The organism is Micromonospora sp. NPDC049114, assembly GCF_040648635.1.
Taxonomy (GTDB): domain Bacteria; phylum Actinomycetota; class Actinomycetes; order Mycobacteriales; family Micromonosporaceae; genus Micromonospora.
Genome location: NZ_JBEZEA010000019.1, coordinates 1 through 90737, shown reverse-complemented (window position 1 = coordinate 90737; position 90737 = coordinate 1). Strand labels below are relative to the sequence as shown.

Annotated in this window: 78 protein-coding genes and 1 riboswitch; of the genes, 24 read left to right on the top strand and 54 right to left on the bottom strand. The window is 73.1% G+C overall.

The window, feature by feature from the left end; all coding sequences use genetic code 11:
• Positions 1 to 80: 80 nt before the first annotated feature.
• A complete protein-coding gene (locus AB0B39_RS31395; protein WP_357576098.1) occupies positions 81 to 695 on the bottom strand; it encodes a hypothetical protein in 615 nt (204 codons plus the stop codon).
• 126 nt (positions 696 to 821) lie between these two features.
• Here AB0B39_RS31395 and AB0B39_RS31390 point away from each other — a divergent pair, with 126 nt between their 5' ends.
• Positions 822 to 1622 (top strand): SAM-dependent chlorinase/fluorinase, encoded by an 801-nt coding sequence (locus tag AB0B39_RS31390; protein ID WP_357576097.1) that lies wholly within the window; start codon positions 822 to 824, stop codon positions 1620 to 1622.
• Complete coding sequence (locus tag AB0B39_RS31385) at positions 1585 to 1890, top strand: CPCC family cysteine-rich protein (protein WP_308195446.1); 306 nt, start codon at positions 1585 to 1587, stop codon at positions 1888 to 1890. Before AB0B39_RS31390 ends, AB0B39_RS31385 begins: the two co-directional genes overlap by 38 nt.
• Before the next feature lie 25 nt (positions 1891 to 1915).
• On the opposite strand, the gene AB0B39_RS31380 is transcribed toward AB0B39_RS31385, so the two are convergent.
• Positions 1916 to 3187: a hypothetical protein gene (locus tag AB0B39_RS31380; protein ID WP_357576096.1), complete on the bottom strand. Its 1272-nt coding sequence runs from the start codon at positions 3185 to 3187 to the stop codon at positions 1916 to 1918.
• Positions 3188 to 3296: 109 nt separating this feature from the next.
• Between AB0B39_RS31380 and AB0B39_RS31375 the strand changes: the two genes are divergently transcribed.
• Positions 3297 to 4094 carry a DNA-formamidopyrimidine glycosylase family protein gene (locus AB0B39_RS31375; protein WP_357576095.1) on the top strand — a complete coding sequence of 266 codons (798 nt, stop codon included), beginning with the start codon at positions 3297 to 3299 and terminating at the stop codon, positions 4092 to 4094.
• Positions 4095 to 4259: 165 nt separating this feature from the next.
• On the top strand, positions 4260 to 7934 hold the full coding sequence (locus AB0B39_RS31370; RefSeq protein ID WP_357576094.1) for a hypothetical protein: 3675 nt from the start codon (positions 4260 to 4262) through the stop codon (positions 7932 to 7934).
• 16 nt (positions 7935 to 7950) lie between these two features.
• On the opposite strand, the gene AB0B39_RS31365 is transcribed toward AB0B39_RS31370, so the two are convergent.
• From AB0B39_RS31365 to AB0B39_RS31335, 7 genes are all read right to left on the bottom strand, one after another.
• Positions 7951 to 8736 carry a hypothetical protein gene (locus AB0B39_RS31365; RefSeq protein ID WP_357576093.1) on the bottom strand — a complete coding sequence of 262 codons (786 nt, stop codon included), beginning with the start codon at positions 8734 to 8736 and terminating at the stop codon, positions 7951 to 7953.
• Between the two features lie 19 nt (positions 8737 to 8755).
• Positions 8756 to 9628, bottom strand: coding sequence for a PspA/IM30 family protein (locus AB0B39_RS31360; RefSeq protein WP_357497894.1), 873 nt, complete (start codon positions 9626 to 9628; stop codon positions 8756 to 8758).
• Positions 9629 to 9829: 201 nt separating this feature from the next.
• Positions 9830 to 10291 (bottom strand): helix-turn-helix transcriptional regulator, encoded by a 462-nt coding sequence (locus AB0B39_RS31355; RefSeq protein ID WP_234588300.1) that lies wholly within the window; start codon positions 10289 to 10291, stop codon positions 9830 to 9832.
• Between the two features lie 152 nt (positions 10292 to 10443).
• The gene (locus AB0B39_RS31350; protein ID WP_357497897.1) at positions 10444 to 11028 is read right to left on the bottom strand and encodes a CinA family protein; all 585 of its coding nucleotides are present in this window, start codon (positions 11026 to 11028) and stop codon (positions 10444 to 10446) included.
• A 127-nt stretch (positions 11029 to 11155) separates the two neighbouring features.
• Positions 11156 to 11752: a CDP-diacylglycerol--glycerol-3-phosphate 3-phosphatidyltransferase gene (gene pgsA, locus AB0B39_RS31345; protein ID WP_234588299.1), complete on the bottom strand. Its 597-nt coding sequence runs from the start codon at positions 11750 to 11752 to the stop codon at positions 11156 to 11158.
• 77 nt (positions 11753 to 11829) lie between these two features.
• On the bottom strand, positions 11830 to 13338 hold the full coding sequence (gene rimO, locus AB0B39_RS31340; protein WP_234588298.1) for a 30S ribosomal protein S12 methylthiotransferase RimO: 1509 nt from the start codon (positions 13336 to 13338) through the stop codon (positions 11830 to 11832).
• 94 nt (positions 13339 to 13432) lie between these two features.
• A complete protein-coding gene (locus AB0B39_RS31335; RefSeq protein WP_357497900.1) occupies positions 13433 to 14356 on the bottom strand; it encodes an ornithine cyclodeaminase family protein in 924 nt (307 codons plus the stop codon).
• A gap of 91 nt (positions 14357 to 14447) precedes the next feature.
• Positions 14448 to 14519, top strand: a riboswitch (guanidine-III (ykkC-III) riboswitch).
• 54 nt (positions 14520 to 14573) lie between these two features.
• On the opposite strand from AB0B39_RS31335, the gene AB0B39_RS31330 reads away from it, so the two are divergent.
• Entirely contained in the window at positions 14574 to 14888 is a 315-nt protein-coding gene (locus AB0B39_RS31330; RefSeq protein WP_357497902.1) for an SMR family transporter, read from the top strand.
• A gap of 76 nt (positions 14889 to 14964) precedes the next feature.
• Positions 14965 to 15210 (top strand): hypothetical protein, encoded by a 246-nt coding sequence (locus AB0B39_RS31325; protein WP_234588295.1) that lies wholly within the window; start codon positions 14965 to 14967, stop codon positions 15208 to 15210.
• 65 nt (positions 15211 to 15275) lie between these two features.
• Here the strand turns inward: AB0B39_RS31325 and AB0B39_RS31320 are convergent, their stop codons facing one another.
• Positions 15276 to 17735, bottom strand: coding sequence for a DNA translocase FtsK (locus AB0B39_RS31320; protein WP_357576092.1), 2460 nt, complete (start codon positions 17733 to 17735; stop codon positions 15276 to 15278).
• A 113-nt stretch (positions 17736 to 17848) separates the two neighbouring features.
• Here AB0B39_RS31320 and AB0B39_RS31315 point away from each other — a divergent pair, with 113 nt between their 5' ends.
• The 3 genes from AB0B39_RS31315 (at position 17849) to AB0B39_RS31305 (ending at position 20193) form a co-directional block, all read left to right on the top strand.
• Entirely contained in the window at positions 17849 to 18319 is a 471-nt protein-coding gene (locus tag AB0B39_RS31315) for a YbjN domain-containing protein (RefSeq protein WP_357497905.1), read from the top strand.
• Positions 18316 to 19893: a YbjN domain-containing protein gene (locus tag AB0B39_RS31310; protein WP_357497907.1), complete on the top strand. Its 1578-nt coding sequence runs from the start codon at positions 18316 to 18318 to the stop codon at positions 19891 to 19893. The genes AB0B39_RS31315 and AB0B39_RS31310 overlap by 4 nt, the downstream gene beginning before the upstream one ends.
• 81 nt (positions 19894 to 19974) lie before the next feature.
• Positions 19975 to 20193, top strand: a complete 219-nt coding sequence (locus AB0B39_RS31305; RefSeq protein WP_357576091.1) for an LPXTG cell wall anchor domain-containing protein — start codon at positions 19975 to 19977, stop codon at positions 20191 to 20193.
• 80 nt (positions 20194 to 20273) lie between these two features.
• Here the strand turns inward: AB0B39_RS31305 and AB0B39_RS31300 are convergent, their stop codons facing one another.
• The 5 genes from AB0B39_RS31300 to AB0B39_RS31280 form a co-directional block, all read right to left on the bottom strand.
• The gene (locus AB0B39_RS31300; protein WP_124854118.1) at positions 20274 to 21962 is read right to left on the bottom strand and encodes a ribonuclease J; all 1689 of its coding nucleotides are present in this window, start codon (positions 21960 to 21962) and stop codon (positions 20274 to 20276) included.
• Positions 21963 to 22014: 52 nt separating this feature from the next.
• The gene (dapA, locus tag AB0B39_RS31295; RefSeq protein WP_357497912.1) at positions 22015 to 22941 is read right to left on the bottom strand and encodes a 4-hydroxy-tetrahydrodipicolinate synthase; all 927 of its coding nucleotides are present in this window, start codon (positions 22939 to 22941) and stop codon (positions 22015 to 22017) included.
• Positions 22942 to 22988: 47 nt separating this feature from the next.
• Positions 22989 to 23729 carry an FAD-dependent thymidylate synthase gene (gene thyX, locus AB0B39_RS31290; protein WP_234588306.1) on the bottom strand — a complete coding sequence of 247 codons (741 nt, stop codon included), beginning with the start codon at positions 23727 to 23729 and terminating at the stop codon, positions 22989 to 22991.
• Positions 23730 to 24299: 570 nt separating this feature from the next.
• The gene (locus tag AB0B39_RS31285; RefSeq protein WP_234588304.1) at positions 24300 to 24725 is read right to left on the bottom strand and encodes a DUF2752 domain-containing protein; all 426 of its coding nucleotides are present in this window, start codon (positions 24723 to 24725) and stop codon (positions 24300 to 24302) included.
• A 124-nt stretch (positions 24726 to 24849) separates the two neighbouring features.
• Positions 24850 to 26079: a crosslink repair DNA glycosylase YcaQ family protein gene (locus AB0B39_RS31280; protein WP_234588285.1), complete on the bottom strand. Its 1230-nt coding sequence runs from the start codon at positions 26077 to 26079 to the stop codon at positions 24850 to 24852.
• Positions 26080 to 26159: 80 nt separating this feature from the next.
• Between AB0B39_RS31280 and AB0B39_RS31275 the strand changes: the two genes are divergently transcribed.
• The gene (locus tag AB0B39_RS31275) at positions 26160 to 26711 is read left to right on the top strand and encodes a GNAT family N-acetyltransferase (RefSeq protein ID WP_357497916.1); all 552 of its coding nucleotides are present in this window, start codon (positions 26160 to 26162) and stop codon (positions 26709 to 26711) included.
• Here the strand turns inward: AB0B39_RS31275 and AB0B39_RS31270 are convergent.
• The gene (locus AB0B39_RS31270; RefSeq protein WP_357576090.1) at positions 26610 to 27884 is read right to left on the bottom strand and encodes a glycosyltransferase 87 family protein; all 1275 of its coding nucleotides are present in this window, start codon (positions 27882 to 27884) and stop codon (positions 26610 to 26612) included. The genes AB0B39_RS31275 and AB0B39_RS31270 overlap by 102 nt on opposite strands.
• A 36-nt stretch (positions 27885 to 27920) precedes the next feature.
• On the opposite strand from AB0B39_RS31270, the gene AB0B39_RS31265 reads away from it, so the two are divergent.
• Complete coding sequence (locus AB0B39_RS31265; protein ID WP_357497920.1) at positions 27921 to 28496, top strand: GNAT family N-acetyltransferase; 576 nt, start codon at positions 27921 to 27923, stop codon at positions 28494 to 28496.
• A 46-nt stretch (positions 28497 to 28542) separates the two neighbouring features.
• Here the strand turns inward: AB0B39_RS31265 and AB0B39_RS31260 are convergent, their stop codons facing one another.
• From AB0B39_RS31260 to AB0B39_RS31245, 4 genes are all read right to left on the bottom strand, one after another.
• Positions 28543 to 29430: a carbohydrate ABC transporter permease gene (locus AB0B39_RS31260; protein WP_234588278.1), complete on the bottom strand. Its 888-nt coding sequence runs from the start codon at positions 29428 to 29430 to the stop codon at positions 28543 to 28545.
• A 1-nt stretch (position 29431) separates the two neighbouring features.
• Entirely contained in the window at positions 29432 to 30553 is a 1122-nt protein-coding gene (locus AB0B39_RS31255; protein ID WP_357576089.1) for a sugar ABC transporter permease, read from the bottom strand.
• A 74-nt stretch (positions 30554 to 30627) separates the two neighbouring features.
• Positions 30628 to 31878, bottom strand: a complete 1251-nt coding sequence (locus AB0B39_RS31250) for an ABC transporter substrate-binding protein (protein WP_357497925.1) — start codon at positions 31876 to 31878, stop codon at positions 30628 to 30630.
• 26 nt (positions 31879 to 31904) lie between these two features.
• Positions 31905 to 32894 carry a LacI family DNA-binding transcriptional regulator gene (locus AB0B39_RS31245; RefSeq protein ID WP_357497927.1) on the bottom strand — a complete coding sequence of 330 codons (990 nt, stop codon included), beginning with the start codon at positions 32892 to 32894 and terminating at the stop codon, positions 31905 to 31907.
• Positions 32895 to 33003: 109 nt separating this feature from the next.
• Here AB0B39_RS31245 and AB0B39_RS31240 point away from each other — a divergent pair, with 109 nt between their 5' ends.
• The gene (locus tag AB0B39_RS31240) at positions 33004 to 35148 is read left to right on the top strand and encodes a glycogen debranching N-terminal domain-containing protein (protein WP_357576088.1); all 2145 of its coding nucleotides are present in this window, start codon (positions 33004 to 33006) and stop codon (positions 35146 to 35148) included.
• A gap of 164 nt (positions 35149 to 35312) precedes the next feature.
• On the opposite strand, the gene AB0B39_RS31235 is transcribed toward AB0B39_RS31240, so the two are convergent.
• From AB0B39_RS31235 to rimP, 17 genes are all read right to left on the bottom strand, one after another.
• A complete protein-coding gene (locus AB0B39_RS31235) occupies positions 35313 to 35783 on the bottom strand; it encodes a GNAT family N-acetyltransferase (protein WP_357576087.1) in 471 nt (156 codons plus the stop codon).
• Positions 35784 to 35896: 113 nt separating this feature from the next.
• Positions 35897 to 36649, bottom strand: a complete 753-nt coding sequence (gene dapB / locus AB0B39_RS31230; RefSeq protein WP_357497933.1) for a 4-hydroxy-tetrahydrodipicolinate reductase — start codon at positions 36647 to 36649, stop codon at positions 35897 to 35899.
• A 198-nt stretch (positions 36650 to 36847) separates the two neighbouring features.
• Entirely contained in the window at positions 36848 to 38245 is a 1398-nt protein-coding gene (locus AB0B39_RS31225) for a pitrilysin family protein (protein WP_234588264.1), read from the bottom strand.
• A gap of 47 nt (positions 38246 to 38292) precedes the next feature.
• On the bottom strand, positions 38293 to 40686 hold the full coding sequence (locus AB0B39_RS31220) for a polyribonucleotide nucleotidyltransferase (protein WP_234588262.1): 2394 nt from the start codon (positions 40684 to 40686) through the stop codon (positions 38293 to 38295).
• Positions 40687 to 40911: 225 nt separating this feature from the next.
• The gene (rpsO, locus tag AB0B39_RS31215; RefSeq protein WP_007456699.1) at positions 40912 to 41181 is read right to left on the bottom strand and encodes a 30S ribosomal protein S15; all 270 of its coding nucleotides are present in this window, start codon (positions 41179 to 41181) and stop codon (positions 40912 to 40914) included.
• A gap of 190 nt (positions 41182 to 41371) precedes the next feature.
• Positions 41372 to 42301 carry a bifunctional riboflavin kinase/FAD synthetase gene (locus AB0B39_RS31210; RefSeq protein ID WP_234588260.1) on the bottom strand — a complete coding sequence of 310 codons (930 nt, stop codon included), beginning with the start codon at positions 42299 to 42301 and terminating at the stop codon, positions 41372 to 41374.
• Positions 42302 to 42378: 77 nt separating this feature from the next.
• Positions 42379 to 43263, bottom strand: a complete 885-nt coding sequence (gene truB / locus AB0B39_RS31205) for a tRNA pseudouridine(55) synthase TruB (RefSeq protein ID WP_357497936.1) — start codon at positions 43261 to 43263, stop codon at positions 42379 to 42381.
• Positions 43264 to 43390: 127 nt separating this feature from the next.
• On the bottom strand, positions 43391 to 44713 hold the full coding sequence (locus tag AB0B39_RS31200; protein ID WP_357497938.1) for an MATE family efflux transporter: 1323 nt from the start codon (positions 44711 to 44713) through the stop codon (positions 43391 to 43393).
• A 450-nt stretch (positions 44714 to 45163) separates the two neighbouring features.
• Complete coding sequence (locus tag AB0B39_RS31195; protein WP_234588302.1) at positions 45164 to 45373, bottom strand: DUF6186 family protein; 210 nt, start codon at positions 45371 to 45373, stop codon at positions 45164 to 45166.
• On the bottom strand, positions 45373 to 45780 hold the full coding sequence (locus AB0B39_RS31190) for a hypothetical protein (RefSeq protein WP_234588258.1): 408 nt from the start codon (positions 45778 to 45780) through the stop codon (positions 45373 to 45375). Before AB0B39_RS31190 ends, AB0B39_RS31195 begins: the two co-directional genes overlap by 1 nt.
• Before the next feature lie 124 nt (positions 45781 to 45904).
• A complete protein-coding gene (locus AB0B39_RS31185) occupies positions 45905 to 46963 on the bottom strand; it encodes a bifunctional oligoribonuclease/PAP phosphatase NrnA (protein ID WP_357576086.1) in 1059 nt (352 codons plus the stop codon).
• Positions 46960 to 47448 carry a 30S ribosome-binding factor RbfA gene (rbfA, locus tag AB0B39_RS31180; protein ID WP_357576085.1) on the bottom strand — a complete coding sequence of 163 codons (489 nt, stop codon included), beginning with the start codon at positions 47446 to 47448 and terminating at the stop codon, positions 46960 to 46962. The genes AB0B39_RS31185 and rbfA overlap by 4 nt, the downstream gene beginning before the upstream one ends.
• A gap of 126 nt (positions 47449 to 47574) precedes the next feature.
• Positions 47575 to 47871 (bottom strand): DUF503 domain-containing protein, encoded by a 297-nt coding sequence (locus tag AB0B39_RS31175; protein WP_234588255.1) that lies wholly within the window; start codon positions 47869 to 47871, stop codon positions 47575 to 47577.
• Positions 47872 to 47961: 90 nt separating this feature from the next.
• Entirely contained in the window at positions 47962 to 50976 is a 3015-nt protein-coding gene (gene infB, locus AB0B39_RS31170; protein WP_357497945.1) for a translation initiation factor IF-2, read from the bottom strand.
• A 93-nt stretch (positions 50977 to 51069) separates the two neighbouring features.
• Positions 51070 to 51402: a YlxR family protein gene (locus AB0B39_RS31165; RefSeq protein ID WP_357576084.1), complete on the bottom strand. Its 333-nt coding sequence runs from the start codon at positions 51400 to 51402 to the stop codon at positions 51070 to 51072.
• Between the two features lie 16 nt (positions 51403 to 51418).
• Positions 51419 to 52462: a transcription termination factor NusA gene (gene nusA, locus AB0B39_RS31160; RefSeq protein WP_234584281.1), complete on the bottom strand. Its 1044-nt coding sequence runs from the start codon at positions 52460 to 52462 to the stop codon at positions 51419 to 51421.
• Positions 52459 to 53199 carry a ribosome maturation factor RimP gene (gene rimP / locus AB0B39_RS31155; RefSeq protein ID WP_357576083.1) on the bottom strand — a complete coding sequence of 247 codons (741 nt, stop codon included), beginning with the start codon at positions 53197 to 53199 and terminating at the stop codon, positions 52459 to 52461. The genes nusA and rimP overlap by 4 nt, the downstream gene beginning before the upstream one ends.
• Positions 53200 to 53353: 154 nt before the next feature.
• Between rimP and AB0B39_RS31150 the strand changes: the two genes are divergently transcribed.
• From AB0B39_RS31150 to AB0B39_RS31120, 7 genes are all read left to right on the top strand, one after another.
• Positions 53354 to 53881, top strand: coding sequence for a hypothetical protein (locus AB0B39_RS31150; RefSeq protein ID WP_357498085.1), 528 nt, complete (start codon positions 53354 to 53356; stop codon positions 53879 to 53881).
• A complete protein-coding gene (locus tag AB0B39_RS31145; protein ID WP_234584279.1) occupies positions 53878 to 54315 on the top strand; it encodes a ferritin-like domain-containing protein in 438 nt (145 codons plus the stop codon). Before AB0B39_RS31150 ends, AB0B39_RS31145 begins: the two co-directional genes overlap by 4 nt.
• A 52-nt stretch (positions 54316 to 54367) precedes the next feature.
• On the top strand, positions 54368 to 54970 hold the full coding sequence (locus AB0B39_RS31140) for a PadR family transcriptional regulator (protein WP_357576082.1): 603 nt from the start codon (positions 54368 to 54370) through the stop codon (positions 54968 to 54970).
• Complete coding sequence (locus AB0B39_RS31135) at positions 54967 to 55701, top strand: ABC transporter ATP-binding protein (protein ID WP_357497952.1); 735 nt, start codon at positions 54967 to 54969, stop codon at positions 55699 to 55701. The genes AB0B39_RS31140 and AB0B39_RS31135 overlap by 4 nt, the downstream gene beginning before the upstream one ends.
• A gap of 56 nt (positions 55702 to 55757) precedes the next feature.
• Positions 55758 to 58484: an FtsX-like permease family protein gene (locus AB0B39_RS31130; protein WP_357576081.1), complete on the top strand. Its 2727-nt coding sequence runs from the start codon at positions 55758 to 55760 to the stop codon at positions 58482 to 58484.
• 83 nt (positions 58485 to 58567) lie between these two features.
• A complete protein-coding gene (locus tag AB0B39_RS31125; RefSeq protein ID WP_234584276.1) occupies positions 58568 to 59068 on the top strand; it encodes a nitroreductase/quinone reductase family protein in 501 nt (166 codons plus the stop codon).
• A gap of 152 nt (positions 59069 to 59220) precedes the next feature.
• Complete coding sequence (locus AB0B39_RS31120) at positions 59221 to 59958, top strand: nucleotidyltransferase domain-containing protein (RefSeq protein ID WP_357497957.1); 738 nt, start codon at positions 59221 to 59223, stop codon at positions 59956 to 59958.
• 6 nt (positions 59959 to 59964) lie between these two features.
• On the opposite strand, the gene AB0B39_RS31115 is transcribed toward AB0B39_RS31120, so the two are convergent.
• Both AB0B39_RS31115 and map read right to left on the bottom strand, forming a co-directional pair.
• On the bottom strand, positions 59965 to 60678 hold the full coding sequence (locus AB0B39_RS31115; RefSeq protein WP_234584274.1) for a VIT1/CCC1 transporter family protein: 714 nt from the start codon (positions 60676 to 60678) through the stop codon (positions 59965 to 59967).
• 55 nt (positions 60679 to 60733) lie between these two features.
• Positions 60734 to 61591: a type I methionyl aminopeptidase gene (gene map, locus AB0B39_RS31110; protein WP_357576080.1), complete on the bottom strand. Its 858-nt coding sequence runs from the start codon at positions 61589 to 61591 to the stop codon at positions 60734 to 60736.
• Positions 61592 to 61686: 95 nt separating this feature from the next.
• On the opposite strand from map, the gene AB0B39_RS31105 reads away from it, so the two are divergent.
• Complete coding sequence (locus AB0B39_RS31105) at positions 61687 to 62001, top strand: STAS domain-containing protein (RefSeq protein WP_357497964.1); 315 nt, start codon at positions 61687 to 61689, stop codon at positions 61999 to 62001.
• 32 nt (positions 62002 to 62033) lie between these two features.
• Here AB0B39_RS31105 and AB0B39_RS31100 read toward each other — a convergent pair whose 3' ends face one another.
• The 11 genes from AB0B39_RS31100 to pcaF form a co-directional block, all read right to left on the bottom strand.
• On the bottom strand, positions 62034 to 65693 hold the full coding sequence (locus tag AB0B39_RS31100; RefSeq protein WP_357576079.1) for a SpoIIE family protein phosphatase: 3660 nt from the start codon (positions 65691 to 65693) through the stop codon (positions 62034 to 62036).
• A gap of 194 nt (positions 65694 to 65887) precedes the next feature.
• Positions 65888 to 66439, bottom strand: a complete 552-nt coding sequence (locus tag AB0B39_RS31095) for a pyridoxamine 5'-phosphate oxidase family protein (protein WP_357497968.1) — start codon at positions 66437 to 66439, stop codon at positions 65888 to 65890.
• Between the two features lie 47 nt (positions 66440 to 66486).
• Positions 66487 to 67278: a gamma-glutamyl-gamma-aminobutyrate hydrolase family protein gene (locus AB0B39_RS31090; RefSeq protein WP_357576078.1), complete on the bottom strand. Its 792-nt coding sequence runs from the start codon at positions 67276 to 67278 to the stop codon at positions 66487 to 66489.
• Complete coding sequence (locus AB0B39_RS31085) at positions 67275 to 68042, bottom strand: 3-oxoacyl-ACP reductase (RefSeq protein ID WP_234584268.1); 768 nt, start codon at positions 68040 to 68042, stop codon at positions 67275 to 67277. Before AB0B39_RS31085 ends, AB0B39_RS31090 begins: the two co-directional genes overlap by 4 nt.
• Positions 68043 to 68047: 5 nt before the next feature.
• Positions 68048 to 69397 carry an aldehyde dehydrogenase family protein gene (locus tag AB0B39_RS31080; RefSeq protein WP_357576101.1) on the bottom strand — a complete coding sequence of 450 codons (1350 nt, stop codon included), beginning with the start codon at positions 69395 to 69397 and terminating at the stop codon, positions 68048 to 68050.
• Between the two features lie 122 nt (positions 69398 to 69519).
• Positions 69520 to 70884, bottom strand: coding sequence for a glutamine synthetase family protein (locus AB0B39_RS31075; RefSeq protein WP_357576077.1), 1365 nt, complete (start codon positions 70882 to 70884; stop codon positions 69520 to 69522).
• Between the two features lie 115 nt (positions 70885 to 70999).
• Positions 71000 to 72586, bottom strand: coding sequence for an amino acid permease (locus AB0B39_RS31070; protein ID WP_357576076.1), 1587 nt, complete (start codon positions 72584 to 72586; stop codon positions 71000 to 71002).
• A 295-nt stretch (positions 72587 to 72881) separates the two neighbouring features.
• Positions 72882 to 73382 (bottom strand): DUF456 domain-containing protein, encoded by a 501-nt coding sequence (locus tag AB0B39_RS31065; RefSeq protein WP_234584264.1) that lies wholly within the window; start codon positions 73380 to 73382, stop codon positions 72882 to 72884.
• A 46-nt stretch (positions 73383 to 73428) separates the two neighbouring features.
• Positions 73429 to 75591 carry an EAL domain-containing protein gene (locus tag AB0B39_RS31060; RefSeq protein WP_357576075.1) on the bottom strand — a complete coding sequence of 721 codons (2163 nt, stop codon included), beginning with the start codon at positions 75589 to 75591 and terminating at the stop codon, positions 73429 to 73431.
• 5 nt (positions 75592 to 75596) lie between these two features.
• The gene (locus AB0B39_RS31055; RefSeq protein WP_357497979.1) at positions 75597 to 76409 is read right to left on the bottom strand and encodes an SAM-dependent methyltransferase; all 813 of its coding nucleotides are present in this window, start codon (positions 76407 to 76409) and stop codon (positions 75597 to 75599) included.
• 154 nt (positions 76410 to 76563) lie between these two features.
• On the bottom strand, positions 76564 to 77769 hold the full coding sequence (gene pcaF / locus AB0B39_RS31050) for a 3-oxoadipyl-CoA thiolase (protein WP_357576074.1): 1206 nt from the start codon (positions 77767 to 77769) through the stop codon (positions 76564 to 76566).
• 107 nt (positions 77770 to 77876) lie between these two features.
• Here pcaF and AB0B39_RS31045 point away from each other — a divergent pair, with 107 nt between their 5' ends.
• The 4 genes from AB0B39_RS31045 to AB0B39_RS31030 all read left to right on the top strand — a co-directional run bounded on the left by AB0B39_RS31045 (position 77877) and on the right by AB0B39_RS31030 (position 82129).
• Positions 77877 to 78842, top strand: coding sequence for a glutathione S-transferase C-terminal domain-containing protein (locus AB0B39_RS31045; RefSeq protein ID WP_357576073.1), 966 nt, complete (start codon positions 77877 to 77879; stop codon positions 78840 to 78842).
• On the top strand, positions 78835 to 79503 hold the full coding sequence (locus tag AB0B39_RS31040) for a DUF998 domain-containing protein (RefSeq protein ID WP_357576072.1): 669 nt from the start codon (positions 78835 to 78837) through the stop codon (positions 79501 to 79503). Before AB0B39_RS31045 ends, AB0B39_RS31040 begins: the two co-directional genes overlap by 8 nt.
• A gap of 197 nt (positions 79504 to 79700) precedes the next feature.
• The gene (locus AB0B39_RS31035; protein ID WP_357576100.1) at positions 79701 to 80993 is read left to right on the top strand and encodes a dicarboxylate/amino acid:cation symporter; all 1293 of its coding nucleotides are present in this window, start codon (positions 79701 to 79703) and stop codon (positions 80991 to 80993) included.
• A gap of 68 nt (positions 80994 to 81061) precedes the next feature.
• Positions 81062 to 82129, top strand: a complete 1068-nt coding sequence (locus AB0B39_RS31030; RefSeq protein WP_357576071.1) for an NADH:flavin oxidoreductase/NADH oxidase — start codon at positions 81062 to 81064, stop codon at positions 82127 to 82129.
• Between the two features lie 45 nt (positions 82130 to 82174).
• Here the strand turns inward: AB0B39_RS31030 and AB0B39_RS31025 are convergent, their stop codons facing one another.
• The 4 genes from AB0B39_RS31025 to AB0B39_RS31010 all read right to left on the bottom strand — a co-directional run bounded on the left by AB0B39_RS31025 (position 82175) and on the right by AB0B39_RS31010 (position 89712).
• Positions 82175 to 85789 carry an ABC transporter ATP-binding protein gene (locus AB0B39_RS31025; RefSeq protein ID WP_357576070.1) on the bottom strand — a complete coding sequence of 1205 codons (3615 nt, stop codon included), beginning with the start codon at positions 85787 to 85789 and terminating at the stop codon, positions 82175 to 82177.
• A gap of 95 nt (positions 85790 to 85884) precedes the next feature.
• On the bottom strand, positions 85885 to 86478 hold the full coding sequence (locus AB0B39_RS31020; protein ID WP_234584256.1) for a TetR/AcrR family transcriptional regulator: 594 nt from the start codon (positions 86476 to 86478) through the stop codon (positions 85885 to 85887).
• A 10-nt stretch (positions 86479 to 86488) separates the two neighbouring features.
• A complete protein-coding gene (locus AB0B39_RS31015) occupies positions 86489 to 88723 on the bottom strand; it encodes a YhgE/Pip domain-containing protein (protein WP_357576069.1) in 2235 nt (744 codons plus the stop codon).
• On the bottom strand, positions 88720 to 89712 hold the full coding sequence (locus AB0B39_RS31010) for an ATP-binding cassette domain-containing protein (protein WP_357576099.1): 993 nt from the start codon (positions 89710 to 89712) through the stop codon (positions 88720 to 88722). The genes AB0B39_RS31015 and AB0B39_RS31010 overlap by 4 nt, the downstream gene beginning before the upstream one ends.
• Positions 89713 to 90737: the final 1025 nt, after the last annotated feature.

Sequence of the window (90737 nt, the reverse complement as noted above, 5' to 3'; positions counted from 1 at the left end):
GGGGGGGCGGGGGCCGGGCCGCCGGCCGCCGGCCGCCGGCGTGGCCAGTGTCAGCCGAGGCTGGCGGCCGACGCTCGGTGTCAGCGGAGGCCGTTGAGGATCTTCTCGTAGCGAAGTCGGTCGGCCGCCGGGGTCTTCGCCTCGAGGTAGTTGAGCACCACGGCCCCACGCCGGTACGACTGGCCGCCCCACGTCTCGGCGATGTCGCCCGCGCTGGTCTCGTCGGGGAACACGTAGACAGTCACGCCGTCGGTGGCGACGATCTCGGAACAGCCCAGCCCGAGGCCGTCCGGTCCACAGTCCACGGAGCGGTCCTTCGGGTGCGTCACTCGCAGACCGGCGGCCTTGAAGGCGTCGACCACCTGTCGGGCGCCGGGCGCACCGGCCGGGCGCGCGGGCAGCACCACCGGCGGCGGGCTGGCCGGCCGGCGTTCGACCGGCCCCTGCGCTGGCGCGGGCGGCACGGCGGGCGGCGGGGTCGGCTGGACGGGGCGACCCGACGGCTCGGCGGCATCGGCCGAACCGGACGGGACCGTCGACGGCGTCGGCGCGCTCGCGAGGTCGCTCGCCACCGGGGTCGCGACGGGCGAGGCCGGCGAGGCCGCCCGAGAGCTGTTGTCGTCACTGCCGCAGCCAGCGGTCAGAGCGACGGCGACCAGAAGGATCCCGACGGCGGGCAGGCTCCGATGTGTCACCAGGGCAGTCTGACGGGCCGCGCCGGACGGCGGCAGTGGCCGGTCGGGCAGCGCGCTGTCCCATATCCGCCAACCCAATGGCACGACTCGTCAGGGAACGACGCGCCGGGAGGCTAACCTGCGGGCATGTCCGGCACACCGTGGATCTCGTTGACCACCGACTACGGCCTCACCGACGGTTTCGTGGCCGCCTGCCACGGGGTGATCGCCCGGATCGCGCCGGCCGCCCGGGTCATCGACGTGACCCATCTGGTGCCGCCGGCGGACGTCCGGCGCGGAGCCGCGGTGCTGGCGCAGACCGTGCCCTACCTGCCGGTGGGCGTGCACGTGGCGGTGGTCGACCCGGGGGTGGGCACCGCCCGGCGGGGTGTCGCGCTGGCCACGCCGGGTGGGTTGCTGGTCGGGCCGGACAACGGGCTGCTGCCGGACGCCGCCGCCGCGCTCGGCGGGGTGACCGCCGCGGTGGAACTCACCGAGCCGCGCTGGCTGGCGGCCCAGGTCTCCGGCACGTTCCACGGCCGGGACGTCTTCGCCCCGGTGGCGGCCCGGTTGGCGCTCGGTGCGCCGCTGGCCGGGGCCGGTCCGGCGGTCGACCCGGACGGGCTGGTCCGGCTGCCGCCGCCGGTCGTGGCCCGCGACGCCGAGGGCTTCACCGCCGAGGTGCTGACCGTCGACCATTTCGGAAACGTTCAACTAGCCGCACCGGCCGAGGTGCTCGGCCCACTCCCGGCCGCCGTCCGGGTGAGCTCGTCGGGGCCCGGACCGGCCCGCGCGGCCGTGCGCGGACGGACGTTCGGCGACGCGCCGGAGGGCGGCCTGGTGGTGTACGTCGACTCGGCCGATCTGGTGGCGGTGGCGGTCAACGGCGGCCGGGCGGTGGACGTCCTCGGTGTGTCTCCGGGTGACCTCCTGCGGGTGGCCGGGTGACATTCGACTATGGAATGCTGCCCCGGTGGGTGAACACGTAGTTCCCGTGGGCTGTCCCTGTTGTGCCTCTCGGACCGGCGGCGGGACCTGCCCGGTCTGCTTCTGGACCGACGACGGTCAGAGTGACGCCGACGCCGACGCCGTGCGGGGTGGCGCCAACGGCGACCTGAGCCTGTCGCACGCCCGGCTCAACTACGCCGTGTACGGGGCGAGCCACCCGCGTTACCAGGACATGGTGCGCCCCGCCCGCCCCGACGAGCGTCCCTGAGGACGCCCGCCGAGGCGGGGTCGACTCAGCAGACCGGAACGGTGCCGCCGTAGACGGCGGAGATGTACGCGTGGCTGACGTACTGCCCGGTGGCCAGGCGGTTCCACCTGGTGGTGGTGCGGTACGGGCCGGCGACCGACTGACCGGTGACGTAGCACTGGATCGGCACGTTGGCGAACCGTGCGGCGAAGCCACGGGCCGCGTACGACGTGCTGGGCCCGCTGCGGATGTTGAGCGGCCCGTCACCGACGACGCCGCGCGGCCCGCCGCCGGTCCACAGGTAGGCGACGTCCACCCAGGCGTTGGTGGTGAGTTGGAGGCCGTCGATGAAGGTGCCGTCGGCCAGGTCGATGCCGGCCGGGTTGAGCACCGTACGCCCGAACTGGTCCCGCCCACCGTTGTAGCCGGACTGGTAGGCGGCCTGCGCCTCGGGCCGGCCCTGCGGCAGGTTCTTCCAGTTCTCCCGCACCGCGGACGGGTTCCAGTAGTCGTCGCGGGTGTTCCACGGCCCGACGTCCCAGACCGGGGCGTACTCGCAGCGGGCGCCAGTGGTGGTGCAGACCCGCACGGTGTAGTCGCCGCTGTTGAGCGGGGAGAGGCCCCGGCGCGACGGTAGCGCCGCGAAGTGGTCGCGCGGCTGGATCGTGCGGCCGTTGGCGGTCAGTTCGCCGACCAGCCCGATCCGGGTGGCGTACACCCGGTAGGTGAGGCCGGGCGTGGCTGCGGAGACGGCTGCTGTCGCGTCGGCGGTGAGCTGGACGCCGCGTACCGTCGCGGTGGCGCCGCCGACCCGCGCGGTCAGCACCACCCGGGTCTGCACCTGGCTGACCGGCCGGTCGAAGACGGTGCCGGCGGTGGCGGTGGCGGCCCGCCACTCGGTCCAGCCATTGACCCGCCATCCGCGGACCTGTGCCTCCACGCTGGCGCCGGCGGGGACGTCGGCGTTGATCGCGGCGCGGACCCGGGTGGCCGGTCGGGTGAGGGCGCGTGGCGCGGTCAGCAGCATGCCCTCGGCGAGCGCGCTGTGCGGGCTGCGCGGGGTGCGTCCGGCCGTGCGCGCCTCGCGCAGCCGCAGCCCGGCGGCGGTACGCCGGACGTTGACGTCGTCCCGGTCGACGGACAGGTCGGCGCTCCACCGTTCCGCACCGGGCGCGGCGGCGGTCAGGGTGAGCGACGTGCCGGTTGCGGGGACGGTGGTCGGGAAAAGGCTGGTGGCGGGCGCTACGGCGGCTGTGAGCGTGAGGGCGAGGGTGGCGGTGAGGGTGGCGGGTCGGATACGACAATGAGGTCGCGTCATGGGCATTCTCCTCAGAACTCCCTGACCCTCGCATGTCAGGAGATCATGAGGAACCTGACTACAAATAGCGACACATGCGAATCTTGCTCGAAAGAGGGAGGATGGCAGGGTGCCCGAAGGTGACACCGTCTGGAACACCGCCCGCGTGCTGCACCGCGCGCTGGCCGGCGCGCGGCTCACCGGGTCCGACTTCCGGGTGCCGCAGCTGGCCACCACCGACCTCACCGGGTGGACCGTCCGCGAGTCGGCCAGCCGGGGCAAGCACCTGCTGCTCCGCCTCACCGCCCCGGACGACGCGCGGTGGACGCTGCACTCCCATCTGCGGATGGACGGCGCCTGGCGGGCGTACGCGCCGGGGGAACGGTGGAGCGGCCGACCCGCGCACCTGATCCGGGTGGTGCTGCGCACCCCCGGCGCGGTGGCGGTCGGCTACCACCTGCACGAGCTGGCCCTGGTGCCGACCGGCGAGGAGGACGGCCTGGTGGGTCACCTCGGGCCGGATCTGCTCGGCCCGGACTGGGACCCGACCGAGGCGGTCCGGCGGCTCGCCGGGCACCCGGAGCAGACCATCGGCGAGGCCCTGCTCGACCAGCGCAACCTGGCCGGGGTGGGCAACCTCTACAAGTGCGAGGTGCTGTTCCTGCGGGGCGTGTCGCCGTGGACGCCCGTCGGCGCGGTGCCCGACCTGCCCGCCACTGTGGCGCTCGCGCAGCGGCTGCTGGCCGCCAACCGGGGCCGCTGGACGCAGAGCACCACCGGTTCGCTGCACCGGGGGCAGACCAGCTACGTGTACGGCCGCCGCGCCCAGCCGTGCCGCCGCTGCGGCACCGCCATCCGCAAGGAGGAGCTGGGCGAACGGGTCACCTACTGGTGCCCGGTGTGCCAGCCGGAGCAGTCGGACACCTGAACTGGCCCTCGCCGGCCGGGGCCAGCCCAGATACGGACGATTGGGTAATTCCTATCCGGCCTCCGACGTCGCATGCTGCGGTTGAGTGCTCACCGCCCGTCAGCAGAGTGCCGAGGGCCGCCACGCCGGGGTGGCGATCCTCGTGCCCCAACCTCGGGGAGAGTCATGGCGATCTTCCGCAGACTCCGCTCCACCTTCTTCTACCGGCCCACCCCCGACAGCCTCGGCCGGACGGTGTCCGTGCCGGCCGCGCGTACCACCGAGGAGGCCGCACCCGCCGCGAGCCTGGACCCGACCGCCGTGCCGCGCTGCTTCGGGCCGGTGCCGAACGTCGCGTACAGTCCCCGCCCGACGCGCGGCCCCGACGGCCGGCCGGCGCCGGGCACCGGGCTGCGCAAGTTCGTCGACGCGCTGCCGATCCCCGGCCGGGCGGGCGGCACCGACCTCGGCGGGCGGTTGCCGGTGGCGGTGCCCGACACGATCAGCTACCCGGGCTGCGACTACTACGAGATCGGGCTCCAGGAGTACACGCAGCGCCTGCACCGGGACCTGCCGGCCACCCGGCTGCGCGGCTACCGCCAGCTCAACCTGGGCACCGACGCGTCCGGCCACAACACCGTGGCGCCCCCGGAGCGACCCTGGCACCTCGGCCCGATGATCCACGCCCGGCGGGGCCGGCCGGTCCGGGTGAAGTTCATCAACCAGCTCCCCACCGGCCGGGCCGGCGAGCTGTTCCTACCTGTCGACGAGACGGTCGAGGGGGCCGGCATCGGCCCGCTGGACGGCCCCGCGCCGTACCCGCAGAACCGGGCGGTCCTGCACCTGGCCGGGGCGCAGACCGGCTGGACCAGCGCGGGCAACCCCGGGCACTGGATCACCCCGGCCGGTGAGATCACCCCGTACCCGACCGGGACGGGCCTGACGCCGGTGCCGGACATGCCACCGCCCGGCGTCGGGGCCACCACGCTCTACTTCCCCAACGAGCAGAGCGGCCGGCTGCTCTGGTTCCACGACAACACAGTCGGCCTGGCGCGGCTCACCGTCTACGGTGGGCAGCTCGCGCCCTACCTGCTCACCGACCCGGTCGAGGACCAGCTCGTCGCCGACGGGGTGCTGCCGGCCGACCAGCTGCCCCTGGTGATCGAGGACAAGACGTTCGTACCGGACGACACCCAACTCGCCGCCGAGGACCCGACCTGGGACCGGGAACGGTGGGGCGCCCGGGGCAGCCTCTGGCACCCCCACGTCTACCAGCCCCGGCAGAACCCGTACCGGTCGGGCGGGCGCAACCCCACCGGCCGGTGGGACTACGGCCCCTGGTCGCGCAGTCCCGCCCCGGACGGCAGCCGGGCCGACGGCGAGCCCACCGTCGACGGCTGGCCGCTGGCGGAACGCATCACCGGCGGGCCACCACCGACCGGGCCGGGGCCGGTGCCGAACCCGCACCACGACCCCGTCGGGGCGCCCACCGAGCCCCCGCTGCGCCCCGGGGTGCCACACCCGTCCGCGGTGCCCGCGGCGTACGGCGACACCCCGCTGGTCAACGGCGTCGCCTACCCGTACCTGGAGGTGCGTCCCCGCGCGTACCGGTTCCGCATCCTCAACGCCTGCCTGGACCGCAGCCTCCACCTACAGCTCTACCGGGCCTGCTCGGACGCGCCGATGTGGACCGACGACGGCGTCCTGGCCGACGCGGACGCCGGCGAGGTGCCGATGGTGCCCGCCGTACGGGCACCGGACCGGCCGGCGGCCTGGCCGAGCGACGGGCGGGACGGCGGTGTGCCGGACCCACGGGCCGCCGGCCCGGAGTTCGTCCAGATCGGCAACGAGGCCGGGCTGCTGCCCGCCCCGGTGGTGCTGCCGAACCGGCCGATCGGTTACCGCTACGACCGGCTCGACCCAACGGTGCTGAACGTGGACGGGCACACGCTGCTGCTCGCCCCGGGTGAGCGCGCCGACGTGCTCGTCGACTTCTCCACGGTGGCGCCGGGCAGCACGCTGATCCTCTACAACGACGCCCCGGCCCCGCTGCCCGGCTTCGACCCGCGCAACGACCAGCACACCGACGCACCGGACCGGACGGCCGAGGGCGGCCCACCGCCCACCGAGCCCGGGTACGGGCCGAACACCCGTACCCTGCTCCAGTTCCGGGTGCGCGGCGTGCCCGAACCGGCGTACGACCTGGCCCGGCTGTGCGAGCGGCTGCCCGGGGCGTACGCGGCCAGCCAGCGCCCGCCGATCGTGCCGCAGCCGGCGTACGACCCGGCCTTCGGCAGCCGGACGGCGGCCGAGACGACGGTGTCGGCGCACGCCGACACGGTGACGTTCACGCCGTTGGGCGGCGGCGGCCCGGTGACCCTGCCGATCGAGATCAAGGCCGCCCAGCAGGTGTTCGAACCCGGTCACGGGCGGCTGGCCGGGCGACTCGGCGTCGCCCACCCGCACGCCGGGCCGCTCGCACCGGCGACCCTGCCGCTCGGCCCGACGGACCCGGTCACCGAGGTGCTGTACGCCGCCGACCCGGCCATCCCGGTCGGCGCCCCGGCCGACGGCACCCAGCTGTGGCGGATCAGCGGCAACGTCCGGCAGACCGAGCCGCTGCACTTCGGCGGCTGCGACGTGCAGGTCGTCAACCGGGTCGGCTGGGACGGCACGCAGCGCCAGCCGCACCCGGCGGAGCTGGGCTGGAAGCAGATCGTCCGGGTCAACCCGCGCGAGGACGTGGTGGTGGCGCTCCGTCCCGTCGCTCCGGCCCTGCCGTTCAAGTTGGGCGACAGCGTCCGGTTGCTCGACCCCGGGCGTCCACCCGGCGCGCGGGCCGGGTCGACGCCGATCAGCCCGACCGACGGGCGAGCCGCCGTGGTCGTCAACCAGATGGTCAACCTCGGATGGGAGTACCGCTGGCACAGCCAGCTCGCCGGCCACCGCGACCTGGGCATGAGTCGTCCCCTGGTGCTGCGGGTGACGCCGAGGGCGCCCACCGGGCTGACCGCCACGCCGGTGCCCGGCTCGGCCACCGCGTTGCCGGCGATCGCCCTGGCGTGGACCGGCAACGGCGGACGCCCGCCCGCGACCAGCCACCTGCTGCAACGGGCCACCGACGCGACCTTCGGCGGCGACGTCACCACGATCACCGTCGCGGCCGCCGCCACCCGCTACACCGACGCGACGGTCACCCCCGGCCAGACCTACCACTACCGGATCCGTGCCGAGAACGACGTCAGCTACTCGTCCTGGTCCAACAGCGTGCCCGCCTCGGTGCATCTCGCCGCGCCGGGCGGGCTGATCGCGGCGATCCCGCCCGCCGCGCCGCTGCGGGTGGCCCTGCGCTGGACAAACCGCTCCTTCGCCACCGGCATCGACGTGCAGCGGGCCACGAATCCGACCTTCACCAGCGGCCCGGGTACCACTGCCATCGGGGTCGGTGACAACCACCTGGACACCACTGCCGCCCCGGACACCACGTACTACTACCGGGTCCGCACCACGTACCTGGGCGCCGCCTCGGCCTGGTCGACGGTGGCCGCGGCGAGCACGCCGCCCGCGCCGGGCATCCCGAGCGAGGTGACCGCCGCCGCGACCGCGCCGGGGCCGGACACCGCCACTGTGGTGCTGGGGTGGACGGCGCACACGCCCGCCGGTCCGGGGTCCGGGTTCATCGTGCAGCGGGCGCTGGACCCGGCGTTCGGCCAGGAGGTGGCGACCTTCACCGTGACCGGTCGCGGCTTCACCAACACCGGGCTGGCCCGGGGCGTGACCTACCACTACCGGATCCGGTCGTTCAACGTCGTGGGCAGTTCGCCGTACACCGGGCCGATCCCGGTCACTACCCCACCGTGACGGGCGGGGCGGGGGCTCAGCTGGTGGGTGCCCGCAGCCCGGAGCCGCCGGCGCGCAGCTCGGCCAGGGCCGAGGCGACCCCGTGCAGCAGGTCGGTCGCCTCGGTCAGCCGGTCGGCGGCCGGGTGGGTGGGCTCCGGTCGGGCGTCCTCGGCGAGGTAACCGGCGGCGGCCACCACCAGCCGCTCGTAGGCCGCCACGCCGCTCTCCAGCTGGGCGGTCAGCGTGCGATGCGCCTCGGCCAGCGGCGCCCGGGCGTCGGTCGGCGCGAGCCGCAGGGCTCGTTCCACGCTGGCCACCCGCGCGGCGAGGTCACGCAACGACCGGTCGGCGGCAGCCGCCTCCAGCACGGCCGGTTCGGCCAGCCCGGTGAGCCGGGGCGCCATTCCGGCCAGGGTGAGTGACGCCCGGTCCAGTCGGGCCCACTGCTGCCCGGCGGTGGTGCCGCGCAGCGCGACCCGACTGCGCACGCGGCGCACCTCGGCGAGCACGCCCGAGCCGACCGGCAGACGCTCGACGGCGGCCACCAGCCGGGCGCGGGACCGGGCGGCGGCCTCGGCCGGATCCAGCGCCGGGGGCGCCGGTCGGGCGGCCAGTGCCCGCAGATCGATCCAGCGCCAGGCGGCCAACGCCACCGCGCTGCCCGCGGCGCCGGCCCAGGCCGCGTCCGGCAAACCGAGGCCGGCGTACGGAGTCAGCACCGCCGCGGCGCCGCCGAGCCCACCGGCCAGCACGCTCCACCGCCGGGCGGAGCGGCGCAGCCGACCCAGCTGACGGAAGTACCGCGTGCGCTCGTCTGCCACCGAAGCCTCCTCGGACCGTTCAGCCGGCGGCGGTCGGGTCGCCGGTGCCCCGTTCGCGGGCCATGCTGGCGCGCAGCTCGTCCAGCCGGGCGGCGGCGGTCGGGTCGCTGCCCGGACCGGCCTTCTCACCCTGCGGCACCGCCGGGCGCTGCGCCGTGCCGCCGAGCTGCTCCCCCGCCATGCTGGACCGGATCTGCTCCAGCCGGGCCGAGCCCGCCGAGTCGATGGTCGCCTTCTGGATCTCCAGCATCCGGCCCTCGACGGAGTTGCCGGCCAGCTCCGCGCGGCCCATCGCGTTGGCGTACCGCCGCTCGATGCGGTCACGCACCTCGTCCAGCGACGGGGTGGTGCCGGGGGCTGTCATCGACGACATCGACTCCAGCGAGCGGGCCACCGTCTCCTGCATCTTGGCCTGCTCCAGCTGGCTGAGCAGCTTGGTGCGCTCGGCGAGCTTCTGCTGGAGGATCATCGAGTTGTTCTCGACGGCGCGGCGGGCCTGCGCGGCGGCGCCGAGCGCCTGGTCGTGCAGGGTCTTCAGGTCCTCGGTGGCCTGCTCGGCCGAGACCAGCTGGGTGGCCAGGGCCTGGGCGGACTGCTCGAACCGCACCGCCTCGGCCTCGTCGCCCTTGGCGCGGGCCTGGTCGGAGAGCACCAGAGCCTGCCGGGCGTTGCCCTGCAGCCGCTCGACCTCGGACATCTGCCGGGACAGCTTCATCTCCAGCTGACGCTGGTTGCCGATGACCGCCGCAGCCTGCTGGACCAGCGCCTGGTGCTGCCGCTGGGCATCCTCGATGGCCTGCTGGATCTGCACCTTGGGATCGGCGTGCTCGTCGATCTTGGCACCGAAGAGCGCCATCAGGTAGTTCCAGCCCTTGACGAACGGGTTCGCCATCTCCGCGGTATCCCCTCAGTAGCGTCGCTCCACCGCGATCGGGCCGGGTTCAGCCGACCGACCGCGGACCGGCCGGTCTCCATCGTCCCAGCCGAACGCCAGCGGGGCATCCGTACCGGGTGCTCGACGGGAACCGTCGGCTCCTGCGGGCAACCCTACGCGGCCGGGGCCACGTCGCCCATGGTCAACGGTTCGACGGGCTCAGGCGGCGCAGACCACGTCCCGGTCGCGCTCGGTGGGGCGGACCCGGGTGCTGCGCAGGGTGGCCCGAAGCGGCGAATCCTGCCGGACCGACACGGCGACCTTGCCGTCGGAGGTGACCTGCCGGACGCCCCGGTTGGCGCCCTTGCGCACGGCGGCCGTCGCGCCGACGGGCGCGGCCTCGGCCGGCTCGTCCTGCATGCCGACGAGCACCCCGGCGGGCATCTGCTCGGCGAGGGCCACGGTGTCGCTCACCTCGCGCAACAATTCGGACAGGCGGGCACCGAGGGCGTCGCAGATCGCGGCGAGCAGCTCGCTGGACGGCTCCTTGTGCCCCCGCTCGATCTCCGAGAGGTAGCCGAGGCTGACGTTGGCGGCGGTGGACACCTCACGCAGTGTGCGCTGCTGTCCCTGCCGGCGCGTCCGCAGTGCGTCACCGATCACCCGGCGTAGCAGGACCATCGCACCTCCCCCTGAGGGATACCTCTCGCCCGGCGTCGGGCGGCCGGCCGCGGCGGACCGCGCCGGCTCCGAGCGTCGGAGCCTTCCCGCAACCGTACCCGCTGTGGGGCCCGGCGACATCCCGCCCCGCCCGTCGGTTCGCCCGGGGCGGCTCATCGGCGCCCCACGCCGGCCGTCCCGGAACCGTCGCGGGCGGCCTCCTCGGCCGTCGCCACGCCGTCGCGGGCGGCCTCGTCGGCGGCGTGGATCCGCTCGGCGAGCAGCCGCAGCGCCTCGATCACGGCGGCCGAGCGTACGTGGTCCCGCCCACCGTCCAGGTCGAGCTGGCGGACCTCTCCCCCGGTCGGGCCGGCGACCGCGACGTAGACCAGGCCCACGGGCTTGCCGTCCTGCGGCTCCGGGCCGGCGACCCCGGTGGTGGCGAGCCCCCAGTCGGCGCCGCAGCGCCGCCGGCCGCCCTCGGCGAGCGCAGCCGCCACGTCCGGGTCGACCGGGCCGCGCTCGGCCAGCAGATCGGCCGGTACGCCGGCCAGGGTGGACTTCAGGTCGGTGGCGTAGACGACCAACCCGCCCCGGTAGATCCCACTGACCCCGGCGATCTCCACGATCGACGCGGCCAGCAGCCCGCCGGTGAGCGATTCGACGGTGGCCAGGGTCTCGTGGCGCTGCGACAGACTGTGCACGACACCCGCCGCCGCGCTACCCGTGGCGTTCTCTTCCCGCTCTTCCCGCTGCATGAGCTCGTCCTTCCCCACCCGCCGACCCCCAACCCTCCGGGCCACACCCGTCGATCATGAAGTTATCGCCCCGCCACGCCGGCCCCGACGGCAACAACTTCATGATCACCGCGGGCGGGGTGGGGGGTCAGGGTTGGTGGGGGCGGCGGAGGCGCAGGGCCTGGGTGATGTAGTCGAAGCCCGTCGCCACCGTGACCAGGACGGCGGCACCCATGATCCAGGGGCCGACGGCGACGAGGGCGGCCGGCATCGGCCAGAGGTACCAGGCGATGGCCAGGATCTGGAGCGCAGTCTTGATCTTGCCGCCGCGGCTGGCCGCGATCACCCCGTGCCGGATAACCCAGAACCGCAGGCCGGTGATGCCCAGCTCGCGGACGAGGATCAGCGCCGTCACCCACCAGGGCAACCTGTCGTACCAGGAGAGCAGCACCAGGGCCGCGCCGGTGAGCGCCTTGTCGGCGATCGGGTCGGCCACCTTGCCGACCGAGGTGACCAGACCGAACCGGCGGGCGATCCAACCGTCCACCAGGTCGGTCGCCGAGGCCACCGCGAAGATCAGGCAGGCCGCCATCCGCCAACCCGCGTGGGTCATCCCCGACACGATCACGGACGCGGCGAAGACCGGCACCAGCACCAGCCGCAGCGCGGTCAGGGCGTTTGCCGCGTTGAGCACGGGCACCCGCGCGACCACCCGGGCCGGCGTCGACTCCGTCGCCCCGGTCACCGTCTCGCTCCGCTCGGGTCGCCATGGCGTTTCCGGCACCGCACCACCTGGCTCCCCCGCTCCGTCCGGGCCCGCCGTCACCGTGCCGCGCCGGGCGCCGCCGAGATCATCTCATCCGGCACCGCGAGCAGATCCACCCCTTCGGTGCCGGTCACCGTGGCCCGCACCAGGTCACCCGGGCGCAACGCGGCCAGGTCGACCCCGCCGTCGGCCGGTGCGACAAGGGTGGTGGAACCGTCCACCTCCGGCGCCTGGTGCGCCGCCCGGCCCTCCACCACACCGTCGACGATCGCGTCGACGAGCACCTCGACTGTCGAGCCGAGCCGGTCTTCGGCCCGCTGCGAGCAGAGCTCGTCAGCGAGCGCGCTGAGCCGGTCGTAGCGCCGCTTGATGGTCGCGGCGGAGACCTTGCCGGGCAGGCCGGCCGCCTCGGTGCCGTCCTCGTCGCTGTAGTCGAACATGCCGATCGCGTCGAGGCGGGCCTCGGTCAGGAACCGGGTCAGCTCGTCGATGTCGGCGCGGGTCTCGCCGGGGAAGCCCACGATGAAGTTGCTCCGCGCGCCCGCCTCCGGTGCCAGCGCCCGGGCGCTGGCCAGCAGCTCCAGGAAACGGTCGGTCGAGCCGAAACGGCGCATCCGGCGCAGCACCGGCTCGCTGGAGTGCTGGAACGACAGGTCGAAGTACGGGGCCACCCCGGGAGTGCCGGCGATCGCCTCGACCAGACCGGGCCGGGTCTCGGCCGGCTGGAGGTAGCTCACCCGCACCCGGACGATGCCGGACACCGCGGCGAGCTGCGGCAGCAGCTTCTCCAGCGCGCGGGGGTCACCGAGGTCCTTGCCGTACGAGGTGGAGTTCTCGCTGACCAGCACCAGCTCGCGTACGCCGGTCTTGGCCAGCCACTCCGCCTCGGCGAGCAGCTCGTCCGGCGTACGCGAGACGAAGGCCCCACGGAACGCGGGGATGGCGCAGAACGCGCAGCGCCGGTCGCAGCCGCTGGCGAGCTTCAGCGAGGCCACCGGGCCGGTGTCCAGTCGGCGGCGCAGCACCTGGCGCAGGTGCGCCGGGGTGTGCTCGTCGGTGTCGACGGTGGCGCGGGCCACGGTGCCGTGCCCGGGCAGGGACACGGTGGCGCTCTGGCGCTGCACCGGGGTCAGCGGCAGCAGCTCGCGGCGGTCCCGGGGAGTGTGCGCGGTGATCTGCTCCCCGGCGACGACTGCGTTCAGCCGGGCGGCGATGTCCGGGTAGTCGTCGAAGCTCAGCACCGCCTGCGCCTCGGGCAGGCTGTCGGCCAGCTCCCGGCCGTAGCGCTCGGCCATGCAGCCGGCGGCCACCACCTTGGCGCCGGTGCCGGCGGCGGCGAGCAGGGTCTGGATGGAGTCCTGCTTGGCCTTCTCCACGAAGCCGCAGGTGTTGACGACCACCACGTCGGCGCCCTCGCCGTCGGTGGTCACCTGCCAGCCGTCGGCGTGCAGCCGGGCGGCCAGCTCCTCCGAGTCGACCTCGTTGCGGGCGCAGCCCAGGGTGAGCAGGGCGACGCGGCGGCCCTCGGCGTTGTCGGAAGGAGAAGGAGAGGTGGCAGACACCATCCGAGGGTACCGGGCCGGTCGCGCAAGCCCGCGCACGCGGGCCGGGGTGGTCGGCCGGCACACACCCCGCGCGTCGTCCCCGGGCGGCGACCGGTCAGCGGGTCGCGGCGCCCACGCGGGTCAGCGCGTCGAGCAGGAAGACCTCCGTGCCGGCCAGGCCGGTGGAGCAGAAGACGGAGATCTGGTCCGCCGTGCTGCGGCCGGGAACCCCGCCGGCCAGGACGCCGCCCAGGTCACGCAACCGTCCGGCGTACGGGGGCAGGGCCGCGAGCATCGGCGGCTGGTAGTCCGCCGCCTGGGCCGGCGAGTCCGTGACCAGCAGGTCGGCGACGTCCAGCAGGTCGGTGCCGAATTCGCTGCGGTCCTGCTGCTTGAAACCGACCGCGTTGACGTGCGTGCCGGGGCTCACATCGCCGGACCGCAGCACCGGGGTGCGGCTGGTGGTGGCGAGCACCACGATGTCCCGCCCGGTGACGGCCGCCCCCGGGTCGGCGGCCGCGCGGGCCGGCACGCCCAGCTCGGCGCGCACCCGGGCGGCGAAGGCGTCCCGTCGCGCCGCCGAGCGGCTGTGCACCACCACCTCGCGCAACGGTCGGACGGCGGCCGCGGCCCACACCTGGGTCCACGCCTGCCGCCCGGAGCCGATCACGCCGAGGGTCGCCGCGTCCGGCCGGGCCAGCGCGTCGACCGCCGCGCCACCCAGCCCACCGGTACGCCGGGAGCCCAGCTCCTCGCCGACGGCGACCGCCCGCACCGCTCCGGTGCGGGCGTCGTGCAGCACCACCAGCTGCTCGCCCTGCGGGTGGCCGAACGTGTCGTACGAGCGGTAGCCGTACCACTCGCCGACGAGGTGCCCGGCGGTGAGCACCATCCGTCCCCCGCCGAGCGGGGCGGCGGCCCGGGGCGGGGCGACCAGCCGCCCCTCGTACGCGGCCACCAGGGCGACCCGCATGGCGTCGACGGTGGTGGTGGCGTCCAGGACGGCGGCGATCTCGGGATCGGCATAGAGCAGGGCCATCTCGCCATACTGCAAGTTGAAGTGAGGTAGAGGTCAACGCGTGGTGGCGGGAGTCACCACCGGGGCCGTCGGGCCGGTGCTAGCGTCGGCCACGGTGGCCCGGATGCCGGTGACCACTCCGGACGAGCGGTGGGCGTACCCGGTCAGGCCAAGACGCCCCACGTGACGACCCGACCCGTCCGGTGCGCAGCCCGGGCGCTCCTTCGTGAGGTGGACGATGGCCTGGCTGGTGTTGGTGATCTCTGGACTGTTGGAGACGGTCTGGGCGATCGCCCTGGACCGCAGCGCCGGCTTCAGCCGGCTGCTCCCGTCGGCGGTGTTCGTACTGGCCCTGGTGCTGAGCATGGGCGGGCTCGCGTACGCGCTGCGCGACATACCGGTCGGCACCGGCTACGCGGTCTGGGTCGGCATCGGCGCGGTGGGGACGTCGCTGGTCGGGATGCTGGCGCTCGGCGAGTCGGCCAGCCTGCCCCGGATCCTCTGCCTGCTGCTGGTGATCGCCGGCGTGGTCGGGCTGAAGATCTTCCACTGAAGATGTACGCGTGACCAATGTCCACGGTGGGTAGTTGATCGGTCTGGCACGACAGGCTCTCACACCGGAGGAAGACATGGCCGACGTCCCCACCACCGCCCGCCCGCGTAACAACGCCGCCCGCATCCTCACCATCGTGGGCTTCGTCTTCGCCGTGCTCGCCCTGTTGCTCAACCCGATCATCTTCGGCGTGCTCGGCGTGATCGCCGGCGTCGTCGGCGCGGTGCTCGGCGACAAGCCGCTCGGCTGGTACGCCGCCGTGGCCAGCGTCGTCGCCGCGATCATCAGCCTGGTGATCATCGGCGCGCTGATCAACAACTGACCGCACTCCGACACGGGCCCGCCGGCTACCGGCGGGCCCGTCGCGTATCCCGGATCGACCGAGGGTCAGTCCACGTCCCCGCGCAGGCCGGCCAGGACGTCCTCCAGCTCGTCCGGCTTGACCAGCACGTCGCGGGCCTTCGACCCCTCCGACGGGCCGACCACCCCGCGGGTCTCCATGAGGTCCATGAGACGGCCCGCCTTGGCGAAACCGACCCGCAGCTTGCGCTGGAGCATCGAGGTGGAGCCGAACTGCGAGGTGACCACCAGCTCCACCGCCTGCACCAGCAGGTCGAGGTCGTCGCCGATGTCCTCGTCGATCTTCTTCTGGCTGTCCTTGGCGGGGGCCAGCACGTCCGGGCGGAACTCCGGCTCGCGCTGGTCCTTGCAGAACTTCACCACGTCGGCGATCTCGCGCTCGGTGACCCAGGCGCCCTGGATCCGGACCGGCTTCGAGGCCCCCATCGGCAGGAAGAGACCGTCACCGCGGCCGAGCAGCTTCTCCGCGCCGGGCTGGTCCAGGATGACCCGCGAGTCCGCGAGGGACGACGTGGCGAACGCCAACCGGGACGGCACGTTCGCCTTGATCAGACCGGTCACCACGTCGACCGAGGGGCGCTGGGTCGCCAGCACCAGGTGGATGCCGGCGGCCCGGGCCAACTGGGTGATCCGGACGACCGAGTCCTCCACGTCGCGCGGCGCGACCATCATCAGGTCCGCCAGCTCGTCCACGATCACCAACAGATACGGATACGGACGCATCTCGCGTTCGCTGCCCGGCGGGGCCTTGATCTCGCCGTTGCGGACCTTGCGGTTGAAGTCGTCGATGTGCCGGACCCCGTTGGCCGCGAGGTCGTCGTAGCGCATGTCCATCTCGCGGACCACCCAGTCCAGCGAGTCGGCCGCCTTCTTGGCATTGGTCACGATCGGGGTGACCAGGTGCGGGATGCCCTCGTAGCCGGTCATCTCGACGCGCTTCGGGTCGATCAGCAGCAGCCGCACCTCGTCCGGGGTGGCCCGGGTGAGGATGGACACCAGCAGCGTGTTGAGGCAGCTCGACTTGCCCGCGCCGGTGGCCCCGGCGATGAGGATGTGCGGCATCTTGGCGAGGTTGGCCACCACGTAGCCGCCCTCGATGTCCTTGCCGAGCGCCACCACCATCGGATGGTGGTCGCTTGTCGCCGCCCGCGAGCGCAGCACGTCACCGAGCGCCACGTTCTCCGGGTCGGTGTTCGGGATCTCCACGCCGACCGCGCTCTTACCCGGGATCGGGCTGAGGATCCGTACGTCCGGCGACTTCACCGCGTACGCGATGTTGCGGGAGAGCTGGGTGATCCGCTCGACCTTGACCCCGTGCCCCAGCTCCACCTCGTAGCGGGTGACGGTCGGGCCCCGGGTGAACCCGGTGACCGCGGCGTCCACGTCGAACTGGTCGAAGACGCCGGTGAGCGCGGCGATCACCTCGTCGTTCGCCTTGCTGCGGGTCTTCGCGGCGGCGCCGGCGCTGAGCATGTTCGCCGGGGGCAGGGTGTAGTCGCCGGCCAGGCCGGTCAACGCGAGCTGCTCGGCGCGGGTGGGCGCGGGCGAGTGCTCCGGCGGCTCGGCCGGCTTGCGGCTGGCCGGCACCTTCGCCGGGGCCTTGCGCGGGAGGACCATGGTCTCCTGGAGGTCGGCGCCCTCCAGGTCCTCGAAGTCGTCCGGGTCCAGTGGTGGGGGCATCCGCTTCGCCGGTCGCTTGCGCGCCGGGCGGAGAACCGTCTCGTCGACCTCCTCGGCGACGTCGGGGTCCGCTGTCGCGACCAGGCTTCCGGCGAGCAGGCCCAGCCGCTCGGGAATCTTGTTGATCGGCGTCGCGGTGACCACGAGCAGGCCGAAGAGCAACAGCAGGACCAGCAAGGGTACGGCCACCCACGCGGTGACCGCCCGCTCCAGCAACCCACCCACGCCGGCGCCGACCAGGCCGCCCGCGTAGTCACGCTGCACGGTGTCCACCGGGTCCTGACCGATCTGGAGCAGCGCGGCGGTCGACACCAGCAGCGAGCCCCACCCGATCAAGCCGCGACCCCGGTGCTCCGGATCGGAGGGCTGGCGCATCAACCGCCACGCACCGATCATCAGCAGCACCGGCACCACCACGGAGATCGCGCCCAGGAACAGCCGGATCGTGTCGGCCAGACGCGCGCCCACCGGGCCCGCTCCGGAGAACCAGAGCGCGACGGCGCTGAGCAGGGCCAGCCCGAACAGCAGCAGCCCGCCGCCGTCGCGACGGTGCTCGGGGTCGAGGTCGCGGGCGGAGGCAGCCTGCCGACCGGCGGCCCGCACGGCCCAACCCATTCCGTGCGCCAGCCCCATCCACAGTGCACCGATCGCGCGGCCAACGTAGACCGCCGGGCCGGGACGGGCGGGTGTGGTGCGTCGCCGTACCGGTGCCCGGGTCTTCTTCGCCGGTTGACGGGCACGGCTGTTGGTGCCACCGCGCGGCGACGCGCCGCGTCGCCGGCTCGCCTGAGAGGTACGGCCCGCCATAGAGTCACGGTAACGGTGGGGCCGGGCAGATCGCCGCTTTTCCGGGTCGTGTCCGCGCGTCGCAGCACGGACCCCACCGCCGGTCGTGATATCCGCCTCAGAAGGGATGCCCGATGGCGTCGCCGGGACTCGAGGACGATCCGCTGGCCGGGCACCCCGGTAGGTTGCGCCCGTTGACCGACGAGCTGCTCGCCGCGGTGCTCGCCGCGCGTGGCCGATCGGTCGGCCGCGCCGTGAACGGTGACCTCGTGGGTCGCTTCGACGACAACCTGATCTGGTTCCTGCGTCTCGGCGGGGACGGCGAGCTGCTCCAGGTCCGCACGATGGTCACGCCCGCCTTCGGCATCGAACGGGTCCCGGACCTGTACATCTTCTGCAACTCGTGGAACCACGACCGGCTCTGGCCGAAGGCCTTCGTGCACGTCGACGACGGGGGCAGGGCGCGGATCTACGGTGAGGTGATCACCGACCTGGAACGTGGGGTCACCCCGCACCAGCTCGACCAGTTGCTCGACTGTGGCATCTCGGCCGGCTGCCAACTCGCCGTGGCCGTCGGCCGGCTGCCCGGCGCGGTGCCGGCGTGACCGTACACCGCGATCCGGCGCTGGTGAACGCGCTCACCGACGCACGGGACCTCCCCGACGGGCCGGACCGGCTGCTCGCCCTCGAACGGCTCGCCGAGCGGGCCGACGCGGCCGGGGACCTCCGGTCCGCACTGGACGCCCGGTTCGCGCTGATCGAGGCGTACCTGCTGCACGGCGAACGGTGGCGGCTGGTCGAGCCGGTGCGCCGGTGCCGGGCCGCCGCCGACTACCGGCCCGAGCTGCTCACCGACGATGAGGGCCGACTGCTGCTGCGCCTGCAGCGGTACGCCGTGGAGGCGCTGCTCGGCACCCCCCGGGTGGGGCTGGACCAGACCCGGTCCCTCCTGGACGACCTGGCCCACCGGGTCGGTACGGACGGACCCGACGCGCCGACCGTCGCGGAGCTGCGCTGTCGGATCGCCGACCACCTCGGCGACGAGCCCACCGCCCGCCACTGGTACCAGCGGTGGGCGGGCACGGCCAGCGGGCCGTCCGGTGGATGCCCCGGCTGCGCCCCGGCCCGCCGCGCGGACCTGCTCGCCGGCTGGGGAGAGTGGCGGGCCGCGCTGGCCGAGCTGCGGGAGCCGGCTGGCGACGCGGTGGACTGCACCGACCAGCCCGAGCGGGCGCTGGTGGCCAGGCTGCTGCCCGAGCTGCGCACCGGTGAGCCGGAACGGGCCGCAGCGGCGCACGTGCGGTCGTACCGGCGGCACCGACACGAGCGTGCCGCATTCCCGTACCTCGCCGCGCACCTGCGGTTCTGTGCCCTGGGCGGGCACCTGGAACGCGGCCTGACCATCCTGGCCGAACAGCTACCCCGGTTGGACCGGCCCACCGACGACCTCGCGGCGATGGAGTTCGCCGCCGCGGGCGCGCTCGTCTGCGCCCTGGCCGTCGAGGCCGGGCTCGGCGTGCGCACTGTGCCCCGCCCGGCGTACGGGGGGCGGCCGGCCACCGACCTGGACGTCGCCACCCTCGGCGCGCTGCTGCTCGCGGTCGCCAACGAGCTGGCGGGCAGTTTCGACGCCCGCAACGGCACCGGCCACCACTCCGGCCGGATGGCCGGCTGGCTGGCCGAGCGTCCCGTGGCGGCCGCGGTGCCCCTGCCCCCCGACGACGAGCCCGGCGACGGACCCGACCCCGACATCGAGCCCGACGACGACGAACGCGAGTTGGCGACGCTGACCATCGACATGATCACCGCGGTGTTGGACCGACGCGGGGACCGGTACGTCGTTGACGAGGGCGCCACTGTGGTCGGCTCGTGGGGCGCCGTGATGATCCAGTTCCGTCGGGCCGGCGAGCGCGGCGAGGTGCTGCACGCCCGCGCCATGGCCGCCCGCCGGCTGCCCGCGACCCGCCGCGCCGAGGTGTACGCCTTCTGCAACGCCTGGAACCACGACCGGCTGCTGCCCAAGGCGTACGCGCACGACCTCGGTGAGGAGCTGGTGCTGGCCGGCGACGTGGCCACGAACCTGGCTCACGGGGTGGCCCCGGCGCAGCTCACGGTGCTGGTGGACGCCGCCATCGCCACCGGAGTCGCCTACGCCGAGGCGGTCGCCGCGCTCCCCTGATGCCGCGGACAGGGCAGTTGGTTGCAGGGCGGGGCGCGACTGTGCGACATCCGACAGCACGCAACCGGAGGCGCCGGGTCGATGTGGTACGGCCATCACCGACCACGCACCGCCACGACTCCGCCACCGGCCGGTCCGACCGCCACGGCGACCCCGTCCGCGCCGAGCACGTCCATCCCCGACGCCGCGCAACTGCCCCGCACCGGGTCGTCCGGCAGCACGTACGCCCTCATCGGCGTGGCGCTGCTGGCCCTCGGCGCCGGGCTGCTGGTGCTGCGCCGCCGGATGTCGCGGGCCTGAGCCAGAGCGCGCCCGCGACACGATCCGGGCCGGTCACCGACATCCACGGGGGATGTCGGCGACCGGCCCGGTCACGCGTGTCAGACCTCGACGACGGTGGGCACGATCATCGGGCGACGACGGTACTTGTCGTTGACCCACCGCCCCACGGTCCGCCGGACGATCTGCTGGAGCTGGTGCGGGTCGGTGATGCCGTCCGCCGCGGCCCGGTTGAGCGCCTCGGTGACCAGCGGGACCACCGGGTTGAACGCCTCCGGGTCCTCGGAGAAGCCCTTCGCGGACAGCGTCGGGCCGGCGACCACCTTGCCGGTGACCGAGTCGACGACCACTGTGGTGGCGATGAAGCCACCGTCGCCGAGGATCCGCCGTTCGGTGAGCAGCGACTCGCTGACGTCGCCGACGGCGAGGCCGTCGACGTAGACGTACCGGCTCTTCACGTGCCCGACCAGGCTGGCGCGGCCCTCGACGAGGTCGACGACGTCGCCGTCCTCGCAGATCACCACCCGGTCGGCTGCGACACCGGACTCGATGCCGAGCCGGGCGTGGGCGCGCAGGTGCCGCCACTCGCCGTGCACCGGCATCAGGTTGCTCGGACGGACCACGTTGAGCAGGTAGAGCAGTTCGCCGGCCGGGGCGTGCCCGGAGACGTGCACCTTCGCCACGTCCTTGTGCACGACGACCGCGCCGGCCCGGGCGAGCCGGTTGATGACCCGGTAGACCGAGGTCTCGTTGCCCGGCACCAGCGACGACGCCAGCACGACCGTGTCGCCGGGGGCGATGGTGATGTGCCGGTGGTCGCCGCTGGCCATCCGGCCCAGCGCGCTCATCGGCTCACCCTGCGAACCGGTGGACATCAGCACGATCTGCTCGGGAGGCAGCGTGGTCGCCTCCTCGATCCCGATGACCAGGCCGGCCGGGATGTTGAGCAGGCCGAGGTCCCGGGCGATGCCCATGTTGCGGACCATGGACCGGCCGATCAACGCGACCTTGCGGCCGTGCTCGGCGGCGGAGTCGAAGACCTGCTGCACCCGGTGCACGTGCGAGGCGAACGAGGCGACGATGATCCGACCCTTGGCCTTCGCGAAGATCGAGTCGAGCACCGGCCCGATCTCCCGCTCCGGGGTGACGAAGCCGGGGATCTCCGCGTTGGTGGAGTCGGACAGCAGCAGGTCGACGCCCTCGGCTCCGAGCCGCGCGAAGCCGGCCAGGTCGGTGATCCGGCCGTCCAGGGGGAGCTGGTCCATCTTGAAGTCGCCGGTGTGCAGCACCAGGCCGGCCGGGGTGCGGATGGCCACGGCGAGCGCGTCGGGGATGGAGTGGTTGACCGCGAAGAACTCGCACTCGAACGGGCCGAGCCGCTCCCGGCCGCCCTCGCGCACGGTCAGCGTGTACGGCTGGATGCGCCGCTCGGCCAGCTTCGCCTCGACCAGGGCGAGGGTGAACTGCGAGCCGACCAGCGGGATGTCGGGCTTGTGGGCGAGCAGGTACGGCACCGCGCCGATGTGGTCCTCGTGGCCGTGGGTCAGCACGATCGCCTGGACGTCGGCCAGCCGGTCCAGGATCGGGCCGAAGTCGGGCAGGATCAGGTCCACGCCCGGCTGCTCGACGTCGGGGAAGAGCACCCCGCAGTCGACGATCAGCAGTTTGCCGTCGTACTCGAAGACGGTCATGTTCCGACCGATGGCGCCGAGCCCGCCGAGCGGGATGATCCGCAGGCCACCTTCCGGCAGCGGCGGGGGCAGTTCCGCCTCGATGTGCGCCTCGGTCACGCGTCCACCTCATTCTGCGACGCCGTCACTCGGCGCCCATCGTGTCGTTCGATCATTCGGGCAGCTCCAGGCCCGCTGCCGCGAAGTCCGCGCGCAGCTGGGCGATCTCGTCGTCGGTGGCGTCCACGAGCGGGGGTCGCACCGGGCCGGCCGGCAGGCCCAGCGACGCCAGGCCCGCCTTCACCAGGATGGTGCCCTGCGTGCGGAAGATGCCGGTGAACAGCGGCAGCAGCCGCCGGTGCAGGGCAAGCGCGGCCGGCATGTCCCCCGCGTCGTACGCCTCGATCATCTCTGCGGTCAGCGCCCCGGTGAAGTGCGTCGAGGTGCCGACCACGCCCACGCAACCGACGGCCAGCGCCGGCAGGGTGAGCGCGTCCTCGCCGCTGTAGAAGGCGAGGCCGGTCCGGCTGGTCACCCAGCTGGTGGCGGTCAGGTCGCCCTTGGCGTCCTTGACCGCGACGATCCGCGCGTGGTCGGCGAGCCGGACCAGTGTCTCGGTGTCGATCGGCACGCCGGAGCGGTGTGGGATGTCGTACAGCATCACCGGCAGTCCGCTGGCGTCGGCCACGGCGGTGAAGTGCCGCAGCAGGCCGCTCTGCGGCGGCTTGTTGTAGTACGGGGTGACCACGAGCAGACCGTGCGCGCCGGCCTTCTCGGCGGCCGCCGCCAGCTCGATGGTGTGCCGCGTGTCGTTGGTGCCCACCCCGGCGACGACCCTGGCCCGGTCACCGACGGCCTCCACCACGGCCCGGATCAGGCGTTCCTTCTCCGCGTCGGTGGTGGTCGGCGACTCACCGGTGGTGCCGTTGACCACCAGCGCGTCGTTGCCCTGCTCGTCGACCAGGTGGCTCGCCAGTCGGGCGGCGCCGTCGAGGTCGAGCGAGCCGTCGGGGGTGAACGGGCTCACCATGGCCGTGAGCACCCGGCCGAAGGGGCGGGACGCCGTTCGGGCCGCGGCGTCGGGGTGGTCGTGCGTCATACCCTCCAACCTAGCGGACGACCAGCCGGAGCCCGCCGGGGAAGGGCTCAGGACGCCTCGTGCGGGCTGGCCGCCACCTCGGTGCCGTCCGGGAGCGTCGAGATCACGAAGTCGGCGAAGACGTTCGGCGCGACTCCCTGGAGCTGACGCAGGCACTCCACGGCCAGCTCACGGATCTCCACGTCGGCGTGCTCGGTGGCCCGCATGGCGACGAAGTGCCGCCACGCCCGGTAGTTGCCGCTGACCACGATCCGGGTCTCGGTGGCGTTGGGCAGCACCGCGCGGGCCGCCTGCCGCGCCTGCTTGCGGCGCAGCGTCGGGTTCGGCTCGTCGGAGAACCGCTGCTCAAGACCCTCCAGCAGCTCGGTGTAGGCCCGCACGCTCGCCTCGGCGGCCTCGGTGAACTTCTTGTGCAGCTCCGGGTCGTCGGCGATGACCGCCGGCTCGACCATTGCCGCGTCGCGCTCCGGGACGTACCGCTGCGAGAGCTGGGAGTACGAGAAGTGCCGGTGCCGGATCAACTCGTGGGTGAAGGAGCGCGACACCCCGGTGAAGTAGAAGGTCACCGAGCCGTGCTCCAGCACGCTCAGGTGGCCGACCTCGAGGATGTGCGCGAGATAGCCGGCGTTGGTCGCGGTCGCCGGGTTCGGCTTCTTCCACGACTGGTAGCAGGCCCGCCCGGCGAACTCGGCGAGCGCCTGGCCGCCCTCGGCGTCGGTCGACCACGGCACGTCGTCCGGGGCCGCGAACTGGGTCCACGCGATCAACTTGACCTGGGGCTGCACCATCTCCGGCATTCCTGGGACTGTAGTGGCCGGCGGTCCCCTGCCCAACTCGGGCTCGCGGTGCAGAAAGCGCCCAGCTACCGCAAAATCACCGGCTTGCGCGCACCAGCGGGGCCCCAGGTGTCCAAGATCTCGACCGGCACGCCGACGCCCTGCCGGGTCCCTGCCACGTCCTCGGTTCCCTGTCGAGCTGCCCCATATCTGGGGCAGGCGGGGCACGACACCGGGCCCACCACGCCTTGCCCCACGCCCGGGGGCAGACGGCACCACGCCGGGCCCCACCACGCCGCGTCCCACTCTGGGCAGGCGGCACGACGCCGGGCCCCACCACGCCGCGTCCCACTCTGGGCAGGCGGCACGACGCCGGACCCATCACCGCCAAGCCCCACGTCGGGGGCGGCACGACGCCGGACCCACCACCACGCCCACGTCCGGTGCAGACGGCACCACGCCGGGCCCCACCACCACCATGCCCCACATGTGGGGCAGCTCGACAGGACGCGCAGGAAGGACCCCGCGCAGCCCGACCGAGCAAGGCCCCGCCACATCACGCAGGGCGGAGCTGGCGGGCCCTCAGACGTAGAGCGACGTGAACGGCGCCCAGGGCAAATTGCGCAGCACCGAGAAGGCCAGCCACGCGCCAAGGAAACCGACGATGACCTTCGAGCTGATCCGCAGCTCCGGCAGCCGCCAACCGAACGCCTGGTTTCCCGCCCAGGCGACGAAGAGGTACGCCAGGAAGGGCACCGCGAAGACGAACAGGAAGTGGTGCCGGGCGGCGGCCGGCAGGTCGCCGTGCAGCACGTACCAGAGCGCGCGGGTGCCGCCGCAGCCCGGACAGTCGAGCCCCGTGGTCAGCTTGAGCAGGCAGGTCGGCGCGGCGTCCGGGTCGGCGTGGGCCGGGTTGCTCAGCAACGCGTAGGCCATGCCGAGGCCGACGCAGCCGACCGCGGCCAGTGGCGCCGCCCAGCGCGGTGACCGCGCGTGCAGGCGCAGCACGAGCCGGGTGAGCCGGTCGGGCTCGGGCGTCGGGTAGCCGTAGTCACCCGACGGGCTCGCCGGCCAACCCGCACCGGGGGTGGGCTGCGGCTGGTCGACCGGTCCGGGAACGCTCGTCACACGCTCACGCTACACCGGACACGCCGGCCAACGCGGCGGTGAGCGGACCGGCCAGGTCGCCGGCCGCGGGCGGCGCCACCGCGTCCAACCCGAGCCAGCCGGCGAGCCGGTACAGCTCGGCGGCGAGGGCCACGGCGGTCTCCCCCGGGTCTGCGCCGGGCTCCATCCAGGCGGCCGGCACCAGGAGCACCCCGGCCCTGCGGTCGGCCTTCAGGTCGACCCGGGCGGTGAACCTGTCGCCCTGCAGGAACGGCAGCACGTAGTAGCCGTAGACCCGCTGCGGCGCCGGCACGTAGATCTCGATCCGGTAGCTGAAGTCGAACAGCCGCTCGGTGCGGGCCCGTTCCCAGACCAGCGGGTCGAACGGGCTGACCAGGGTGTTGGCCCGGATCCACCGGGGCAGCCGGGCGGACGCGTGCAGCCACGCCGGCTGTCGCCAGCCCGCCACGGTGACCGGCACCAGCTCACCGGCCTCGGCCAGCTCGGCGACCGCCTGCCGGGCACCGGCCAGTGGCAGCCGGAAGTAGTCGCGCAGCTCCGGTTCGGCGGCCACCCCGAGCGACCGCGCCGCCAGGGCCACCAGAGCGCGGTACGCCTCGGCGTCGGTCGGGGTGGGCGCGGCCAGCACGGCCGGCGGGAGCACCCGCTCGGGCAGGTCGTAGCGGCGGGCGAAGGACGTGCTGCGCTCGGCGGCGGTCACCTCGCCGGCCCAGAACAGGAACTCCAGAGCCCGCTTCACCGCCGACCAGTTCCACCCCCAGTTGCCGGTCTCCCGAGGGGCGTCGTGCTCGATCTCGGCGGCCGTCAACGGGCCCCGTGCGGCCACCTCGTCCCGGACCCAGGCGACCAGCTCCGGCTGCTCCTGCGCGATGCGCCGCATGCCGCCCCAGGATTCGCTGTGCGCGCGGGCCATCCGCCAGCGCAGCAGCGGGTGCAGCCCCACCGGCACGAGGGACGCCTCGTGGCCCCAGTACTCGAACAGCTCGCGGGGGCGCCGGTAGGCGGCCTGGTCGAGCAGCGTGGTGGGGTACGGCCCGAGCCGGCTGTAGAGCGGCAGGTAGTGCGCCCGTTGCAGCACGTTCACCGAGTCCATCTGGATCAACCCGACCCGGTCGAGGACCCGGCGCAGATGTCGACGTGTGGGCACCCCGACCGGCGGCGGGTCGGCGAAGCCCTGGGCGGCGAGTGCCACCCGGCGGGCCTGGGCGAGTGAGAGTGCTTCCGGTGCGGCCATCGTCGGCGACGATAAATCATCGGTACGACGCCGGTGCGGGAAGCTGGACTCCGACGGCCACGGGGGCATAGAACGGTGCAATGCTGACCATCCGCCGGGAGGAGCCCGACGACGCCGAGGCGGTCGCCCGGGTGCACGTGCACGGCTGGCAGGCGGGTTACGCCGGCTTCATGCCGGACGAGGTGCTCGGACGGCTCAACGTGGTGGCCTGGGCGCAGCGCCGTCGTGACCTGGGCACGGCCGATCCGGAGCACCCGTTCAGCACCCTGCTCGGCGAGGTGGACGGGCTGGTCGTCGGCTTCACCACGTTCGGGCCGTACCGCCGCGACCAGGACCGCGACGATCTGGATCCGACCGTCGGCGAGGTGCTGGCGCTCTACGTGGAGCCGGCGTTCTGGGGTGACGGGACGGCCGCCGCGCTGTTCGCCGCCGCCCGTGTCGGGCTCAGTGAGCGAGGCTGGACCGGCTATCGGGCGTGGGTGCTGGAGGACAACAAGCGGGCCCGCCGGTTCTGCGAACGGGTCGGGCTGTCACCTGACGGTGAGCGGTCGACCTACCAGGTGCCGCTCGCCGGCGGGCGCGGGCCGGTCGGGCTGGTCGAGCTGCGGTACGCCGGCCGTCTCGACGACTGACCCGCCAGGTGCCAGCCACCTGCGGACCGGCAGGAACGCCAGCAGGGCGAGGCTGATCCAGACGTACGCGTTGCTGCCGACGAAGCCGTCGACACCTGTGAAGTCCTTCTCCCAGAACCAGACGGTGCGGCTGATCAGCAGCACGTACCCGATGGTCGCGGCGGTCAGCAGGACGCGCCGGCGGCGCCCGGCCGGCGCGGCCATCGCGTTGTCGACGAGCAGGATCAGCCCGGGCAGCAGCCAGACCAGGTGGTGCACCCAGGTGACCGGGCTGACCAGGCACATCACCGCGCCGGTGAGGGCCAGGCCGGTCGCCTCGTCACCGGCGGCGACGGCCGTGCGGGACCGCCAGGCCCAGAGCGCCAGGGTGCCGAGCACCAGCAGCAGCCAGAGCACTGTGCTCGGGTGCTGCGGGTCGAGCCGGGCGACCACCCCGCGCAGCGACTGGTTGGAGACGAACGCCAGCTCGCCGACCCGCCCGGTGTTCCACAGCGCCTCGGTCCAGAACTCCCGGGAGGCGTCCGGGAAGAGCGCGCCGGCCAGCAACGTCACCCCGGCGGCCGCGCCGCTGGCGGTGAGCGCCGCCCGCCACCGCCCGGTGACCAGCAGATAGACGATGAAGACGCCCGGGGTCAGCTTGATCGCGGTGGCCACGCCGATGCCCACCCCGGCCCACCGGTTGCCGGCCGGCAGCAGCCGCAGCAGGTCCACCGCCACCAGGAAGAGCAGCAGCGTGTTGACCTGGCCGAAGTTCACCGTCTCCCGCATCGGCTCGAAGGCGGCGGCCAGGCAGAGCGCGACGGCGAGCGCGAACCACCGGGTCCAGCCGGCGCGACGGGCGATCGGGTCGACCAGCCACCAGATCAGCACCGTCGTGGTGACCACGCTGGCGAGCACGCTCACCACGATCGCGGCCGACCACGGCAGGTACGCCATCGGCAGCATGACCAGCGCCGCGAACGGCGGGTACGTGAAGCCGTACTGGGTGCCGGGTTTGAGGTAGTCGTAGATCTCCCCGCCGTCGTGCACCCACCACGTCAACGCGCCGTAGTAGACCTTGAGGTCGAAGAATCCGTGCCGGACGGCCGCGACGGCGAGGAACGCGGTGACCGCCGCGGCGAGCACCACCACCCCGACGACCTGCACGGTCGTCCTGTTGGCACCCTGCGCCACCGTCGCCTCCCTGGCCCTTGAGTAGGCTCCCGTCCCATGGCTCTCGGGTACGTCCGCCCGGCGCGTCCCGAGGACGCCGGCGAGATCGCACGCATCCAGCTCGCGACCTGGCGGGTCGCGTACCGCCGGATCCTGCCTCGGCATGTGCTCGACAACCTGGACGAGGCGTTCCTCGCCAGGCGGTGGAGCGCCGCGGTGCTGGAGCCGCCCTCGGGCGCGCACCGGGTGCTGGTCGCCGTCGAACAGGCCGAGCAATCGTATCTGGTGGGGTTCGCCGCCTCCGGTCCGGCCGACGGCGAGGCGCTCGCCCCGGGTGAGCCGGCCGACGCGCTCGGCCCGGACGTGGCGGCGGTGACCGACCTGCTGGTCGAGCCGCGCTGGGGCCGGCGGGGGCACGGCAGCCGGCTGCTCGCCGCCGCCGTCGACCTGTGGCGCGAGGACGGCATGAGCCGGGCGGTAGCCTGGGCGTTCGACGGTGACGAGGCGACCCGCACGTTCCTCACCAGCACCGGTTGGGAGCCCGACGGGGCGGCCCGGGCGCTGGACGTCGACGACATGCTGGTGCCTCAGGTGCGCCTGCACGTGGCCGTTCCGCCGGAGAAGACCGACTGACCGACAGCGGCGGCCCCGACGCGAGGCCGCCACTGTCGGTCCGGGGTCAGCCCTTGTCCGCGCCGTCGTTGGCGTCGCGGACGAAGTAGCGCTGGAACACCACGAAGATGATCGCCACCGGGATGGTGGCGAGCAGCGCCGCGCCCAGCTTGAGCGGGTACTGGGTGCCGCTGCCCAGCGAGCCGCTGACCAGGTCGGCGAGGCCGCGCGGCAGGGTGAACAGGTCCGGGTCCTGCACCGACACGAGGCTGTGCGGGAACTCGTTCCAGGAGCCCTGGAACGACAGGATGGTGAGGGTGATCAGCGCCGGCTTCGCCATCGGCAGCACCACCGACCAGAAGGTGCGGAAGATGCTCGCCCCGTCGATGCGGGCGGCCTCCTCCACGCTCACCGGGATTGACTCGAAGAACTGCTTCATGATGAACACGCCCGCCGCGTCGGCCAGCAGCGGCACCACGAGGCCGGCGTAGCTGTTGTAGATGCCGAGCTGGTTGAGCACCAGGAACTTCGGGATCAGCAGCACCACGCCGGGCACCGCCATCACCGCGATGACCGCGGCGAACAGCCCGCCTCGACCGGCGAACCGCAGCCGGGCCAACGCGTACCCGGCGAGCGAGTCGAAGAACACCCGGCCGAGGGTCACCAGCACGGTGACCAGCAGCGAGTTGCCCAGCCAGAGCGGAAAGTTGGTGCCGGCGAAGATCCGCTCGAAACCGGCCAGGCTGAGCGGGTCCGGGAACGGCGAGAGCGGGTTCGCCGCCGCGTCGGGCTCGGTCTTGAACGAGCTCGCGATCTGGATGACGAACGGATAGAGGAACACCAGCCCGAAGAAGACAAGCGTGGCGTACCCCAGAAAGCGGGTGGCCAGGGTGCGGGCCGCGCGCTGGTCGCCGCGCGCGGGCGCCGCCGCCGGGCGGTCGGTCGACACGGCCATGTCAGGACCTCTCCGGTACGCGTCGACGCCGCCAGCCGCGGCGCGGCCGGTCGGTGTCCCGCTCGGCGAGCACCCGGCGCTGGATCAGCGTGAGCACGATGATGATCAGGAACAGCACGAAGGAGATCGCCGCGCCGGAGCCGTAGTCGAAGTCGCGGAACGCGGTCCGGTACGACAGGTAGGCCGGGGTGAGGGTGGTCTTGGCCGGGTCGCCCTGGCTCATGACGTACACCTGGTCGAAGACCTGCCAGGAGCCGATCATGCCGAGGGTGAGCACCAGGAACGTGGTCGGCCGGATCATCGGCAGGGTCACGTGGCGGAACCGCTGCCAGGCCGAGGCTCCGTCGAGCGTGCTGGCCTCGTCCAGCGTCACCGGCACGTTCTGCAGGCCGGCCAGGAACATCAGCATGAACGTGCCGGAGGTGGTCCAGACGACCAACGTGATGATCGAGATCATCGCCACGCTGGGGCCGGCCAGCCAGTCCCACCAGGTCAGCCCGAACGGGCCGCCGTCGGTGAGGGCCGCCGGGGGTGAGTCGACGCCTACCGCGCCGAGGAGCAGGTGCAGCACGCCCCGGGAGTCGGCGAACCACTCCGGCCCGTCGATCCCGAAGAAGCCGAGCAGCGCGTTCACCGCGCCGGAGTTGGCGAAGAGGAACAGGAACACCACGCTGATCGCGACCGAGCTGGTGACCGAGGGAAAGTAGAACGCGCTGCGGAAGAAGCTCTTGCCCTTGAGCATCCGGTTGTTGACCACCAGCGCCAGCCCGAGCGCGAGCACGGTCTGCGCCGGCACCACTATCGCCACGTAGTAGATGTTGTTGCGGATGCTCGTCATGAAGTCGCGGCGGGCCAGCCCGTCCTCGGTGAACAACTGGGTGTAGTTGTGCGCGCCGACGAACGGGACGTCGCCGGTGAACGGGCTGCCCTGCCCGTTCCAGTCGGTCAGGCTGACCCAGAGCGCCATCAGGATCGGCAGCAGCAGGAACAGCCCCAGGATGACGATCACCGGCGCGACGAAGAGCCAGCCGGCGAGGTTCTCGTTGCCGCGTACGCCTCCGCGCCGTCGCCGAGGGCTCGTCCCGGGCGCGGTGGCCACGGCGGTCAGTGTCTCGGTTGCCATCTCCCCTCCCTCCTTGTCTCGGGCCGAAGGTGCGCGAGGGGGGCCCGCTCGTCGTCGGGGCCCCCGCCGTCACCTCAGCTGCCGCCGAGCGCCGCCTTGGCGTTCTTGTCGAAGTTCTGCAGCACGGTCTTCGGGTCGCCGTTGGTCAGGCTCTGCAGACCCGTGTCGAGGTCCTTGAGGACGCTGTCCATCTTCGGCGCGTTCACCGGGCCCTGGGCGTACGCGGCGCCGTCGATGAACACCTTGTCGGCCGGGGAGGCCGCCGTGTACTGGTCGCGCACCGACTGCCGCGACGGCATGACACCTACCGCCTTCGCGAACGTCAGCTGCTGCTCACCGCTGGTCATCGCCTCGACGAACTTGATGGCCTGGTCCTTGTACTTGCTCTTCGCCGCGATGCCCCAGCACTGGGTGAAGGAGAGGGTGCCCTGACCCTTCGGGCCGGCCGGCAGCGCCACCACCTTGTACTTCACGTTCGGGAAGTCGTTCTGCAGGGCGCCCTTGATCCAGTTGCCCTCGATGGTCATGACGGCCTTGCCCTTGCCGAACGCCTCACCGGACCAGCCCGAGTCGAGCTGCTTCGGGTACTTCGCCAGGCCCGAGGTGAGCAGGGACTTGACGTACTGGAGGGCGGCCAGGTTCTCCGGGGTGTCGGCTGTCGGCTGCTTGCCGTCCTTGCTCAGCAGCCAGCCGCCGTTCTGCACGAGGAACGCGCCGATGCGGTCCCGGGTGTCGCCGAGGGCCAGGGCGACCTGCCCCTTCGCCTTGATCTTCTGGGCGGTAGCGGTGAGCTGGTCCCAGGTGGTCGGCACGTCGGCGTCGGTCAGCCCGGCCTTCGCCCACAGGTCCGTGTTGATCTGCAGGGCCAGGGTGGAGAAGTCCTTGGGCGCGCAGTAGAGCTTGCCGTCGTACGTGAAGGTGGTGCGCAGGCTCTCGTAGAAGTCGTCCGGGTTCGAGATCTTGTCGCCGTACGGCTCCAGCGCGCCGACACTCGCGTAGTCGGCGAACCGGGCCGCGTCCACGTAGAAGACGTCGGGCGGGGTGCCACCGGCGAGACCCTGGCCGAGCTGCTGGGTGAGGTCCTGCGCCGGGGTGACCGTTGCGGTGTTGCCGGAGCTGCTGGCCCACTTCGCCGCGGCGTCCTGCACGGCCTTGGTCTCGGCCTCGCCGGAGGATCCGATCAGGATCTGGAGGCTGGCCGGTCCGCTGGACTGGGTGGCGTCGCCGGACGAGTCGTCGAAGCCGCTGCCGCAGGCCGCGGACCCGAGAAGGGCGACGGCGGCGAGGCCGGCCACCGCCGCCCGGGTGAGGTGTCGAGGTGCCATGGGGTTCTCCTGGTGGGGGGATGGGACTACGCGGTGTGCCGAAGCGCCAGCGAGGGCTGGAGCAGCACGTGGGTGGGGGTCTCGTGGTTGCCGTCGAGGACTCCGGTGAGCAGGTCCACGCAGCGGGCGGCGGCCTCGCCGAGCGGCTGGCTGACGCTGGCCAGCCCCACCGCCGCGGCGACCGGCGTGTCGTCGAAGCCGATCACCGACACCGGTGGGTCGGTATCCCGGATGGCCTGGAGCGCGCCGAGAGCGAGCGAGTCGCTGGCGCAGACCACTGCGGTCGGCGCGTCGGCGGCCAGCAGGTCCCGCATCAGGCGTTCGCCCTCGGCGATGCCGTCCTCGGTCTCGCGGTGCAGCCCGGCCGGGTCGACACCGGCGGCGCGCAGCGCGTCCTGCCAGCCGGCCCGCCGGTCGTCGCCCACACCGGACCCGAGGGGCCAGCCGATGAACGCGATCCGCCGGTGCCCGGCGTCGAGCAGGTGCCGGGTCGCTGCGGCGGTGCCGGCGGCGCCGTCCACGTCGACCCAGGGGTGCGCGTCGAGCGCGTCCCACGGGCGGCCGAAGGTCACGAACGGCACGTCCCGGTCGGCGAGCCAGGCGGTACGCGGGTCGCCGTACTTGGTGCCGACGAGCACGAACGCGTCCAGCTCGTACGTGCCGAGCAGGTCGTCGTAGGTGGCGATCTCCCGATCGTCGTCGGTGGCGGTGTAGAGCAGCACCCGGTAGCCGGCGGCGTCGGCGGTCTCGGTGAGGCCGTGCAGGAAGCGGTCGAGAACGGAGCCGTTGATGCCGTCGCGGGTCGGCTCGATCCGGGCGGCGATGAGGCGGGACCGGCCGGTGCGCATCTGTCGGGCCGCCTGGTTGGCCCGGTAGCCGAGCGCGTTGATCGCGTCCTCGACCCGCTGGCGGGTCTCCTGCCGCACGATGTGCGGCGCGTTGAGCACGTTGGAGACCGTCTGCCGGCTTACTCGGGCGTGCCGGGCCACCGTCGCAATGGTTACCTTCTCGGGCACTTAATCCCTCTCGCCGTCTTGAACGATCCAATTCGGATAGTGCACGATTAGATCGTTCAAGTTTTTGGAATGTTTCGCACTTTGCACCGCCAGGGGCCGCGTTGTCAAGATGTCCGCCCCGCACCCCGAGATCTGGAGCCGCACCGTGATCGAACGCCAGCTGCAACCCCTCCTGCACGAGTTGGTGGGGGTGGTGTTCGCCCCGACCAGTGCGCTGGGGGACGCGACCGGGCAGATCCGCCCGACCGGCGTCCAGGGCGTCTTCCACGCCGACGCCCGCGTACTCTCCCGGGCCGAACTGCGCGTCGACGACCAGGAGCTGGAGGGGCTGACCCGCGGCGCGGACGGCCCGCACGCCGTCCGCTTCGTGGGCCTGGCACGCTGGCTCGGCGATCCCACGCCCGACCCCACCGTCCGCGTCGACCGGCTCCGGCGGGCCATTCGCAACGGCCTGACCGAGGAGCTGCGGATCGTCTCCACCGCCACCGTCGGCGTACGGGCCACAGTGAGCGTCGACCTCGGCTGCGACCTGGCGCCCATCGAGGTGGTCAAGTCCGGCGGCGCGGCCGTGCCGCTGGAGGCCAAGACCGGCCAACCGGGCCTGCTCACCTGGTCGGCGGAGGGCATCACCGTCACCGTCACCGCGCCCGACGCCGACGTGCTCACCGCCGACGAACGGGCCACCGCGCCCCGACTGGCCTGGCCGATCGACCTGCCACCCGGAGGCGAGACGGTGCTGCGCTGGCAGGTGACCATCGACGACCCGCGCGCCGTCGTGATCGCCCCGGGTGGCGAACCGGAGTGGGCCCGACCCGAGGTGACCGCCGACGACCGGCGACTGGTCCGCTTCCTCGACCGCAGCCTGGACGACCTGCGCGGGCTACGCCTGGCCGAGACCGGCGCCCCCGGGGACGTCTTCCTCGGCGCCGGAGTGCCCTGGTTCCTGACCCTGTTCGGCCGGGACAGCCTCTGGGCGGCCCGGATGATGCTGCCGCTCGGCACGGACCTGGCCGCCGGCACCCTGCGCGTCCTCGCCCGTCGCCAGGGCACCCGCGTCGACCCGGCCACCGGGGAGGCCCCCGGCAAGATCCTGCACGAGCTGCGCGGGCAGGAGTTCGCGCTGCCCGGAAACGGACTGCGCCTCCCGCCTGCCTACTACGGCACCGTCGACGCCACCATGCTCTGGGTCAACCTCCTGCACGACGCGTGGCGCTGGGGCCTGCCGACCGAGCAGATCGAGCCTCTGCTGCCCCACCTGGAGGCCGCCCTGCGCTGGCTCGGCGAGCACGCCGACCCCGACGGCGACGGCCTCGTCGAGTACGTCGACACCACCGGCCACGGGCTGTCCAACCAGGGCTGGAAGGACTCCGGCGACGCCGTACGGTTCCACGACGGCTCCCTGGCCACCGCGCCCATCGTGCTGGCCGAGGTGCAGGGGTACGCGCACGAGGCGGCGGTGAACGGCGCCGCCCTGCTGGACGCCTTCGGCCGCCCCGATGGGGACCGCTGGCGCGAGCACGCCGCCACGCTGGCCCGCCGGTTCCGGGACAGCTTCTGGGTCGACGGCCGGTACGGCCCGCAGCCCGCCCTGGCCCTCGACCGCGACAAGCGCCCCGTCGACTCACTGACCAGCAACATCGGTCACCTGCTCGGCACCGGCCTGCTCACCGTCGAGGAGGAGAGCCAGGTCGCCCGCCTGCTCACCACCGACACACTGGCCGGCGGCTTCGGACTACGGACGATGTCCACCGACGACGCCGGCTTCAGCCCGCTGTCGTACCACTGCGGTTCGGTCTGGACCCACGACACAGCGATCGTGCTCGCCGGGCTGGCCCGCGGCGGGCACCGCGACGCCGCGCTCGGCCTGGCCGAAGGGCTGCTCGCGGCGGCCGAGGCGTTCGACTACCGGATGCCGGAGCTGTACGGCGGCGACGACCGGGCGCTGCTCGACCGCCCGGTGCCGTACCCGGCGGCGTGCCGGCCGCAGGCGTGGGCCGCGGCGGGTGCCGTGCTGCTGCTCCAGGCCGCCACGGGCCTCTACCCCGACGTACCGGGCGAAACGGTCCGGCTGACCCCGCTGGCCGGCCCCGAACTGGGCGCCGTGCGCGCCGCCAACCTCCGCGTGGCCGGCAGACCGGTGACAGTCACGGTGAACCGCACCGGCGAAGCCACGATGACAGGTCACCCCACCCCCCTGAAGACCTCGACCCTCCCCACCCAACGCCACCCCAGAACCCCATCCAACCCCCGCTAACCCCCCGCCCTCGCCTCCGCCCTCGCCCCCGCCGCCGTCCCCGTCGCCGTCCCCGTCGATCATGGAGTCGTGGTGGGCAGCAGCTCCACATGTGTCCCTTTTGCGGGGGCACCACAACTCCATGATCGACGCCGGTCAGGCTGGGCCGGGTTTGGCGACGGGGGTCAGGGGGTTTGTTCGGCGATCAGCTCGTCGTCGTCCACGCCGCCCGTGGGGTGGAAGCCGAGGGAGGCGTAAAGGGCCGCTGCCGGGGTGTTGTCCGGGTGGTACGAGAGGCGGACCGGGGGGTTGCCGTCTCGGGCCGCCAGCCAGGGCGCCAGCGTCTGCATGGTGGCCCGGCCGACGCCCCGGCCCTGCTCCGCGGCGTCGATCAGCATTCCGCCGATCCAGTGCGAGCCGTCGTCGTCCGCACCCCACATGACGTGGCCGACGACTGTCTCGTCGGCGTACACCGCGAGCGAGGTCCACACCTGCGAGCGGCTACTCAGCAGCAGGTACCGTGCGCCCAGCGCGGCCACGAACCGACGCTGGTCGTCGCGCGGGGCGACGTCGGCGACCGCCCGCCAGTTGTCGTCGTCCACCGGGCGCAGCGTCACTCTCCGCCCGACCCGATCCAGGTGTCCCGCATCGATCATCCGGCGGATGCTACCCGGACCCGCAACGCCTTCAGATCTTGGACAGTTTCCGTCAACGCGGAACGGAAAGTGTCCAAGATCTGCGCTGGCATCGGCGCGGACGAGCGGCCCGGTCAGTCGAGCAGGGCGTCCAGGCCGACGGTGAGGCCGGGGCGGTTGCGTACCGCGCGGACGGCCAGCAGCACGCCGGGCATGAAGGACACCCGGTCGTACGAGTCGTGGCGGATGGTCAACGTCTCGCCGGTGCCGCCGAACAGCACCTCCTGGTGCGCGACCAGGCCGGTGGCACGCACCGCGTGGACGCGTACCCCGTCGATGTCGGCGCCCCGCGCCCCCGGCACCTCGTCCTTTGTGGCGTCCGGCACCGGCCCGAGACCGGCCTCGGCGCGCGCCCGGGCGATCTGCCGGGCGGTGTGCGTGGCGGTGCCGCTCGGGGCGTCCAGCTTGCGCGGGTGGTGCTGCTCGATGATCTCGACGGACTCGAAGTGCCGGGCGGCCCGCGCGGCGAACTGCATCATCAGCACCGCGCCGATGCCGAAGTTCGGGGCGATGACCACGCCCACCCCGGGCTTGTCGGCGAGCCAGCCGCGTACCTGCTCCAGCCGCTGCTCGGTGAAGCCGGTCGTGCCGACGACCGCGCTGATGCCCTGCTCGATGCACCACTTCAGGTTGTCCATGACGACGTCCGGCGTGGTGAAGTCGACGACCACGTGGGCGCCGGAGACGGCGGAACGGCTGTCGCCCTGGTCGATCGACGCCGCCAGTTCGAGGTCGTCGGCGGCGTCGACCGCCTTGCAGACCTCGATGCCCATCCGGCCGCGGGCACCGAACACGCCGACGCGGGTCTTCTCCTGCTCGTCAGTCACGCGGCACAACCTATCCCAATCGGGACGCGCCACCACTGCCGGATCCGGTCCGCTCCACCGACCGGGACGTGCCCGGCCGTATGGACGACCGCCCTACAGACCACGGCCTTGCGGGCGACCGCCCTACCGACCACGGCTTTGCGAGCGACCGCCCAACAGACCACGGCACCGGGCGACCGGCCCTGCGAGCGACGGCCCTCAGGCGGAGAAGTCGCCCTTACCGAACGGGCCGACGACGGCCAGCGACATCGGCCGGCTGAGCAGCTCGGCGGCGAGGGTGTTCACGTCCTCGACGCTGACCTCGTCGACCCGGCGGAGCAGCTCGTCCACCGGCATCAGGTCGCTGTAGAGCAGCTCACCCTTGGCGAGCCTGCTCATCCGGGAGCCGGTGTCCTCCAGGCCGAGCACGAACGAGCCCTTGCTCATCCCCTTGCCCCGGGCCACCTCGGCCTCGGTCAACCCGTCGGCGGCCACCCGGGCCAGCTCGGCGCGGGTCAGGGCCAGCACCTCGTCCACCTTGCCCGGCGCGCAGCCGGCGTAGACGGCGAACAGGCCGCTGTCGGCGTACTGGCTGGCGTAGGAGTAGACCGAGTAGGCCAGGCCGCGCTGCTCGCGGATCTCCTGGAAGAGGCGGCTGGACATGCCGCCACCGAGGACGTTGTTGAGCACCCCGAGGGCGAAACGCCGGTCGTCGGTGCGGTCGATGCCGGGGCAGCCCAGCAGGACGTGCGCCTGCTCGGTCTCCTTCGGCTCGACCAGGGTGGTGGCCGGCTTGGTGCGTACCGCCGGAGTGGCCGCGCGGTGTGCGGCCGGTGCGGCGGGGTCGCTGTCCAGTGGCGTGCCGCGCACGGCCTGCCGGACCAGCTTGACCACCGCGGCGTGGTCGAGGTTGCCGGCGGCGGCGATGACGATCTGCGGCGCGGTGTAGTGACCGCGGTAGAAGCTCTGGATCTGCCGCCGGGTCATCGGCGTGACGGTCTCCTCGGTGCCGGAGATCAGTCGGCCCAGCGGGTGGTCGCCGTAGACGGCCCGGGCGAAGAGGTCGTGCACCTCGTCACCGGGTTCGTCGTCGTGCATGGCGATCTCCTCCAGGATCACGCCACGCTCGGTCTCCACGTCGGCCGGCTCCAGCAGCGAGTCGGCGACCAGGTCGCACATCACGTCGATCGCCAGCGGCAGGTCCTCGTCCAGCACGCGGGCGTAGTAGCAGGTGTATTCCTTCGTGGTGAAGGCGTTCGTCTCGCCACCCACCGCCTCGATCTGCGAGGAGATCTCCAAGGCGGTGCGCTTGTGGGTGCCCTTGAAGAGCAGGTGCTCCAAGAAGTGCGCGGCACCGGCCTGCGGACGCGTCTCGTCCCGCGAACCGACCGCCACCCAGATGCCGAAGGACACGCTGCGCATCGCCGGGATCGCCTCGGTCAGCACGCGCAGGCCGCTGGGCAGCACGGTACGTCGTACCGTGCCGCCCAGCGGGTCGTCGCTGAGCGTCCGGGTCACCGCACGGGCGGCGCCGCCGGAGCGGCCCACCCCGGTGTCCCGAGACGGGGCCACCCCCCGTCGATCCGGTGGAAACGGCGCACTGAAGGCCCGACTCACGTGTTGCTCCCGGTTCGACGAGGGGTGGGTGTTGCAGGTGCTGGTGGTCAGCTGTGCCGGGTCCGGCGGCGCGGACGCTCGCCGCCCTCGCCACCACCCTCGCCGCCGCCGCCACCCTCGCCACGGTCACCGCGCTCCGGGCCACGCCCGCCCCGGTCGCCGCCACGCTCGCGGTCGCCCCGGTCACGCGGACCCCGGTCACCCCGGTCGCGGCCGGAGGGACGGTCGCCACCGGCGGCCTCACCGGCGGCCGGCGCCTCGGCGCCCTCCGGGCGGACCTTGTCCAGGTAGATCTTGCCGCGGGCGTCGATGTCAGCGATCTCGACCTCGACCCGGTCACCGACGTTGAGGAAGTCCTCCACGCGCTCGACCCGCTTGCCGTCGCCCACCTTGGAGATGTGCAGCAGGCCGTCGCGGCCCGGCAGCAGCGAGATGAACGCGCCGAACGCGGCGGTCTTGACCACCGTGCCGAGGAACCGCTCGCCCTGCTTGGGCAGCGTCGGGTTGGCGATCCCGTTGATCCGGTCGACGGCAGCCTGGGCCGACGGGCCGTTGGTCGCGCCGACGTAGATCGTGCCGTCGTCCTCGATGGAGATCTCGGCGCCGGTCTCGTCCTGGATCGCGTTGATGGTCTGGCCCTTCGGGCCGATCACCATGCCGATCTTGTCGACCGGGATCTTGACGGTGGTGACCCGCGGCGCGTAGTCCGACATCTCGGCCGGAGCCTCGATGGCGGCCTTCATGACACCGAGGATGATCTGCCGGGCCTCGTTCGCCTGCTGCAACGCGGCGGCCAGCACGTCCGACGGGATGCCGTTGAGCTTGGTGTCGAGCTGCAGCGCGGTGACGAACTCCGGGGTGCCGGCGACCTTGAAGTCCATGTCACCGAACGCGTCCTCGGCGCCGAGGATGTCGGTCAGCGTGACGTACTGCGTCTTGCCGTCCACCTCGTCGGAGATGAGGCCCATGGCGATGCCGGCGACCGGCGCCTTCAGCGGGACACCCGCGGAGAGCAGGCCCAGCGTCGACGCGCAGACCGAGCCCATCGAGGTGGAGCCGTTGGAGCCGAGCGCCTCGGAGACCTGCCGGATGGCGTACGGGAACTCCTCGCGCGACGGCAGCACCGGGATCAGCGCACGCTCGGCGAGAGCGCCGTGGCCGATCTCGCGCCGCTTCGGCGAGCCGACCCGGCCGGTCTCACCCGTCGAGTACGGCGGGAAGTTGTAGTTGTGCATGTAGCGCTTGCGGTTCTCCGGGGACAGCGTGTCCACCATCTGCTCCATGCGGAGCATGTTCAGCGTGGTGACACCCAGGATCTGGGTCTCGCCGCGCTCGAACAGCGCCGAACCGTGCACCCGGGGCAGCACGCCGACCTCGGCGGTCAGCGGCCGGATGTCGCGCGGGCCGCGGCCGTCCATGCGGACCTGCTCGCGCAGCACGCGGTTGCGCACCTCGGACTTGGTCAGCGAGCGGAAGGCGGCGCTGAGCTCCTTCTCCCGACCCTCGAACCGAGCGCCCAACTCCTCGGCGACCCGGGCCTTGACCCGGTCCAGGGCTTCCTCGCGGTCGGCCTTGCCGGCGATGGTGATCGCCTCGGCCACGTCGGCGCGGGCCAGGTCGGCGACCGCGTCGTACACGTCGTCCTGGTAGTCCAGGAAGACGGGGAACTCGGTGACCGGCTTGGCGGCGACCTCGGCCAGCTCGCTCTGCGCGCGGCACAGCTCGCGGATCGCCGGCTTGGCGGCCTCCAGGCCGCTGGCGACGATCTCCTCGGTCGGGGCGGTGGCGCCGGCCGAGATGAGGGCGACGGCGTTCGGGGTGGCCTCGGCCTCGACCATCATGATCGCGACGTCGCCGTCGTCGAGGGTGCGGCCGGCCACGACCATGTCGAAGGTGGCGCGGGCCAGCTCCTCCAGGGTCGGGAAGGCGACCCACTGGCCGTCGATGTGCGCGACCCGGGTCGCGCCGATCGGGCCGGAGAACGGAAGGCCGGAGAGCTTGGTCGACATCGAGGCCGCGTTGATGGCCACCACGTCGTACGGGTGCTGCGGGTCGAGCGCGAGGATGGTCTCGACGACCTGGACCTCGTTGCGCAGGCCCTTCACGAAGGACGGGCGCAGCGGCCGGTCGATCAGGCGGCAGGTGAGGATCGCGTCCTCGCTGGGCCGACCCTCACGGCGGAAGAACGAGCCGGGGATCCGGCCCGCGGCGTACATCCGCTCCTCGACGTCGACGGTCAGCGGGAAGAAGTCGAACTGCTCCTTCGGGTGCTTACCGGCGGTGGTGGCGGAGAGGACCACCGTCTCGCCCAGCTGGGCGATGACGGAACCGGCGGCCTGGCGAGCCAGCCGACCGGTGGAGAAGGTGATCTCGCGGGTGCCGAAGGACCCGTTGTCGATCACGGCGGTGCGGGATTCGGTGCCGAGTTTGGTCTCGGTCATGTGCTGTCGTGCTCCTTCGCGTCGTGGGCCCGCGACGTCGGGGAGCTGCTCAGCCGGCCGGTCTTCGATCGAAGCGCCCGGGTGCCGGCGTGCTGCCGGGTTCCCGGGGGCCACTACCGGAGACCGGTACGCTGACCGGCTCCCTCTCGGGTTGGTCGCGCGGCCCGTGTTCTTCAGGTGGGACGCCGATCGGGGGAGCGGCCGGTCGGCCACTCCCCCGTCACGTCACCGGCGCAGACCGAGCCGCTCGATGAGCGTCCGGTAGCGGGCAATGTCCTTCTTCTGGACGTAGTTGAGCAGCCGACGGCGACGGCCGACCAGCAGCAGCAGCCCACGGCGGCTGTGGTGGTCGTGCTTGTGCACCTTCAGGTGCTCGGTCAGCTCGGCGATCCGCTTGGTGAGGACCGCGACCTGGACCTCCGGCGAACCGGTGTCGCCCTCGGCGGTCGCGTACTCCGCGCGGATGCTGGCCTTGGCTTCCTGGTCGAGCGCCATGTTCTCCCTGTTTCGATGGGTTGATCAAGTAGGTGTCCGTCGTCCCGATGGACCGGGAACGGACCGGTACCTCGCACCCGCGGCGTCGAGCAGGCACGCGAGGCCCCACGCCGGTCACCCGACGTCCCCGCAAGACTACCAGCACCCACGGGTAACACCCGGCCAAGGGCCTGCGCGGCCCGGTGGATGATCAGCTCAGGGCGCTCCGGGTGCGTGCGACGTCCTGTTCGATCTGGGCGATCAACGGCTCGATCGAGTCGTACCGGACCTGACCGCGCAGGTGCGCCACGAAGTCCAGGGCCAGCCGCTCGCCGTACAGGTCGCCGTCGAAGTCCAGCGCGTACGCCTCCACCCGCCGCTCCCGACCGGAGAAGGTCGGGTTGGTGCCGACCGACACCGCGGACATCAGCGGCTCGGACTGCCCACGACGGATCAGCCGGGCGGCGTACACCCCGTCGGCGGGGACCGCCGCGTACCTGTGGCAGAGCAGGTTCGCAGTGGGGAACCCCAGCACCCGGCCGCGTTGGTCGCCGCGGACCACCACCCCCTCCACCCGGTGCGGGCGGCCCAGCGCGGCCGCCGCGGCGCCCACGTCGCCGGCGTCGACGCAGGAGCGGATGTACGTGGAGGAGAAGACCGTCCCGTCCTGCGCGACCAGCGGGCCGCCCTCCACCCCGAAGCCGAAGGTCTTGCCCAGCCGCTCCAGCAGCGCCACGTCGCCCGCGGCGCGGTGCCCGAAGCGGAAGTTGCCGCCGACCACCACCAGCGCCGCGTGCAGGTGCTCGACCAGGATGTCGTGAACGAACTGCTCGGGCGGCAGCCGGGAGAACTCCGGGGTGAACGGCACCACGCAGAGCACGTCCACGCCGAGCGCCTCGATCAGTTCCGCCTTGCGGGCCGGCTCGGTGAGCACGGCCGGGTGCGAGCCGGGGCGGACCACCTCGGCCGGGTGCGGATCGAACGTGACCACCACCGACTGCACGCCCAGCTCCCGGGCCCGGGCCACGGCGTGCCCGATGGTCGCCTGGTGCCCCTTGTGCACGCCGTCGAAGACGCCGATGGTGACGACCGAGCGTCCCCAGCCGCCGGGCGCCGCGTCGTACCCCCGCCACCGCTGCATGCCGTTCCTCTCCTGCTGTCCCGCCGGTCGGCGGGTCGACACCGCCGGCCGGAAGCCGACGGACCTGCGTACCGCCGTCAGGCCGGGGCGAGCACGATCTCCGCGCGGGCCCGCCCGTCCCGCTCGCTGACGATAGCGATCAGAGCACCGGTCGGTCCGAAGACGGCGTACGGCCCGGCGATGCCGGCCGGGTCCAGCGGACCGCCGTGGCCGAGCACCTTCGCCTCGTCGGGTGTCGCCTCCCGGCGCGGGAAGAACCGGTCGGCCGCCGCGTCCAGCGGCAGGTTCACCACGGCCGGGGCGCGCTGCTCCAACTCGTCGAGCGTGGCCGCCTCGGTGAGCGTGAAGCCACCTACCGCGGTCCGACGCAACGCGGTGAGGTGCCCACCGACGCCGAGCGCCAGGCCGGCGTCCCGGGCGATGGCCCGGATGTACGTCCCCGAAGAGCAGGTGACGTCGACGTCCACGTCCACCACGTCCGGCTCGGTGCGGCGGATCGCCAGCACCTCCAGCCGGGAGATGGTGACCCGCCGCGCCGGCAGCTCGACGCTCTCGCCGTCACGCACCCGCTTGTACGCCCGCTGACCGTCGATCTTGATGGCGCTGACCGCGCTCGGCACCTGGTCGACCTCGCCGGTCAGGGGCGTCAGCGCGGCCCGGACGGCCTCGTCGGTGACGTGGCCGGCCGGGGTGCTGGCGATCACGTCACCCTCGGCGTCGTCGGTGACGGTGGCCTGGCCGAGCCGGATCGTGCCGGTGTAGCTCTTGCCCGCGCCGATGACGTAGGTCAGCAGTCGGGTGGCCCGCCCCACACCGATCACCAGGACACCGGTGGCCATCGGGTCGAGGGTGCCGCCGTGCCCGACGCGGCGGGTCTTCGCCAGCCGGCGGATCCGCGCCACCACGTCGTGCGACGTCATGCCGCCGGGCTTGTCGACAACGATCAGACCATCGGTGCTCACGTCGTCCAAGCCTGCCAGACAGCCCAGCGGCGACCGGAGTCGCCCGGCGCCCTCCCGCCCGCCCGCAGGCGTACACCCCGGGGTGGCGGCCCGGCGGCGGCGAGGACTGCTGAGCCGGGTCGGTCCGTCAGCGGGTCGCGCCGACCACGGCCCAGGCGCCGTTGCGCAGGCGCAGCAGCAGGGCGACCAGCCGGATCGCCACGAAGAGGGTGAGCCCGGCCCAGATGCCGCCCAGCCCCAGGTCCAGCCCGTACGCCAGCCAGATGGCCGGCAGGAAACCGCCGAGCGCCGCCACGATGGTGAGGTTGCGCAGGTAGCGCACGTCGCCCGCGCCGATCAGCACGCCGTCGAGCGCGAACACCACCCCGGCCAGGGGCTGCATGGCCACGAACCACGGCCAGGCCACCATGGCCTGCTCGCGTACCTGCTCGTCGGAGCTGAACCAGGACGGCACGACACCGGCCCCGGCGGCGATCAGCAGCGCGAAGGCGACGCCGCAGACACCGCCGAGCACGCCGATCCGGCGGGCCAGCGCACGGGCGTCCGCCGCGTCGCCGGCGCCCAGCGCGGCGCCGACCAGGGACTGCGCGGCGATGGCGAGGGCGTCGAGCACCAGCGCCGTGAAGAACCAGAGTTGCAGGGCGATCTGGTGCGCACCGACGGCGGCGGCGCCGAAGCGGGCGGCCACGGCAGTCGCGGAGAGGAAGCTGGCCTGGAACGCCACGCCGCGGATCAGCAGGTCCCGGCTGAGCACGAGTTGCTGGCGGATCACCCGGAGTCGGGGCCGCAGCGACACCCGTTCGGCGACCAGCGCCGCGGCGAAGAGCCCACCGGCGATCGTCTGGGCGACCACGTTGGCGACCGCCGAACCGGTCAGGCCGAGGCCGGCGGGATAGACCAGCAGCGGGCAGAGCAGGGCGGAGAGCAGGTTGGGGCCGAGCACGAAGAACAGCGGCCGCCGGGTGTCCTGCACACCGCGCAGCCAGCCGTTGCCGGCGGCGGCGAGCAGCAGGCCGGGGGCGCCGAGCGCCGCGATCCGCAGCCACGCGGCGGCGGCGTCGGCGACGTCGCCGGGACCTCCGGCGAGGGTACGCGCCAGCGCGCCCCCGCCGATCTGCATGCCGATCGCGACAAGCAGCCCGACGCCGAACGCGAGCCACGACGACTGGACTCCCTCGGCCACGGCGGCCGCCCGGTCGCCGGCGCCGAAGCGGCGGGCCGACCGCCCGGTGGTGCCGTACGCGACGACGGTGCCGAGCCAGGCGGTGAGCGTCATCACCGTGCCGCCGACGGCGAGCGCCGCGAGGGGCACCCGACCGAGGTGACCGACGACTGCCGTGTCGACGAGCACGTAGAGCGGCTCGGCGGCGAGGACGACGAGGGCTGGCAACGCGAGGCCGGCGATGCGGCGCGGCGAGGCGGATCGGTCGGTGGTGGCAGGGTGGCTCATCGCCGCCGATCCTGGCACGACGACGGTAAGGATCGCAATCCCGCCGAGGACTTACTCCAGCGGAGGCGTCACCGCTCGGCGGACTGGCTCACTGGCGGGTGTCCATCGACGTCTGCAGCGCGCGGCGGGCCTGCTCGCGGGCGTCGTCGGTGGTGGTCTCGGGCTTGGGCTTGTTCGGCATGGTGGCGCTCCTTCCAGGGTGCGAGCCACCGGCACGCGGCGGCCCTCACGGGCGGTCGTGCTGAGCGCCCCACGGCGGTCCGGGGTTACCGGAGCAGCCGACTGGGCAGCGTGAGCCCGGGTCGGTCCGACCCTGGAGGGAGGCAGCGCGAGGTGTGGCACCACCGCCCACGACCTGCATCACCACGTGATGCCGGCCGCCTCCCAAGTTATCGTTCAGGTCCACATGCTGCTCTCGGTTCCCGCCATTTGGACGGGCGGCGACCCGGTTCAGCGGGCCAGGAAGTGCCAGCCCAGCCACCACCAGAACCCGAACAGACCGATCCTGCCCACCGGCACCGACCCGACCTCGTAGCGCATCACGTACGCGCAGACCTCGCCCAGGGTCGGTATGCGGGATCCCTCCCGCCGGGCCAGCCACTCGACCCCGACGAACAGGGCCAGCGCGGTGAGGAAACCGCCGATCGCGAGAGCCCGCATCATCGCCGCACCAACCCCCAGAACGCGGCCAGCCAGGCGAACCAGGCCGCCGACCGGGTCAGATGATCCTCCAGCAAGGGGTCGGCCAACCGGGAGAAGGTGGGAAAGTCGTCGCCCACGGCCAACACGAAGGTCGCGCCCTCGAAGACCCCGAAGACCACCACCGGCAGTGCCCACCACGCCGCTCCCGGCCCCAGCCGACGCGGCGCCGGCCGCCGGGGCACCCGGCTGTTCAGACCGAGCCAGATCAACACGCCGCCGGTGCCGAGCGTGTAGAGATTCGCCTCGGTCGAGAACGACGCGAACCGGCCGCCGACGAGGGACAGGCAGAGGAGAACCGGAACGGAGACGGCGGGCCGGTCCCAGGCTCGGGGGGCCTCCACGGTGAGGTCGTGCGGCTGCTCCATCCCGCAATTCTTCCTGTTCTCACACAGCGCGGGAAGACCAACACTCCCCGGAGCTGACCCTGAACTTCCCGCCCCGGATCAGAACGTGGACGGGTCGGTGGCGTCGGGCGGCCCGGGAACGGTGTCAGGCGTCGCCGGTGATCAGTGCCCCGGTCAGCTCGCCGCGGATCGCCTCGATGACGTGCTCGGCGGTCCCCCGGCCGGTGAACCCGGCCGCGAACGTGTGGCCACCCCCGCCCAGCGCCACCGCCACGCGACTGACGTTCACCGCGCCCTTGCTCCGCATCGACACGGCCCACTCGTCGGCGGCGGTCTGCTTCAGCACGCAGCTCACGTCCGCCTCGGCGGTGCACCGCACCGAGTCGATCAACGCCTCCAGGACGTACGGCCGCTGATCGTGGCGGCTGAGGTCGTCGAGGGTGGCGAAGGTCCACACCAGCCCCAGACCGTCGGCCGCGGCCGGCTCCAGCCGAGCACGGCCGAGGACCTCCCCGAAGAGGCGGACCGCGCCGAAGGGTCGGGTGTCGAACACCCGCCGGGAGATGTCCCCGGGCGAGATGCCGGTAGACAGCAGCCGGGCGGCGAGCTGGTGCACCGCCGGAGTGGTCGCCTCGAACCGGAACGAGCCGGTGTCCGTGGTCAACGCCACGTACAGGCACTCGGCGATGGCCCGATCCAGCGGTACGCCCAGTCGCGCCAACAGCTGCTCGGCCACCACCGACGTGGCGGCGGCCCGCGGGTCGACCAGGTTGACGGAGCCGAAGCCCGGGTTCGAGGCGTGGTGGTCGAGCACCAGGACGGCAGGAGCCGTCGACAGCCGACCGGCCAGCTCACCGAGGCGCGACTCGCTGGCCGCGTCGAAGCAGATCACCAGATCCGGGGTTGGATCCGCGGCGCCGGCCGGGACCAGCAGCTCCAAGCCGGGCAGCCCCCGGAACGGCTCGGGCACCTCCGGCGGCCCGGGAAAAGTCGCCTGCAACCCGGATACGCCGAGCTGGCGCAGACCCAGACCGAAACCGAGCATGCTGCCCAGCGCGTCCCCGTCCGGGTTGACGTGGCAGATCAGCAGCACCCGGCTGGTCGGCCCGACGGCGCGGATCAGCGCCTCGGCCGCGGCCCAGTCCGCCTCGGCCGGGCCGGTGTCGACCGGCGCGACGAGTTGTGCACCGGCGGCGGCCGTCACCGCGCTGCCCCACCCCGGGGGTTCTCCGGGACGTCGGCGGCCTCGTCGGTCTCGTCGTCGGTCTCGTCCTCGTCGACCCGGTAGGGCTGTGCCTCGCCCGCGTACTCCGCCCGGGCGGCGAGCCGCTGCACCTCCGCGTCCGCGTTGCGGGCGGCGGCGAGCAGATCGTCGATGTGCTTGACCTGGTCCTGCACGTCGTCCAGCACGAAGGTGAGCGTCGGCGAGTGCCGCAACCCGAGGGCCTTGCCGACCGTGCTGCGTAGCAGCCCCTTGGCGCTCTCCAGAGCCGCCGCCGTGTCCGCCTGGGCCACCGCGTCACCGAGCACCGTGTAGAAGACCGTCGCGTCGCGCAGGTCAGCGGTGATCCGGGCATCAGTGATGGTGATCATGCCGAGCCGCGGGTCCTTGATCTGGCTCCGCACCACCGACGCGACCAGCTCACGCACCCGTTCCGCGTGCCGGCGTACCTTGGCCGGATCAGACATCTCGCCACCTCCACGGCGTCCTGCTCCCGGCCGACCCGGCGACCCGGGGCCGCCGGCCGACCGGCCAACATGTCGAACACTACCTTCGCGGCGGCGCCGGTCGCCCGGCACCGCCGGCACCCCGGGTCAGTCGTCGTCCACGCCGTACAGCCGGCGCCGGACCGACAACAACTCGACCTCGGGGCGCGCGGCCACCAGGCGCTCGCACGAGTCGAGCACCTCGCGGACGTGCGCCGCTTCGGCGGCGACCACCGCCACCGCTATCTCCGCTCGACCGTGCAGGTCGAGCGCACCCACCTCGGCGGCCGAGACCTCGAAGCGGCGCAGCGCCGCCACGATCGGCCGTACATATGATCTCTTGGCTTTGAGCGACCGGGAGTCGCCCGGCAGCAGCAGGTCGAAGACCGCGTTTCCGGTGAACATCGCCCAGGACGATACCGGCAACCCGCCCCGCATGATCAAGGGGTTTACGCCGGTTGGCGTAAACCCCTTGATCAGCGTGTCACTGCCGGATCAGGCGCGAGCCTTCTCCCGCATCTCGAAGGTCTCGATGACGTCGCCGACCTGGACGTTGTTGTAACCACCCAGGGTCAGACCACACTCGAAGCCCTCGCGGACCTCCGTGGCGTCGTCCTTGAACCGCTTGAGCGAGGTGATCGTGAGGTTGTCCGCCACGACCGCCCCGTCCCGCAGCAGGCGTGCCTTCGCGTTGCGCCGGATGATGCCCGACCGGACGATACAACCGGAGATGTTGCCGATCTTGGACGAGCGGAAGACGTCGCGGATCTCCGCGGTGCCCAGCTCGACCTCCTCGTACTCCGGCTTGAGCAGGCCCTTGAGCGCTGCCTCGATCTCCTCGATGGCCTGGTAGATGATCGTGTAGTACCGGATCTCCACGCCCTCGCGGTCGGCCATCTCGCGGACCTTGTTCGAGGCCCGCACGTTGAAGCCGATGATCGTGACCGGCTCCGACGAGGCACTCGCGAGCATGACGTTGCTCTCGGTGATCGCGCCGACACCCCGGTCGAGGACCTTGAGCTGGACCTCCTCGGGAATGTCGAGGTTGAACAGCGCGTCCTCCAGAGCCTCCACCGAACCGGAGACATCGCCCTTGAGGATGAGGTTGAGCGACGTCTTCTCGCCCTCCTTGAGCTGCTCCATGAGCGTCTCAAGAGTGGCCCGACCACGGGAGTTGGCGAAGGACGCCGCCCGCCGCCGCGCCTGCCGCTGCTCGGCGATCTGCCGCACCGTACGGTCGTCCGCCGCGGCGAGGAACGTGTCGCCCGCGCCGGGAGGCGCGGTCAGACCCAGCACCATGACCGGACGCGCCGGACCGGCCTCGGTGAGCTGGTTGCCGTTCTCGTCGAGCATGGCCCGGACCCGGCCGTGCGCCCCACCGGCGACGATCGAGTCGCCCGCCCGCAGGGTGCCCTTCTGCACGAGCACCGTCGCCACCGCACCGCGACCCTTGTCCAGGTGCGCCTCGATGGCCACACCCTGCGCCGGCCCGTCGATCGGAGCGGTCAGCTCCAGCGACGCGTCGGCGGTCAGCAGGACAGCCTCGAGCAGTTCCTCGATGCCGATGCCCGGCTTCGCGGCCACGTTGACGAACATGGTGTCGCCGCCGTACTCCTCAGCGACCAGGCCGTACTCGGTCAGCTGCTGGCGGACCTTGTCCGGGTTGGCCTCCGGCTTGTCGACCTTGTTGACCGCGACCACGATCGGCACGTCGGCCGCCTTGGCGTGGTTCAACGCCTCGATGGTCTGCGGCATCACGCCGTCGTCGGCCGCGACCACCAGGATCACGACGTCCGTCACCTGGGCACCACGGGCACGCATGGCGGTGAACGCCTCGTGACCCGGGGTGTCGATGAAGGTCACCGCGCGGTCCTCGCCCTCGTGCGGGACGTGGACCTGGTAGGCACCGATGTGCTGGGTGATGCCACCGGCCTCGCCGGCCACCACGTTCGCCTTACGGATCGCGTCGAGCAGCTTGGTCTTACCGTGGTCGACGTGACCCATGACGGTCACGACCGGCGCACGACTGACCAGACGCTCCTCGGCCACCTCCGCGTCGAGGTCGATGTTGAACTGCGCGAGCAGCTCGCGGTCCTCGTCCTCCGGGCTGACGATCTGCACCTCGAAGCCGAGGTGCACACCCAGCAGCTGCAGGGTCTCGTCAGAGCAGGACTGGGTCGCGGTGACCATCTCGCCCAGGTTGAACATCTCCTGGACCAGCGAACCCGGGTTGGCGTTGATCTTGTCGGCGAAGTCCGACAGCGAGGCGCCACGGGAGAGCCGGACGACCTGACCCTGACCCCGGGGAGCACCCGAGCTCATGGTCGGAGCCGACAGGTTGTCGAACTCCTGTCTGCGCTGCTTCTTGGACTTGCGGCCACGCGTCGGCCGGCCACCCGGACGCCCGAAGGCACCCGCGGCGCCGCCGCCACGGCCACGACCACCGGCACCCGGACGACCGCCGCCGCCCGAGGGTGCGCCCGGACGGAAACCACCGCCGGGAGCACCGCCACCGCCGCCGGGACCGCCACGGTAGCCACCGCCACCGCCGGCACCCGCGCCGCCACCGGGGCCGCCGCGGTAACCGCCGCCACCACCGGCGCCGCCGCCGGGACCACCACGGAACCCGCCGCCACCGCCACCGGGGCGACCTGCGCCGCCACCGGGACGACCGGCGCCACCCGGGCCGGGACGACCGGCAGCCGGGCGCTGACTCGGCATGGACGCCGGGCTGGGCCGCGGCGGCATGGAGTTCGGGCTCGGCCGCGGCGGCATACCCGCCGGGCTGTTGGGCCGGGGGCCACCCGCACCCGCAGCCGGCGGCCGCTGCTGCTGGCCACCCTGGATTCCGAACGGGTTGTTACCGGCACCGCGCGCCGGCGGACGACCGCCCGGTCGGGCACCGGGACCCGGCGCCGGCGTGCTCGGCCGAGCGGCCGGCGAACCGGGACGGGGCGGCATCGCTGCCGGACCCGGCCGCGGACCCGGACGGTTGCCCTCCGCCGGAGGCTCCCGGCGAACGGGGTTCTCCCGCTGCTGCTGGCGGGCGGCCTGCGCGGCCTTGACCGCGGCCTCCTGCTCAGCCTTCAGCGCGGCGGCACGCGCCTCGGCGGCCGCCACCTCGATGTCGTGGGCACTCGCCGGCTTGGCGACCGGGGCCGCCGACTGCGGCGCACCGGGCACCGGACCCTTGGGCTTCGGACCGGGTGCCGGCGCGGCCGGCCGCCGAGGCGGCATCGGCTTCGCCGAGACCCGGGGGGCACCCGGGGTCGGAGACGGCGTCGGGGTCGGCGTCGAAGCCGGCGTCGGCGCGGGCGCCGACGGGGCTGCCGGCGCCGGAGCACCGGAAGACGCGACGAAAGCGTTACGCAGCCGTCGGGCGACGGGCGCCTCGACCGTGCTGGACGCGGACTTGACGAACTCGCCCATTTCCTTCAGCTTGGCGAGAACGGTCTTACTCTCGACCCCGAGCTCTTTTGCAAGCTCGTGTACGCGGGCCTTGCCTGCCACTGCACTCCTCACTCCGAGGTCGTGCGGGCAGCACCCGCAGCGACCTCACTCGTGCACTTGAAGCCTGGTCATTTCAGGGACTTCATCGTGTGCTCATGTCGGTCGTCCTACCCTGCTAGCGACCCTCGCCCGGTCGGGCTGACCGGACGTAGTGGTTGGCGCATCGACGTGCTCTGCCAGCACACCGTGGTCGAGGACCTCGGTGATGCGCAGCGCTCGCCCGAAGGCGCGGCGCCGCACCGCCAGCGCGAAGCAGGCCGGATCCGGGTGCATGTTCGCTCCCCGACCCGGCAGCCTGCGGCGCGGATCAGGCCGGAGGCTGTGACCAGCCTCGTCCCCGATCGCGACGATCCGCAGCAATTCGCTGGCCGGCGCACGTTTCCGGCAGCCCACACAGGTGCGCTCCGGCTGCGCGCGTCGTACCACTGGAGGAAGTCTACCCCTAGCTGCCCGAGATCGCGCCGCCCGGCTCCGGCACGTGCTCCGCCGCCCCGCGCGCGGCGGGCGCGGTCTGCTCCGCGTCGGACCGGATGTCGATCCGCCAACCGGTCAACCGGGCAGCGAGTCGGGCATTCTGCCCCTCGCGGCCGATGGCGAGCGAGAGCTGGAAATCCGGGACGGTCACCCGGGCGGCCCGGCCGGCCAGGTCGACCACCTCGACGCGCAGCGCCTTGGCCGGCGACAACGCGTTGCCGACGAAGGTGGCCGGGTCGTCCGACCAGTCGATGATGTCGATCTTTTCACCGTGCAGCTCGCTCATCACCGCGCGCACCCGCTGGCCCATCGGACCGATGCAGGCGCCCTTGGCGTTCACCCCGGGGGTGGTGGAGCGGACGGCGATCTTCGTACGGTGACCTGCCTCACGGGCGATCGCGCCGATCTCGACAGTGCCGTCGGCGATCTCCGGGACCTCCAGCGCGAACAGCTTCTTGACCAGGGCCGGGTGCGACCGGGACAGGGTGATCTGCGGGCCGCGCATGCCCTTGGCCACGTGCACCACCACGCACCGGACCCGCTCGCCGTGGGCGTACCGCTCGCCGGGCACCTGCTCGGACTGCGGCAGCACGCCCTCCAGCTTGCCCAGGTCGACGCTGACGATGCCCTTCTCGGTACGGGTCTCGTGCGCCTGCACCACGCCGGTGATCAGGTCACCCTCGCGGCCCACGTACTCGCCGAAGTGCACCTCGTCGGTGGCCTCCCGCAGACGCTGGAGGATCACCTGTTTGGCGGTCATCGCGGCGATCCGCCCGAAGTCGTGCGGCGTGTCGTCCCACTCGCGCACCAGGGAACCGTCGGCGTCCATCTCCTGGGCGTACACCAGGGCGGCGCCGGACTTGCGGTCGATCTCCACCCGGGCGTGCGGCTCGGCGCCGTCGGTGTGCCGGTAGGCGGTCAGCAACGCGGTCTCGATCGCCGCGAGAATCGTGTCGAACGGGATCTCCCGCTCGCGCTCGAGTGCGCGCAGCGCCGCGAGGTCGATGTTCACCTCTCCTCGTCCTCCACATCATCTTCGTCGTCGATGTCGTCTGAATCGTCGTTCTCGTCCGCGTCGTCCGCGTCGTCGAACTCGTCGGTGTCGTCCGGCTCGCCCAGCTCGGCGAGGCGGGTGAACTCGACCTGCACCCGGCCCGGACCCAACTGGGCGTACGCCCAGGAGTCGCGGCCGGCGTCGGTCTCCAACTGCACTGTCTCGTCGTCGGCCCCGACCACCCGGCCGGTCAGCTGGCGATCCCCGGAGGGCTGCTCGCCCCGCTGGCCGGGCAGCGCTGCCGCGCCCCGGATGGTGACCTTGACCAGCCGGCCCACGTTGCGCCGCCAGTGCCGGGGCAGGGTGAGCGGCCGGTCCACACCCGGCGAGCTGACCTCGAGCTGGTATTCCCCGGCGAGAATGTCGCCGTCGGTCTCCTCGGCGGCGTCCAGCGCGGCCGAGACCGCACGGGAGACGTCCGCGACCGCGTCCAGGTCGATGCCGCCGTCGGCGTCCACGATCACCCGCACCACGTGCCGGCGGCCGGCCCGGGAGACCGACAGGTCCTCCAGGTCGTAGCCCACGCCGTTGACCACCGGCTCGATCACGGTCCGCAACCGGGTGCGTCGTGCCGCGAGATCACCGCCGCCGCGCGGGGCGGCGGCGCGCGGAGTGGCGCCGTCGCGTGGTCCGCGGGAGCCCGCGCCGTCGCGGGGTCGACCCGTCGACCTGGTGGCACGGCCACGCTGCGTCATCTGCGCACCCTTTCCCTGGTCGACCGGGACCTTCGTCCCGCCATGCCGGCACGCCACCGGAGCGGACGCGCCGGTGGCTGCGCAGAGCGTAACGCGCCTGCCCGGCGGCGGACCGGGCGGCGCACCGACGGCGATGGCCCCCGGACCGGCGCGGATGGTGTTCACTTGCCCGGTGGGGATCGGCAGAACGACACCGCGCGACCAAGTATCCGGACATAACCGGCGAAAGCTCCTGCGCACCGGGGCACTGCTGGCGCTCGGCTGCGCAGCGGCGCCGCTGACCGGCTGTGATCTTTTCGACCGCGACGACGAGCCGGCGCCACCGCCGGACCCGCTGCGCCCGATGGTCGACGAGGCGCTGGGCCTGGCCGCCGCGTACCGGGCGGGCGCCGCCGCCCACCCGGACCTGGCCGACCGCCTCGGCCCCATCGCCGAGACACACACCGCGCACGCCACCGAGCTCGCCCGGGTCATCGGCGTCACTCTCGGGTCCGCGCCCGCCGCCGACCCGAGCGCCACCGCGGCGACCGAGCCGGCCGACGCGCTGGCCGCCCTGCGCGCGCGGGAGAAGACCGCACAACAGTCGGCCACCGCGGCCTGCGCGGCGGCGCCCGCCGAGCGGGCGGCGCTGCTCGGGTCGATCGCCGCCGCCCGGGCCACCCACCAGGAGGCACTGAAGTGAGGCAGCCCACCGCCGGGGAGGCCCTCGCCGCCGCCCTCTCCGCCGAGTACGCGGCGATCTACGCCTACGGGCGGATCGGCGTCCGCCTCACCGGGGCGGCACGCGACCTCGCACACCAGGCGGAGGCCGCGCACCGACGCCGGCGCGACGCCCTGGTGGTGCAGCTCAGCACCACCGGCGGCACCGTTCCGCCGGGCCGGGCCGGGTACGCCCTGCCGTTTCCCGTCACCGACCGGGCGAGCGCGTTGCGGCTCGCCGTCGAGGTGGAGGAGCGCACCGCGGCGCACTGGCGGGCCGCGTTGGCGTCCACCACCGGCCCGGACCGCGACCAGGCACTGGCCGCCCTCGTCGAGTACGCCGTACGGGCCACGCGGTGGCGAAAGACCGCAGGGGTGACCCCGCTGACTGTCGCATTTCCCGGCCGCCCGAGCTGAGCCGGTCCGCTCCGGTTGCGGAGCGCATACCAGGTATGCATACTCCGTTGCCATGTCCATCCGTCACGGGCTGCTCGCCCTTCTCGAACGCGGCCAGATGTACGGCTACCAGCTGCGCGCCGCGTTCGAGGAGTCGACCGGCTCGACCTGGCCGCTGAACATCGGGCAGGTCTACACCACGCTGTCCCGGCTGGAACGGGACGGTCTGGTGCGCCCGCTGCCGGAGAGCGAGGCCGGGCAGCGCCCGTACGAGATCACCGACGCCGGCCGGGCGGACCTCGCGCTGTGGTTCGCCACCCCGATCAGCCGTAACGACCGCCCCCGCGACGAGCTGGCGATCAAACTGGCCCTGGCGCTCACCACCCCCGGAGTGGACGTCCGCTCGGTGGTGCAGGCCCAGCGCAGCGCGACGATGCGCACGTTGCAGGAGTTGACCCGGTTGAAGTACGGCAGCGACCGCCCGGAGGACATGCCGTGGCGGCTGGTGCTGGACTCGATGGTGTTCCAGGCAGAGGCTGAGGTGCGGTGGCTGGACCACTGCGAGAGCAGCCTGGTCCGGCATCAGCCCAACGGGCCGACGACGCACCCGCCCCGGCCGCCCGACCCCGGGGCGTCGGACGGCGCGCGGTGGGTCGACGAGGAGGCGCGACGGTGAGCGGAACGGACGACGCGGTGCTGGAGCTGCGCGCCGTCCACCGCACCCACGGCTCCGGCCCGGCGGCGGTCCACGCGCTGCGCGGTGTGAGCCTGGTCGTCCGGCCGGGCGAGCTGGTCGCCGTGATGGGTCCGTCCGGTTCGGGCAAGTCGACGCTGCTGGCTCTCGCCGGTGGGCTGGACCGGCCGACCCGCGGCGATGTCCGGGTCGAGGGCCAGCCGCTCGGGGCGCTGGATCGCCGCGGGCTGGCCCAACTGCGCCGCCGTCGCATCGGTTACATCTTCCAGCAGCTCAACCTGCTGGGCAGCCTGAGCGCCCTGGAGAACGTCGCGCTCCCGCTGGAGCTCGACGGCGTCGGCGGCCGGCGGGCCCGCGCGGCGGCTCTGGCCGCGTTGACCGAGGTGGGCCTGCCGGCGCTGGGTGACCGCTTCCCGGACCAGCTCTCCGGTGGCCAGCAGCAGCGGGTGGCGATCGCCCGCGCGCTGGTCGGCGAGCGGCGGCTGGTGCTCGCCGACGAACCCACCGGTGCCCTGGACTCGCAGACCGGCGAGGCGGTGCTGCACCTGCTGCGCCGCCGGGTCGACGCGGGCGCCGCCGGCATCCTCGTCACCCACGAAGCGCGCCACGCCGGCTGGGCCGACCGCGTGGTGTTCCTGCGCGACGGCGTTCTGGTCGACACGACGGCCCCGCTGGGCAGCGTCGAGCAACTGCTGTCCGGCAGCGACCGTTGACCCTGCGCCGGTCGCCGCTGGCACGCCGCCGCGTCGATCCGCCGGCGGTGGGTCCGGTGACACCGCCCGCGTCCGCCGGGCGGCGGAGGTTCGCCGAACTGACCGGCTCGTGGCGGGCCGCGCTGCGGATCGCCCGACGGGAGTCGCGCCGGGCGCGTCGGCGTACCGCCCTGGTGCTCGCGATGATCGCCCTGCCGGTGCTCGTGCTGGCCTTCTTCGCCACGAGCTACGACATGTCCGAACTGACCCCGCAGGAGCGTCTCGACCGGCGCCTCGGCGTCGCCGACGCGGAGCTGCGGTGGGTCGCCGAGACGCCGCTCATCCAGGACGAGTGGGGCGACAGCTGGTATCCCCGGGACGGCACCCAGTCGGCGGTCGGCCGTCCGGCCACCGCCGCCGAGGTGACCGCGTTGCTCGGCTCCGGCAGCCGGGTCACCGAGGTCCGCGCCGGAGGGCCGGTGCAGGTGCGGGGCCCGAGAGGTGACGAGACCCTGGACGGGCGGGTGCTCGACCTCACCGACCCGCTGGCCCGGAGCCTGGTGCGGTTCCGGTCGGGGCGGGCGCCGCAGCAGCCCGGCGAGATCGCGGTGAGCCCGACGGCGCTGCGCCGCCTGGACGTACGCCTGGGCGACGCCGTGGCCACCGCCGACAGGACGAGGACGTACACGGTGGTCGGGGTGGTCGAGTTTCCTGACGACCTCGGCCCGGTGGTGGCGCTGCACCCGACGGCCGTCGGGCGGGCCGATCCGCAGTCGGACACCCGCTGGTTGGTCGACGTGCCCGGCGTCGTCGACGCGGCGATGGTGTCGCGGCTCAACGACCACGGGGTGGTGGTCGTACCCCGCCACCTTCCGGCCTCGGCGATGTCGTCCCGCAGCTGGATCGGCTACGCCGACACCACCGACCTGAGCACCGGCGTGCTCATCGCCGGCCTGGGGCTGCTGGAGGTCGTACTGCTGGTCGGGCCGGCGTTCGCCGTGGGGGTCCGCCGTCGGCGCCGCGACCTGGCGCTTGTCGCGGTGGCCGGTGGGGACGCGGCCCAACTGCGTCGGGTCGTGCTCGCCGACGGCGTGGTGCTGGGCGTGCTGGGCGCCGCGACGGGGTTGCTGCTCGGTGTCGGCGCGGCGTTCGCCGGCCGTCCGCTCATGGAGCAGTACGTCTTCAGCGCCCGCTTCGGCGGGTACCGCTGCTGGCCTTCGGCCCTGGTCGTGCTCGGCGGGGTCGCGGTGCTGGCCGGGGTGCTGGCCGCGCTCGCGCCGGCCTGGACGGCGGCCCGGCAGGACGTCATCGCCGGGCTTGCCGGGCGACGTACCCCTCCGCCGCCCCGGGCCCGCGCCCTGGCCCTCGGGTTGACGCTTGTGGTCGGTGGGGCGGCGCTCGCGGCGTTCGGGGCCAGCCGGACGTCACCGGCGGTGATCCTGACCGGCCTGATCCTCGGCGAGCTGGGCCTGGTCTGTTGCACGCCCACCTTGATCGGCGTCCTCGCCCGGCTCGGCCGGCTGCTGCCGCTGGCGCCCCGCATCGCGCTGCGCGACGCCAGCCGCAACCGGGCCGCCGCGGCGCCGGCCATCTGCGCCGTGATGGCCGCGGTGGCCAGCAGCGTCGCGCTCGGCGGATACCTGACCAGCGACGGCGTCCGGGACGCCCGTGCCTACCGGCCGATGCTGCCCACCGGTCACGTGCGCATCAACCCCGAGGAGCCGCGCCGGCAGCCGGAGCCGACGTTGGCCCAGGTCGACGCCGTCGCACGGGCGCAGCTGGGCGCCACCGCCATCGCACCCGTACGCGTGCCGCTCTGCTCCTCGACCGACGACCCGGCGGACTACTGCTCGGTCGGGCCGGAAATCCCGCCGGAGCGCATCTGCCCCTTTCCCCCAGGTGACGGCCTGTCGGCGACGCAGCGTCGCCAGGCGCGGGCCGACCCGCGCTGCCAGGACCGTGCCGCGGACTACTTCGGCAACGGCGTCGAGACACTGGTGGACGACGGCAGCGCGCTGCCGCTGCTCACCGGCGCCGACGCGGCGGCGACCTCCGCCGCCACCGCGGTGCTGCGCGCCGGAGGCGTGGTGGTGACCGACCCGCGCTACCTGCACGACGGCCGGGTGACGGTGCAGGTGAACGAGGTGCGGATCGGGCGGGACGAGGCGACCGCCCGGCAGGACGTGCCCGGCTACGTGTTGCCGCGGACGGTCGGCCTGCCCCGTCTCCTGCTGTCCGCGTCCGCCGCCCGGCAACTCGGTTTGAGCACTGTCGAGGCGGGCTGGGTGGTCGACACCCCGGCGCCGCCGAGCCAGCGCCGCCAGGATCGATTCGCCGACGACCTGCGGGCCTTCGGGACGTACTCCCTCCAGGTGGAGCATGGCGCCGCTCCGCGCGACGACTCTCCGCTGCTGCTGCTGCTCGCCGCGGCGGCCGGACTGATCACGGTGGGCGCCGCCGGGATCGCCACGGCGCTCGCCGCCGCGGAGGGCCGCGCCGAGCTGTCCACCCTCGCCGCGGTCGGCGCCGCACCTGCGGTACGCCGACTGCTGGCGATCTGTCAGGCCGGAGTGATCGCCGGTCTCGGCTCGGTGCTCGGCATCGTGGCCGGGCTCGGCACCGCGGCGATCGTGCTGTTCTCGGCCAACCGGGAGTACGCCACGGCCTGGCCGGTCCGGGAGCCGTACCCGTACCTGGTGCCGTGGCCGGCGCTGGGCGTGCTGGTCCTGGTGCCGGTGGTGGCGATGCTCGGCGCGGGCCTGTTCACCCGGTCGGGGCTGCCGATCGAACGTCGCCTGGACTGAACCCGGGCACCCCGGGGCCGTGGGACCGGAACCGGACCGTCCGGTGGTGTCGTCGGGGCAGGGCAGGCGGCAGACTGGGCCCCGTGTCAGCGCTCGCAACCCTCACCCGTCGACTCGGCCACCACCGCTGGTTCGGGGCGGCCGCCCGCCTGCTGGTCCCCGCCGATCGCATCGTCGGCCGGCTCACCCGGGGCCGGGTGGTCGCGCTCGGCGTACTCCCGTCCCTTGTGATCACCACGACCGGTCGCCGCTCGGGCAAGCCGCGCAGCAATCCGCTGCTCTACGTGACCGACGGCGACGCGTACGTGGTGATCGGCTCCAACTGGGGGCAGACCCACCAGCCCGGTTGGGCGATGAACCTGCTCGCCGACCCGGCCGCCGAGGTGGACGTGAAGGGTCGCCGGCTCCCGGTGCGGGCCGAGTTGGCCACCGGGGACGAACGGGACCGGCTGTGGCAGCTGCTGGTCACCGAGTGGCCGGCGTACCGCACGTACGTCGAGCGGGCCGGCGGCCGGGAGATCCGCATCTTCCGGCTGGTGCCGACCGGGCGCGGCGTACCGGCCGACCCCCCGCCGGCTGGCTAAGCTGACGCCAGTCGCTTCAGGCGGAGGTTGACCCGTGAGCGCGAGGAGTGAGCCGGTCCTGCGAGCCCCGCAGCCGCGAACAAAGGCCCACCCGTGAGCGCGAGGAGTGAGCCGGTCCTGCGAGCCCCGCAGCCGCGAACAAAGGCCCACCCGTGAGCGCGACGAACGAGCGGTCGGGTGTCGACCGGGGCCTCGACGATCGACGGTGGACGGTGGCCGAGCGGGTCGCCGAGGTGATCCGGCGGCGGTTTCCGGCCGACGTGCTCGCGATCGGAGTCCACGGTCCCCTGGCGCACGGCGACGACGACGGTGGCGGTGACGGCGAGGTGGGGATGCTGGTGGTCACCTACCGGCCGGGCGCCGGGCCGCCGCCGGCGACCCGGCGGGTGGACGGTGTGCTTGTCGATCTGACCGTGGCCGCCGCCGACGACTATCTCGGGCAGGCCCGGGTGCTGTCCCCGTTGTGGCCGCTGACGGCCGACCGGTACGTCACCACCCGGTCCCTGTACGACCCGACGAGCTGGCTGCGGACGTTGCGGGACGAGCATCTCGGCCGGCTCGCCCGGGCCCGGCCGGCGGAGTTCAGCACCGCGGCGCGGCAGGCCTGGTACCGGGGCAGCGCCGCGCACTCGCGGGCCGCCCGGTTGGCCGAGTGGTACGAGACCGACCAGGCGTTGCTGATGCTCGGTGAGGCGCGGTTGGCCGCGGCGACGGTGACCGGCCTGCTGGGCCGCACCTACTTCCGCGATCCGGGGGACGCGGTGCGGCGCACGGGGCTGGCCGGCGCGGACATGACGGAGGTCGGCGCGGTGCTGACGCGGCAGGCCGAGGAGTTGGCGGCGCGTGGCCGCCCGGTCGACGGCACCATCGACGAGCTGCTCACCGGTTGACCGGCGTCACAGCCCGCCCTGCACTCCGATCAGCGAGCCGACCAGGTAGGTGGCGCCCGCCGCGGCGGCCCCCAGCACGAGCTGGCGCAGGCCGCTCGTCCACCAGGGTCGGTTGGTGAACTTGGCCACCACGGCCCCGGCGGCGAACAGGCCGATCCCGCCGACGGCGAGCGCCAGCCAGAGATCGGTGGCGCCCAGCAGGTACGGCAGCAGCGGGATCAGCGCCCCCACCGAGAAGAACAGGAACGAGGAGATCGCCGCCGCCCACGGGCTCGGCTGGTCGTCCGGGTCGACGCCCAACTCCTCGCGGACGTGCACCCGCAGCGCCTCCTCCGGGTCCCGCCGTACCGCCTCGGCGACCTGGGTGGCGAGGTCGCGGGGCAGGCCGCGGGCCACCCAGGCGTCGGCCAGCTCGCGGGCCTCCGCCTCGGGGTGCCGCTCCAGCTCGCGCCGCTCCTTGGCCACCTCGGCGGCGACCTGTTCGTTGGCCGAGCGCACGCTCGTGTACTCGCCGAGCCCCATCGAGATCGCACCGGCCACCAGGCCGGCGGACCCGGTCAGCACGATGCTGCGGGGTGACACGCCACCGCCGCCGACGCCGGCGATGAGGGCGATGTTGGTGACCAGCCCGTCCATCGCGCCGAAGACGGCCGGGCGCAGCCAGCCGCCGGAGACGTCCGCGTGGTGTGCCTCGCGCAGGGCCGCGGGGGTGTCGGTCACAGCAGCTGCCCTTCGTTCGCGACTGCGGGACTTCGCTTCGCTGCGTTCCTCGCGCTCACGGGAGGGTCAGGATCTCGTGGCCGTCGTCGGTGACGACGATGGTGTGCTCGAACTGGGCGGTCCACCTGCGGTCCTTGGTGACCACCGTCCACCCGTCGTCCCACATGTCGTACTGGTAGGTGCCGAGGGTGATCATCGGCTCGATGGTGAAGGTCATCCCCGGCTCCATGATGTCCGTGGGGCGGGGGCTGTCGTAGTGCGGCACGTAGAGCCCGCTGTGGAAGGTCTCGCCGATCCCGTGGCCGGTGAAGTCGCGGACCACGCCGTAGCCGAACCGCTTGGCGTACGACTCGATGACGCGGCCGATCACGTTGATCTGCCGACCCGGCTTGACCGCGCGGATGCCGCGCATCATGGCCTCGTGGGTGCGTTCGACGAGCAGCCGGGCCTCCTCGCTGACCTCGCCGACGCAGAAGGTCGCGTCGGTGTCACCGTGCACCCCACCGATGTACGCGGTCACGTCGACGTTGATGATGTCGCCGTCGGTCAGGACGGTCGAGTCCGGGATGCCGTGGCAGATGACCTCGTTGACGCTGGTGCAGCAGGACTTGGGGTAGCCCCGGTAGCCGAGCGTCGACGGGTACGCGTCGTGGTCGCAGAGGAACTCGTGCACCAGACGGTCGATCTCGTCGGTGGTCACGCCGGGCTTGCAGTGCTCACCGGCGAGCTGGGTCGCCTGGGCGGCGAGCCGGCTGGCGATCCGCATCTTCTCGATGGTCTCCGGTGTCTGCACGTGCGAGCCGCGCCACTGCTGCGGGCTCTTCTTACCCACGTACTCCGGGCGGGGAATGTGGGCGGGCACCTGTCGCATCGGGGAGAGCGTGCCTGGGGTCAGCGGCGGACGGACGGTCATGGCGCAAGCCTATCGCCGGAGGAGCTGGTGACCCGTGCCACGGCCGGTCACTCCCGGTTGTTGCCCTGCCAGGTCGGCTGTGCCATGGTGTCTGCGTGGATCAAGGGGGAGCACCACCCGTCTTCTCCGCCAGCGCGGAGATCGACGGAGAGCACCTCCGCGTGGTGGTGACCGGCGAGGTCGACATGGCGACCGCCGACACGATGCTCCAGACCGCCCTGCGCGAGCCCGCCCGCCGGATCACCCTCGATCTGCGGGCCGTGACCTTCTTCGACTCGGCGGCCATCCACGCAGTGGTCCGGCTCGCCCAGCAGTTCACCGGCACGCTCACCGTGCTGCCGTCCCGGCAGGTCCGCCGGGTGCTGGAGATCTCCGGCCTGGGCGACCAGAGCTGGCTCGACCCGGTCTGAGGCCGCTGACACCCCGGCCGCCGGGTGCGCGGTCAACTCTGCAACTGCCGGCGCAGCGTCACCTCGGTGCCCTCGTCGGTACGCCGCACCATCAGGTCACCCAGCGCCTTGATCAGTGACAGGCCGCGCCCCCGGAATCCGGAGTCGGTCGACTCCCGCCACTGCCCGGTGTCGCGCACGGTGGCGATCACCGTCCGGTCCTCGATGGCCACCTCGACGCTGATCACCGCCTCGGCCGGCTGGACGGGGTGCTCGATGGCGTTCGCGGCGGCCTCCGAGACCGCCACGGTCAGGTCGAACAGGTCCGTCTCGCCGACGTTGTGCGCGACGAGGAAGTCCTCCAGGCGCTTGCGCAGGACGCTCAGCCGGGTCGGGTCCGCCGGCAGTCGCAACGCGAACCGGTTCAGCTCCGCCGCCTCCAGGGCGAGCACCGCCACGTCGTCGCGGCGCGGCCGTCCGGTGACCCGCTCGACCACCGTGTCGATCAGATCCGCCACGTGCTCGCCGGGGGTGGCCGCGTCGGCGCGCAGCTGTGCCAGCGCGGCGTCGATACCGAGCTGACGGTCCTCGACCAGCCCGTCGGTGTAGAGCAGCAGGCGGCTACCCGCGGTCAACTCCCCCTCGACGGTCCGGTACGTCGTGTCGGGGATGGCGCCGACCGGCGGGCCGAGCGCGCGGTCGTGCAGGAACGCCACGTCGTCTCCTCGGATCAGCAGGGGGGACGGGTGGCCGGCGCTGGCGTAGCGCAGCCGGCCGGTGCGGGGGCTGAACTGCAGGCAGACCACTGTCGCGAACGAACGCCCCTCGGTGGACCCGACAAGTCGGTTGAGGCGGCTCAGCGACTGACCCGGGTCGAAACCCTCCAGCAGGTACGCCCGCAGCGCGTTGCGCAGCTGCCCCATCGCGGCGGCGGCCTGGACGCCCTTGCCGACCACGTCGCCGATGACCAGCACCAGGTCGTCGCCCTCGATCGCGAGCGCGTCGTACCAGTCGCCGCCGACCTCGACGTCGGCGCTGCCCGGCAGGTACCGACTCGCGACGACCGCGCCCGGCAACTGGGGCAGCGACCTCGGCAGCAGGCTGTGCTGCAACGTGGTGGCGATGCGGTGTTCGGCTTCGTAGAGCTGCGCGTTCTCCAGCCGGACCCCCACCAGCCGGGCGAGCTGGGTGAGCGCGGCCTCGTCGGCCTGCGAATCGTCGCCGGCGGCCCGCCAGACCTGTAGCTCGCCGAGCTGCTCGCGGGTGGTGCCGGTCAGCGCCGCCACGAAGGACGGGTCGGTGGCGGTGACGCCACCGCCGTCGGCCTCGGAGCGGGCACCGGACGCGGTGACCACGACCCGGGCGGCCTCGGCGAGGCTGAGCGCGTGCCGGGCGGCGACTTGGAGCACGTCGGCGGTGGAGCGGGCGGTGTTGACCGCGACCGCCGCGTCGGCCAGCGCCCGGAGCCGACGGATGATCTGCCCGCGCAGCTGACCCAGTTCGACGTTGGCCCGGACGCGGGCGATCAGCTCCTGCCCGGAGAACGGCTTGGTCAGGTAGTCGTCGGCGCCCACGGAGAGGCCGGCGACGGCTTCGGCGGACCCGGCGCGGGCGGAGAGCAGCACGATCGGCACGTCGCGGGTGCGGGGGTCCGTGCGCAGCGCGCCGACCAGGCCGAACCCGTCCAGCCGGGGCATCATCACGTCGGTGAGCACGAGATCGAACCCGCCCTCACGAGCCAGCGTCAGGCCTGCCAGACCGTCGCTCGCGGTGACGACCTCCCAGGTCGGGGAGAGCAACCGCGTCACGTGCTCGCGCAGGTCGACGTTGTCGTCGACGACGAGGATCCGGCCAGCCGGGGCCGCGTCGGTCGGCTGGCGGCTGGCCGGCTCGGTGCTGTCCTCGTCGGCCCACAGGGCCGTCTCCGCCACGTACAGCCGGGCCTGCTCGGGCTCACCCGTGGGCAGGGGCGCGAACGGGGCGACCCGGTCGGCGGGCAGGTGCGCCGATCCGAACGGGACGGTCACCGTGAAGGTGCTGCCCTCGTCGATCTCGCTGGTCACACCGACGCCGCCGCCATGCATCTCGACCAGTTCCCGGACCAGCGCGAGCCCGATCCCGGTGCCCTCGTGCGTGCGGGCGCGCACCCCGGGCACCCGGTGGAAACGCTCGAAGACGTGCGGCAGCTCGCTCGGCACGATGCCCGCGCCGGTGTCGGTGACCTCCAGGCGGGCGACGCCGTCCTCGGCGCGGACCCGCACCCGGATCTCGCCGTCGAAGGTGAACTTCACCGCGTTCGACACCAGGTTGAGGACGATCTTCTCCCACATGTCCCGGTCGATGAAGACCGGCGCCGGCAGCGGCGGGCAGTCCACCACAAGTCGCAGCCCGGCGCGCTCGGTGGCCGAGCGGAAGGTGCTGGCCAGCCGGGCGGTGTAGCCGGCCAGGTCGGTGGGCTGGTAGCGGGCGGCCAGCCGCCCGGATTCCAGTCGGGAGAAGTCGAGCACGGTGTTGACCAGCTTGAGCAGGCGCAACGCGTTGCGGTGCATCACGACGAGCCGGTCGGTGTAGGCGGCCGGCAGCTCCGGGTCGGCCAGCATGTCCTCCAGCGGGCCGAGCACCAGGGTCAACGGCGTACGGAACTCGTGGCTGACGTTGGCGAAGAAGTTGGTCTTCGCCCGGTCCAGCGCGGCCAGCTCGGCGGCCCGGGCGCGCTCCTGCTCGTACGCCCGCTGGGTGCCCACCGCGCGGGAGATCTGCGCGGCCACCAGGTCGAGGAAGTCGCGGTACTCGTCGCCGAGCGGCAGCCGGCGGTCGACGCCGGCGACCAGCGCGCCGACCGTCTCGTTGGCGGCCTTGACGGGCAGCACGAGCGCCACGTCGGCGGCGCCGGCCGGCGGCTGGGCGAGCAGACGGCCCACCTCGACGGTGGCGGGCGAGCCCTCGGCGACCAGCTCGGCGATCGTGTCGGGCGGGACACTCACCGCGGCCGGGTCGACGCAGCTGGTGGCGGTCAGGGTGAACTGGCCGGTGGAGTCGGCCAGGTAGATCAGCGCGAACGGCACGTCGGCGGAGTGCCGGGCGAGCACGTCGGTGGCGGTCCGGCCCAGCTCGCCCGCGCTGATCACGTCGGCCAGCTCGGTGCCCAGCTCCGACAACGCCCGCAGCCGGCGTTCGCCGACCACCCGCCCGGTGGTCTCGTTGACGATGCAGTAGACGCCGCTGACCGAGCCGTCGACACCCCGGATCGGGTCGTACGAGACGTCGAAGTAGGTCTGCTCGACGAAACCGGAGCGGTCCAGCAGGAAGGGGTGGTCCTCGCCGCGGTAGGAGAGCCCGGTGCTCCGGACCCCGTCGAGCAGCGGGCCGAGGACGTCCCACGTCTCGGCCCAGTGGTGTCGGGCCGGTTGGCCGAGCACGTGCGGGTGCTTGCTGCCGATGGTCGGCCGGTACGCGTCGTTGTAGAAGGCGAGCTGCTCGTCACCCCAGAACATGACGATCTGCGCGCTGGAGGAGAGCATCATGCCGATGGCGTTGGAGAGCGCCCCCGGCCACCCGGACGGGCCGCCCAGGGGATGGGTGGACCAGTCGAAGGCGCGGAGCCGCTCGCCCAGCTCACCGCCACCCGCATACGCGGCGGCGAGCAGCGGGGGGATGTGGTGGACGTCCGCGAAGGAATGCCCCGCATCCGCGCCCCCCTGGGCCGAGCTCATGCTGCCTCCCCGCTTCGGCCGTACCCCGCAGCCGTTGATCTTCACGCGCCGTGCTCCGACTTGTACCCCGGCGGACCAGCAACGTAACGCATGACGACGCTTGGACGCTGGTTAGGAGTGCCGCACCCGCCGCCGACGCGACAGCGCGGGGGTGGACGCCGGCCCGGGTGGTCGCCGCAAGCGCCCCTGACCTGTCAGAAGACCGGCAGTCCGTCGATGCTCGCGGCGTTCTTGGTGGCCCGGTACGTCACCAGATCATCGGCCGTACGGCGGGAGTGTGAGGTAAGCAACAGGTCACGCTCCGCGCGGAAGTCCATCAGCGGCACCGCATAACCGCAGGAGTCACTGACCCGCTCGACGTCGACGGTGATCACAGCCCGCACGGCGTGCACGTCCGGCGGCGCGGGAAACTCGGCGAGCCGGTCGGCGTAGCCCGCCTCGGTCACGGCGACACTGCTGCCCCTGCCGTGCAGACGCACGATCTTCGGCGGACCGTCGAACGCGCAGAACATCAGGGTGATGCGGCCGTTGTCGCGCAGGTGGGCGATGGTCTCCGCGCCGCTGCCGTGGTAATCCAGGTAGGCCACCCGGTGCGGGCCGAGGATCACGAAGGTGCCGGTCATGCCCTTCGGCGAGACGTTGACGTGCCCCTCGGGCCCGGACGGCGCGGTGGCCACGAAGAAGACCGGCTGGGCCGCGATGAACTCCCCCAGACGACCGTCGATCTCCGGATAGACCTTGCCCATGCGGTGATCCTCCCATCGCAGCCACGCCCCGCCGGGGGCGACCTGCGTCACACAGTCGTCGACCCCGCCGCGTCCATGCCCTCGTGGCGGCCCCGCGCCAGCGGGCCGGACGCGCGTTCGTCGGCGGTCCGAGCCAGCGGGCCGGACGCTCGTTCGCCGGCCGCCCGGACCAGCGCCGTGATCGGGCGCGGGTCCGGCTCGTTCTCCGGATGCCACTGCACCCCGAGCACGAACGAACGCTCCGGGTCCTCAACCGCCTCGATCACGCCGTCCGCCGCCCAGCCGCTGACCGCGAGCCGCCCCGGGGTGGCGACCGCCTGATGGTGGTACGAGTTGACCCGGTCCACCCCGGCCAGCGTCCTCGCCGCCAGGCTCCCCGGCGCGAACCGCACCGGATGGGTGCCGTAGACCCCCGGAGCCGGACGGTGCGCATCCGTTCCGACGACGTCGGGGAGGTGCTGGTGCAGGGTTCCCCCGTACGCCACGGCGAGCAGCTGCATCCCCCGACAGACACCCAGCACGGGCAGGTCGACGGCGAGCGCGGCCGTCAACAGGGTCAGCTCACCGGCGTCCCGGTCCGGCCGGTCCTCGGTCCGCGGGTGCGGCTGCTGGCCGTACCGCCCCGGACCGACGTCGGCGCCCCCGGCCAACAGGAGCCCGTCGAGGACCGCCAGCACGTCGCCGTCGGAGTCGTCCGGTGGCAGCACCACCGCCCGGCCACCGGCAGCGGTCACCGCCCGCACGTACGCCTCGGGCACCAGCACCGCCCGCACCCCGCGCCACACCGCCCAGTCGGCGGGCTCGACGTACGCGCTGATCCCGATCAGCGGCCGTGTCACAGCGGTGTGACGTACGCGCCGGTGATCCCGCCGTCGACAACGAACTGCGCGGCGGTCATGAACGAGGCGTCGTCGCTGGCCAGGAACGCCACCGCGGCGGCGATCTCCTCCGGCTGCCCGAAGCGACCCATCGGCACGTGCACCAGTCGGCGGGCAGCCCGCTCCGGGTCGGCGGCGAACAACTCCAGCAGCAACGGGGTGGCCACCGGGCCGGGGCAGAGCGCGTTGACCCGGATGCCCTCGCGGGCGAACTGCACACCCAGCTCCCGGGTCATCGCCAGCACCCCGCCCTTGCTCGCCGTGTACGCGATCTGCGACGTCGCCGCGCCCATCAGCGCCACGAACGAGGCCGTGTTGATGATCGAGCCCTTGCCCTGGCGGCGCATGTGCGGGATGGCGTACTTGCAGCAGAGGTAGACGCTCGTGGTGTTGACCCGGAGCACCCGCTCCCAGGCGTCCAGGCCGGTGTCCAGGATGGAGTCGTCGTCCGGCGGGGAGATGCCGGCGTTGTTGAACGCGATGTCCACCCGGCCGTGCCGGTCGGCCACCCCGTCGAACAGGTCGCGGACCGCCGACTCGTCGGCCACGTCGGTGGCCACGAACTCGCCGCCGCACTCCTGCGCGGCCTTCTCGCCGGCCTCCGCGTCGATGTCCACGCAGACCACCCGCGCCCCCTCGGCGGCGAACCGCCGCACGGTGGCCAACCCGATGCCGCTGCCCGCTCCGGTGACCACTGCCACCCGGTCCTGCAACCGACCCTGCACTGGCCTCACTCCTCAGTCGCGATGAACACGTTCTTGACGTCCGTGAAGGAGTGCAGCGCGTCCGGGCCCAGCTCACGGCCGAGCCCAGAGCGCTTCATCCCACCGAACGGGGTCCAGTAGCGCACCGAGGAGTGCGAGTTGACGCTGAGGTTGCCCGCCTCGACGGCGCGGGCCATCCGCAGCGCGCGTCCCACGTCCCGGGTCCAGATCGAGCCGGAGAGGCCGTACTCGGTGTCGTTGGCGAGCCGGACCGCGTCGGCCTCGTCGTCGAACGGCAGCACCGACACCACCGGGCCGAAGATCTCCTCCCGCCAGTGCCGGTCGGCCGGCGAGTCGGCCAGCAGCACCGTCGGCGCGTGCCAGAAGCCGGGGCCGTCCGGGCGGGAGCCGGTGAAGGCGACAGTCGACCCGGCCACGTAGCTCTCTACCCGGTCCCGTTGGGCCGCGGAGATCAGCGGACCCATCTCGGCGGTGTCGCGGGACGGGTCCTCGACGCGTACCGCGCGTACCGCCGGTTCGAGGAGTTCCAGGAACCTGTCGTACACCTGGCGTTGGACCAGGATCCGCGACCGTGCGCAGCAGTCCTGGCCGGCGTTGTCGAAGACCGCGCCCGGCGCGGTCGCGGCGGCGCGTTCCAAGTCGGCGTCGGCGAACACGATGTTGGCGCTCTTGCCGCCCAACTCCAGGGTGAGTCGCTTCACCTGGGCGGCGCAGCCGGCCATGATGCGCGTGCCGACCTCGGTGGAGCCGGTGAAGCAGATCTTGCGGACCGCCGGGTGGCTGACGAACCGCTCCCCCACCACCGCGCCCTCACCGGGGACGACGGTGAACACGTCGTCGGGCAGGCCGGCCTCGCGGGCCAGCTCGGCCAGGCGCAACGCGGTGAGCGGGGTCAGCTCGGCGGGTTTGAGCACCACTGTGTTGCCGGCGGCGAGTGCGGGGGCGAACCCCCAGGCGGCGATCGGCATCGGGAAGTTCCACGGCACGATCACCCCGACCACGCCGAGCGGCTCGTGGAAGGTGACGTCCAGGCCGCCGGGCACGGGGATCTGCCGTCCGGTCAACCGTTCGGGCGCTCCGGCGTAGTAGTCCAGCACGTCGCGGACGTTGCCGGCCTCCCAGCGGGCGTTGCCGACGGTGTGCCCGGAGTTGCGGACCTCCAGGGCGGCCAGCTCGTCCACGTGCGCGTCGACGACGGCGGCGAACCGCCGCAGCAACCGCCCCCGATCCCCCGCCCCGACGGCCCGCCACGCCTCGAACGCCCGAGCCGCCCGCGAGATCGCCGAGTCGACCTCAGCAAGGGAAGCCCCCCTAACCTCCTGAAACCCAACCCCGGAAGCCGGATCAACAACCACCGTCACGCCCCCACCGCCCCTCCTCGTCGATCATGGAGTTATGGTGCCTCACGAAAGCCGCAATCCACCGTGCTTCGGCCACCACAAGTCCATGATCGACACGGGCAACCCGGCGCGGGCCCTCAGAGGCGTTCGAAGCCACGGGTCAGCTCCCAGTCCGTCACCGCGGCGTCGAAGGCCGCCAGCTCCACCCTCGCCTGGTTGGCGTAGTGGGCGACCACCTCGTCACCGAACGCTTCCCGCGCCACACTGGACGCCTCCCAGAGGGCCAGTGCGTCGCGCAGGGTGCTGGGGGCCCGCTCGGCCTGCGGATCGTCGTACGCGTTGCCGGTGCACTCCTCGCCCAGCTCCAACTCCCGCTCGATGCCGTGCAGCGCGCCGGCGACCAGCCCGGCGATCGCCAGGTACGGGTTGACGTCGGCGCCGGGCACCCGGTTCTCCACCCGCATGCCCTGCCCGTGCCCCACCACCCGCAGGGCGCAGGTGCGATTGTCCACGCCCCAGCGCAGGGCGGTCGGGGCGAACGAGCCCGGCTGGTAGCGCTTGTAGGAGTTGATGTTCGGGGCGAACAGCAGGCTGAACTCCCGCATGGTGGCGAGCAGCCCGGCGAGCACCCGCTGCCCGGTCGGCGACAGGTGCGCCGGCCCGTCACCGAGCATCGCCGATGCGCCCGTGCGGTCGCGCAGCGAGAAGTGGATGTGGCAGGAGTTGCCCTCCCGCTCGTTCGGCTTGGCCATGAAGGTGATCGACATGCCCTCCTGGGCGGCGATCTCCTTCGCGCCGTTCTTGTAGATCACGTGGTGGTCGGCGCAGGCGACCGCCTCGTCGTACCGGAAGGCGATCTCGTGCTGGCCGAGGTTGCACTCGCCCTTGGCGCTCTCCGGCGTCAGCCCGGCGCCGGCCATCTCGGTGCGGATCCGGCGCAGCAGCGGCTCCACCCGGGCGGTGCCGAGCAGCGAGTAGTCCACGTTGTACTGGTTGGCCGGGGTGAGGTCGCGGTAGCCGCGCCGCCAGGCGTCCTCGTACGAGTCGCGGAACAGCACGAACTCCAACTCGGTGCCGGCGTACGCGGTCAGCCCGTGCTCGGCCAGCCGGTCCAGTTGCCGGCGCAGGATCTGCCGGGGCGAGGCGACCACGTCACCGGAGCCGTCCAGCCAGGTCAGGTCGGCCAGCAGCAGGGCGGAGCCGGGCTGCCAGGGCACCCGACGCAGGGTGGCGAAATCCGGCACCATCGCGAAGTCGCCGTAACCGCGCTCCCAACTCGACATCGCGTACCCGTCGACGGTGTTCATGTCGACGTCCACGGCGAGCAGGTAGTTGCAGCCCTCGCTGCCGTTGGCCACCACCTGGTCGAGGAAGAACGGCGCGTGGAACCGCTTGCCCTGCAACCGGCCCTGCATGTCGACGAGGGCCAGCACCACCGTGTCGATCTCGCCCTCGGCGACGGCGACCCGCAGTTGTTCCAGCGTGAGCGGAGCTTTCGTCATTCGCGGGCCTCCATCACCAAGGTCTACTGGCAAACCGGATCACCGTCAATGCCCCCGGGGCCGAGGGCGGCAAACCCGGCGGGACGGTCGTGGTGACCGTCCCGCCGGGCGGGTGTCAGGCCGGGCCGTCGACCGGTGCCGGGTCGACCGCCGGTGCGGGTTCCTCGACGGTACGGACCGGGCCGGCGAACCACTTGCGGGCCGAGGCGTACCACCAGACGGCGACCACCAGCAGCACCCCGCCCACGGCGAGCGGCGCGTAGTTCACCGCCGACCAGGTGAAGTCGTCGTCGCCGGGCACGCCGGCCGGCACGATCGGCAGTACGAAGTACACGGCGATGACCGCGATCTCGATGACCGCGATCCAGCCGAGCAGCTTGTACTTCCGTCCCAGCGTCCACGGGCCGGGTACGAACCGGTCGGCGAGGCGCAGCCGCAGCGCGATCGGGATGAGGAACGACAGGTAGAGCCCGAGCACCGCGACGGAGACCACCGCGTAGAACGCGATCGGGATGCCGGTCGAGCTCTCGTAGAGCGCCGGCAGGGTCAGCACCAGACCAGCCACCGTGGCGCCGATGATGGCGTTGACCGGGGTGCCGTTGCGGTCGACAGTCGACCAGAGCCGCCATCCGGGTACCGCCCGGTCCCGACTGAACGCGTACGCCATGCGGCTCATCGAGGTCACGCAGCTCATGCCGCAGAAGAACTGTCCGATCGTCGAGATGATGATGACGATCTTGAAGAAGACCGGGGTCAGGGCGGATTCGAAGATGGCGCCGGAGAAGCCGCCGGCGGCGTTGACCGCCTCGACGTCGGTGGCCGCGAACAGGAACGCCAGCAGCAGGATCCAGCCACCGACAGCCGAATAGAAGATCGACTGCCAGAGCCCGCGCGCGGCGGCCTGCGACGCGCCCCGGGTCTCCTCGGAGACGTGCGCGCAGGCGTCGAAGCCGGTGATCGTGTACTGGGTCAGCAGGAAGCCCAGCGGCAGCACGTAGAACCAGAACGTCAGCCCGCCGGTGTCCCCGTCGCCGAAGCCCGAGTTGTTGAACCGCTCGGTGAACACGAACTGGAAGCTCTGGTGATCGTCCGGAACGAACACCAGGATGGCCACCACGGCCGCCGCGCCGGCCACGTGCCACCAGACCGAGACGTTCTGGAGTACGTCGATGATCCGGTGCCCGAAGATGTTGATGAGGCCGTGCAGCGCCAGAATGATCACGAAGAGGACGAACGCCTGCCGCAGCGTCCCGGCCCAGCCGTCGAAGAGCGCCGACAGGGTGAGGTTGAGGAAGGTCGCGCAGCCGTAGTCGACCGAGGCGGTGACCGCGACCAGGCCGATGAGGTTCAACCAGCCGGTGAACCAGCCGTGCACCGGGCGGCCCATGGTCGCCGCCCACCAGTAGATCCCGCCAGCCGTCGGGTAGGCCGACACCAACTCGGCCATGCAGAACCCGATGATCAGGATGAACAGTGAGATCAGCGGCCAGCCCCAGGAGATGGCGACCGGCCCGCCGTTGTTCCACGCCTGGCCGAAGGTGGTGAAGCAGCCGGCCAGGATCGAGATGATGGAGAACGAGATGGCGAAGTTGGAGAAGCCACTCCACTTGCGGCGCAACTCCTGCTTGTAGCCGAGTTCGGCGAGTCGTCGGGCGTCGTCGTCGATCGGTTGCTCTGCGGTCGGCACGGGCGTCGTGGCCACTGCACACCTCCCTGAGGTGGTTCCGCGAACGAGTGCGCAAAGTGTCGTCCCGCCGATCAAGACAGGTCAATACGATGCCGGTGGGAATCTCACCGCCGAACCGGCTAATTGCGTTGCCGCACGTCCGGGCCGCCCGCATGCTTGACCTCGTGACCAGGCCCGATCGCGACGGGCCACGACCGGGCGCTCGGACCGCCCAGCACCGCGGCGGCGCGGGGCACGCCTCTCTCTCCGTACGGCAACCGCCGTACCCACACATGCCCCGCGCCGCCCTCCGCCCCCGGTGACGGGCGGGTCAGGTCAGGAGGAGGCCGGCTACCCAGAGGGCGCCGATGGTCAGGCCGGCCAGGAATTCCACAAGCATGGACAGGCCGGCCGCCTTGAGCGCCTGCACGGTGGACGGCCAGGCGAGCCGATTGCTGCCGAGGCGCAGCCGCTCCGCTGCCCACACTCCCGCGACGAAGCCCAGCAGCAGACCGATCACGGGGATCACGAAGAACCCCACCAGGCCGAGCACGCCCCCGGCCAGCAGAGACGACGTCGGCACGCCGGTGCGCTTGAGGTTCCTGCCCGGCCACAGGTACTTCACGACGATGCCCCCGACCGCGACAACTGTCGCGACGGCGAACACCGCCCAGCCACCCGGGCCGGCGCCGCCGAAGATCGCCCAGACCAGCACCCCACCCCAGCACAGCGGCAACGCCGGCAGGCCGGGCACCACCACACCAGCCAGCCCGGCGAGGATGGCCAACGCGGCCACCACGGTGACCACCGTCTGCGAGTCGTTCAGGCTCACGCCGTCGCCTTCCGTCGCCACCGTCGGGACCGCCCCGACCCACCGCTCACGCCGTCGCCCGCCGCAGCCGGGCGGTGATCTCCTCGGCCGGCGCCGGTGCGCCGAAGTACCGCCCCTGCCCGGTGTCGCAGCGCAGCGCCCGCAGCCGCTCGGCCTGCACCGGCGTCTCCACCGCCTCGGCGGTGACCCACAGCTCCAGCGCGTGCGCCAACCGGACCAGCGCGTCGACGATCCGCTCGTCGCGGTGGTCCGCCACCACGTCCGTCCCGTCGGCGCGGATGCCCTCGACGAACGGGCCGGCCAGCTTCAGGCAGTGGATCGGCAGCCGCCGCAGGTACGCAAGGTTGGAGTATCCGGTGCCGAAGTCGTCGACCGCCAGCCGGACGCCCAGCGCCGCGAGCCGGTGCAGGCTGCGCAGCGGCTCGCCGGCGCTGCCCATCACGGCGCTCTCGGTCAACTCCAGCTGCAACAACTCCGCCGGCAGGCCGCTGGTGGCCAGCGCGTCCGCCACCGTCGCGACGATCGCCGGGTCGTCGGCCTGCCGGGCGGCCAGGTTGACGCTGACCACCAGCCGGGCCTCGGGGAACTCCCGCCGCCAGCGTTCGGCGTCGTGGCAGGCCCGCCGCAGCACCCACTCGCCGAGCTGGACGATCAGGCCGGTCTCCTCGGCGAGGCCGATGAAGCGGTCCGGGCCGATCAGCCCCAGCTCCGGGTGCTCCCAGCGGACCAACGCCTCCACCGCGAGCATCGTGCCCTCCAGCAGCGACACGATCGGCTGGTAGTGCAGCACGAACTCGCCCCGGTCCAGTGCGGCCGGCAGCCCGGCGACCAGCGCCGACCGGGCGAGGTCGCGGGCGCTGCGCTCCGGGTCGTACACCGCCCACCGGCCGCGGCCGGCCGCCTTGGCCCAGTAGAGCGTCGTGTCGGCGGCCTTCATCAGCTCCGAGGCGGTGGTCTCCGCGGCCGGGCAGTCCACGATGCCCACGCTGGCGGAGACCGCCAACTGCTGGTCGCCGAGGTGCACCGGGGCGGCGACGGCGGCCAGCGCGGCCTCCGCCACGGCCACCGCGTCGTCGACGTCGTCGCCGCCGTCGACCAGGATGACGAACTCGTCGCCGCCCATCCGGGCGACCAGGTGGCCGTGGTCCGCCACGCACTCGGCGAGCCGCCGGCCGATCGCCACCAACAGCCGGTCGCCGAGGTCGTGGCCGAGGCTGTCGTTGATCGCCTTGAAGCCGTCCAGGTCGAGGAAACACACCCCGACCCGTTGAGCGGGCCCGGCGGTGTCGAAGACCCGGCCCAGCGTCTCGAAGAACAGGGTCCGGTTGGGCAGTCCGGTCAACGGGTCGTGCAGCGCCTGGAAACGCAGCCGCTGCTGGAGTTCGTACCGCTCGGTGATGTCCTCGATCATGGCGACGGTGAACCGGGGTCGCCCGTCGTCGTACCGGATCAGCGACACCGCCAGGTCCGTCCAGACGATGCTGCCGTCCTTGCGGTGGTAGCGCTTCTCCACCCGGACCGAGTCCTGCTTGCCCTCGATCAGCTCCTGGTACAGCTCCCACATGCCGGCGGCGTCGTCGGCGTGGAACAGCTCCGCCACGTTCATCTCGCACAACTCTTCGATCGAGTAGCCGAGCATGTCGGCGAACGCCGTGTTGACGTCGATGATCTGGCCGTCCACCCCGGCGATGCCGATCCCGATCGCCGCGCCGGTGAAGACCGCCCGGAACCGCGCCTCACTGTCGCGCAACGCCTGCTCGACCTCGTCGCGGGCCTGCCAGGCCGAGCGGGCGATGCGCTCCTGCTGGGTGAAGGTCCGGTCGCGCAGCGCGCGGGCGAAGCCGGCGGCCAACCCGCCCTGCACCGCGGCGATGCGCTCGCCCAGGTCGGGCGGCCGGTCGCCGGTCGCCAGGACCCGGTCGGGGAAGGCCTCGCCGAGCGCGCGCAGCGACCACTCCAACGCCCGGGGCTCGGTCAGATGCGCCTCCACCAGCGCCCGCCCGACCTCCTCGGCGGGACGCGCGCTGAACGGCTCGGCCCGCACCACCTGGGCCAGCCGGACGGTGTGCAGCAGCAACAGCCGCTCGGTCTCGGCCGCGCTGAGCGGCACAAAGCCGATGCGGCGTACGGCGCGGGCCCAGTCGGCGGCGAAGCCCTGGGCGCCGCCCCGGCCGACGTCGACCCCGGTGGGGTCCGGGACGGCGGCCACTGCGTTCAGCCGGCGGGCTGGTCGTACCGGGCCACGCCCCCGAAGGCGCCGAACCGCTCGGGGTGCTCGTCCACGTCGGCCGGCGAGTCGGGACGCCACAGTGGCATGTGCACCACGCCCGGTTCGAGCACCGTCCAGTCGCCGAAGAAGCCGGTGACCTGCGCGCGGGAGCGCAGGGTGATCTCGGTGGCCGTCCGGGCGGAGAGGCGCTGGGCGTCCAGCATCTCCTGCGGCTGGTCCTCGAAGGTGGAGTGCGAGATGACCAGGAAGCTGCCGGGCGCGGCGGCGGCCCGCAGGGTGGACAGGATCTCCTCGGGACCGTCGGCGTCCGGGATGAAGTGCACCACCCCGGCCAGCAGGATGCCCATCGGTCGACTGAAGTCGATCAGCCCGAGCCGCCGGGTCTCGGCGAGGATCCGCTCCGGCTCGCGCAGGTCGGCGTGGATCACCCCGGTCAGGTCGTTGCCGGCGAGCAGTTCACGGCTGTGCGCGACGGCCACCGGATCGATGTCGACGTAGACCACCCGGGCCTTCGGGTTGGCCGCCTGGGCCACCTCGTGCACGTTGCCCACGGTCGGGATGCCGGAGCCGATGTCGAGGAACTGGTCGATGCCGGCGTCGAGCAGCGCCCGGACGGCGCGGCGCAGGAACTCCCGACCGGAGCGCATGGTGGCGGCGAGATTCGGGGTCATGCTGGCGATCTGCTCGGCCAGCTGCCGGTCGACCTCGAAGTTGTGCGCCCCGCCCAGGAAGTAGTCGTACACCCGGGCCGCGCTCGGCCTGGTCAGGTCAATCTCGGTCGGCAGTGCGTCCGGCATCGGTGTGCTCCCCAGTTCGTCGCCGCGGCGCGAGGCGGCACCGGCGTCGACGAGCGCGCGCGACCGCCGGCCGACCCCGCGGGTCGTGTGGTGTGGACCACTCTAGGCCGCCGACTCCCACGTACGGGAGATCCCTTCACGTAACTTTCCGCGCTCAGGCGGCCGACTCCAGCAGCAGCGAGATGCCCTGCCCGACACCGATGCACATGGTGGCGAGGGCCCGGCGGCCGCCGCGACGGCGCAGCTCCAGGGCGGCGGTCAGCGCCAGCCGCGCGCCGCTGGCGCCCAGCGGATGCCCGAGCGCGATCGCGCCACCGTTCGGGTTGACGTGCTCGGCGTCGACGGGCAACCCCAGCTCGCGCAGCACCGCCACGGCCTGCGCGGCGAACGCCTCGTTCAGCTCGACGACGTCCACCGCGCCCAGCTCCACGCCCACCCGGTCGAGCAGCTTGCGGGTGGCCGGCACCGGGCCGATTCCCATGATCCGCGGCGGTACGCCGGCCGTCGCCGCGCCGCCGATGCGGGCCAGCGGGGTGAGGCCGTACCGTCGCACCGCCGCCTCACTGGCCACCAGCAGCGCGACCGCCCCGTCGTTGACGCCCGAGGAGTTGCCGGCGGTCACCGTGCCGCCGTCGCGGAACGGGGTGGGCAGGGCGGCCAGCTTCTCCAGCGACGTCTCCCGGGGGTGCTCGTCGACCTCGACCAGTCGGGTCTCGCGGCGACCGGCGGGCACGGACACCGGCACGATCTCCTCGGCGAACCGGCCGTCGGCCTGCGCCTTGGCGGCGCGCTGCTGCGAGCGGTACGCGAACGCGTCCTGCTCGGCCCGGTCGACGCTGTACTCGGCGGCCACGTTCTCCGCCGTCTCCGGCATCGAGTCGACTCCCCAGCCGTCCCGCATCAACGGGTTGACCAGCCGCCAGCCCAGGGTCGTGTCGTACATCTCGGCCGAGCGGGAGTACGCCGAGGTCGCCTTCGGCACGACGAACGGCGCCCGGCTCATGCTCTCCACCCCGCCGGCGACCACCAGGTCCGTCTCGCCGGCCACGATGGACCGGGCGGCGATGGCGAGGGCGTCCAGGCCGGAGCCGCAGAGCCGGTTGACGGTGCTGCCCGGCACCTCCTCGGGCAGGCCGGCGAGCAGCGCCGCCATCCGGGCCACGTTGCGGTTGTCCTCGCCGGCCTGGTTGGCGCAGCCGAGTACGACGTCGTCGACGCGGGCCCAGTCCACCGACGGGTGCCGGGCGACCAGCTCGCGGATCACGTGTGCGGCCAGGTCGTCGGGGCGGACGCCGGCCAGCGCGCCGGCGTACCGGCCGATGGGGGTACGGACACCGGCCACCAGGTATGCCACGGTCATCGCGAGTCCTTCGGGGGTGGGAAGGGCGGGGGTGCGGGCGTCCACCGGGTCGCAGGGGACTCCCCAGCCGCCAGGATATCCACGCGCACAGCGGATAGGTTGGCGGCATGGCCCGGGCCCAGTTCAGCGCAGAGACCAGCCGTGGTGGCGCATTCGTCCGCCAGCCCAACCGGTTCACCGGTCGGGTCACCGCCGACTCGACCTCCCCGCCGGGTGGCGGCCCCGACGAGCAGGACCGCTGGCCGCTGGAGGCCGGCCGGTACCGGCTGATCTGGTGCCGCGCCTGCCCGTGGGCGCACCGGGCGAGGATCGTGCGCGGCCTGCTCGGGCTGGACGACGCGATCTCGCTGGGCACCGTCGACCCGATCCGGGACGAACGCGGCTGGGCGTTCGCCCTCGACCCGGACGGCTTCGACCCCGTCCTCGGTGTCAGCTTCCTCTCCGAGGCGTACCTGGCCACCGACGCGGACTACACCGGCCGGGTGACCGTGCCGGCGCTTGTCGACACGCTTACCGGCCGGGTGGTCACCAACGACTACCCGCAGCTCACCCTCGACTTCTCCACCGAATGGCAGCCGCTGCACGCGCCCGGCGCACCCGACCTGTACCCGGTCGCGCTGCGCCCGGAGATGGACGCGCTGATGGCCGAGATCCACCACGACGTCAACAACGGCGTCTACCGGTGCGGGTTCGCCACCTCCCAGGAGGCGTACGACGAGGCGTTCCGGGCGCTCTTCGCCCGGCTGGACGCGCTGTCCGAACGCCTGGCCGGGCAGCGCTACCTGATGGGCGACACGATCACCGAGGCCGACGTGCGGCTGTTCACCACGCTGGTGCGCTTCGACGCCGCGTACCACGGGCACTTCAAGTGCAACCGCAGCAAGCTGACCGAGATGCCGGTGCTCTGGGCGTACGCCCGGGACCTGTTCCAGACCCCGGGCTTCGGCGAGACGGTGGACTTCGACCACATCAAGCGGCACTACTACGGGACCCATCGGGAGATCAACCCGACAGGCATCGTGCCCCTGGGCCCCGACGAGTCCGGTTGGACGACGCCGCACGGGCGTGGCTGAGTCGGGGCGGGCCGGCACCGCGACGGCACCCGCCGCCCGCGGGGACGTCGCCCGCCGGGTCGCCGGGTCCGCCGCCACCGGCTGCGCGGTGGCCGGCGCGGTCGCGGTGACGGTAGCGGTCGTCGCCGGTCCCGGTCCCGGTCTGACCGGGTACGTGAGCGAGGCGGGCATCGCCGGCAGCGCGCACGCCGTGACGTACCGGATCGGTGTTCTCGCCCTGGCCGGCGCGTTGCTGCTGATCGCCGGGGCGCTGCCTCCCGGGGTCCGGGTGGCGCCGGCGCTGCTCGCCACCGGCGCGGTGCTCACCGCGGTGTCCGGGGCGGTGACCTGCTCCGCCGGTTGCCCACTGCCGCCGTTCGAGCGGACCACGGTGGCCGACCTGGTGCACGGGGGCGCGAGCATCGCGGCGACGGCTGCGGTGGTCCTCGCCATGGTCGCGCTCGCCGTGTCCGGGCCGGCCGGGGCGATGGTCCGCCGGTTGGCGGCCGGCACTGCCGTGCTCGCCCTGCCGTTGTGCGCGACGATCGGGTTGGCCATGCTCGTGGTCGGCCGGGGCACCCTGGTCGGCGTGGTGGAGCGACTGGTTCTCGGGCTCGCGGTGCTGTGGGGCGCGGCCACCGGCACGGCCCTGGCCCTGACCCGCCGCGAACGGGGCTTGTAAGGAGCGTCACGGCCATCGTGCCTTGCAGACCGCGCCGATCGGCGTATCGTCGGCGAGCGATGACCAATGTCTGGGGCCTCACCGTTCGCCTGTATGTCGATCTCCGACTGCAGGCCAGCGGCATCTGTCCGGCGTAGCCGCCCTCCACGCGCCTACCCCGACCAGATCAGACAATTGGACACCTCATGCCCTTCGGCCTGCGCAAGATTCCCTTCTCCGTGCAGATCCTCCTCGGCCTCGTGCTCGGCGTCGCCCTCGGCTTCCTGGCCCGCAGCAACGACCTGAGCTGGCTGACCAGCACCCTGCACACCGTCGGCAGCCTCTTCATCCAGCTCCTCAAGCTGGCCGTGCCGCCCCTGGTCTTCACCGCCATCGTGGTCAGCGTGGTCAGCCTGCGCGGCGTGGCCAACGCCGCCCGGCTCGCGCTCAAGACCCTGATGTGGTTCGGCATCACCGCGCTGATCGCGGTGAGCATCGGCATCGGCCTCGGCCTGCTCGTCAACCCGGGCCGCGGCGTGAGCCTCGACGTGGGTGGCGCGACCCCGCCCAAGAACACCGGCTCCTGGACCGACTTCCTCACCGGCATCGTGCCCACCAACCCGGTCGGCGCGTTCGTCGAGGGCAACGTCCTCCAGATCGTCTTCCTCGCCCTCGTGGTCGGTGCCGCCGCCCTGCTGGTCGGCGACGCCGCCGAGCCCTTCGTGGCGCTGAACCGCTCGCTGCTGGAAATCGTGCAGAAGGCCCTGTGGTGGGTCATCCGACTCGCCCCGATCGGCACCCTCGGCCTGATCGGCAACGCCGTCGCCTCGTACGGCTGGGACCTGCTGGCGCCCCTCGCGAAGTTCACCACCGCCGTCTACGTCGGCTGCGCCATCGTGCTGTTCGTGGTCTACCCGCTGGTGCTGTTCCTCGCCGGCCGGCTCAACCCGCTGCGCTTCTTCGCCGGCGCGTGGCCCGCCATCGAGCTGGCCTTCGTGTCCCGCTCCTCGGTGGGCACCATGCCGGTGACCCAGCGCTCCGTCGAGCGGCTCGGCGTCCCCCGCGAGTACGCCTCGTTCGCGGTGCCGTTCGGCGCCACCACGAAGATGGACGGCTGCGCCGCGATCTACCCGGCCCTCGCCGCGATCTTCGTGGCGCAGGTGTTCGGCGTGCAGCTCGGCGTCACCGACTACCTGCTCATCGCGTTCGTCTCGGTGGTCGGCTCGGCGGCCACCGCCGGCCTGACCGGGGCGATCGTCATGCTCACCCTCACCCTGAGCACGCTCGGTCTGCCGCTGGCCGGCGCCGGCCTGCTGCTCGCCATCGACCCGATCCTGGACATGATCCGCACCGCCACCAACGTGGCCGGGCAGGCGCTCGTGCCGACGGTTGTCGCCGCCCGTGAGGGCACCCTCGACCGGGCCGCGTACGAGTCCGCCGGTCGACGCGACCTGACCGAGCCGGAGCCGGTCGCGGAGACCCGGCCCGAGCTCAGCCCCGTCCCTGCCTGACCCGTTCACCGCACGGCGACGGGCCCCCTCTCCCGGGGGCCCGTCGCCGTTTCGGAGAGGATGACCACATGAGCTCCCTGTTCACTCCCCTGGCCCTGCGCGGCGTCACCCTGCCCAACCGGATCGCCGTGGCGCCCATGTGCCAGTACTCGGCCGGACCGGACGGCCTGCCCACCGACTGGCACCTCATCCACCTGGGCAGCCGCGCGGTCGGCGGGGCCGGGCTGGTGCTGACCGAGGCGACCGCCGTACTCCCCGAGGGTCGGATCTCTCCCCAGGACACCGGGCTGTGGTCCGACGCGCACGTGGACGCCTGGCGACCGGTGACCGCGTTCGTCGCCGCCCACGGCGCGGTGCCGGCCGTCCAGCTCGCGCACGCCGGTTTCAAGGCCTCCACCTACCGGCCATGGGCGCCGGAGCGCGGCGGGGTGCCGGACGCCGAGGGCGGATGGACGCCCGTCGCCCCCGGGTCCGAGCCGTTCACTCCCGGCTACCGGACGCCGACCGCCCTCGACGCGGCGGGCATCGCCAACCTGATCGACGCGTTCGCCGCCGGGGCCGAGCGGGCGCTGGACGCCGGTTTCGCCGCCGTGGAGATCCACGCCGCGCACGGATACCTGCTCAACGAGTTCCTGTCGCCGCTGACCAACCACCGCACCGACTCCTACGGCGGCGATCGGGCCGCCCGGATGCGGCTCACCCTGGAGGTCGCCCGCGCGGTGCGCGCCGCGGTCGGCGAGAGCGTGCCGGTGCTGACCCGGATCTCCGCCACCGACTGGGTCGAGGGCGGCTGGACCGTCGAGGACAGCGTGGTGCTCGCCGGTGAGCTGGCCGGCGTCGGCGTCGACCTGGTCGACACCTCCTCCGGCGGCGTCAGCACCGACCAGCGCATCCCGCTCGGCCCCGGCTACCAGGTGCCGCTGGCCGCCCAGATCCGCCGCGAGGCGGGCGTGCCGACCGGCGCGGTAGGCCTGATCGTCGAGCCGGAGCACGCCGAGCAGATCGTCGCCAACGGCGAGGCCGACCTGGTGCTGCTCGGCCGGGAACTGCTGCGCGACCCGTACTGGCCGCGACGCGCCGCCGCGAAGCTCGGCGTCGCGTACAGCGGGCCCGCCCAGTACGCCCGCGCCTGGTGATTCCCGCCGGTCGGGCGGCTGCCGTCGCCGGCAGCCGCCCGACCGTCAGCCGGCCAGGTGCGACCAGTCGCCCTCCAGCTCCCGCCAGGTGCCCTGCGCCGCCACCGCCCCGGCGTGCAGCACCACCACGTGGTCGGCGCGGACCAGCGCGGCACGCTTCGCGGTCGACCCGACAACCGTCACCCCGTGCGCCCGCAACGCCCGCCACAGCGCCAGCTCGGTGGTGACGTCGAGCGCCGACGACACGTCGTCGGCGACGAGCAGTTCGGTACGCGGTGCCAGCGCCCGGGCCAGCGCCAGCCGCTGAAGCTGGCCGCCGGAGAGCCGGGTGCCCTTGTGCCCGATGAGCAGACCCAGTCCACCGCCGGCGGCGGCCAGGTCGTGGTCGAGCTGGGCGGTGCTGACCGCGCCGGCCGCGTCCACCTCGTGGCCGAGCGCGATGTTGTCGGCCACCGTGCCGGAGAGCACCCTCGGCAACTGGCCGACGTAGCCGACCTGGTTGGGGCGCAGGAACAGCTCGGGTTCGGTGACCGGGTCGCCGTTCCACGACAGCTCGCCGGTGTGGTGCACGATGCCGGCCAACGCCCGCAGCAGCGAGGACTTGCCCGACCCGACCGGCCCCACGACCAGCACCAACTGCCCACGGTGCACCGTCAGGTCCACGTCCCGGACGGCGACCGTGCCGTCGGAGTGCACCACCGAGAAGCGGCGCAGCTCCAACCGGCGCAGCGGGTTGCGGGGCGGCGACGTCGGCGCGGGTGCGGTCCCGGCGGCCAGGTCGACCGCCGGCACCGCCGCCGTGTACGCGCCCACACCCGTCATCGCCACCGTCCGGCGGGTCCACACCCGCGCCGACGGCAGCTGGGAGATCAACGACGCGGTCGTCCAGGCGAACCAGCGGGCCGCGCCAAGCGTGGACACGGCCACCAACACCGCGCCGGCCGACAGCTCGCCGCCCAGGTAGAGGGCCCACGCGCCGATCGGCAGCAGGCCACTGGCCACCGACGGCGTCGACCGCGACCACACCTGCACCGAGATCTCCCGTCGCTGCCGGTCACTGCGCAGCGCGTCCAGGACCGCGAGGTGACGCAGCACCGCCGCCGTGGCACCGGCGAGCTTCACCGTCCGCGCCGCGGAGAGCGCGGAGACCAGGGCGGTGGCGAACGCCGCCCGCGCCGTCACCGTCGCCCGGGCCGCACGCTCCAGCTTCGGGCCGAACAGCGTCGCGGCCAGTCCGGAGACGACCATCGTGCCGAGGAAGAACAGCCCCGGTACGACGCTGCCGGTGACCGCCGTCATGGCGACCACCAGGACCAGCGCGACCGTCTGGTCGAGCACGTTGTCGGCGAGTTGCACCACGCGCTCGGTGTCCCCGCCCTGCGCCACGACCTCGGCCGGGGTGTGCGAGCTGACCCGGCGCGGACCGGTCTGGCCGTGCACCAGACGCAGGCCGATCCGCAGCATCTGCCGCACCCACCAGTGGGGGAACCAGACGTGCGTGTAGTACGGCAGCGGCAGGGTGACCAGCAGCCCGGTCACGATGCCCAGCGCCGGCAGGTACGGGCTGCCGGTCCCGTCGACCAGATCGGCCCAGAGCCACGGCAGCAGCGGGCCGTCCAGCCCGAGCAGACTGAGCGCGAGGAACAGCACGATCGCCGCCGCGCCGTACCGGGGGTCGTTGGTGCAGAGCCGGAGGATCTCCCGGAAGGTGCGGGCCGGCGGGGTCGGTGGCAGCGGCGGCGGCTCGGCCCGTCCCGCCGGCCCCGGCTCACCCGTCACCGCCGGGTCGACCGGACCAGCGCCCGAGCGGGTGCCGGGCGTCCCGGAGCCGCTCAACAGGTCGACGCCGGCGGCCTGCGAGCCGACCAGCAGGTCGGTGCCGGCGGCGTCCGGACCGGTCAACAGGTCGGTGCCGGCGGCGTCCGGACCGGTCAACAGGTCGGTGCCGCCGCCGGACCGGAACGTCGAGGCCCCGCCGGCGTACACGGCGGCGTGGCTGGTCGCCAGCAGCTCGGCGAAGCGCGTCGACGTCTCCAGCGGGCCGGCCTCGACCACCGCGCCGTCGGCCAGCACCACCACCTCGTCGCAGCGACGCACCGAGGAGAGCCGGTGGGCGATGACGATGCCGATCCGGTCGCGCAGCAGTCGTTCGGTGGCCCGCTGCACCCGCGCCTCGGTCACCGGGTCCAGCCGGGCGGTGGCCTCGTCGAGGATCACGACGTGCGGATCGCGCACCAGGATCCGGGCGAACGCCACCAACTGCTCCTGGCCGGCGGAGAGCACGTGCCCGCCCTCCCCCAGCCGGGTCGCCAGCCCGTCGGGCAGCTCGGCGATCCAGCCGGCCAGGCCCAGCTCGTCCAACGCCCGGGCAGCGGCGTCGAGCAGCTCCGGGTCGTAGAGCGCGACGTTCTCGGCGAGCGTGCCGGCCAGGATCTCGGTGCGCTGCGGCACCAGCGCCACCCAGCGGCGCAGCTCTTCGACGTCGAGGTCGCACAGGTCGGTGTCGCCGAGGAACACGGTGCCGGGCGGCACGTCCACGGCCCGGGTGAGCACCTTCGCCAGTGTCGACTTGCCCGACCCGGTCCGCCCGATCAGGGCGTACGACCGGCCGCGCGCGAAGGTCAGGCTGAGCCCGCGCAGGGCCGGACCCCGCCCGCTCTCCGGGCCGCTCACCTCGTAGCCGAACGTCAGGTCCCGGATGCGCAGGTCGCCCTCGGTCGGGCTGACCCCGCCGACCGGCTCCTGCCGGGCCTTCTGGAGCAGCTGCACCCGGGCCCACGCGCCGAGGGCCTCCTGGAGTTCGGGCACCATCCGGCTGACGTGTTCGGCGGTGGCCCCGAAGGCCAGGGCGAGCAGCCAGATCGCGGTGAGCCTGGCGGCGTCGACCCGGCCGGTGGCCAGGGCCCAGGCCCCGCCGAGCACCACCCCGCCGACGCCGACCCGGATCGTCGCGGTGGCGACAGTCGCCACCCGGGCGGACAGCGTCCAGACCCGGTTGCCGCGGGACAGCACGGTGGCGGCCCGCCGGGCGTACAGCCGCAGCACGTACGGCTGGGCGAGGCTGGTCCGCACGTCGTCCTGACCGTGCACCGCCTCCTCCATCACGGCGGCCAGGTCCGACCAGGCCTCCTCCTCGACCATCCGGGCGGGGCCGATCCGCGCCGTGGGCCGGCGCAGCCCCACCCCCAGCAGCACCGTGAGCAGCAGCATCGCTATCCCGGCCGGCCACCACACGACCAGCGCCACCACCATCGACAGCAGGCCGACGCAGAGCCCCTGGGCGAGGCGCGAGCCCTGGTTACGCACCGCCGACGCCACCTGGTAGACGTCCCCGTCGATGCGGTCGAGCAGCTCCCCCACCGGCGTGGTCTCGAGGCTCGGCAGGTCCTGCCCGAGCGCGACCCGGCAGAGCCGCCGACGGACGTCCGCGGACCAGTCGGCGGTGAGCCCGGCCATCAACAGGCTCACCACGAGATCGCTGAGGACCACGGCGGCCAGCGCCGCGGCCAGGACCGTGAAGGAGCTCGTCGACCGGTGTACGAGGACCGCGCCGGCGAGCGCCGACGCGCCCGCCTGACCGGCCGCGCCGAGCACGATCAGGACGGCGACGAGCGCGAGGCGGCGCGGCGAGGTGCCCCACAGATCACGGAGCAGGCGCATCGGAGTTCCTCCGGACGTGGGTGGCGGAACACCCAGCGTGCCGGCAGCAGACCCGTCGACTCAACCGAATTACCCGCCCTGAGCAGGCCCTGCGGTCAGGTCTGGGCGACCCGGCGCACGATGCCGAGCAGCGCCTCCTGCACATCGGCGATGGGCCGGTCGGGCTGGAACACCAGCCAGTCCACGGCCACCACCAGACCCACCCCGAACAGCGCCGAGGAGGCGGTGGGCACGTCCAGATCGGCCGGCAGGTCCCCGCTGTCCACCCCGGCCCGTACGGTCTCGGCGATCACCTCGATCGCCTCGCCGCGCAGCAGCCGCAACGTCTGCTGCCACTCCCGGTTGGTCCGCCACATCTCCGACAGCAGCAGTTGGGCGAAGGCCCGGTACCGGCGGATGTACTCCAGTTCGGCGCGGACCAGGGCCGCCAGCGCGGCGCGCGGCGGCTGCCCGGCGACCGCCGCCCGGAACTCGGCGGTGAGCAGGCCGATGCCGTGGCGCAACAACTCCTCAAAGAGCACCGTCTTGGACTCGAAGTTGTAGTAGACCGTGCCCTTCGCGACACCGGCCCGGGCCGCGATGTCGTCCACAGTGGTCGCGGAGAAGCCGCGCTCGGCGATGAGGTCCACCGCGGCGACGAAGAGCCGCTGACGCGTGTCCTCCCGCCGCCTCGACCGTCCGTCCGTCACCGGCCCATCCTCACATGGTCAGCTCGGGATGCAGCTTCGCCGGGGTGAGCCGGCGTGAGCGACGGGCCGCGGCGGCGGTCAGGGCCAGCGCCGCCACCGTGAAGCCGAGCAGCACGAACACCGCCGTCACCACCGGGCCGGCCGGACCGCCGTTGATGGTGTGCCGCAGCCCCGCCACCACGTAGCTCATCGGCAACCAGCTGTGGATCGCCTGGAAGAAGCCGGGCGAGGTCTGGACGGGGTAGGTGCCGCCCGACGACGTGAGCTGAAGCATCAACAGGGCCAGCGCGGCGAGCCGACCGGCGGGGCCGAGCTGGGCCCCCAGCCACTGCATAATCGCGGTGAAGGCGAGCGAGACCAGCGCCAGCAGACCCAGCGTCACGGCGGGACGCACCGGGTCCAGCCCCAGCACCAGCGTCACCACTGTGAAGAGCACCCCGGCCTGGGCCAACCCGACCGCCGCGGCGGGCAACCAGCCGGCCAGCGCGACCCGCCAGGCGGGAGCGCCGGACATGACGTGCCGCCGGTTGACCGGCCGCAGCAGCATGTACGTGATCATCGCGCCGACCCAGAGCGCCAGACCGAGAAAGTACGGCGCGAAGCCAACCCCGTACGAGCCGGCCGGGTGGCGGGCCGAACGGTCCAGGGACACCGGATCGCCGAGGATGCCCGAGCGGGCGTCCGCGTCGTCGTACCCCGGGATCTTCTTCTCGCCGTCGGCCAGGCCGTCGGCGAGGTCGCCGGCCCCGCCGCCCAGCCGGGTCAGCCCGGAGGCCAACTCGCCGGCGCCGCTCTCCAGCCGGACCAGGCCGTCGGCGAGCCGGTCGCCGCCAGTGCTGAGCCGGTCGAGCCCACCGTCCAGCTCGCGGGCCCCGGTGGCCAGGCGGAACAGCCCGCCGCGCAGCCGCTCGGCCCCGGTCGCCGCGTCGCCGAGACCGTCGCGCAGTTGGGCACTGCCGTCGGCGAGGGTGCCCAGCCCGGCTGCCAGCTCGTCGACCTTGGCGCGTGCGGCGGCCACGTCGTCGGCCAGGTGCGGCGCCGCGGCGGCGATCTGCCGCGCCGTGGCGGCCACCGCGGTCATCCGCTCGCGCAGCGCCGTCAGGTCGGCCTGGTCGAGACCGTCGACGACCGCCCGCGCCGCCTCGACTCCTGCCGCCGCTGCCGTCCGGGCGGCGACGACTGTCGGATCGTCGGCCAGCTCCGGGTGCGCGGCGACCAGGGCGTCCAGCCGATCGCGCACCACCTGGGCCTGGGCCTGGGCCTTTCGCGCCCGCTGCGGCAGCGCGTCCAGGCCGTCGGAGAGCGCCTGCGCCCCGTCGGCGATGGCCGTGGCCGACCGCTCGATCCGCTCGGCGTTCTCCCGCAGCACCGGCTCGATGGTCGAGGCCGCACCGTCCACCTTGCTGGCCACCGCGCGGGTCGCCGTCGCGGCGCGCGCGGTGCCGTCGGCGAGCTGCGCGGCGCCGGTTCGCAGTTGGACCAAACCGGTGGCCAACTCGTCGGCGCCCCGCGCGCTCGCGTCCAGGCCGGCTGAGAGCCGGCCCGCCCCGGCCGCGGACCTGTCCAACCCGTCGGCGACCTGCCCGGCGCCGTCGGCCGAGCTGTCCAACCCGTCGGCGATACGACCAGCGCCCTCCTTCGAGCTGCCCAGCCCGTCGGCGAGCTGACCGGCGCCGTCGGCGGCCCGATGAGTCTCGGCCTTGGCATCGGTGAAGCCCACAAGCATCCGGGAGAAGTAGTCCGACGCGGCGCTCTCGGACGCGGCGGCCCGGATCTCGCTGAACGCCGAACGGGCGAGCAGCCCCGACAGGTAGTTGGTGGCGTCGTCGTTGACCACCTTCAGCTCGCCCCGCTGGGCCGGCTGGCCGGGCTCGGGGCTCGCGGCGAGCGTCGCCGAGAAGTCCGCCGGAATGGAGAACACCAGGTGGTACCGGCCGCTGCGCAGCCCCGCGTCGGCATCGTCGGCGTCAGTGACCTGCCAGCCGAACACCCGACGGTCGATCAGCTCGTCGGTCAGGTCCTGCCCGGCGTGCACCACCGACCCGTCGCTTGCCGTCGCCGGCCGGTCGGCGTTCACCAGGGCGACCGGAATCCGGTCCATCTTTCCGTACGGATCCCAGAAGGCGTAGAGGTAGAGCGCCCCGTAGAGCAGCGGCACGACAGTCAGCACGGCCAGCGCGGCGCGCGGCAGCCGCCCCCGGGTCATCCGGCGCAGCTCGAACCAGGCCAGTCGGACGACGCTCATCGGTTCCCCTCGGTGTCCTGGTCGGTGGCGGTCCCGACGGCGACGGCGGTTGTGGGTGGACCCAGTCGGTGCACGATCGACGGCAGATGCGGTTCCACCTCTCGCGCGGTCACCACCACCGCGATGCCCCGCTCGGTCAGCCGACCGAGAAGGTCCCAGAGCAGGGCACGGTCCGCACCGTCCGTGCCCGCGTCGACGTCGTCAGCGAGGATCAGCCCCGGCCCCGCGAGGGTGGCGAGCACCAGCCCGAGCATCTGGCGCTGCACCGGCGTCAGGTCCCGTCCCCGGCTGGCCGGGTCGAGCGGGATGACAGCGCCCAGTCCGGCGCCCTCGATCACGGCGGCGACCGCGTCCCGCCGGCCCTGCCTCGGCGACCCGCGTCTGCCAGTCGGTCGACCGCCCACCGTGCCGAAGAACCCTCGCCGGCCCGTCGACCGTCGGTCGCGCCCGCCGCGGCCGTCGGCTTCGGCTTGGCCTTGGGCTTCGGCTTGGGCTTGGGCTTGGCCTTGGGCTTCGGCTTGGGCTTGGCCCTGGGCTTCGGCTTGGGCTTGGCCTTCGGGTTCGGGTTCGGGTTCGGCTTCGGGTTCGGGTTCGGCTTCGGCTTCGGCTTCGGCTTCGGCTTCGGCAGCGTCGGCGAACTCGGCAGCCGGGAACTCGCCTGCCGCACCGCCACGAAGGGCCATGGGCCCCGCACTGTCAGCTCGCCGCCCGAGCAGCGACAGTCGTTCCGAGATGTGCTCGGCGACCGTCAACTCCGGGTCGGGCTCGTGCACCCCGGCCACGTGACCGAGCGCCGCCGCCGCACGAAGCTCCAACTGGCCTTCGCTCGTGGGGAAGCGGTTCGCCAGGGCGAGGAGCAGAGAGGTCCGTCCGCTGCCGGGCACCCCGACGATCGCGTGCAGCTCACCCGCGTCCACCGCAAGGTCGACACCCCGGAAAACCCACCCCCGAGAGGTACGCAGGCCAAGACCCCTCGCCTCGACCACCATCACGCCCACCCCGATCACTGTACTGACTGGTCAGTCTAAAAACATGGCCCAGCCTAGGCGCGATGGCCGGGTTTGCGCCCGTCCGGGACGCGTGATCCCCGTCATCACGGAAGCGTGGATGGCGTCACCGAGCCGACCGCACCACTCCGCTTTTGATCGACACGCGATCAATGAAATCGGGGTATCAACCGGTCCCGGATACCCCGACATCGGCGAACCCGAGTCGATCACCACCCGAACGCCCCCCCGCCGGCCATGTCCGCTGCTTGAATGGGCGAGATGTCCGTCATTAGGAGTCGCCGGGGTGGCCTGGGCGGTGATCAACACAAGATCGCCGATGTCGGGGTATCAACCCGCCCCGGATACCGCGATATCGGCGAACCCGAGTCGATCACCACCCAGCCACACCCCGCCCGCCGCGCCCGCTGCGCGAATGGGCCGGGCTGTCCGTTTCTGGACGGCGGTTGGGTTGTGACCGGTCGCATCCGTGGGCCGGAATCGTGGCGGGCCGGGGGTCGTTACATACCCTGACGATCGCAGGACCACGGCCACCCCCGCCCGCTCGACCGGGCTGGAAATGGACGCCCCGGCCAGGTCGTCGCAGACCACCTGGAACAACCCGTGGCCCCCTGGGCCCAGCCCGGCGGCCGTTACACATGGTCCGGACACCGCGAGCCCCGCTCGCGGGCCGCCCCCGGGAATGGCCACGGACGGGCGGCCGTTACACACGGTCCGGCGCCGCGAGCCCCCCTCGTGGGCCGCCCCCGGGAATGACCCCGGACCGCGGGTCGTTACACCCGGTCCCGGCGCCACGAGCCCCGCTCGCAAGGTCGCCGCGCCGCGAGCCCCCGGCTCGCAGGCCCCCAAACTTTGCCCTTGTTTTGTGCAGCGCCGGACGAGGTGCTCACACCCCACGTCACCGACCCCCCCGGTGGTGCGTGTGGTGTTCCTACCCCCGAAGGAGCTACCCCCATGAACACGATCTTCCGTAAGAGCATGCTGTCCGTGGCCGGTCTCGCGTTCGC

Excerpts from the sequence above, each read along its gene's own strand:
- AB0B39_RS31015 (WP_357576069.1), bottom strand. The coding sequence starts at position 88,723 with ATGAGCGTCGTCCGACTGGCCTGGTTCGAGCTGCGCCGGATGACCCGG.
- pcaF (WP_357576074.1), bottom strand. The coding sequence starts at position 77,769 with ATGACCGTGGCATACCTGGTGGCCGGTGTCCGTACCCCCATCGGCCGG.
- AB0B39_RS31280 (WP_234588285.1), bottom strand. The coding sequence starts at position 26,079 with ATGGCCGCACCGGAAGCACTCTCACTCGCCCAGGCCCGCCGGGTGGCA.
- AB0B39_RS31175 (WP_234588255.1), bottom strand. The coding sequence starts at position 47,871 with ATGTTCACCGGAAACGCGGTCTTCGACCTGCTGCTGCCGGGCGACTCC.
- AB0B39_RS31220 (WP_234588262.1), bottom strand. The coding sequence starts at position 40,686 with ATGACCGAGACCAAACTCGGCACCGAATCCCGCACCGCCGTGATCGAC.
- AB0B39_RS31200 (WP_357497938.1), bottom strand. The coding sequence starts at position 44,713 with ATGAGCCACCCTGCCACCACCGACCGATCCGCCTCGCCGCGCCGCATC.
- AB0B39_RS31335 (WP_357497900.1), bottom strand. The coding sequence starts at position 14,356 with ATGGCCCTGCTCTATGCCGATCCCGAGATCGCCGCCGTCCTGGACGCC.
- AB0B39_RS31150 (WP_357498085.1), top strand. The coding sequence starts at position 53,354 with ATGGTGTTCACTTGCCCGGTGGGGATCGGCAGAACGACACCGCGCGAC.
- AB0B39_RS31100 (WP_357576079.1), bottom strand. The coding sequence starts at position 65,693 with ATGAGCTCGGCCCAGGGGGGCGCGGATGCGGGGCATTCCTTCGCGGAC.
- AB0B39_RS31075 (WP_357576077.1), bottom strand. The coding sequence starts at position 70,884 with ATGACGAAAGCTCCGCTCACGCTGGAACAACTGCGGGTCGCCGTCGCC.
- AB0B39_RS31095 (WP_357497968.1), bottom strand. The coding sequence starts at position 66,439 with ATGGGCAAGGTCTATCCGGAGATCGACGGTCGTCTGGGGGAGTTCATC.
- AB0B39_RS31350 (WP_357497897.1), bottom strand. The coding sequence starts at position 11,028 with ATGCAGCGGGAAGAGCGGGAAGAGAACGCCACGGGTAGCGCGGCGGCG.
- AB0B39_RS31330 (WP_357497902.1), top strand. The coding sequence starts at position 14,574 with ATGGCCTGGCTGGTGTTGGTGATCTCTGGACTGTTGGAGACGGTCTGG.
- dapA (WP_357497912.1), bottom strand. The coding sequence starts at position 22,941 with ATGACGCACGACCACCCCGACGCCGCGGCCCGAACGGCGTCCCGCCCC.
- AB0B39_RS31240 (WP_357576088.1), top strand. The coding sequence starts at position 33,004 with ATGTCCGCCCCGCACCCCGAGATCTGGAGCCGCACCGTGATCGAACGC.
- AB0B39_RS31305 (WP_357576091.1), top strand. The coding sequence starts at position 19,975 with ATGTGGTACGGCCATCACCGACCACGCACCGCCACGACTCCGCCACCG.
- AB0B39_RS31250 (WP_357497925.1), bottom strand. The coding sequence starts at position 31,878 with ATGGCACCTCGACACCTCACCCGGGCGGCGGTGGCCGGCCTCGCCGCC.
- AB0B39_RS31045 (WP_357576073.1), top strand. The coding sequence starts at position 77,877 with ATGGCCCGGGCCCAGTTCAGCGCAGAGACCAGCCGTGGTGGCGCATTC.
- AB0B39_RS31360 (WP_357497894.1), bottom strand. The coding sequence starts at position 9,628 with ATGGCGAACCCGTTCGTCAAGGGCTGGAACTACCTGATGGCGCTCTTC.
- rbfA (WP_357576085.1), bottom strand. The coding sequence starts at position 47,448 with ATGTCTGATCCGGCCAAGGTACGCCGGCACGCGGAACGGGTGCGTGAG.
- AB0B39_RS31140 (WP_357576082.1), top strand. The coding sequence starts at position 54,368 with ATGTCCATCCGTCACGGGCTGCTCGCCCTTCTCGAACGCGGCCAGATG.
- AB0B39_RS31370 (WP_357576094.1), top strand. The coding sequence starts at position 4,260 with ATGGCGATCTTCCGCAGACTCCGCTCCACCTTCTTCTACCGGCCCACC.
- AB0B39_RS31355 (WP_234588300.1), bottom strand. The coding sequence starts at position 10,291 with ATGGTCCTGCTACGCCGGGTGATCGGTGACGCACTGCGGACGCGCCGG.
- AB0B39_RS31275 (WP_357497916.1), top strand. The coding sequence starts at position 26,160 with ATGCTGACCATCCGCCGGGAGGAGCCCGACGACGCCGAGGCGGTCGCC.
- map (WP_357576080.1), bottom strand. The coding sequence starts at position 61,591 with ATGACCGTCCGTCCGCCGCTGACCCCAGGCACGCTCTCCCCGATGCGA.
- thyX (WP_234588306.1), bottom strand. The coding sequence starts at position 23,729 with ATGGTGCAGCCCCAGGTCAAGTTGATCGCGTGGACCCAGTTCGCGGCC.
- rpsO (WP_007456699.1), bottom strand. The coding sequence starts at position 41,181 with ATGGCGCTCGACCAGGAAGCCAAGGCCAGCATCCGCGCGGAGTACGCG.
- AB0B39_RS31235 (WP_357576087.1), bottom strand. The coding sequence starts at position 35,783 with ATGATCGATGCGGGACACCTGGATCGGGTCGGGCGGAGAGTGACGCTG.
- AB0B39_RS31255 (WP_357576089.1), bottom strand. The coding sequence starts at position 30,553 with ATGGCAACCGAGACACTGACCGCCGTGGCCACCGCGCCCGGGACGAGC.
- AB0B39_RS31210 (WP_234588260.1), bottom strand. The coding sequence starts at position 42,301 with ATGCAGCGGTGGCGGGGGTACGACGCGGCGCCCGGCGGCTGGGGACGC.
- AB0B39_RS31265 (WP_357497920.1), top strand. The coding sequence starts at position 27,921 with ATGGCTCTCGGGTACGTCCGCCCGGCGCGTCCCGAGGACGCCGGCGAG.
- AB0B39_RS31010 (WP_357576099.1), bottom strand. The coding sequence starts at position 89,712 with ATGGTGGTCGAGGCGAGGGGTCTTGGCCTGCGTACCTCTCGGGGGTGG.
- AB0B39_RS31380 (WP_357576096.1), bottom strand. The coding sequence starts at position 3,187 with ATGACGCGACCTCATTGTCGTATCCGACCCGCCACCCTCACCGCCACC.
- rimO (WP_234588298.1), bottom strand. The coding sequence starts at position 13,338 with ATGGTGTCTGCCACCTCTCCTTCTCCTTCCGACAACGCCGAGGGCCGC.
- AB0B39_RS31030 (WP_357576071.1), top strand. The coding sequence starts at position 81,062 with ATGAGCTCCCTGTTCACTCCCCTGGCCCTGCGCGGCGTCACCCTGCCC.
- AB0B39_RS31195 (WP_234588302.1), bottom strand. The coding sequence starts at position 45,373 with ATGCGGGCTCTCGCGATCGGCGGTTTCCTCACCGCGCTGGCCCTGTTC.
- AB0B39_RS31390 (WP_357576097.1), top strand. The coding sequence starts at position 822 with ATGTCCGGCACACCGTGGATCTCGTTGACCACCGACTACGGCCTCACC.
- AB0B39_RS31315 (WP_357497905.1), top strand. The coding sequence starts at position 17,849 with ATGGCGTCGCCGGGACTCGAGGACGATCCGCTGGCCGGGCACCCCGGT.
- AB0B39_RS31025 (WP_357576070.1), bottom strand. The coding sequence starts at position 85,789 with ATGCGCCTGCTCCGTGATCTGTGGGGCACCTCGCCGCGCCGCCTCGCG.
- AB0B39_RS31190 (WP_234588258.1), bottom strand. The coding sequence starts at position 45,780 with ATGGAGCAGCCGCACGACCTCACCGTGGAGGCCCCCCGAGCCTGGGAC.
- AB0B39_RS31325 (WP_234588295.1), top strand. The coding sequence starts at position 14,965 with ATGGCCGACGTCCCCACCACCGCCCGCCCGCGTAACAACGCCGCCCGC.
- AB0B39_RS31055 (WP_357497979.1), bottom strand. The coding sequence starts at position 76,409 with ATGCCGGACGCACTGCCGACCGAGATTGACCTGACCAGGCCGAGCGCG.
- rimP (WP_357576083.1), bottom strand. The coding sequence starts at position 53,199 with ATGACGCAGCGTGGCCGTGCCACCAGGTCGACGGGTCGACCCCGCGAC.
- AB0B39_RS31260 (WP_234588278.1), bottom strand. The coding sequence starts at position 29,430 with ATGGCCGTGTCGACCGACCGCCCGGCGGCGGCGCCCGCGCGCGGCGAC.
- AB0B39_RS31320 (WP_357576092.1), bottom strand. The coding sequence starts at position 17,735 with ATGGCGGGCCGTACCTCTCAGGCGAGCCGGCGACGCGGCGCGTCGCCG.